Source organism: Congzhengia sp., from assembly GCF_037235575.1.
In the GTDB taxonomy this organism is placed as follows: domain Bacteria; phylum Bacillota; class Clostridia; order UBA1381; family UBA9506; genus Congzhengia; species Congzhengia minquanensis.
Genome location: NZ_JAXUNN010000039.1, coordinates 1 through 115343 on the forward strand (window position 1 = coordinate 1; position 115343 = coordinate 115343).

98 protein-coding genes, 1 pseudogene and 1 riboswitch are annotated in these 115343 nt (G+C 47.4%); of the genes and pseudogenes, 47 read left to right on the forward strand and 52 right to left on the reverse strand.

Annotated features, from left to right (window positions below; translation table 11 throughout):
* On the reverse strand, positions 1-588 hold a 588-nt coding region (locus WIG73_RS09565; RefSeq protein WP_337400324.1), incomplete at its 3' end, for a J domain-containing protein.
* Positions 572-1426 carry a DUF5685 family protein gene (locus WIG73_RS09570; RefSeq protein ID WP_337400325.1) on the reverse strand — a complete coding sequence of 285 codons (855 nt, stop codon included), beginning with the start codon at positions 1424-1426 and terminating at the stop codon, positions 572-574. The genes WIG73_RS09570 and WIG73_RS09565, both read right to left, overlap by 17 nt.
* A 406-nt stretch (positions 1427-1832) precedes the next feature.
* On the opposite strand from WIG73_RS09570, the gene tpiA reads away from it, so the two are divergent.
* The 7 genes from tpiA (at position 1833) to carB (ending at position 11796) form a co-directional block, all read left to right on the forward strand.
* The gene (gene tpiA, locus WIG73_RS09575; RefSeq protein ID WP_337400326.1) at positions 1833-3755 is read left to right on the forward strand and encodes a triose-phosphate isomerase; all 1923 of its coding nucleotides are present in this window, start codon (positions 1833-1835) and stop codon (positions 3753-3755) included.
* Positions 3756-3815: 60 nt separating this feature from the next.
* Complete coding sequence (gene gpmI / locus WIG73_RS09580) at positions 3816-5345, forward strand: 2,3-bisphosphoglycerate-independent phosphoglycerate mutase (RefSeq protein ID WP_337400328.1); 1530 nt, start codon at positions 3816-3818, stop codon at positions 5343-5345.
* Between the two features lie 88 nt (positions 5346-5433).
* On the forward strand, positions 5434-6744 hold the full coding sequence (gene eno, locus WIG73_RS09585) for a phosphopyruvate hydratase (RefSeq protein WP_337400329.1): 1311 nt from the start codon (positions 5434-5436) through the stop codon (positions 6742-6744).
* Positions 6745-6853: 109 nt separating this feature from the next.
* Positions 6854-7069, forward strand: coding sequence for a hypothetical protein (locus WIG73_RS09590; protein ID WP_249310961.1), 216 nt, complete (start codon positions 6854-6856; stop codon positions 7067-7069).
* Between the two features lie 96 nt (positions 7070-7165).
* Positions 7166-7333: a DUF1540 domain-containing protein gene (locus WIG73_RS09595; protein ID WP_177680407.1), complete on the forward strand. Its 168-nt coding sequence runs from the start codon at positions 7166-7168 to the stop codon at positions 7331-7333.
* Between the two features lie 184 nt (positions 7334-7517).
* Positions 7518-8615: a glutamine-hydrolyzing carbamoyl-phosphate synthase small subunit gene (gene carA, locus WIG73_RS09600; protein ID WP_249310960.1), complete on the forward strand. Its 1098-nt coding sequence runs from the start codon at positions 7518-7520 to the stop codon at positions 8613-8615.
* The gene (gene carB / locus WIG73_RS09605; protein ID WP_337400330.1) at positions 8608-11796 is read left to right on the forward strand and encodes a carbamoyl-phosphate synthase large subunit; all 3189 of its coding nucleotides are present in this window, start codon (positions 8608-8610) and stop codon (positions 11794-11796) included. The genes carA and carB overlap by 8 nt, the downstream gene beginning before the upstream one ends.
* Positions 11797-11849: 53 nt before the next feature.
* Here the strand turns inward: carB and thiC are convergent, their stop codons facing one another.
* The 5 genes from thiC to thiM are packed head-to-tail and all read right to left on the reverse strand — an operon-like array spanning position 11850 to position 16087.
* A complete protein-coding gene (gene thiC / locus WIG73_RS09610; protein ID WP_337400332.1) occupies positions 11850-13163 on the reverse strand; it encodes a phosphomethylpyrimidine synthase ThiC in 1314 nt (437 codons plus the stop codon).
* Positions 13164-13187: 24 nt separating this feature from the next.
* Positions 13188-13979, reverse strand: coding sequence for a bifunctional hydroxymethylpyrimidine kinase/phosphomethylpyrimidine kinase (gene thiD / locus WIG73_RS09615; protein ID WP_337400333.1), 792 nt, complete (start codon positions 13977-13979; stop codon positions 13188-13190).
* Positions 13976-14641: an HAD family phosphatase gene (locus tag WIG73_RS09620; RefSeq protein ID WP_337400334.1), complete on the reverse strand. Its 666-nt coding sequence runs from the start codon at positions 14639-14641 to the stop codon at positions 13976-13978. The genes thiD and WIG73_RS09620 overlap by 4 nt, the downstream gene beginning before the upstream one ends.
* Complete coding sequence (gene thiE / locus WIG73_RS09625; protein WP_337400335.1) at positions 14638-15279, reverse strand: thiamine phosphate synthase; 642 nt, start codon at positions 15277-15279, stop codon at positions 14638-14640. The genes WIG73_RS09620 and thiE overlap by 4 nt, the downstream gene beginning before the upstream one ends.
* Positions 15266-16087, reverse strand: coding sequence for a hydroxyethylthiazole kinase (gene thiM / locus WIG73_RS09630; RefSeq protein ID WP_337400336.1), 822 nt, complete (start codon positions 16085-16087; stop codon positions 15266-15268). The genes thiE and thiM overlap by 14 nt, the downstream gene beginning before the upstream one ends.
* A 60-nt stretch (positions 16088-16147) precedes the next feature.
* A riboswitch (TPP riboswitch) is annotated at positions 16148-16256 on the reverse strand.
* Between the two features lie 408 nt (positions 16257-16664).
* Here thiM and WIG73_RS09635 point away from each other — a divergent pair.
* From WIG73_RS09635 to WIG73_RS09655, 5 genes are read left to right on the forward strand one after another with little or no spacing between them, the layout of a single operon-like run.
* Complete coding sequence (locus WIG73_RS09635; RefSeq protein WP_337400337.1) at positions 16665-20366, forward strand: right-handed parallel beta-helix repeat-containing protein; 3702 nt, start codon at positions 16665-16667, stop codon at positions 20364-20366.
* 16 nt (positions 20367-20382) lie between these two features.
* A complete protein-coding gene (locus tag WIG73_RS09640; protein WP_337400338.1) occupies positions 20383-23148 on the forward strand; it encodes a discoidin domain-containing protein in 2766 nt (921 codons plus the stop codon).
* Positions 23148-23825 carry a hypothetical protein gene (locus WIG73_RS09645; protein ID WP_177680178.1) on the forward strand — a complete coding sequence of 226 codons (678 nt, stop codon included), beginning with the start codon at positions 23148-23150 and terminating at the stop codon, positions 23823-23825. Before WIG73_RS09640 ends, WIG73_RS09645 begins: the two co-directional genes overlap by 1 nt.
* A 30-nt stretch (positions 23826-23855) precedes the next feature.
* Complete coding sequence (locus tag WIG73_RS09650) at positions 23856-25652, forward strand: S-layer homology domain-containing protein (protein WP_337400339.1); 1797 nt, start codon at positions 23856-23858, stop codon at positions 25650-25652.
* A 27-nt stretch (positions 25653-25679) separates the two neighbouring features.
* Complete coding sequence (locus WIG73_RS09655; RefSeq protein WP_337400340.1) at positions 25680-28880, forward strand: discoidin domain-containing protein; 3201 nt, start codon at positions 25680-25682, stop codon at positions 28878-28880.
* Between the two features lie 73 nt (positions 28881-28953).
* Here WIG73_RS09655 and WIG73_RS09660 read toward each other — a convergent pair whose 3' ends face one another.
* Positions 28954-29859 (reverse strand): DUF4367 domain-containing protein, encoded by a 906-nt coding sequence (locus tag WIG73_RS09660; RefSeq protein ID WP_337400341.1) that lies wholly within the window; start codon positions 29857-29859, stop codon positions 28954-28956.
* Entirely contained in the window at positions 29837-30388 is a 552-nt protein-coding gene (locus WIG73_RS09665; RefSeq protein WP_337400342.1) for a sigma-70 family RNA polymerase sigma factor, read from the reverse strand. Before WIG73_RS09665 ends, WIG73_RS09660 begins: the two co-directional genes overlap by 23 nt.
* A gap of 213 nt (positions 30389-30601) precedes the next feature.
* Between WIG73_RS09665 and WIG73_RS09670 the strand changes: the two genes are divergently transcribed.
* The 3 genes from WIG73_RS09670 (at position 30602) to WIG73_RS09680 (ending at position 33376) form a co-directional block, all read left to right on the forward strand.
* Positions 30602-31354: a GNAT family N-acetyltransferase gene (locus WIG73_RS09670; protein WP_337400343.1), complete on the forward strand. Its 753-nt coding sequence runs from the start codon at positions 30602-30604 to the stop codon at positions 31352-31354.
* Positions 31355-31425: 71 nt separating this feature from the next.
* Positions 31426-32352 carry a sensor domain-containing diguanylate cyclase gene (locus WIG73_RS09675; protein ID WP_337400344.1) on the forward strand — a complete coding sequence of 309 codons (927 nt, stop codon included), beginning with the start codon at positions 31426-31428 and terminating at the stop codon, positions 32350-32352.
* Between the two features lie 166 nt (positions 32353-32518).
* Positions 32519-33376, forward strand: a complete 858-nt coding sequence (locus WIG73_RS09680; protein WP_337400345.1) for a hypothetical protein — start codon at positions 32519-32521, stop codon at positions 33374-33376.
* Positions 33377-33439: 63 nt separating this feature from the next.
* Here the strand turns inward: WIG73_RS09680 and WIG73_RS09685 are convergent, their stop codons facing one another.
* A complete protein-coding gene (locus WIG73_RS09685) occupies positions 33440-34192 on the reverse strand; it encodes a sugar phosphate isomerase/epimerase family protein (RefSeq protein WP_337400346.1) in 753 nt (250 codons plus the stop codon).
* Between the two features lie 21 nt (positions 34193-34213).
* A complete protein-coding gene (locus tag WIG73_RS09690; protein ID WP_337400347.1) occupies positions 34214-35212 on the reverse strand; it encodes a Gfo/Idh/MocA family oxidoreductase in 999 nt (332 codons plus the stop codon).
* A 120-nt stretch (positions 35213-35332) separates the two neighbouring features.
* On the opposite strand from WIG73_RS09690, the gene WIG73_RS09695 reads away from it, so the two are divergent.
* Positions 35333-36106 (forward strand): AraC family transcriptional regulator, encoded by a 774-nt coding sequence (locus tag WIG73_RS09695; protein WP_337400349.1) that lies wholly within the window; start codon positions 35333-35335, stop codon positions 36104-36106.
* A 118-nt stretch (positions 36107-36224) separates the two neighbouring features.
* Entirely contained in the window at positions 36225-37169 is a 945-nt protein-coding gene (locus tag WIG73_RS09700; protein ID WP_337400350.1) for a calcium/sodium antiporter, read from the forward strand.
* Positions 37170-37229: 60 nt separating this feature from the next.
* Here the strand turns inward: WIG73_RS09700 and WIG73_RS09705 are convergent, their stop codons facing one another.
* Positions 37230-38243, reverse strand: coding sequence for an alpha/beta hydrolase (locus tag WIG73_RS09705; protein ID WP_337400351.1), 1014 nt, complete (start codon positions 38241-38243; stop codon positions 37230-37232).
* A 357-nt stretch (positions 38244-38600) separates the two neighbouring features.
* On the opposite strand from WIG73_RS09705, the gene WIG73_RS09710 reads away from it, so the two are divergent.
* The 5 genes from WIG73_RS09710 to WIG73_RS09730 are packed head-to-tail and all read left to right on the forward strand — an operon-like array spanning position 38601 to position 42529.
* Positions 38601-39536, forward strand: a complete 936-nt coding sequence (locus WIG73_RS09710) for an ABC transporter substrate-binding protein (RefSeq protein WP_337400353.1) — start codon at positions 38601-38603, stop codon at positions 39534-39536.
* The gene (locus WIG73_RS09715; RefSeq protein WP_337400354.1) at positions 39533-40558 is read left to right on the forward strand and encodes an iron ABC transporter permease; all 1026 of its coding nucleotides are present in this window, start codon (positions 39533-39535) and stop codon (positions 40556-40558) included. The genes WIG73_RS09710 and WIG73_RS09715 overlap by 4 nt, the downstream gene beginning before the upstream one ends.
* A gap of 2 nt (positions 40559-40560) precedes the next feature.
* Complete coding sequence (locus tag WIG73_RS09720; protein ID WP_337400355.1) at positions 40561-41316, forward strand: ABC transporter ATP-binding protein; 756 nt, start codon at positions 40561-40563, stop codon at positions 41314-41316.
* A 5-nt stretch (positions 41317-41321) separates the two neighbouring features.
* Positions 41322-41840: an ATP--cob(I)alamin adenosyltransferase gene (locus WIG73_RS09725; protein WP_249310937.1), complete on the forward strand. Its 519-nt coding sequence runs from the start codon at positions 41322-41324 to the stop codon at positions 41838-41840.
* 20 nt (positions 41841-41860) lie between these two features.
* A complete protein-coding gene (locus WIG73_RS09730; protein WP_249310936.1) occupies positions 41861-42529 on the forward strand; it encodes a diphthine--ammonia ligase in 669 nt (222 codons plus the stop codon).
* Positions 42530-42653: 124 nt separating this feature from the next.
* Here the strand turns inward: WIG73_RS09730 and guaA (WIG73_RS09735) are convergent, their stop codons facing one another.
* From guaA (WIG73_RS09735) to WIG73_RS09750, 4 genes are all read right to left on the reverse strand, one after another.
* The gene (gene guaA / locus WIG73_RS09735; protein WP_337400356.1) at positions 42654-43961 is read right to left on the reverse strand and encodes a glutamine-hydrolyzing GMP synthase; all 1308 of its coding nucleotides are present in this window, start codon (positions 43959-43961) and stop codon (positions 42654-42656) included.
* Between the two features lie 97 nt (positions 43962-44058).
* Positions 44059-44952 (reverse strand): metallophosphoesterase, encoded by an 894-nt coding sequence (locus tag WIG73_RS09740; RefSeq protein ID WP_177679431.1) that lies wholly within the window; start codon positions 44950-44952, stop codon positions 44059-44061.
* A 3-nt stretch (positions 44953-44955) separates the two neighbouring features.
* The gene (locus tag WIG73_RS09745; protein WP_337400358.1) at positions 44956-46140 is read right to left on the reverse strand and encodes a DUF4474 domain-containing protein; all 1185 of its coding nucleotides are present in this window, start codon (positions 46138-46140) and stop codon (positions 44956-44958) included.
* Between the two features lie 113 nt (positions 46141-46253).
* Positions 46254-46607, reverse strand: a complete 354-nt coding sequence (locus tag WIG73_RS09750) for a hypothetical protein (RefSeq protein WP_337400360.1) — start codon at positions 46605-46607, stop codon at positions 46254-46256.
* Between the two features lie 170 nt (positions 46608-46777).
* Here WIG73_RS09750 and WIG73_RS09755 point away from each other — a divergent pair, with 170 nt between their 5' ends.
* The gene (locus WIG73_RS09755; RefSeq protein ID WP_337400361.1) at positions 46778-49372 is read left to right on the forward strand and encodes a copper amine oxidase N-terminal domain-containing protein; all 2595 of its coding nucleotides are present in this window, start codon (positions 46778-46780) and stop codon (positions 49370-49372) included.
* 35 nt (positions 49373-49407) lie between these two features.
* Here the strand turns inward: WIG73_RS09755 and WIG73_RS09760 are convergent, their stop codons facing one another.
* The 4 genes from WIG73_RS09760 to guaA (WIG73_RS09775) all read right to left on the reverse strand — a co-directional run bounded on the left by WIG73_RS09760 (position 49408) and on the right by guaA (WIG73_RS09775) (position 53400).
* Positions 49408-50598 (reverse strand): coenzyme F420-0:L-glutamate ligase, encoded by a 1191-nt coding sequence (locus tag WIG73_RS09760; RefSeq protein ID WP_337400362.1) that lies wholly within the window; start codon positions 50596-50598, stop codon positions 49408-49410.
* A gap of 170 nt (positions 50599-50768) precedes the next feature.
* A complete protein-coding gene (locus WIG73_RS09765) occupies positions 50769-51095 on the reverse strand; it encodes an AzlD domain-containing protein (protein WP_177679421.1) in 327 nt (108 codons plus the stop codon).
* On the reverse strand, positions 51095-51811 hold the full coding sequence (gene azlC, locus WIG73_RS09770; protein WP_337400363.1) for an azaleucine resistance protein AzlC: 717 nt from the start codon (positions 51809-51811) through the stop codon (positions 51095-51097). Before azlC ends, WIG73_RS09765 begins: the two co-directional genes overlap by 1 nt.
* A gap of 56 nt (positions 51812-51867) precedes the next feature.
* Complete coding sequence (gene guaA / locus WIG73_RS09775; protein WP_337400364.1) at positions 51868-53400, reverse strand: glutamine-hydrolyzing GMP synthase; 1533 nt, start codon at positions 53398-53400, stop codon at positions 51868-51870.
* 164 nt (positions 53401-53564) lie between these two features.
* Here guaA (WIG73_RS09775) and WIG73_RS09780 point away from each other — a divergent pair, with 164 nt between their 5' ends.
* The 8 genes and pseudogenes from WIG73_RS09780 (at position 53565) to fba (ending at position 60279) form a co-directional block, all read left to right on the forward strand.
* Entirely contained in the window at positions 53565-53822 is a 258-nt protein-coding gene (locus WIG73_RS09780; protein ID WP_337400365.1) for an HPr family phosphocarrier protein, read from the forward strand.
* A gap of 20 nt (positions 53823-53842) precedes the next feature.
* Complete coding sequence (locus WIG73_RS09785) at positions 53843-54325, forward strand: PTS glucose transporter subunit IIA (protein WP_249310926.1); 483 nt, start codon at positions 53843-53845, stop codon at positions 54323-54325.
* 13 nt (positions 54326-54338) lie between these two features.
* Complete coding sequence (locus WIG73_RS09790; protein ID WP_337400366.1) at positions 54339-55970, forward strand: PTS transporter subunit EIIC; 1632 nt, start codon at positions 54339-54341, stop codon at positions 55968-55970.
* 98 nt (positions 55971-56068) lie between these two features.
* A pseudogene (locus WIG73_RS09795) lies at positions 56069-57328 on the forward strand (alpha-L-fucosidase); the annotation flags it as partial.
* Positions 57329-57347: 19 nt separating this feature from the next.
* On the forward strand, positions 57348-58142 hold the full coding sequence (locus tag WIG73_RS09800) for a sugar phosphate isomerase/epimerase family protein (RefSeq protein ID WP_337400368.1): 795 nt from the start codon (positions 57348-57350) through the stop codon (positions 58140-58142).
* A gap of 15 nt (positions 58143-58157) precedes the next feature.
* Positions 58158-58589, forward strand: coding sequence for a DUF1893 domain-containing protein (locus WIG73_RS09805; RefSeq protein WP_337400369.1), 432 nt, complete (start codon positions 58158-58160; stop codon positions 58587-58589).
* Positions 58586-59323, forward strand: a complete 738-nt coding sequence (locus WIG73_RS09810) for an alpha/beta hydrolase-fold protein (protein ID WP_337400370.1) — start codon at positions 58586-58588, stop codon at positions 59321-59323. The genes WIG73_RS09805 and WIG73_RS09810 overlap by 4 nt, the downstream gene beginning before the upstream one ends.
* A 92-nt stretch (positions 59324-59415) precedes the next feature.
* A complete protein-coding gene (fba, locus tag WIG73_RS09815; protein ID WP_249310920.1) occupies positions 59416-60279 on the forward strand; it encodes a class II fructose-1,6-bisphosphate aldolase in 864 nt (287 codons plus the stop codon).
* Between the two features lie 41 nt (positions 60280-60320).
* On the opposite strand, the gene WIG73_RS09820 is transcribed toward fba, so the two are convergent.
* Both WIG73_RS09820 and WIG73_RS09825 read right to left on the reverse strand, forming a co-directional pair.
* Positions 60321-61103 carry a type I 3-dehydroquinate dehydratase gene (locus WIG73_RS09820; protein WP_337400371.1) on the reverse strand — a complete coding sequence of 261 codons (783 nt, stop codon included), beginning with the start codon at positions 61101-61103 and terminating at the stop codon, positions 60321-60323.
* Positions 61104-61108: 5 nt separating this feature from the next.
* Positions 61109-61855, reverse strand: a complete 747-nt coding sequence (locus WIG73_RS09825; protein WP_337400372.1) for an SDR family NAD(P)-dependent oxidoreductase — start codon at positions 61853-61855, stop codon at positions 61109-61111.
* A 100-nt stretch (positions 61856-61955) separates the two neighbouring features.
* On the opposite strand from WIG73_RS09825, the gene WIG73_RS09830 reads away from it, so the two are divergent.
* The 3 genes from WIG73_RS09830 to WIG73_RS09840 all read left to right on the forward strand — a co-directional run bounded on the left by WIG73_RS09830 (position 61956) and on the right by WIG73_RS09840 (position 66453).
* Positions 61956-62762: an AraC family transcriptional regulator gene (locus tag WIG73_RS09830; protein WP_337400373.1), complete on the forward strand. Its 807-nt coding sequence runs from the start codon at positions 61956-61958 to the stop codon at positions 62760-62762.
* An 85-nt stretch (positions 62763-62847) separates the two neighbouring features.
* Positions 62848-64239: an MBOAT family O-acyltransferase gene (locus WIG73_RS09835; protein WP_337400374.1), complete on the forward strand. Its 1392-nt coding sequence runs from the start codon at positions 62848-62850 to the stop codon at positions 64237-64239.
* A gap of 18 nt (positions 64240-64257) precedes the next feature.
* Positions 64258-66453 (forward strand): DHHW family protein, encoded by a 2196-nt coding sequence (locus WIG73_RS09840; protein ID WP_337400375.1) that lies wholly within the window; start codon positions 64258-64260, stop codon positions 66451-66453.
* A gap of 38 nt (positions 66454-66491) precedes the next feature.
* Here the strand turns inward: WIG73_RS09840 and WIG73_RS09845 are convergent, their stop codons facing one another.
* From WIG73_RS09845 to WIG73_RS09855, 3 genes are all read right to left on the reverse strand, one after another.
* Positions 66492-66626, reverse strand: coding sequence for an oxaloacetate decarboxylase (locus tag WIG73_RS09845; RefSeq protein ID WP_249310914.1), 135 nt, complete (start codon positions 66624-66626; stop codon positions 66492-66494).
* A 12-nt stretch (positions 66627-66638) separates the two neighbouring features.
* Positions 66639-67730, reverse strand: a complete 1092-nt coding sequence (locus WIG73_RS09850) for a sodium ion-translocating decarboxylase subunit beta (protein ID WP_249310913.1) — start codon at positions 67728-67730, stop codon at positions 66639-66641.
* Between the two features lie 158 nt (positions 67731-67888).
* Entirely contained in the window at positions 67889-68725 is an 837-nt protein-coding gene (locus WIG73_RS09855; protein ID WP_337400376.1) for an AraC family transcriptional regulator, read from the reverse strand.
* Between the two features lie 155 nt (positions 68726-68880).
* Between WIG73_RS09855 and WIG73_RS09860 the strand changes: the two genes are divergently transcribed.
* The 3 genes from WIG73_RS09860 (at position 68881) to WIG73_RS09870 (ending at position 71643) form a co-directional block, all read left to right on the forward strand.
* Entirely contained in the window at positions 68881-69729 is an 849-nt protein-coding gene (locus tag WIG73_RS09860; RefSeq protein ID WP_337400377.1) for a sugar phosphate isomerase/epimerase family protein, read from the forward strand.
* Positions 69726-70784 (forward strand): Gfo/Idh/MocA family oxidoreductase, encoded by a 1059-nt coding sequence (locus tag WIG73_RS09865; protein ID WP_337400378.1) that lies wholly within the window; start codon positions 69726-69728, stop codon positions 70782-70784. Before WIG73_RS09860 ends, WIG73_RS09865 begins: the two co-directional genes overlap by 4 nt.
* 76 nt (positions 70785-70860) lie before the next feature.
* Positions 70861-71643 (forward strand): amidohydrolase family protein, encoded by a 783-nt coding sequence (locus WIG73_RS09870; protein ID WP_337400379.1) that lies wholly within the window; start codon positions 70861-70863, stop codon positions 71641-71643.
* Positions 71644-71686: 43 nt separating this feature from the next.
* Here WIG73_RS09870 and clpB read toward each other — a convergent pair whose 3' ends face one another.
* Together clpB and WIG73_RS09880 are read right to left on the reverse strand one after the other, a co-directional pair.
* Complete coding sequence (clpB, locus tag WIG73_RS09875) at positions 71687-74296, reverse strand: ATP-dependent chaperone ClpB (RefSeq protein WP_337400380.1); 2610 nt, start codon at positions 74294-74296, stop codon at positions 71687-71689.
* A gap of 30 nt (positions 74297-74326) precedes the next feature.
* Positions 74327-74974 (reverse strand): CopG family transcriptional regulator, encoded by a 648-nt coding sequence (locus WIG73_RS09880; RefSeq protein WP_337400381.1) that lies wholly within the window; start codon positions 74972-74974, stop codon positions 74327-74329.
* A 226-nt stretch (positions 74975-75200) separates the two neighbouring features.
* On the opposite strand from WIG73_RS09880, the gene WIG73_RS09885 reads away from it, so the two are divergent.
* Positions 75201-79022 carry a carbohydrate binding domain-containing protein gene (locus WIG73_RS09885; RefSeq protein WP_337400382.1) on the forward strand — a complete coding sequence of 1274 codons (3822 nt, stop codon included), beginning with the start codon at positions 75201-75203 and terminating at the stop codon, positions 79020-79022.
* A 35-nt stretch (positions 79023-79057) separates the two neighbouring features.
* Here WIG73_RS09885 and WIG73_RS09890 read toward each other — a convergent pair whose 3' ends face one another.
* Positions 79058-79381 (reverse strand): helix-turn-helix domain-containing protein, encoded by a 324-nt coding sequence (locus WIG73_RS09890; RefSeq protein ID WP_177680200.1) that lies wholly within the window; start codon positions 79379-79381, stop codon positions 79058-79060.
* 227 nt (positions 79382-79608) lie between these two features.
* Between WIG73_RS09890 and WIG73_RS09895 the strand changes: the two genes are divergently transcribed.
* Both WIG73_RS09895 and WIG73_RS09900 read left to right on the forward strand, forming a co-directional pair.
* Positions 79609-80931 carry a hypothetical protein gene (locus tag WIG73_RS09895; RefSeq protein WP_337400385.1) on the forward strand — a complete coding sequence of 441 codons (1323 nt, stop codon included), beginning with the start codon at positions 79609-79611 and terminating at the stop codon, positions 80929-80931.
* 42 nt (positions 80932-80973) lie between these two features.
* The gene (locus WIG73_RS09900) at positions 80974-81756 is read left to right on the forward strand and encodes a polysaccharide deacetylase family protein (protein ID WP_337400387.1); all 783 of its coding nucleotides are present in this window, start codon (positions 80974-80976) and stop codon (positions 81754-81756) included.
* 96 nt (positions 81757-81852) lie between these two features.
* Here the strand turns inward: WIG73_RS09900 and WIG73_RS09905 are convergent, their stop codons facing one another.
* The 16 genes from WIG73_RS09905 to WIG73_RS09980 form a co-directional block, all read right to left on the reverse strand.
* Positions 81853-82128 carry an HU family DNA-binding protein gene (locus WIG73_RS09905; RefSeq protein WP_177677378.1) on the reverse strand — a complete coding sequence of 92 codons (276 nt, stop codon included), beginning with the start codon at positions 82126-82128 and terminating at the stop codon, positions 81853-81855.
* A 60-nt stretch (positions 82129-82188) separates the two neighbouring features.
* A complete protein-coding gene (mazG, locus tag WIG73_RS09910) occupies positions 82189-82983 on the reverse strand; it encodes a nucleoside triphosphate pyrophosphohydrolase (RefSeq protein ID WP_337400388.1) in 795 nt (264 codons plus the stop codon).
* A 47-nt stretch (positions 82984-83030) separates the two neighbouring features.
* On the reverse strand, positions 83031-84776 hold the full coding sequence (locus tag WIG73_RS09915) for an oligosaccharide flippase family protein (RefSeq protein WP_337400389.1): 1746 nt from the start codon (positions 84774-84776) through the stop codon (positions 83031-83033).
* 75 nt (positions 84777-84851) lie between these two features.
* Positions 84852-86216 (reverse strand): tRNA uridine-5-carboxymethylaminomethyl(34) synthesis GTPase MnmE, encoded by a 1365-nt coding sequence (mnmE, locus tag WIG73_RS09920; RefSeq protein ID WP_337400390.1) that lies wholly within the window; start codon positions 86214-86216, stop codon positions 84852-84854.
* The gene (locus WIG73_RS09925) at positions 86213-86788 is read right to left on the reverse strand and encodes a hypothetical protein (protein ID WP_337400391.1); all 576 of its coding nucleotides are present in this window, start codon (positions 86786-86788) and stop codon (positions 86213-86215) included. Before WIG73_RS09925 ends, mnmE begins: the two co-directional genes overlap by 4 nt.
* A 114-nt stretch (positions 86789-86902) precedes the next feature.
* Positions 86903-88336, reverse strand: a complete 1434-nt coding sequence (gene gatB, locus WIG73_RS09930) for an Asp-tRNA(Asn)/Glu-tRNA(Gln) amidotransferase subunit GatB (protein ID WP_177680690.1) — start codon at positions 88334-88336, stop codon at positions 86903-86905.
* A gap of 17 nt (positions 88337-88353) precedes the next feature.
* On the reverse strand, positions 88354-89808 hold the full coding sequence (gene gatA, locus WIG73_RS09935) for an Asp-tRNA(Asn)/Glu-tRNA(Gln) amidotransferase subunit GatA (RefSeq protein ID WP_337400392.1): 1455 nt from the start codon (positions 89806-89808) through the stop codon (positions 88354-88356).
* A gap of 16 nt (positions 89809-89824) precedes the next feature.
* Complete coding sequence (gene gatC / locus WIG73_RS09940) at positions 89825-90112, reverse strand: Asp-tRNA(Asn)/Glu-tRNA(Gln) amidotransferase subunit GatC (protein WP_177680685.1); 288 nt, start codon at positions 90110-90112, stop codon at positions 89825-89827.
* A 12-nt stretch (positions 90113-90124) separates the two neighbouring features.
* Positions 90125-91432: a DUF1015 domain-containing protein gene (locus WIG73_RS09945; RefSeq protein ID WP_337400393.1), complete on the reverse strand. Its 1308-nt coding sequence runs from the start codon at positions 91430-91432 to the stop codon at positions 90125-90127.
* 6 nt (positions 91433-91438) lie between these two features.
* Positions 91439-92110 carry an HAD family hydrolase gene (locus WIG73_RS09950; protein WP_337400394.1) on the reverse strand — a complete coding sequence of 224 codons (672 nt, stop codon included), beginning with the start codon at positions 92108-92110 and terminating at the stop codon, positions 91439-91441.
* Complete coding sequence (locus WIG73_RS09955) at positions 92091-92996, reverse strand: hypothetical protein (protein ID WP_337400395.1); 906 nt, start codon at positions 92994-92996, stop codon at positions 92091-92093. The genes WIG73_RS09950 and WIG73_RS09955 overlap by 20 nt, the downstream gene beginning before the upstream one ends.
* A 12-nt stretch (positions 92997-93008) precedes the next feature.
* A complete protein-coding gene (locus WIG73_RS09960) occupies positions 93009-94229 on the reverse strand; it encodes a U32 family peptidase (protein ID WP_337400396.1) in 1221 nt (406 codons plus the stop codon).
* Between the two features lie 6 nt (positions 94230-94235).
* Positions 94236-96107 carry a 1-deoxy-D-xylulose-5-phosphate synthase gene (gene dxs / locus WIG73_RS09965; RefSeq protein WP_337400398.1) on the reverse strand — a complete coding sequence of 624 codons (1872 nt, stop codon included), beginning with the start codon at positions 96105-96107 and terminating at the stop codon, positions 94236-94238.
* Between the two features lie 4 nt (positions 96108-96111).
* A complete protein-coding gene (locus WIG73_RS09970; protein ID WP_337400399.1) occupies positions 96112-96606 on the reverse strand; it encodes a YqeG family HAD IIIA-type phosphatase in 495 nt (164 codons plus the stop codon).
* 111 nt (positions 96607-96717) lie between these two features.
* Positions 96718-97083, reverse strand: coding sequence for a sulfite exporter TauE/SafE family protein (locus tag WIG73_RS09975; RefSeq protein WP_177680702.1), 366 nt, complete (start codon positions 97081-97083; stop codon positions 96718-96720).
* A gap of 3 nt (positions 97084-97086) precedes the next feature.
* Positions 97087-97467 (reverse strand): sulfite exporter TauE/SafE family protein, encoded by a 381-nt coding sequence (locus tag WIG73_RS09980; protein WP_337400400.1) that lies wholly within the window; start codon positions 97465-97467, stop codon positions 97087-97089.
* A gap of 115 nt (positions 97468-97582) precedes the next feature.
* On the opposite strand from WIG73_RS09980, the gene WIG73_RS09985 reads away from it, so the two are divergent.
* The 6 genes from WIG73_RS09985 (at position 97583) to WIG73_RS10010 (ending at position 106139) form a co-directional block, all read left to right on the forward strand.
* Entirely contained in the window at positions 97583-98911 is a 1329-nt protein-coding gene (locus WIG73_RS09985; RefSeq protein WP_337400401.1) for a hypothetical protein, read from the forward strand.
* Positions 98912-98937: 26 nt separating this feature from the next.
* Positions 98938-101769, forward strand: a complete 2832-nt coding sequence (uvrA, locus tag WIG73_RS09990; protein WP_337400402.1) for an excinuclease ABC subunit UvrA — start codon at positions 98938-98940, stop codon at positions 101767-101769.
* A 43-nt stretch (positions 101770-101812) separates the two neighbouring features.
* Positions 101813-102529, forward strand: a complete 717-nt coding sequence (gene ispD, locus WIG73_RS09995) for a 2-C-methyl-D-erythritol 4-phosphate cytidylyltransferase (protein ID WP_337400404.1) — start codon at positions 101813-101815, stop codon at positions 102527-102529.
* 10 nt (positions 102530-102539) lie between these two features.
* Positions 102540-103013, forward strand: coding sequence for a 2-C-methyl-D-erythritol 2,4-cyclodiphosphate synthase (gene ispF, locus WIG73_RS10000; protein WP_337400610.1), 474 nt, complete (start codon positions 102540-102542; stop codon positions 103011-103013).
* A 163-nt stretch (positions 103014-103176) separates the two neighbouring features.
* On the forward strand, positions 103177-104595 hold the full coding sequence (locus WIG73_RS10005; RefSeq protein ID WP_337400406.1) for a hypothetical protein: 1419 nt from the start codon (positions 103177-103179) through the stop codon (positions 104593-104595).
* A 149-nt stretch (positions 104596-104744) separates the two neighbouring features.
* Positions 104745-106139, forward strand: coding sequence for an FAD-dependent oxidoreductase (locus WIG73_RS10010; RefSeq protein ID WP_337400407.1), 1395 nt, complete (start codon positions 104745-104747; stop codon positions 106137-106139).
* A gap of 38 nt (positions 106140-106177) precedes the next feature.
* On the opposite strand, the gene WIG73_RS10015 is transcribed toward WIG73_RS10010, so the two are convergent.
* The 8 genes from WIG73_RS10015 to WIG73_RS10050 all read right to left on the reverse strand — a co-directional run bounded on the left by WIG73_RS10015 (position 106178) and on the right by WIG73_RS10050 (position 113549).
* Entirely contained in the window at positions 106178-107284 is a 1107-nt protein-coding gene (locus WIG73_RS10015; protein WP_337400408.1) for a hypothetical protein, read from the reverse strand.
* 60 nt (positions 107285-107344) lie between these two features.
* Positions 107345-107656, reverse strand: a complete 312-nt coding sequence (locus tag WIG73_RS10020) for a DUF1292 domain-containing protein (RefSeq protein WP_337400410.1) — start codon at positions 107654-107656, stop codon at positions 107345-107347.
* Positions 107657-110299: a valine--tRNA ligase gene (locus WIG73_RS10025; protein ID WP_337400411.1), complete on the reverse strand. Its 2643-nt coding sequence runs from the start codon at positions 110297-110299 to the stop codon at positions 107657-107659.
* Complete coding sequence (locus WIG73_RS10030; protein ID WP_337400412.1) at positions 110292-110495, reverse strand: hypothetical protein; 204 nt, start codon at positions 110493-110495, stop codon at positions 110292-110294. The genes WIG73_RS10025 and WIG73_RS10030 overlap by 8 nt, the downstream gene beginning before the upstream one ends.
* Complete coding sequence (pgsA, locus tag WIG73_RS10035) at positions 110492-111058, reverse strand: CDP-diacylglycerol--glycerol-3-phosphate 3-phosphatidyltransferase (RefSeq protein WP_177680607.1); 567 nt, start codon at positions 111056-111058, stop codon at positions 110492-110494. Before pgsA ends, WIG73_RS10030 begins: the two co-directional genes overlap by 4 nt.
* Positions 111059-111080: 22 nt before the next feature.
* Positions 111081-112277, reverse strand: a complete 1197-nt coding sequence (gene xseA / locus WIG73_RS10040) for an exodeoxyribonuclease VII large subunit (RefSeq protein WP_337400413.1) — start codon at positions 112275-112277, stop codon at positions 111081-111083.
* A 4-nt stretch (positions 112278-112281) separates the two neighbouring features.
* A complete protein-coding gene (gene nusB / locus WIG73_RS10045; RefSeq protein ID WP_177680611.1) occupies positions 112282-112680 on the reverse strand; it encodes a transcription antitermination factor NusB in 399 nt (132 codons plus the stop codon).
* Positions 112681-112829: 149 nt separating this feature from the next.
* Positions 112830-113549, reverse strand: a complete 720-nt coding sequence (locus WIG73_RS10050; RefSeq protein WP_337400414.1) for an SH3 domain-containing C40 family peptidase — start codon at positions 113547-113549, stop codon at positions 112830-112832.
* 247 nt (positions 113550-113796) lie between these two features.
* On the opposite strand from WIG73_RS10050, the gene WIG73_RS10055 reads away from it, so the two are divergent.
* Positions 113797-115284, forward strand: a complete 1488-nt coding sequence (locus WIG73_RS10055) for a rhamnulokinase family protein (protein WP_337400415.1) — start codon at positions 113797-113799, stop codon at positions 115282-115284.
* The last annotated feature ends 59 nt before the right edge of the window (positions 115285-115343 follow it).

Below are 115343 nucleotides of genomic sequence, written 5' to 3' on the forward strand. Positions count from 1 at the left end.
ATCGCCGCCCATACACTCGCAGCAGCAGTCGGCGCAAATAAGATTTCCGCAGCAGTTGCACATGGAAGTGCTGTCGTTGGTCATTCCGCCGCCCACGTTTCTATATTGTTGGCGCTGTGCCTCAATGGAGTTTAATGTTCTGCGGTATTCTGAATTGGAGGGGTCCATGTTTACCGCCTGCCTGAGAAAATTTACACCCTGATCGTGCCAGCCCCGGCGGATATATAAGCTGCCCTTTAAAAAGAACCATTCTGCCGTTCTGTCGGTGGCAGCGTCCAAAATCCGCTCCGCCTCATCTAACGAGTTTAAGTTAATGAGGTTCCGCACCTGGGCAAACGTTCCCGCGCTGCCGCTGCCGTAAGATTGCCCGTAGCCGCCGGAATAGGAGCTTTTGCCGGAAGCGTTGCCGTTGGTGAGCGTTTCATAGGCCTCGTTAATCTCTTTAAATTTTTCCGAAGCCAAATCGGAAAGGGGATTGCCCACATATTTATCAGGATGATATTGTTTTGCCAGTTTCCTGTAAGCCGCTTTAATTTCGTCCTGGGTGGCGTTTTTTGGCACACCCAGCACCTCATATGGATCGTTCATGCTTTTTTTCTCCTTTGTGGTCTAACACGTTATCTAAGACATTTGAAAGACCTAAATATATAATGTTATCTAAAATTGGTTTGTTCACTTTTAAAGTTAGCAGTTCATAGCTGCTGGCAACGTTGCTTAAGGTAAAGGTTAAAGAAGCACGCAGCTCTTCTTTGTCCGGCAGCGCAGGATTTAACAGAAAAACGTTAAAGCTGTGCTTTTTTTTGTCTTTCTCCATGTCTTCATAGGCGTCTAAAATATAAATAAACCGCCCCAGCATATATCCCATGTGACCCAAAATTCGGCGTGTGTTTTGATCTTCAATAAAATCCGGTGTAAACAAAAGCTGCATAAGGGAGGCAAATGCATGGGAAAGCTGGTCGATGGAAGCGCACCTGTCTGCTTCCAAACGGGAGAGCGCAAAAATAAATTCTTCGCTCTTTTTGTAAAGCTCACCATAGCGTTTTAACACACGGCGCTTTGCGCGCCACATGCAGCAATAGGCAAAAAAGGATTTTATGCTGTGTTCGTCGTGCATGTTGTCGCGAAGCTTTAACAACGCCAAAATCACCATAACGCCTGCACTGTAAGACAAGCATTCGTTCGTTTGCGCCACCGCCTTTTTGCGAAAAGGGTTCGCAATGCACCGTTCTGCCCGGCAGAAAAATTCTGCGTTTGCGACGGAAGATAAAATCAGGGCAAGAAAAACAGAATCGTAGTTCAGCCCCATCCGGGATGAAAAGCCATATTCATCCTTTAAGGTTTTGCATAGCCCGCAATAGTATGACCGGAACACATTATATTCTTTCACTTTCAGTTCATCTTTATAAATTTGAACATAACCGAACATTTGTCACCTGTAATTTTTTTCATATATTTTCATATTAAAACACATAATAAATAAGAATTTACGATTAGTATACCATAAGTTTTCCAAAAAATCATCAACAAATTGTTAATTCCGGTGAATTTGCCCATAAAAAAGGGTGGAGCCTGTGATTGCTCACAGGCTCCGGGGGATTATTATGAAAATTAGAGATTTTGCCGAAATTTCTTTCGACAATAAGACTATACCATAGATATATGAACAAATTATGAATGAAACGTAAATATTTTTTAAACATGACGAAATTTGACAATCATTTTACAGGGGTTTGACAAAATTTTGTCTATATGGGACTTGAAATCATGGAAAAATTATACTATAATATATATGGATAGTTATGTTAAGACACAAATTTTTTTAAGAGGTGGAAATGATGAATTTAACAGTAGAAGACATTTGCGTAAAAGGCAAAAAGGTTTTGGTAAGATGCGACTTTAACGTGCCTTTAAACGACAAGCTGGAAATTACAGACGATAACAGGATTGTCGGCGCACTGCCCACAATTCAGTATTTAATCGACAACGGTGCAAAAGTAATTCTTTGCTCCCATATGGGCAAGCCCAAGGGCGAGCCAAAGCCGGAGCTATCGCTGGCTCCCGTTGCAAAAAGCCTGTCTGAAAAGCTGGGCAAAGAGGTGATTTTTGCCGCTGACGACAATGTGGTTGGCGAAAATGCGAAAAAAGCCGTTGCCAACATGAAAGACGGCGACGTTGTGCTTTTGGAAAACACGCGTTACCGTGCGGAAGAAACAAAAAATGTGGATGCGTTTTCGGCCGAGCTTGCTTCCCTTGCCGATGTTTTCGTAAACGACGCATTTGGAACAGCCCATCGTGCGCACTGTTCAAACGTAGGCGTAACAAAATATCTTGACACAGCGGTTGCAGGTTACCTGATTGAAAAAGAAATTAAATTCTTAGGCAACGCGGTGAATTCGCCCGTGCGTCCCTTAGTTGCAATTTTGGGCGGCTCTAAGGTTTCTTCTAAAATTTCTGTCATTGAAAATCTGCTCAAAAAAGTGGATAAATTAATTATCGGCGGCGGAATGGCCTATACGTTCTTTGCGGCGCAGGGAAAAACGATTGGCACCTCTCTTTTAGAGGAAGACTATATTGATTATGCGAAGAAAATGCTGGAGCAGGCCGGCGATAAAATTTTGCTTCCGATTGACACAGTAGTTGCAAAAGAATTTAATAACGACGCAGAATCGAAAGTTGTTGAGGGCAACATTCCCGACGGCTGGATGGGCTTAGACATCGGTCCGAAAACCATTGAACTGTTCTCTAAAGCGTTAGACGGCGCAAAGACCGTTGTATGGAACGGGCCCATGGGCGTGTTTGAAATGCCCAACTTTGCAAAGGGTACAAACGCCATTGCTTTAAAGCTTGCTGAGCTTGATGCTACCACCGTTATCGGCGGCGGCGACAGCGTTGCGGCGGTGAACCAGGCGGGCCTGGGAAGCCGTATGAGCCACATTTCCACCGGCGGCGGCGCATCCCTTGAATTTTTAGAAGGCAAAGCACTTCCGGGAATTGTCAGCCTTACCATGAAGAAAAAGGTGATTGCCGGCAACTGGAAAATGAACAAAACCCCCTCTGAGGCTGCTGCTTTAATCAAAGAGCTTGCACCGAAGGTTGCAGACGCAAAAGACACCGTAATTGTTTGCCCCACGGCTGTTTGCCTTGCGGCAGCTGTAGAAGCGGCAAAGGGAACCAACATTAAAGTTGGCGCGCAGAACGTTTATTTTGAAGACAGCGGTGCATACACCGGCGAAATTTCCGCCGACATGCTGCTGGATTTGGGTATTGAATATGTAATAATCGGCCACAGCGAGCGCAGACAATATTTTGCTGAAACCGACGAAACAGTAAACAAAAAGGTTTTAAAAGCGTTCGAAAAAGGTTTAACGCCGATTGTTTGCGTGGGCGAGAGCTTAGAACAGAGAGAATATGGCATTACCAACGATTTGGTTCGCTTGCAGACAAAAATTGCGCTTAGCGGTTTAACTGAAGAACAGGTTGCAAAGACCATTATTGCATACGAACCCATTTGGGCCATTGGAACAGGCAAAACCGCAACCACCGAACAGGCGGAGGAGGTTTGCAAGGCAATCCGCGAATGTGTGGCAGAGGTTTACGGCAACAAAGCTGCAAGAAAAATCACCATTCAATATGGCGGCAGCGTAAATGCCGGCAATGCGGCGGAGTTGTTTTCTGAAAACGATATCGACGGCGGTTTGGTTGGCGGCGCGTCTTTAAAAGCGCCGGACTTTGCAACAATCGTAAACTGGAAATAAAAAATGGCAAAGAGGCTGCTTTTTGCAGCCTCTTTCATAAAGGAACAGGATGGTAGATTCATGAAAAAACCTTTGTTATTATGTATTATGGACGGCTTTGGCATAAACCCTGCGGATAAGGGCAATGCCATTAAAATGGCAAAAACACCAAACCTGGACAAATTGTTTTTAAACTATCCCCACACGCAGCTTTCAGCCAGCGGAATGGCGGTGGGCCTTCCCGACGGGCAGATGGGAAACTCTGAGGTGGGACACACCAACATCGGCGCAGGGCGTATTGTTTATCAGGAACTGACACGTATTACAAAATCCATTCAGGACGGCGACTTTTTTGAAAACGAAGCTCTTGTTGGTGCGGTGGAACATGCGAAGAAAAACGGCACTGCACTGCATATTATGGGCCTGGTATCCAACGGCGGTGTGCACAGTCACAACTCCCACATTTATGCCGTTGCCGAGCTTGCAAAACGTAAGGGCCTGGAAAAGGTGTTCGTTCACTGCTTTTTAGACGGGCGCGATGTGCCCCCTTCCTCCGGCAAAGAGTTCGTGGAGCAGATGGCGGAAGAGCTTAAAAAAATTGGTGTGGGCAAAATTGCCACAGTAATGGGCCGCTACTACGCCATGGACAGGGACAACCGCTGGGACAGGGTGGAAAAAGCATACCGCGCAATGGTAGCAGGCGAAGGCAACACAGATATTTGCCCCGTGTCCGCCGTAGAAAAATCCTATGCGGCTGATGTAACTGACGAGTTTGTAATCCCCACAGTTATTACGGAAAACGGAGCACCGGTTGCTACCGTTTCAGAGGGCGACAGCGTGATTTTTGCAAACTTCCGTCCCGACCGGGCACGCCAAATTACCCGTGCCTTTGTTGACCCTGATTTTAATGGCTTTGAACGCAAATTTTTTCCGCTGTATTTTGTGTGCATGACGCAGTATGACAAGACAATGCCCAACGTGGAGGTTGCGTTTAAGCCCCAGGTTTTAACCAACACCCTGGGCGAATATTTGAGTAAGCATGGTTTAAAACAGCTGAGAATTGCCGAAACGGAAAAATATGCCCATGTGACATTTTTCTTTAACGGCGGCGTAGAAAAGGTGTCGGAAGGGGAAGATCGGGCGCTGATTAATTCACCCAAAGTTGCAACCTACGACCTACAGCCGGAAATGAGCGCGCCGGAGGTGACCGACACGCTGATGAAAAAACTTGACAGCGGCGATTTAGACGTTGTGATTTTAAACTATGCAAACTGCGACATGGTGGGCCACACAGGCGTGATTGAAAGCGCTGTAAAAGCGGTTGAAACCGTTGACGCCTGCGTAGGAAAGGTGACAGACAAAATTCTTTCTATGGGCGGCGCAATGCTGGTGACTGCTGACCACGGCAATGCAGACCAGATGATTGACCCTGAAACCGGCGGCGCGTTTACGGCACACACCACGTTCCCGGTTCCGTTTATTGTTATCGGCTGCGGAGACGTGAAACTCCGCTCCGGCGGCGTGCTGGCAGACATTGCCCCGACGATGCTGGATATTTTAGATCTCGACAAGCCCCAGGAGATGACAGGAACAAGCATTATAGAAAAATAATCTTTCGATTAATAATTTTTGCCTTTCATGCACATTCTATAATATAGAGTGTGCATTTTCTTTTTGCACAAAAAAATGGAGGCCGAATATGAAAGATTATATTGAAATTACAGATGTGTATGCAAGAGAGATTTTAGATTCCAGAGGCAATCCCACGGTGGAGGCGTGCGTCTGCACGGAAGACGGCGTGTGCGCCCGGGCGTCTGTGCCTTCCGGCGCGTCTACCGGTGCGTTTGAGGCAGTGGAGCTGCGGGACCAAGACGAGTCGCGCTACAAAGGGCTGGGTGTGAAAAACGCCGTTTCCAACGTAAATAACGAAATTGCCGATGAAATTATTGGTTTAAATGTGTTAGACCAGCGGGATATTGACCGAAAAATGATAAAATTAGATGGCACGGACAACAAGTCGCGCTTAGGCGCCAACGCTATTTTAGGCGTGTCGTTGGCGGCAGCAAAGGCAGCAACGGCATCGTTGGGCACCAGCCTTTATAACTATATAGGCGGTGCTAACGCCCATGTTTTGCCGGTGCCCATGATGAATATTTTAAACGGCGGCAAGCACGCCGACAACAGCGTGAATCTGCAGGAATTTATGATTATGCCCACAGGTGCATGCTGCTTTTCGGAGGCACTTCGCATGTGCGCCGAGGTGTTTCACAGCTTAAAGGGCGTGCTGAAATCGAAAAACTATTCCACAGCGGTGGGCGACGAGGGCGGCTTTGCACCAAACTTAAAAAATGATGAGGACGCGCTGGCGCTGATTTGCGAGGCAATTGAAAAGGCAAACTTTGTTCCCGGAGACGACTTTCAAATTGCAATGGACGCGGCGGCCACCGAACTGTTTGAAGAAGCAAAAAAACAAGGGCGCGACGGCTATTATTTCTGGAAAACCGACATGTTTAAAACACGGGAAGAAATGATAAAATACTGGGAAAAGCTTGCTTCCGACTATCCGATTATCTCTTTAGAAGACGGCTTATCCGAGGAGGACTGGGACGGCTGGCGGGATTTAACACAAGCGTTGGGAAATAAAATTCAGCTCGTGGGCGACGACCTGTTTGTAACCAACACTCAGCGGCTGGAGCGGGGAATAAAGAATGGCGTGGGCAACTCCATTTTAATTAAAGTGAATCAAATCGGTACCTTAACCGAAACGTTAGACGCCATTGAAATGGCAAACCGTGCTGGTTACACAGCTGTGACATCTCACAGGAGCGGTGAAACAGAAGACACCACCATTGCAGACATTGCCGTTGCCACAAATTCAGGTCAGATTAAAACCGGCGCGCCGTCACGCACAGACAGAGTCTGCAAATATAACCGTTTGCTGCGCATTGAAGAGGAACTGAGCGGCAGTGCTTGTTTCCTTGGAAAACGTGCATTTTTCAACTTGATGTAATCAAAATGTAATATAATTGACACATTGCGTAATATATGTGTTACAAAGTGTGACTTTTTGTTGACTTTGTCCCGGTAGTGTGATAAACTAATATCCGGGGTGAGAAATTATGAATTTATGTGTTAGTGGTGAAAATGAATTTGACATTTATTACGTATTAAAAATTTTAACCGGCTGCGAGGAGAAATATTTCTTTTCGCCCAGGCTGTTTGTTCATGACATTGGTCTTGCAAAAAAGTTTAATACACTCAGAAGCGTACGTCGGAGTGTAAAGCTTTGCGGGATTGACCAATATCAGGTTGAAAAATTTAAACGTGCAAATTAACAAAATTATACTGTTTAAAACGCTTATATTCTGCACACACTATTTTTAAGGACACAAACGTTTTTGTGTGCTTTAAAAATAGGAGGTTGTTTGAATATGAGTTGTAAAGCAAATTCATCCATTAAATGTACCGTATCACAGTGCGAATACCACTGTGACGACCAAAACTACTGTACGCTTGACAGCATACAGGTAGGAACGCATGAAAGCAATCCGACCATGTGCGAGTGCACGGATTGTGAATCGTTCACAAAAAAACGCTAAATAAAAATTAGCGAAAATGCGCAGACAGAGGGTTTTTAACCCTCTGTCTGTTTTTTTGCCAAAACCAATTTTCTTTGTTGACTTTTATTTTCTGCGGTGATATAATTTAAATAATAAGTTTAAATAGGGTAACTATGAAATCCGCTGAAATAAGCAGAAATTTATGAGGAAAAAGGAGCGGCATATGGAAAAAAATTTCGACAGAAAAATTGTCTTTGAAGACGGCAAGGAATACTATGGATATGGCTTTGGCGCGAACTGCGACAGGGTGTGCGAAATTGTGTTCAACACCTCAATGGTGGGGTATCAGGAGATTATTTCCGACCCATCTTATACCTATCAGCTGGTGGTAATGACCTATCCTTTAATCGGGAACTATGGCATTGCAGACGAAGATTTTGAAACGAAGGTGCCCACCATCGGCGGCTTGGTGGTGCGGGACTATAACGACATGCCCAGCAATTTCCGCTACACAAAAACGTTGTCTGAAATTTTGGAGGAAAACGGAATTCCGGGAATTTACGGCGTGGACACCAGAATGATTACGCGTTCAATTCGCGACTTTGGCAGCAGAAAGGCGTTTATTACCGACGCTTCCACCGCCAAGGAGGACGCTTTGAAAATTTTATCGAGCGTTGACATCCCGAAGGACGCAGTGGCAAAAGTGAGCTGCAAAAAGCGGTGGTATTCCAGAACGTCCAACCACAAATATAACGTGGTGGCAATTGACTGTGGAATTAAATTAAACATTATCCGCAGCTTAAACAGCTGCGGGTGCAACGTAACCGTTGTGCCGTATAACACCACGGCGGACGAAATTGATTTTATGAAGCCAGACGGTGTGTTTTTGTCAAACGGGCCTGGCGACCCTGAAAATGTGCTGCCCGTCATTGAAACGGTGAAAAAGCTTAGAGGGAAATATCCCATATTCGGCATTTGCTTAGGACATCAGATAATCAGCCTTGCCTACGGAGCCCAAACTTATAAGCTTAAGTTTGGGCACCGGGGCGGAAACCATCCGGTGAAAAATTTGAAAAACGGCAAAATTGAAATTACCAGCCAAAACCACAGTTATGCCGTGGATTTAACCTCGCTGGAACAGACGCCTCTCACTCCAACCCACATCAATCTGTTAGACCAGACGGTGGAAGGCTTAGAATGTGAAAAGGACAGGCTGTTTTCTGTGCAGTATCACCCGGAAAGCGCCCCCGGCCCCCAGGACAGCACCTATCTGTTCGGCCGGTTTATCGACTTAATGAAGGAGGCGAACGGCAATGCCTAAAAGAAGTGATATTAAAAAGGTTTTGGTTATTGGCTCCGGCCCAATTGTAATCGGCCAGGCCGCAGAGTTCGACTATGCGGGCACCCAGGCGTGCCTTGCCTTAAAAGAAGAGGGATACGAGGTGGTTTTGGCAAACTCAAACCCCGCAACCATTATGACCGATACCTCCATTGCGGATAAGGTATATATGGAGCCGTTAAACCTTGAATATATGGCAAAAATCCTGCGTTATGAGCGGCCAGACGCAATCGTTCCGGGAATTGGCGGACAAACGGGTCTTAATATTGCCATGCAGCTTGCAAAAAAAGGCGTTTTGGCCGAGTGCCAGGTGGAGCTTTTGGGAACGTCCAGCGAAAGTATTGAGCGGGCGGAGGACAGAGAACTGTTCAAAGAGCTGTGCGAAGAATTGGGCGAGCCGGTGCTGCCGTCAGTGATTACCCACACTATTGACGAGGCAAAATCGGCGGCGGAAGAAATTGGATATCCGGTAGTGCTTCGTCCTGCGTTTACGCTGGGCGGCACAGGCGGCGGCTTTGCCGACGATGAGGAAGAACTTTGCGAAATTATGAAAAACGCCTTAAAGCTTTCCCCTGTGGGACAGGTCTTGGTAGAGAAAAGCATTAAGGGCTATAAGGAAATTGAATATGAGGTAATGCGCGACAAAAACGACACCGCCATTACTATTTGTAACATGGAAAATTTAGACCCTGTGGGCATACATACGGGGGATTCAATTGTAGTCGCCCCCAGCCAGACGCTGACGAACAAGGAATATCACATGCTCCGCGACAGTGCGCTGAAAATTATTCGGGCATTAAAAGTAGAGGGCGGCTGTAACGTGCAGTTTGCGTTAGACCCCCAGTCGTTTCAATATTATGTAATTGAGGTAAATCCCAGGGTGTCAAGGTCATCGGCTTTGGCATCGAAAGCCAGCGGTTACCCAATCGCAAGGGTTTCAGCTAAAATTGCCGTGGGCATGACCTTAGACGAAATTATGATTGCGAATACCCCCGCGTCGTTTGAGCCCACGCTGGATTACGTGGTAACCAAAATGCCCCGGTTCCCCTTTGACAAGTTTACCCAGGCGTCGAATAAGCTTTCTACCCAAATGAAAGCCACAGGCGAGGTTATGGCCATAGGCCGGACAATGGAGGAAAGTCTGCTGAAAGCAACCAGGTCTTTGGAAATCGGCGTGTGCCACATTTACATGTCAAAATTTGACAAAAGCAAAATGTCGGTAGACGATTTGATGAAATATATTGAAGAGGGCACGGACGACCGGATTTATGCCATTGCCCAGCTCATGTATTTGGGCGTGGACCACTCAAGAATTTGCAACGTGACGCAGATTGACATGTTTTTCTTAGATAAAATCAAAAACATTGTGGATTTTGAAAAGGTACTGGAACAGCCCGAAAGCGTTGGAAACATCGACCTGCTGTACAAGGCAAAGAAAATGGGATTCTGCGACAAATATATCGCCCATCTCTGGCAGATGACAGAAGACGATGTGTATGAAATGCGAAAAAAACACAACATGTTTCCGGTGTATAAAATGATTGACACCTGCGCCAGCGAGTTTGACAGCTATATTCCATATTTTTACTCCACCTATGAGGAGGAGAACGAGTCAATCGTGTCAGACAAACCGAAAATTATTGTTTTAGGCTCCGGTCCTATCCGAATCGGGCAGGGGGTTGAGTTCGACTATTCCACGGTGCATGCGGTGAAAACCATTAAGGAAAGCGGAATAGAGTCTATCATCATCAATAATAATCCAGAAACCGTTTCCACAGACTACACCACCTCCGATAAGCTGTATTTCGAACCGCTTACCGTTGAGGACGTTATGAATATTATTGAACTGGAAAAACCCATGGGCGTTATCGCATCGCTGGGTGGGCAGACGGCTATTAACCTTGCCGAGCCTTTAAAGAAACGGGGCGTTAAGCTCATTGGAACAGACTGTGACGCAATTGAGCGGGCCGAAAACAGGGACTCTTTTGAAAAAATTATGGAGGAACTGGAAATTCCCCAGCCAAACGGAAAAGCCGTGACCAAAATGGAGGACGGAATTCGTGCGGCAGAGGAGATTGGATATCCTGTATTGGTGCGGCCCAGCTATGTTTTGGGCGGCAGGGCAATGGAGATTGTGGCGGACGAAGAAGGTTTGCGCCACTACCTGAAAACCGCCGTTGAAATTGATGAGGACAAGCCAGTGCTGGTGGATAAATACATCATCGGAAAAGAAGTTGAGGTAGATGCGGTTTGCGACGGGACAGACGTGTTCGTTCCGGGTATTATGGAGCACGTGGAGCGCACGGGAATCCACTCCGGCGACTCAATTTCCGTTTACCCTACATTCAGCATTTCAAAAGAAGTGAAAAACGTTATCTTGGATTACACAAAACGTTTGGGGCTGGGCATCGGCATCATCGGGCTTTACAACATTCAGTTCATTGTGGACAAGGAAGATAACGTTTATGTAATAGAGGTTAACCCCCGTTCCTCAAGAACGGTGCCGTTTTTGTCGAAATCCACAGGCTATCAGCTTGCAGACATTGCCACGCTGGTTATTTTGGGAAAATCTTTAAAGGAACAGGGCTTTACCTCCATTTACCCCGAAGAGAAAAAGTGGTGGTATGTAAAAGCGCCGGCGTTTTCGTTCTCGAAAATCCGCGGGCTTGACGCATATCTTTCACCAGAAATGAAATCCACCGGCGAGGCCATTGGTTACGACAAATCCTTAACCCGTGCGCTGTATAAGGCCTTACAGGCTTCTGACATGCACGTGGTGAACTATGGTACGGTTTTTGTTACCATCGCCGACAAGGATAAGAACGAAGCGCTTCCGCTCATCAAGCGGTTTTACAATTTGGGCTTTAACATCGAAGCAACACATGGCACTGCGAAGTTCTTAAAAGAAAACGGCATCAGAACCAGAGAACGCACCAGCGGCGAAGGGGACGACGGCATTTTCGACTCTATGCGCAAAGGCTATGTAACCTATGTAATCAACACCAAAGACATTAACGCAAAAACTCACGAAACCGACGGCTATCAGCTCAGGCGCTGTGCGGTGGAAAACAACATTACCATGTTCACTGCCTTAGACACCGTCCGCGTATTTTTAGACGTTTTAGAAGAAGTAACCATTACCATTTCAACAATCGACAATTAACGTTTGAAACAAAAGCCCCGTGCTATTTTGCACGGGGCTTTGTTGTTCATTTTTTATTTTTCCGAGCAAAACTCTACTTTTTTTCCTTCTAAAATCATGTTGGTGGTGCGCACGGCGCACATTTTGCCGCACATGGAGCAGGTGTGACGGTCGGCCGGAGGCGTGCTTTCAAAATATTCCCTGGCTTTTTCACCGTCAATGGCAAGGTCAAACATCTTGTCCCAGTCCACTTCATGCCGGGCCTTTGCCATTTCGTTGTCCAAATCCCTGGCATGGGGGATTTTTTTTGCAATGTCCGCTGCATGGGCCGCAATTTTGCTTGCAATAATGCCCTCTTTCACGTCTGCCAAATCCGGCAGGCGCAGGTGCTCCGCTGGGGTGACATAACAAAGAAAATCTGCGCCGCTGGCCGCCGCAATCGCGCCGCCAATGGCCGAGGTAATGTGGTCGTAGCCCGGGGCAATGTCGGTTACCAGCGGGCCTAACACATAAAACGGCGCGCCGTGGCAAAGCCGCTTTTGCAGCTTCATATTGGCGGCAATTTCATCCATTGCCATGTGTCCGGGCCCTTCCACCATCACCTGCACGTCCTTGTCCCAGGCACGTTTGGTTAAGTTTCCAAGCTCAATCAGTTCTGCAATCTGTCCCGCATCGGTGGCGTCGTCAATGCAGCCGGGGCGCAGCGCGTCCCCTAAGCTGACAGTTACGTCAAACTCACGCAAAATTTCCAGCACCTCGTCGTAATATTCAAAAAACGGATTTTCGTTGCCCGTCATTTCCATCCAGGCAAACAACAGAGAGCCGCCCCGGGAAACAATGTTCATTTTCCGTCCCTCACGGCGAAATGCTTCCACGCACCGACGGTTTATTCCGGCGTGAATGGTCATAAAATCCACGCCTTCTTCCGCATGGGCACGTACGACCCTTAAAAAATCCTTTGCGGTAATTTCCAGCAAATCTTTTTCCAAATACCCAATGGCGTCATACATGGGCACCGTGCCAATCATGGCCGGGCACGTTTTAATCAGCGCCCGGCGAAAGGTGTTGGTCTTGCCGTAGTTGCTTAAATCCATAATGGCCTCGGCGCCGAATTTCACTGCCATGTTTACCTTTTGCATTTCCACATCATAGTTTTTGCAGTCCCCGGAAATTCCCAGGTTTACGTTAATTTTGGTCTTCAGGCCAGAGCCGATACCCTCTGCCGAAAGGGACGTGTGGTTCACGTTGGCCGGAATGGCAACCTGCCCCTTTGCCACAAGCTCCAAAAGCTTTTCCGGTTCCATGCATTCCTTTTCTGCAACCGTTTTCATTTCCGGCGTGATAATTCCGCGCTTTGCGGCTTCCATTTGTGTTTTATATTCGCGCATTCTAATGAAACCTCTCTTTCCAAATTAAAAGTTACCCTCAATGGCAAAAGCATGGTTTAAAGGACCGGAACCAATCCCCAAATCCAGATTCGCTTCCAGCGCGCCGGTGATATAGCGTTTCGCCTTTTTTACCGAAGTGTTTAAATCAAACCCCTTTGCTAAATTCGAGCAGATGGCGCTGGACAGCGTGCAGCCCGTTCCGTGTGTATTTTTGGTTTCAATCCGATCTGCATGAAACCACGTTGGCCCGCTTTGTTGATACAGCAGGTCGTCTGCGTCGCTCCCGCTGTGTCCGCCTTTTAAAAGCACCGCGCAGCCATAGGCACCCAAAATGACCTGTGCCGCTTGCTCCATGTCGATTTTTGACCGGATTTTTAAACCGCTCAAAATCTCTGCTTCAAACAGGTTAGGCGTCACAACGGTGCAGTTTGGCAGCAACCGTTCTTTTAACGCGGCCACGGCGCTTTCGCTGGAAAGGCTTGCGCCGCTTGTTGCAACCATCACCGGGTCTAAAACAATGTTTTTTGCACCGTATTCTGATAGCTTTTCCGCAATGGTTTCAATCAGTTCTTTGTTTGAAACCATTCCAATTTTCACCGCGTCGGGTGGAATATCGGTAAAGACACAGTCAAGCTGGTCTGCCAAAAACGCGGGCGGAACCTCAAAAATGCCTTTCACACCTGTGGTGTTTTGGGCAGTTAAGGCCGTAACGGCGCTCATGGCATAAACGCCGTGGGCCGTCATGGTTTTTATGTCCGCCTGAATTCCTGCGCCGCCGGAGGAGTCGCTTCCGGCAATGGTCAATGCTGTTTTCATAATTCGCTTTCCCCCTCAAATCTGCTGACCAAAACGCCTTCATACGAAGGCAGATATATGTCGCAGACAGACTGAATTTCTTCCTGGTCGGAAATGCTTGACGGGTCAAACACACCGCAAATCCGAAAACCTGCCGCTTTCGCTGTTTTCATGGCATAAAGCCCGTCTTCAAACACCCAGGTGGAGGATATATCTGTTCCCATATGCGTCTGGGCGGCATAGAAGATGTCCGGCCGGTCTTTTCCCGCGCCAATCTCGGTGCTGGTAAAAACACGGCGGAACAGCCTGTCAATCCCAAGCCGGTAAAATGCCGCTTCAATCATGCCGCGCTGGCTCAGGCTTGCCGCTGTAATTGGAATACCCCGAGCGTGTAAGCTTAATAAAAGCGAATAAACGCCTGCTTTCATCGGCACCTTGTTTTCATAAAATTTTTGAATCATGCCGTTAATTTCAGTTATAATTTCTTCAGGGGAGCGGGGCAGAGCATATTTTTGTTTTAAGTAATCCGCGGCCTCCGGCATGGTCATAGTAAACATAACCCGGTTTAAATTGGGTTCTGCCTCAATTCCCTTTTGCTGCAAATAGATGCGTCCAATGTTGTCCCACATGGGCATGGAGTCTAAAATGGTGCCGTCTACATCAAAGATTGCGCCTTCAATCATTGCTCCGTCATCCTTTCCGTTAAAGTACGAAGCTGTTTTGTTGCGGCAGTGATATCCTGCTGCGCAAAAATCGCACTGATAACTGCAATGCCGCAAATGCCGCTACCATTGAGCTTTGCCACGTTTTGCGGCCCAATTCCGCCAATGGCGATAACGGGAATGTTTACTGCCGCGCAAATGGCCTTTAGCGTATCTATGCCAACATCTTCCGCATCGTCCTTCGAGCCGGTGGGAAACACTGCGCCCACACCCAAATAGTCCGCTCCGCGAGCCTGGGCCAAAAGCGCCTGTTCCACGGTCTGGGCCGACACACCAACAATTTTGCCGCTGCCCAAAAATTCCCGGACAGAGCCCGTTTCCATGTCACTTTGTCCCACATGCACGCCGTCAGCGTCAATTTCCTTTGCCAACGCCACGTTGTCGTTAATTACAAAAGGTACGCTAAATTTTTTGCACAGTGCTTTTACCTCCAGCGCCTCGGCTAAAAATGCGTCGTGATCTAAGTGTTTTTCCCGAAGCTGAACAAAAGTTGCGCCGCCTTTTAAGGCCATTTCAACCTGCTTTGCCAGCGTATCTGTTCCCAGCCAGCTTCTGTCCGTCACGGCGTAGAGCAGCAGGCTTTTTTTATCGAATTTCATAGTTTGCTCCTTTGTTCAGTTCCTCACCTGTCATGTTATAAATTGCGTCGATAATTCTGTTTCTGTAGGTGGAGTTTCCATCGGCCTTTTCCATGTTGGCAAATCCGATTTCTCCGGCAAGCCCCATGGTGCAGACAGCGGCAGCTGCGGCCTCTAACGGGTTCTCAGGATTCGCGACCAAAAACGCGGCGAGCATGCCGGAAAGCTGACAGCCCGTACCTGTAATTTTGCTCATTTCAGGCCTGCCGTTTTTTATTATATAGCAGGTTTTAGCGTCTGCTACCAAATCAGTGGCGCCGGTTACGGCAATAATCGTGTTTCGTTCCTTTGCCAGCTGTTTCACAAATGCAACTGCGCTGTCTAAGTTGTTATCGTCAACTGCGTCGGCGCTGTCAGCGTCCACACCTTTTGTGCTTCCGCTTCCTGCGGAAAGGGTTTTAATTTCTGAAATGTTGCCCCGAATTGCGTCGAACTTTATTGTATCCGCCAAATCCAGAGCGGTTTTTGTGCGAAGGGCAGATGCGCCTGCGCCAACCGGGTCTAACACAACCTTGTGTCCCAGCTCGTTGGCCTTTTTACCCGCCGCAAACATGGCGGCAATGGTGTTTTTATTCAGCGTTCCAATGTTAATGTTCAGGCCGCCGCAAATCGACGTGATGTCGGACACGTCGTCAATTTCGTCCGACATAATTGGGCTGCCCCCACAGGCCAGCAAAACGTTTGCTACGTCGTTAACGGTGACATAGTTTGTAATGTTGTGCACCAAAGGCACAGTTTTTCGTACATTTTCAAGACAGTTTCCCAGCATAATGTAAAATCTCCTTTGTTAAAAAAATAAAAAAGCGTATATACCAACAAAGTATATACGCTTAAAAAAACCATATATCCCTACGTTGGCATTATCCAAATCAGGTTGTGGGTCAAAGCAACACAGCTTACTCTCAGCCCGCTTTGCGCGAGCCCCCCATTTTTTATTCTTTTCGACTTTCAGTATAGCACAGTGCGGCTTGAAAATCAATCCTTAAAACGGGGATTTTTAATTGGTTTTTCTGACAAAATATGTGAAATTGTGCCAAAATTGGCAGAATGAAAGAAACCTTAACTCTTTTGGTGAATTTTTATGATATTATTGTATTTCAAACATGCACTTTTGTATTATCTGTAGAAAAACGTATTGAAAATAGCAAATAAATATGGTATAGTAATAAACAATATTGGGCAAAGGAGTACTCCTTTGTTTGCATGTATACATGCAAACAACTTCTGCTTTGCTGACATAGAAAATTATAAGGAGGAAAAGAAGAGAGAAAAGCATCGCATTTTACGGCAGAAACAAAAAATATAAAAGAATTTTATCATCGTACAGAAGGAAAGAGAGGAAAAAAATGCGGAGATTGTGGATAAGTTTCTTATCATGCTTTATCATTGCCGCTGTGCTGCCCGTATTAGCTTTTGGGGAAAATACGGAATCTTCGGCATGGAAAGAATTTTATGTTTCGGCAGGTGCGCCTGCCGGCGGAAACGGAACGAAGAGCTCTCCCTTTGCAACGGTGGAACAGGCGCGCGACGCAGTGCGCGCCGTATCAGACGGAATGCAGGGAGATATTATCGTAAACATTGGCCCGGGAAATTATTATCTGGAAAATACCATCGATTTTACATCTGTAGATTCCGGTAAAAACGGATACCGGGTAATTTACCGCGGCGAGGGGCAGCCTGTGCTGTCCGGCGGCAGAACGATTTCAGGCTTCTCGCCGGTGCCTGGGTCTGCAAACCTTTGGCAGGCAAAAGCGGAAGGCTTTGAGCGAATCCGTGAACTTTATGTAGGCGGCAGAAAGGCCGACATTGCAAGCAGCGAGCACGACATGGTCGGAACTAACATCTATCAGGCTCCTGGTTCTCGCTATTCAAGTGATGGGTTCTATGTCTCTAAAAAGGATCTGGGCATTTATGAGAATGCCGAAGACATAGAAATGAAATGGGCCCAAGGCTGGGTTACCGCGATTTGCCATGTAGATTCTATTTTGCAGGATCCGGCAAAGGCAGACCAGGTTATTGTAAAAATGCAGCAGAGCTGGTGGGACATTCAAACGGTGACCGGCGGAATGTATGGTTTAGGGGCAAAATTTAACCGGCCGTTTGTCGTTCAGAACGCCATGGAGCTTTTGGACAGGCCCGGCGAATTTTATTATAACCGTAAAACACAAATGCTTTATTATATGCCCCGTGAGGGAGAAAATATGGCGCAGGCCCAGGTCATTGCGCCGAAGCTGGAGAAGCTTGTGCGTGTCACAGGCGACACAAATGGAGATAAGGCGAAAAATATCAGTTTTGAGGGCATTAAATTTGCGCACACCACCTGGCACTATCCAGGCGAGGCGGGCATTCTGCTTTACCAGCAGCAAAAATTAAACCAGTATACAGACTTTTTCGATTATATTCCCGGTGCAATTGAGGTGAACCGCGGCGATGGAATAGCTTTTGAAGATAACACTTTCTTTGGGTTTGCCTCTTCTGGATTAGTGTTGGAAAATGCGGTAGAAAACACCGTTGTGAACGGAAACGCATTTTCAGATATCGGAAACGCGGGTATCGTTTCAGGACGGGCCTACCACGGTGGAAACGACGGAATTGTAAACAGCAGCAAAAACACTCGACCGTCTGAAACGGCACAGTGGAATTTAATTAACGGGTCGGAGCGGCTTACCGCATCGTATTACGGCCCGGATCAAGACCACACGCTGTCTGCAGTATTGGGTAGTCAGTTCTGGGTCGATTCGGAAAAATATCCATACGGCGTCACTTGGTCGGGAGACCCCGACGCTCCGGCTCGGGGAGAAAGAACCTGGCTTCGCTATGATTTTGACAAACCTTATTCCATTGACAAAATCGTGCTTGCCTTTGATCCGGCGGCAGTGAGCAAGCCTCAAAGAAGCGGATTTGAAATCTTGCTATCCAACGACAGAACCTTTGCCGACTATGAAACTATTGCGGTGCAAACGTCGCCGGCAGATCATGTTGCGGCTTACCCCGTTAACACAAAAGAGAAATACCGCTACATGATGATTCGTACCACTGATGCCACAAGCTTTGCGCTTTCAGGCGCCTGGGCGTTTACGCCGGACGTAAAGCTGGAAGCAGTGGCGCAGATTAATAAAAACAACACGGTTTCAAATAACTATTTGACCAGGGTGGACGACACGATTTACGGCGGCGGCGGAATCAGCGGTAATTATAATGAAGCTTTAAGCATTCTGCACAACGAAATTTATGAAGTGCCATATTCCGGAATTGCCAGCGGCTGGGGTTGGAACATGACAAACAGGGGAACGAAAAACAACAATATTTCCCATAACCTAATTGTGGACGCCTGCCAGTATTTAAGCGATGGCGGCGGAATTTATACCCTTTCCGACCAAAACGGTTCGAAAGTGACCAATAACTATGTGAAAAATCTTTTTACCGGAAACGCTTCATTCTATCCTGACGAAGGTTCTTCCAATTCAACCTGGGATAACAACGTGCAGGAGGACGCTTTTTTAAACTGGCACGTCTGGACGGACACCATTCAGAACAACACAATGAGCAACACCTATGGCACCCATGACGCTGTGCGTTACCGCGGCGTGAACAACCAGTTCGACCCGGTGAAGGTCTTCCTTCCGGGACAGCCCGGGGAAGAGGCGTATACGGTAATTCAAAACGCCGGTCTTGAACCTGGTTATGAAAAGCTGCGTGAACGGGTTCCTACGGGCAAGCTGCGTCTTCCGGACGAGCGGTCGCGGTATCTTGATATCCTTGAGGGCGGTTTGATTGACACCAACATTCTGTCGCTGAACAAAGTAGCGGAAAATGTGCTGAATAACGGTTCTTTCGGCAATTTGCCGGGACAGTATCCAATAAAATTCCGCTATCAGCTGCAAACCGCCTATGAAAATATGAATTCTGCGGGAATGGCAGATAAACTTGAACGTATGATTGAACTGCGCAATGTAATAAACGACACAAGCAGCGCTTTTTATCGGATGGACTTAAAAGACATGCTGGCGTTTTGTCAATCGGCGCTTGAAAATGCAAAGGTTTCGGTAGATGGGGAGGACCTCTCCGACGCAGTATGCATTAAAATTTTAAACGGCGCGGTAACAGGCCGTGTGCTTGATACCTATCCGGCGCAAAGTGTGCAGGAGTTCGCCACGGAATTTAAGGCAATGAAACAAGAGGCGGAAACCGCGAAAACCGATGCAGAACAGCTTCGGTTAGTAATTCGCTTAGAAGAGGCTTACAGCAAGTTTGCAAACGCGAAATACGACGCGGATATCGCCTATGTTCATGCGGCGGCAGCCACGCGGACAGAGATTGACCGCGATAGCCACACTGCAACGCTGTACGTTCCGTTCGGAACAGATTTGTCGTCGGTTAAACTGGAGGTAACGCCTTCAGGCAGCGCCATTATTGCAGCGCAAACTGACAAAGCAGATCTTACAAAGGACTTTAAGCTTCCGGTTTATTGCAAAGAAGCACAGCGCTATGAATTTTGGACGGTCCGCGCAGTTGAAGGTGACCCGGAGCAGGCTGACGGCTGGGCAACCTTTTCGGCACAGGAGAACTGCGTAACGGCAATGCCCAGCGGCGGAACACTGCTGACTGCAGGAAAAGTACCTTATATGAACAAACTTGCGGCACAAGACGGCGAAACGCTTCAAATAAAGTTCCGGCCCATAACGTCTAACGATGTGAACAGTTTTTCTGTTTTGTTTGGTGCGAACCGTTCAGACGTTAAAACTAACTGTATGAATTTAGGTGACAGCCGCCTGCAAATTGATATTTCCGGCAATGCAGGAACGCTTTATGAAGTGATATCCGGTGTGAAAACAAAGCTGACTGCAGTGGCATTCCCGGTAAAATATAACGCAGAGAACACGCTGGAACTAAAACTTTCAAGACAAGACGGCAGAACACAGGCAGTTGTAACATTAAACGGCGCAGTTGTGGCGAATACATTTACAAATCTGAATTATGCCGGTGGATATGCAGGCTTTGACAATTCCGATTTCGGAATTGAAATAGTGAATTTCAAAAAATATTAAGGAGGGACTTTATTTCATGAAAAAGTTTTTCAGTTTATTTTTAACTTTTGCGATGATGCTATCAATGAGTATTCTCGCTGTCGCAGAAGAGCCGGTCAATGTGGCGCTGGGCAAGAATATTACACCAGACGGAGAATATACAAATGCCGGTGCATATAACAACATGACAGATGGCGATGTTAATACCATGGGTGCCCTTATCGGCGGCGACCCGGCTGTAGAGTTTAGCCTGACAATGGATTTAGAGAAGGTTTACAGCATCAGCCGCATTGAGCTGGTTGCGCGTGCAGGAGATTCTGCGGCTTATGACTTAGACGCAGTAACCGTTTCCGGTGTGACAGAAGCTGGTGCATTAGAAGAAATCTGTACAACGCCTCCCCGCTGGGAAAACAAGATCACCGGCGGCCAGGTATGGGGCTATGATTTGCCTCAGACAAAAAATTACCGTTATTTAAAACTCAGCGGCGCATCAATTGCTGCTTTTGCCTGCGCAGAATGGCGCGCTTTCGGAACAGAAGCGTCAACCGAGCCGCCTGTGACGGAAGCAACAAACGTTGCACAGGGTAAGCAGCTCACCCCGGATGCGGACTATACCTTGATTGACAGCCTGGATAAGTTAATAGACGGCGACATCAGCACACGCGGTGGTATCAAGCAAACGCCGGGCGTTGATTATGAATACGGTATGACCATAGACTTGGAAAAAACTTACAGCATTTCGCGCGTTGAACTGGTATGTCATGAATGGGGTACTAACTGGAATATGTATGCCATCACCGTTTCTGGTGTGACAGAATCCGGCGACGTTGAAGAAATTTGCATCTCGCCGGCACACTGGACCGGGGAAATTACCGCCGGTACCGTGTGGGGATTTGATTTGCCTGCAGCGAAAAATTACCGCAAATTGAGACTCAGCGGTGTGTGCTTAGGTGCCGTTTCAGATCTTTTCTTTGCAGAGTTCCGGGCATTTGGAACAGAACCGTCTACCGAACCGCCTGTAACGGAAGTAACAAATGTTTCACAGGGCAAAGTTGCAACTGTTGCTGGAGAATATCAGAATCACGGCTGTACAATCGACAGAATGACAGACGGCGATACAAATACCTTTGCTGCAATTGCAAGCCTTACTGCCGATCCCTTTGAATTTAATGCTGTGCTGGATTTAGAAAAATTGTACAGTGTCAGCAAAATTGAAGTGACGGCACGCGCCGCAGCTTCTGGATTTGCCGCAAGCGACCTTTCAAATATGGCAATTTCCGGCGGAAAAACGTTAGACAGCATGGAACCTATCTGCAACACGCCGGGTTCATGGGAAGTAAATGCAATGAAAGCCGGTGAAACCTGGACATTTGAATTGCCGAAAGAAAAGAATTACCAGTTTATTTCCATCAGTGGAAGTGTTGATGATGTATATATGTTTGCCTGCGCGGAATTCAGCGTGTTTGGAAAAGAGCCGTCAACAGAACCTCCCATTGAGGAAGATAGCAATGTTGCGCTGAACAAAGATATGAGTTGGGAAGGCGATTTAGACTTTTTAAGTAACTTAGAAGCATTCGGCCCGGCAAAACTGGTAGACGGCGATAACACAACCTTTACTGCATTTGCCGGCAAGGCAGGCGGCACGCCTTTTGAACTGCGAGTTGATCTTGGCGATTATTATGATATCAGCAAAATTGAGCTCGAAGCCCGCTCGAATATGGATTCCGGTTGGGAGGTAGGCAGCGTTACCATTTCCGGCAGTACAACAGAAAAACCTGCTGCACAGATGACTGCTTTAGCTGCAACACCTTCTGGTTATCCGCCCGAAACAGCGTTAAAACCGGGTGAAATTTATACCCATACACTTACAAAGTCCCAGCGTTTCCGTTATATTACGCTTTCTGGTACAACGCCGGATGGATTTATGTTTGCCTGCGCAGAACTGCGTGTATTCGGTAAAAAGGCAAATGTTCCCGAGGTAACAGATGTTAATATAGCTGTTGGAAAACCGGTTACATACACTGACGGCTTGAAATTTTTTAACGAAGAAAATGGCGGCGGTTACGGATATGCCAATTTAAACGATGGAAACGATGCAACAGCAGCTATGGCACTTGCGCCTGCAAGTGAAACATATTTCTATAAAATTGATTTGTTGAATTTCTATGACATCTGCGCATTGGAAATGCCCTCACGTACAAAAGACCAAGGCTGGCAGGCTTATGACCTGGGAAATATTACTGTTTTGGGCAGCGTTGCTAACCTGCCGGTAGATCAGATGGAAACCATTGCTTCCACGCCTTCAGCAAGGGACGAAAATGGCGTGCCGGAAGGTACAACCTGGAGATATGATCTTCCTACAGCAAAAAAATATCGCTATATTGCCCTTAAAATTACTGCTCCGGTGGACTTTCCGAGCTTTATTAAAGAACTGCGTGTGTTTTCAAAAGCAGAAACCGATTTTGGCCAGTGGAACATTACGGAAAAAGAAAGCGGCACTACGGCGGAAACAATTGAAGCAGGAAAAACCTATTCCGCTTCAATTTCTATCACAAACTATGCACGACTGGAAACCTCTGACTTTGTGATGATTCTAGCCGGTTATGACGCAGACGGATTTATGACAGCGGTTCGCTGTGCTAAAACGCCTGTTCCGGACGTGGGAACCTCAGGACCGCTGAGCGCAGAAATAACGCTGCCCACAGGCACGGTTCGCTTCAGCGCGGTGCTGGTGGATGGTTTCAATAACGCAATGATGGTTGTAGACTCCAAAGACTTATTTGCAGCAGAGGGGGCAGAATAATGAAAATAAAACGGTGTGCGTTAATTTTCCTATTTGCTTTTACGTTACTCTTCTCAGGGGTTTCTGCAGTGCATGCCGAGGCTCCGGCGTTTAACCTGACCTATGACAAAACATCCGACTCCTTTTTCGTAAGGGGAGAGGCAGAAGCGGGTTCACGCGTTCTGCTTTTGGTGTATTCGCCAATGTATGAAGGCGCTTTTATTGAAGATTTATATTACATGGATGCAAAAAATGATGTAAACGGCGCATATGAATTCTGTGTAAAAATGAAAGACGAGTGTCCGCTGGGAACCTACACTTTCCGTGTCAGCGTGAACGGCGTAGAAGTCGGCTCCGCAGAAGATGAATATGTCTGGCCGAATAACAGCGACAGCAACATCCGCCGGTTTCTGTTTGACCAGAAAATGACCCCGGGCGGTTCTATCAGCGCAGTGGCTGTTTTAAAAGGCAACATGGAGAAAGAGCCGGTTATCCTCATTGCACTTTATGAAGATAACATGCTGAAAGAAGTGAAAACAGGAAGCGTAGTGCGCTCTGAAAATGGTGAAACAGAACTGCGCGCAACACTTTCTAATCTGCCGGAGTCAGTTTCTGGCTGTACGGTGAAAGCATTTTTACTCAAGGATTTAGGAAGCATAGAACCCATGATACGCGGCCTTTGCACCAAAGGCAACTAATTGGAACAGCTTCCGGATGGAGGACAAATTATGAGACTAAGGAGCTTGATTGCGGTTTTGCTTACCGCGGCATTGATGGGGTTTGTGTGTCCCGCATTTGCGGAAAATGAAACAGACCTTGCGTCTGCGCTTACATTTCATTCGCAGGACGGAGCAATTACCATCAGCGGCACAGCGGGAACCGGCCAGGCAGTTGTTCCGGGAAGCCGGATACAGCTGTTAGTAGTCAACCCGGAATTTGATATTACAAAAAATCTTACAGAAACGGAAATGGAACAGGCTATTCGGTTTGCAGACAGCCGTGTTGGACTTGTGAATGACTTAAACAAACCTGCTCCCTTTTCCTTCACGTTTCGCATCACAGACCAAATGCCGTTTGGTGTTTATCAGATTATTATAACGGTCACGGCCCCCGGCGGCACTGTATCAAAGGCGGAATTCAGCTATAAAAATACCGACCCGGACATTATTCGTCAGTGTACGGAAGCGTTTCGCACAGTCAGCCAGGAACAGTTTGCGGCGGTTCTTCGCAAATACAGCGAAGAAACAGATACGCTGAACCTTTCGTCAGTTCCGGAAATTTCAGGAAAGGAAGACAGCTTCGGCGCAGCTTTTGTTCTGGCGCGCAGTGCAGGCGAAGCAGGGCTTTTAGACAAAGCTCCGCAGCAAATTGCCACGCTTGACGATGTTTATGCCTGCCTGAAAGCCGCAGTTGTGTTTGACGCGGCAGCGAAAAAAGACAAAAAAGCGCTGATATCTACAATTGACAAATACGGCATGCTAATGCCTGCCATTTTCGGAGAAATGACCAATGCGGACAAAGCGGCCGAAGTTATCGGCAAACTTACCTTGCCGGCTGATAGTGCGGAGAAGTTCTGTACCCAGCTGCAAAAGGGCATTTATCTTTCTGTGATTTGGAACGGTACATATGCTGATGTGAGCAATATGCTTTCGCGCCATGCCGATGTGCTGGGTGTGGACACAGAGGCAATTCGAAAGCTTAACGTGACGTTTGATGAGATTGCGCCCTATGTGGACACAAAAAGCATTGACAATTATTTAGACGGCATGGGCGACTATATTCTTTCAATCGCAGAGGAGATTGCGAAGAATAAGGGCAATTCTGATGATAATTCAGGCGGTAGTTCGGGCGGAAGCTCCGGCGGTGGTGGTTCCGGCGGCGGCTCTGGAAACAAAAACGGCGGAACGTATAACCGTCCGATAACAGATAATTCTAAAGACCCTGTTGAGCCGGATACACCCCCAGTAGATAACCGGCCGGAGTTTGGCGATCTTGACAGCGTGCCATGGGCGCAGGAGGCAATTTATGACCTTGCAGAGCAGGGGATTGTCGCTGGCGTGGACAGTAAAAGCTTTGAACCAAACAGGCAGATAACCCGGGAAGAATTTGTAAAGCTGATTACCTGCGCATTTAAACTTCCGGCAGGCACAGCCGACATGGCGTTTTCAGACTGCGCCCCGTCGGATTGGTTCTATCCGTATGTTGCTGCCGCATTTTCCAGTGGACTGATCAATGGTATCAGCGACGCGGAATTCGGTACAGGCAGAAATATTACCCGCCAGGATATGGTGGTAATTTGTCTGAAACTGTTGGAAATGAATGAAAAATTGCCTACGGTAACTGAAGAACTGCAGTTTGCAGACAGCGAGGCTGTCAGCGAATATGCATTAGCAGCCGTGCAGTCGCTCAGCATGATTGGCATAGTCGGTGGCTACGATGACGGAAGGTTCGGTCCGCAGGACGGTACCACAAGAGCACAGGCGGCGGTTGTTTTATCGCGGCTTATGAATTATATCGAACAATAGCGGCGAAAAGGAGGATACAATAAAACCATGAAAAGAATAATGACAATCCTGCTCTGTGCGCTGCTTTGCGTTCCAATGATGGGCACTTTGGAAGTCAGTGCCGCAGTGAATGTGGCGGCTGGAAAAACCGCTATGGCCAGTTCTTATTTCGGTGAGAATTATGTGCCGGAAATGGCAACGGACGGCGATTTAAACACAGCTTGGTCAATGGGCAGTGAAATTTTAACGGGGAAAAGGGGCGGCTATGAATATATCGGCGTTGACCTCGGCGCCCCTTATTATATCAGTGAAATCCGCGCTTATTCCCGTCAGGACTTTGACCAGCCGGCAGACCGTCAGGGCTGGCTGATTCAGGTTTCCAACGACCCGAAATTCGAAACCACGGTCGATGTTGGAAGAAGGTTGGAAGCCGGGGAGTTTAAGAGCCATACTGCAGTGAAAGTTGAGCTTGCGGACGCATATCGGTATGTTCGTGTTGTAAGCCCCAGTTATTTTGTTGTGGCAGAAATTGAAGTGTTCGGCGAAATGGCGGAAGCGGGCGGTCTGCGGAACTTTACTGATATAGACGACCCCGCCGACGTTGGGCCGGTTCAGCTTTTGCAGTATTTAGGCATTATGCAGGGCGTTTCGAACACAAAGTTTGCGCCTTATAATCTTTTGACAAGGTCAGAGGCCACAAAAATTGCAGTTGGAATTGCGGGAATTGACAACGCTGCAGAAACAGACGAAATATTTGCAGACGTCCCGCGGGAACACTGGGCAAATCCCTGGATTACGGCTGGCGTTCGCACCGGACAGGTCAGCCGCGACGCTCTGTTTCGGCCCGACGATTATGTAACAACCACAGAGTTTTTAAAGCTTCTGCTTTCAGCCATGGGCTACACTCCGCGGTATGTGGCGAAGGGCGGCTATCCAGCGGGAACCATTTCTGTATCTGATGAGTTAAAGCTACTTCGGGGCACCGGGGCAGAGTATGGCGAGCCACTGAATCGAATCAGCGCCGCTTACGTAATATACAATGGTTTAAAATCGGAAGTTTTGTCAATGGACACGCTTTATCCCGATGGCGCTGTGAAATATGAAAAGGATGAAACACTGATGGAGGCGCGTTACCGCTGTACATTGGAAAGCGGGCTCGTAACAGCAAACTGTGTCACGACTCTGACCGCACCAACTAAAATGAGTGACGGATGTGTGCAGATTGATTATAAAAAGTATGTTGACGCAACTGATTCGGTGCAGCATTATTTAGGACAGCGGATTTATTATTTGACTGAGATTGATGATAAAGATACGATTCAATTGTTCTGGGCGGATACGCAGAAAAACATGATAACCACCGTTCGCACAGGAAGCATGGAGAAACTGTTGGATGGAAGCTTATCCTATTGGAAAGACGGATACCGGGAAAACATAAAATGGAAAACCGGCGTTAGTGTTTTATTAAATGGCGTGGCGTTTCCAGGTTGGAAATTGGATGATTTAAAACCTGAAAACGGTTATTTAGAATTTATAGACAACAACGGCGATCTTATTGCGGATGTGGTTAAAATCTTTCGTCCGGAGGTCATTGTTTTGGATACAGCCTCTAACGAAGATGGTTATGTAAGTTTAAACGGTATGAATGGTGTACGCATTAAAGCGGAAACACCGGATTATTTTGTTGTGAAAAATCAGGGACGAAACAGCGATATTTCCGCAATGTCCCAATATGATGCGGTTTATGCATACCAGTCTGAAGATAAGCGAAGCCTCATTGTTGATTTTGCATCAAACCAAATTACCGGTGTGGCTGAGGAACTGTCGGATGAAAGCATAAAGATTGATGGAACAGTTCGCGGCGTATCGCAGTATTTTAGAACACATCGCGGCGAAATGGAGGGTCTTTTAACAGGTGATGAAAGAACTTTTGTGTTCGACGTGTACGACGATTTGCTTTGGGTGCGCAATGCCGATTTTGAAAATCAGAAAGAAACGCTAGGTTTAATTGTGGGATTTTCAGAGCAGGGTATGGATGAACTTGATGTTCGTATTTTTGACCAATATGGAAAATTTGTGGTTTTCCCGGTTGCACAAAAGCTTAAGGTTGATGGAACGCAATTAAAAAGACAGAACTTTCGAGACAGCGTGGAGAAGGAAAACTATCTGAATCTGTTTGTGCGCTATCGCACCAATGCAGAGGGTGAAATCAACTTCCTAGACACAGAGCGTTATTATCCTGAGTTAGAGCCAGATTCACGTATGGTGAAATCGGACGTTGAAGTTCTGCCGTCTCACGAATATATTATGGGCGTCAACGGCATTTATGACCGAAACATGATGAAGCTGCCTGTTATGAGCAATACACTGGCATTTGAAATTCCAACGACGGACAGTTATGTGAATGCAGAGGCAGATTTTGAAATGTATTTCCGAGCAGGAACCATTTCCCAAATTTTTCCCAATCAAAATCCCATTGAGGGCAAATCGGCATATTATGGGCAGGACGAATTTGGTTTCCCGGCGTTTGTTGTGCTTTATACCGAGCATCAAACAATTATGGGTGGATCGCTCACTTCCATTAATAACGATAATGCTCCCGGCATTGTGGTGGATAAGGCGGTGTCTTGTGTAGATGAAGACGGCTCCACGGCATTAAAACTATATGGTTACGATATTTCAACCGGTAAGGCTGCAGAGCAGATTATTCCGTCCACCATTGAGAACATGTATGACTCTTTTCTGATTCAGCAAGAGCATCCGGAATGGCTCAGTGACAGATGGATGCTGAAACCTTCAGCGTTCGGAGAGGGAATTGAAAATTATATCCGTCCGGTTAACGCAATTGGACATGGTGATATTGTTCGTTACCAGTCCAGCGGAGAAAAAGTTGTTGCCTTGGAACGGGTATTCGATTTTCAGGACGAGCCGATCGAATCGTATTCTTCGGCAGACGGCAGCTTCTATAATGCGGGAACGAACCCCAACTGGCCGTTTACTGCGTTTAAGCTGCTATACGGGAATATGACGTCAATCAGCGAGAATAAGCTGAGCATGAACACTTCCAGCGGTAACAGTGAAACGTTTGTGTTCGATGAAATCCCCACGCTGTTATACGTTACCAGAGATAAAATTATCAAAAAACCGATTGCTTCACTTCATTCTCTACTGGAAGAAGATACGAGGGTAATGCTGTATACGCAGAGGTCGCAGCACCTTGCGGTAGTCGTTTATGATTATGCAGATTAGAATGTCGGGACAATTCTTTTCAAAATAAAAAATACCGGTGAGCGCAAACGCTCTCACCGGTATTTTTGTAGTTTTATTTTATGGAGTCAGCTACTTTATAAACATCTGCGGTGGATATCGTGTTACGTCCCATTACGCTTACGGCAATGCCGTCGGTTTCCCAGTCCAGCGTTTTGCCTTCCATTAGCACGGCTTTACTGCCGTTCACTGTGGTTTCAATTAAGGTACCGTCGGTTGATGTTTCAAACGTCGTCTCGTCGTTTATGGCACGCTCATGAATCGCAAAATAGTTTCCGGTTTCTTTGTTCCTGTAATATAGGAACAGGTAGTCTCCGTCGGCCGTTGCACCGAAGAATTCAAAGTTTTCCGGCACATAGTCGGGTAGTTTTGCGGTAAAGTTTAACGAATCGTTTATTTTATCCAATTCATAAACAACATTTTCTCCCGCTTCCTCTGCTTCTTTTAAAACATCTTTGTCAGAGGCCTTAACTTGAACCTTCACCTTTGCACCGTTCATGGTCAGAGTGTCAATTCCCAAAGTTTCTGTAATGTAGCGGGGAACGTCTAAAATTTCATTTCCTTCCGCGTCAAAAAGTGTGTCGCCGCTCCGGTATTCCGTTGCGGGGTTTCCGTCTTTATCGTAGAATTTGCCCTTCACCTCGTCGGGCAGCGTCATTTTCATGTTAGAGTCGTCTGTTTTTACAAACAGGTTGTGCCCAGTGGAAACGCTGGAAATAATATTGCCGAAAAAGTCTTTTGCAATTGCGGTTTGACTGAAAACGACAACCAAAGCAACACAGGCCGCCAGCGCAGAAACCTTTCCTACTGAGAATTTTTTATGCGGTTTATTTATGTTTTTCATTTTATTACGCTCCGTTTCTGATAAATTCATGATTTCATAGTCTGAGAAATCCATTTTCACATCGTTTAAAAAATCAAAATCATTTCTTATTTCTTTATTTTGATGGGTTGCTTTCAAAATAATCACTCCTTCGAAGGTTTTGTTTCAGTTTTTTTCGTCCCCTGGACAGACGGTTATAAAAATAGCCGGAACTTTTATGAAAATCTTTTGCAATTGTTTCGACCTTTTCTCCTAAGATATAGTGCCGGTAAAACAACTCCCGGTCGCCGGGAGAAAGGCCGGACAGCAGGCTGTCGATTTCGTTTTGCATGGTTTGTTCAAACGTGTTTTTGGTATCGGGAATGGTTTCATCTAAAGCTTCTAACCGCAGCTCCTTATAATATTTGCGTTTGTAATCTATGCATTTATACTTGCTGATTGCACCAATCCAGTTTTTTAAGGAGTTCTTATTTGCATCATAGCGGTCAATGTTTTGCCAGATGGAAAGCAGAATGTCGTTTCTGCACTCCTCCTGATAAACTTCAAAAACAGATAAATGAAATTTAACGATTGACCAAATCAGCCCGCCGTATGCATCAACCAAAAGTTCAAACGCCTTTTGATCCTTTTTTATTATCCCGGCAACAATTTTGTCGTCCTGGTTCACGAAAACTACACCCTCATTCTGTGTGAAATAGAAGCGCTTCTGTTATCTAATTCGTTGGAAAAACAAAAAACCTATCACATGATTCTCTAATTCTTTATTCGGCTCTATGGAGGTAAAACCCTTTGGAAAGTATTGACACAGTATTGAAAAAAGCAGAAGGGTTGTGATATAATATAATTCCATAGAAAATGAAAAAAGGGAACGAGGGTGCGAATGAACACTGAATTTGTAAATATTACGGCAGAAAATCTGTTCAATGAACATTTGTGTTGCATAATTCGCAGCAGAAAGCCCCATAAGGGAATTGACGCAAAGCGGCAGTGGCTCTCTGAACGGCTTCAGGAAGGCCATGTTTTCAGAAAGTTAAACGATAAGGCTGCGGTGTTTATTGAATATGCGCCTCTCGAAACTGCCTGGGTTCCCATAGTTGGCGAAAACTTTTATTATATTTATTGTTTATGGGTCAATGGTGCAAACAACAAAGGAAAAGGATATGGGAAAGCGCTAATGGAATATTGTTTGGCGGATGCAAAGGAAAAAGGAAAATCCGGCATATGTATGCTGGGAGCGAAGAAGCAAAAGTCGTGGCTTTCGAACCAGTCGTTTGCGAAAAAGTTTGGATTTTCAGTTGTTGACACGACCGAAAACGGATATGACTTGCTTGCGCTTTCTTTCGACGGAACAACACCAAAATTTGCACAAAATGTGAAAACCCAGAAAATTGACTGCGAAGAGCTGACTATATATTATGACATGCAATGCCCTTATATCTGGCAGCGCATTGAAATGGTAAAACAGCTTTGCGGAGAGAAAAACGTTCCTGTTTCGTTTTTTCCCGTGGATACGCTGAAAAAGGCCAAAGAACTTCCTTGCGTTTTTAATAACTGGGCCGTGTTTTACAAGGGAGTTTTTGAAACGGTAAATTTGCTGGACGCCGCCAGTTTCGAAAGAATTCTTAAAAAATAAAATTTAATTTTTATATGATTAACATTATTGTTTAAAGCATATATTAAAAAGCATTTGGAAAGGAGGCCGGCATGGAACGTAGTTTTAATACCTCTATGGAGCTGCAAAAATATAAGGAACGGTTTTCCGCCGTTTTGCAGGCTGCAAAAATTTGTGTTTATGAAGTAGATATTAAAAATCAACTATATACGTTCTTTGAGAACGCGGAAGTGATTTTTCACAAATCAGGCAAAACTATTTTAGAGGAAGTTTGGAAGTTTTCCAAGCTTCCGTCGGAAGAATATCAGAAGCAGGTTATGGCATATTTTGCGCATCCGGACGATGTGGCAATTATTAACGAGGCGTTTCAAAATATATTTGAAGGGAAACCATTTTCCTATCAGGCCCGGATGAAGGCGGGAGATACGGAATTTGTGTGGTGCAAAATTGACGTAACGCCAATTGTAGAAAACGGGGAAACTGTTTATATGGTGGGCGTTATCACCGACATTAATGCAATGAAACTGCAAATGGACGGATACCGCGCAATGGCAAAATTAGACCCGCTGACCGGCCTTTTTAACAAAACAGCAACAGAATGTAAAATTGCCCGAAAACTCGCAGAAAACAACAATGAAACCCACGCTTTGGTTTTAATTGACATAGACAGCTTTAAAGCAGTGAACGATACATATGGCCACTCGAAGGGGGACGAAGTGCTCAAAGAATTCTCGGACGAATTAAAGCGTAAGGTTAGAAAAACAGACATTTTAGGCAGATGGGGCGGCGATGAGTTTGTCCTGCTTCTCTGCAATATAGGAAATGCAGACAACCTGCATGCAAAGCTTAAGGAAATGCTGGCGGAGATGAATTTAAACTTTGGCATTACCCAAAGTATTGGAGCCGCCATTTATCCGGGCCATGCCCAAAGTTTTAAGGAGCTGTTTATAAAAGCCGATACCTCCCTCTACAAGGCAAAGAATCAGAAAAATACATATTGTGTTTATCAGGAACTTTAACAAGAAGCCCGAAAATCAGTTGATTTTCGGGCTTCTTGTTAAAATATCAAACTTTTTGTTGACAAATATTTTAGAAGATAGTATAATTGAATTGTATAGTAAATAAACATTGAAGTGGCCGGTAAATACGTAACAAATAAGCTTTCAGAATAGGGGGAAGAGAAAGATGAAGATTAATGCTCAAACTATTGTCTGGTTTGATAAGCCAGTAAAAGAACAAAAATTAACTGCTACACTTGGCAGCAATAAGAAGCTTTTGTTAAATGATGCGTTACAAAGCAAACTTCCCGAGAATATTCAATTTGGATTTGACATGAGTTCAAGGACGCTTCTAATTGTAGAAACTCAAGATTCTAAATTTAAAAAGCGTAAAATGAATACTGTTTTTGGATTAGCTCCGGCAATTGCAGATTTAGGAATGAAATTACCTGTTAGTTTTGATTTTACATATGATAAGCAAAACAATTGGTGGGTTGGTCAAATTATTCTTCGTAAGAAAAATTCAGAATATGACACGGAACAGATATTGGCTTTATACAAGCCATTGGCGGATAAAATATTTAAAAAGATGGCAAAAACGACTCCGCCCGAGGACAGACGGCAAAATATTGGTCTTGCATTTTGTGAGGCGGCCAAACAATACACTCCTGACCGCGGGAATTTTGAAGAATATCTTACCAAGCACACAGAATATCTTGTTAAAATGGCAAATCATGCTCATGTTAAGTATGTGCAAATGGAATCAAAATCTATTGATGCAGCGTTTCATAATGATAAATCGCAAAATTTTAATTTATACAGCGTAATAAAATACAATGATTTGAATTATGTTAAAATTGAAAATAAAATGTTAGATGAGCAGTTTGAAAGACAACTTACAAAAAGTGAACTTTCAGTTTATAAAATGTTACTGAATGAATATACGATAGAAGAAATTTCTGAAAATCTTAATATTTTACCCGAAAAAATTGAATCTTTAGCAAAGTCGGTTGGCATAAAAAGAAAAAAATTTTACTTAAGTTAATTTCACCATGCAGTTTAATATACAAAGGACGCCGCTGATAGCGGCGCCCTTTGTGTATGTTCATTATTTTAAATAAATCCGCTTAAATTCATTTAAGCTTTCCTCAGCGGGAAGCAGCGGCTGATATTCTAAGCCGCAGCAGCCTTTATAGCCCGCTTCGTCCACGGCACGGAAAATCACGTTATAGTCGCTTTCGCCATACTGCAGTTCATGGCGTCCCGGGTGGCCGGCACTGTGCAGATGGGCAATGCAGTCTAAATTATTTGTAATGTTGGGAATGATGTTGCCTTCCATCACCTGCTGGTGGTAAATGTCATACACCACTTTTACCAAGGGGTGGTCTGCCTCGCGGACAATTTCGAACCCTTCCGCCGCAGACCACAGGTAATAACCGGGGTGGTTCACCAAAGTGTTCAGCGGCTCAATCATAATGGTTACGCCGTAGCGTTCTAAAATCGGTTTTGCCTCTTTTAAGGCGGCAACAATGTTTTCGTGCTGTTTCTCCCTGGGAGCGCCGGTGTCCTGGCCCACCTGGGTGATAAGGTGCTTGGCTCCCGCCTGGTTCGCAGCCTTGCAGCTTTCCTCAAGCCCTAAAAGCCACTGTTTGCGGAACTGTTCGTCTGTCATGCGGAATTCTGTGGTGCACATACTGATAAGCTCTACGCCAGCGTCTTCACATGCGTTTTTTACAGCGTCTAAGTCCAACGACTTCCAGTCATAGGTTTCTATGGCATCGAATCCCAAGGATTTTACCTTATAAATAGCGTCTACAAAATCCTGTTTGAAAAAACAGGGGATTGGGATACAAATTCTCATGTTTGCACGTCCTTTCTCAATTTAAAAGTAAATTACTTCGCCTGTTTCCATAGATTTATTTGCCGCAAAAGCAAGCTTAAGCGATTTCAGCGCATCGCCGTAAGGAGAGCGGATCAACGAACGGTCGCCGGTTAACACGGCCTGCACAAAGGCCTGGTCTAACGCAAAGGTCTGATCCATGCTGCGCTTAATGTCCCTTGTTTCCGTCTGGGTGGTAATAATTAAGTTATTTCTGAGCCGATAGTCTAAAATCATGTCATCTAAGGTGATTACATAACCGCAGTTGGGGCGCACGGTTTTGGAGTAGCATCCGCTTACCAACGCTGCAGTAACGTTGTTTTTAAACCTAATAACCGCGGTGGAGTGGTCGTCAGTGTCATATTCCGGGCTGGCGTCTACTCCGGGGACAACCATCCCTCTAGAGCAGGTCGCATAAACCGACAACGGCTCTCCGTAAAGATAGCGCAGGCCGTCTAACAAATGAATGTTTTGCTCAACCAGCTGCCCGCCGCAGGTGGATTTTTTCTGCCACCACCAAACGCCGGGAATCCCGCCAACCCATGCGCCGTAAACAAGACCGCCCTGTTTGTGCTTGGGAAGCTCAGCCTTAATGATGTCGATTAAGTCTAAATATCGGTCCTGAAATCCTACCGAGGTAATAAGACCCTTTTCCTCCGATTTTTTCAAAACCGTGTCTGCCAGCTCTAGGTCCATGGTCATGGGTTTTTCTATGAAAAAATGCAGGCCCATGTCAATGGCCCGGGTTTCTGTGTCGGTGTGGGCGGTTGGTTCAATAAAAATCATTACCGCATCTAAGGTGTCGCGGCTTTCGTTGTTGTATAAATCCGTGTGGTCGTGATAGATTTTTTTTGCCCCGGTATTTTTTCCGGCGGCAATTCTGCGTTCTTCAATGGGATCTGCTACTGCAACAATTTCGGCATTATCCAATTGCAGCAAACCGTTTAAATGGGCATTGAATCTTCCGCCACAGCCGATAATGCCCAGTCTTAACTTTTTCATGGTGAAACCTCCGTTTTATTAAAAATATATTTACATTGCTTTGCCTTTCTGCTATAATGATATTGCAAAAATAGCAGAAAGTCAATGATAATATATTGATAAACTATAAGGATATTGCATATGTTTGTTGAAATTCAAAGAAACCTGAAAAAACCGTATCCCATTATATTAACCGCTGCAGGCAGCACCGAAACGCAATCGGCAATCAGCCGCCCCAACGGGTTTGAATTCCACCACATTTTGTGGGTGACGCAGGGGGAGGGTCTGTTTCATTTTGCCGGAGAGCCGCGCCATATCGGCGCAGGCTACGGCGTGTTTATGAATAAGGACTGCCCCCATGCATACACAAAGAGCGGGGAAACGTTTGCCACCTCCTGGGTGACATTTCAGGGCGCGGAAGATTTGCTGACGTTTTACCGCATGAACCGCTTTAAAGTGTTTAAACTGCCGGCGTTTTGGAAAGAGTCCTGCGCCCAACTTTCTAACCTGTGCGAAAAGGGAAGCACGGTTGCTGCCCGATCGGCGGCCTGCTACAGCTGGTTGATTGAACTTTTGGAAACCTTAGAGGCAAGCGATGTTTCCGTCTTCTCCCGGGTGCGCTTATATTTGGAAAACAACTTCGACAAGCCGCTGACCTTAGATGAAATTGCCGAAGTCTCCGGCATGGACAAATTTGCTTTGTGCCGCTATTATGCAAAGGAACGGGGCATGAGCGTGATGAGCCATTTAAAGCAAATCCGTGTGACGAAGGCAAAGCAGTTTTTAAAGTTCACCGTGTGCTCCGTTGCGGAAATCGGCGAGATGTGCGGCTTTGAAAGTCCTAGCTATTTTGGAAAAATTTTTAAAGAGGAAACACACATGACGCCCCGGGAATATCGGAACAGCACCTCGTAACTACGATTGCATGAATAATTGCACAGGCGTCCTCATAGATTGAAATTGGAGAAGCCTTACAAGCTGTTTGGCTGCCCTGAATATGCCGAGGTTTGTGGCAACAAAACAGGAGGACGCTTTGAACATTTTTATTGACATTTTACTATTTTCAATCGGGCTTATTTTGATTATAAAAGGGGGAGACATGTTTGTGGACTCCGCCGTCTGGATTGCCGAAAAATCGGGCATTCCAAAAGTGATTATCGGTGCAACGCTGGTGAGCTTTGCAACCACGCTGCCGGAAATTACGGTATCGGTTTTGGCCACGCTTTCGGGCAGCAACGAAATTGCAGTGGGAAATTCTGTTGGCTCGGTTAACGCGAACATAGGACTGGTGCTCAGTGTGTGTGCCATTTTCTGCCCGTTTGTGATAAAGCGGCGCACATTTTTCCCCTCGGGCTTTTTAATGCTTTTAGCCATCGGCACAATTTATGTGTTCAGTATAAGCGGCCGGCTTTTGCCTCTTGGTTCGGTAATTTTGGTGCTTATTTTCGTTTCTTTCATGCTGGTAAATGTAAATCAGGCAAAGCAGGCCCCCCAGCAGGAAAACGGGGAGGTCAGCGGAAGCATTGGCGGCCATTTAATTTGTTTTATCATAGGCGTTGCAGCCATAGTTATCGGCGCGCGGCTGCTAGTAGACCGGGGCCAAAGCCTGGCACTGTGTTTCGGTGTTCCGGAGTCTATTATCGGCGTTACGCTGGTTGCAATTGGAACATCTTTACCGGAGCTGGTGACCTCCATTACCGCGGCAGTGAAAAAACAGGGCGCTCTGTCGGTGGGCAATATTTTAGGAGCAAACATAATCGACACCACGCTGATTATTCCGCTTTGCAGCTTCATTTCCGGCGGCACACTAACATTAGCGCCGCAAACGCTTTTGGTGGATATGCCTGCGAGCATTGTGTTGGGCGCCGCCTGTGTTTTGCCCACGCTCTTTTCCCGCAGGCTCATGCGCGGGCAAGGTTTTTTCATGGTTGCGCTATACATTGCATATATGTTTTTCATGCTCCGGTTTTCGCTTTAAAAAGAATGTGCCCGGCGATAGCAAAAAACACCTTTGCTATGTGCCGGGCATTGTTTTGTGTTACAGCAGTTTATAGCTGCAGGGTTTGTCATCATCAGGTTTTTCACAGCGCTTTTCAAACCGGGCATTTTTGCGGTTAATCCATTGGGTAGAAACGTCCATTGCGGCGCGGCATGCCTTCGTTTGGTCTAAGGCGTTGAGCATGACAAAATCGTGAATTATGGCCTGAAAGCGGATTTGCGTTACCTCCACGCCTGCCTCCCGCAAGCACACGGCATATTGCTCGCCCTCGTCCCTCAGCACGTCTGCCTGCCCGTTTAAAATCATGGCTGGCGGCAGACCGCAAAGCTGTTCTTTCGTGGCCCGAAGAGGAGAAGCGGTGATTTCGTTTCTGTCCTTCTGCGACGTGGTATATTGATCCCAAAACCACATCATGCCTGCACGGTAGAGATAGTAGCCAACAGCAAACTCCCGGTAAGATGGGGTGTTGAAATAGGCGTTGGCAACGGGGTAGTAGAGCAGCTGCTTGTCGATGCTTGGGCCGCCGCGAAATTTTGCCAAAAGGGTCATCACGGTGGCCATGTTTCCGCCAACACTGTCGCCGACAACAGTTAAGGTTTCTGCGTTAAACTGCCACCCATGCTTTTGTTTTAATCTGTCAATTTGGCACAGCACCGCGTAGCATTGTTCAATGGCTGTGGGATATTTTGCTTCCGGCGCGCGGGAATATTCGGGAAATAAAACCACCGAATTTGTTCGCGCGGCAAGTTCGCGCACGAGTTTTTCGTGGGTGTGGAAGCTGCCGAACACCCAGCCCGCGCCGTGAATGTAAAAAATAACGTTTGGCGTTTTTACCTCCGGTTTCGGCGCCACATGGTAAAGACGAATCGTTCCCCATTTGCCGGTGTCTGCCAAACAGCTTGTAATTTCGGCAGGATACATACACACCGGTGTATCCTGGGCTTTTTCCAGTACCTCGCGCCCTTCTTTGGGCGGAAGCTGAAAAATTAACGGCGGGTTCGCGTTTTCAATGCACACCGCCTCAGCTTCTTTTTCTAACGATATTCTATTCATGTTGAACCTCCTTTTTAACCTGAAAACCTCTCCTTTCATTCTATGTGTGAAAGAACAAATAAGTGCGCGAACCAAAAGGTTTCGAATTAATACTTGAAAATTCAATGGATATGTTATATACTTACTAATAAATATACTCCAAAATCGAATACGCTTCATACTTACGGGCGGACTGAGACACTAAACGCTCCTGCCGCCGTTGGTCGCTGCAGGAAAACTGTGTATGAAAGGGTGTTCTTTTTTTGTGGACTGCTGATGGTTCAATGTGTCACGGAGGCTGATAACTTTTTGCCGATGTGTTCTTGTCTTGCTTGATCAGCAGCTGCCCTTTGGGGAGAATTTATGGAGGAATGTAACATGAAAAAAATCATCTCTCTGCTGCTTGCGCTGACTTTAGCTTTCGCTGTGAGCGCCTGCGGCCCCAAAGCCAGAAACACCGAGGCAAAACAATCTGACGCGGGCTTTTTTGAAATGGCGGATCTCAGCGGTTCCGTCATTCGCGTTCCGAAGCAGATTAACTCTATCGTTGTGCTGGCTCCCGCGATTGCTGAAATGGTTGTGGGGCTAGACTGCGGCGGCAAGGTCATTGGCTATGACACCCAAAGCAGCGGGCTGGAGGGCCTGCCCGAGGGCAAACCAACCTTCGACCTGATGAGCCCCGACATGGAGATGCTAATGGGGATGAAGCCTGATGTACTTTTCGTGTCCAATATGACCTATTATGACCAGGAAGATCCTTTCCGCATGCTGATTGATCAGGGCGTTTGCGTGGTAAGCATGCCCTCCGCAGATACGATAGACGGCATTAAGCGTGATTTGACGTTCGTGGCAACTGTTCTGGGCATGGAAGAAAAAGGCGAGGAATTGGCGAACGACTTACAAAAAGGGCTGGACAATATTACCCAGACTATCGGTACCGTCTCGGAGAAAAAGCGTGTGTACTTTGAGCTTTCCGCCGCACCGGATCTGTATAGCTTCGGCAGTGGTGTGTTCCTGAACGAGATGCTGGAATTAATCGGCGCTGAGAATATTTTAGCGAACCAGACAGGCTGGCTAAAGGTAGATGTGGAAACCGTTGTTGCCGCGAACCCCGACGTCATCTTAACCAATGTGAACTATATTGCGGATCCGGTAGGCGAGATTTTGAGCCGCGGGGGCTGGGATACCGTTTCTGCTGTCCGTAATCGGCAAGTTTATTATATCGACAACATGGCCTCCTCTTTGGCAAACCAGAATGTAATTATCGCGCTGGAGCAGATGGCGAAAGCCGTATATCCGGAGTGTTTCCAATGAAACGAACTTCTGTAAAAATGATTTTGCTGGTCTGCGCCGCCATAATCTCGGTAATTTTTGGGGTGGGAGTTGGCAGCGTTTATATCTCGCCGGGCGACATTTTTGCAATATTGGCAAATCATTTGTTCGGAGTGCCTCTGCCGGAAACAGTATCCGCAGTTCATTCCTCCATGGTAATGAATTTAAGGCTGCCGCGGGTTCTTTTAGCTTTCTGCACAGGGGGTGCATTGGCTGTCAGCGGAACCGTTATGCAGTCGGTGCTGAAAAATCCTTTAGCGTCCTCTTACGGCCTGGGCGTTTCTGCCGGTGCAGGGTTGGGCGCCTCTTTGGTGATGGTGGCTGGTTTGTCCAGCGGCATATTGGGCGCGTTTTTACTGCCTGCTGTCAGCCTGTCATTCGGCGTAGCAACCGTGTTTATCGTTATTGGAATTTCCTCCCGCATTGACCGGGGCTTGTCCAATGTCACCATTATTCTGATGGGCATGATTGCGTCACTGTTTTTTACTGCAATTATGGACATGCTTGCGACAAGCTCACCAGAAAACGCCCAACGAATTAACCTCTGGACATTGGGCAGCTTCTCCATGCGGGGCTGGGTTGGCGTGCGTGTGCTTTTCCCTGTTACAGTCCTGAGCTTGCTGGTGTTTTTACGCTACTCCACGGAAATGGACATTATGACGTTTGGCGAGGAGCAGGCGCAGGCGTTGGGAGTTGACGTCAGAAAAAGTAAGCGGTTTTTAACTGCTTTGGTGGCGGTGCTGACCGGTACGGCGGTGGCTTTCGTAGGGATCATTGGCTTTGTGGATTTGATTGCTCCGCATGTTGTACGGCGTTTTTTCGGTTCCTCTCACCGTAAGGTGCTGCCAGCCGCCGCCTTATTCGGCGGTACATTTCTGGTTTTGTGCGACCTGGCAGCCCGCACCCTTATCCCGCCGCGGGAAATTCCCATCGGCTCCATCACGGCTCTGTTGGGGGCGCCGTTCTTTGTTTATATCTTTTTTTCCGGACGAAAGGGGCGATAGGTTTGTTACAGACAGAACATCTCAGCTGCGGATATGGCGGCGGGCACGTCGTTAAAAATATTTCATTCCGTGTGGAGGAGGGAAGCCGGCTCTGCATAATCGGCCCCAACGGCTGCGGAAAAACAACGCTTTTGCGTGCGCTAGCAGGACTTTTGCCTGCTGAGGGTCTCATTCGCATCTGCGGTGAATCCCTGAACAAAATGAGCCGCCGGAAGCTTGCCTGCCAGGTGGCGCTAATGAGCCAGTTAACTTCTGTCAGTTTTTCTTACTCCGTATATGAAACGGTGCTGATGGGGCGTTATGCACACCAAAAGTCTGGCCTGCTCGCTTCGCAGAGTGAAGAAGACCGGCGAATTGTTCGGGAGAGCATGGAGCGCACGGGCATTTTAGCTTTGAAAGACCGGCCGGTTACGGAGCTTTCCGGCGGCCAGCTTCAACGGGTATTTTTGGCCCGAACGTTTGCCCAGGAGCCCAAAATTATTCTTTTGGACGAGCCTACCAATCATCTTGACCTGAAATATCAGGTGGAGCTGGTAGAGAATTTAAAGGAGTGGACGAAACAGGGCGGCCGATGTGCCGTGGGGGTGTTCCACGACATTAATCTTGCCCTGTCCTTTGCAGATACCGTACTTCTAATGGACCATGGAGCTGCTTACGCCTATGAGCGTGCAGAGCAGTTCGACTTATCCCTGGTCAGCGAAATTTACCGTATGGACGTGCGAAACTACATGCAAAATACATTAAAAAAATGGGAGTAATTCACATGGAACTATACAGAAGCCCCTATGAGGCATATCCCTTTTTATGTGACGACAGCGATGACCTGCGCTGTGATTTTGAACTTTTAACCGATTATATGGCCAGCAGTGCAGGCCTTTTGCGTACAATGGTGAAAGATGACGTTCTGCGGGAGGAACTGCTGTGGATTTGCGAACTGATTTACCATATTAACCCCACACTCCGCACATGTCTGACCGTAAAACCGGAGGAAATTCAGCGTCTGCAAAACGCGGCTGCGCGGCTGAAGGACGAATGTGGAAAACGCTGCCGTCTGTTTGTGCTGACGCAGGGGTGCCAGGCAGCCTGCACTGCCCATGTTCTGCGGGTTCAGGGCAAGTCTTTAGTACGGCTGCTGTATCGGCATTGCCAGCAGGGGCATGAGGTGCCGCCTGCACTTTTCGATATAGCAAACCTGCTGTCGGGCTACTTCTTTTATCTGGCACTGAAGCTAAACGAGCAGGAGGGCGTGGAAGAAGTTCCTTATGTCAGCCGTAACTACTGATGCAAATGAGGAAGATGAATATGAGAGATTGGAATGAAGTGCGCTTTGTTGCCTCTTACAGCGGCGGAAAAGACAGCGTTTTAGCCATTCACCGGGCTATCTGTCAAGGCATGGTGCTGCAGGCTTTGATTATCACATACAACACAGATTTGGAACGCTCCTGGTTTCACGGCGTTCCGCCAGAAATCCTTGCGGAAGTAGAACAATCAGTTGGAGTACCCGTTCAGTTGATCCGCACTGCCGGTGCAGACTATAACGCAAATTTCGAGCGCGCTTTGCTGGAGCAGAAAAAGCTGGGCGCTCAGGCCTGCGTTTTTGGCGATATTGACATTGAGGGCCACCTTCAGTGGGGTATTGAGCGGTGCAACGCCGCAGGTGTGGAAGCCTGTTTCCCGCTGTGGAAAGAGAACCGGGAAAGCCTGGTGCGGGAGTGTATTTCCTGTGGCTTTGTTCCCTATATCACGGTTGTGGATACCAAACGTCTCAGCGCAGACTTCCTGGGGCACCCCATTACTCCCCAGGTTATGGAAAGAATTAAAGATGCTGGCGCTGATGTCTGTGGTGAGAACGGCGAGTATCATACCTTTGTGACGGACGGGCCAATTTTTGCCCAGCCGCTGCCCATCGAATTTTCTGCCCCGCAACAACATGGCGGCTATGCAGTGCAGCCTATGCACTTACGGAAATGACCGGTTACAAATTGCACAGCGCCTGCGGCGGATAAAAATGTGCAGACAGCATAGACCACCGCAGAAGACAAGAACCCCGGAAGGCCCTATAATAACGGGCTTTCCGGGGTTCTTATTTATTTCGTCATTCCCACTCAATAGTGCCGGTAGGCTTTGGCGTTAAGTCGTAGCAAACGCGGTTCACACCTGCCACTTCGTTGATGATACGCTCCGTGATTTTATGCAGCACAGGCCAGGGGATTTCTTCAATGGTGGCGGTCATGGCGTCGACCGTGTTCACCGCCCGAAGAATCACAGGGTATTCAAAGGTGCGTGCATTGTCGCGCACGCCTACCGACTGAAAGTCGGGCACCACAGTGAAATATTGCCAAACACACTTGTCGAGTCCTTCGTTGTGAAACTCTTCCCGCAAAATGGCATCGGAGTCGCGCACGGCCTCCAAACGCTCACGGGTGATGGCGCCTAAACAGCGCACGCCTAAGCCCGGCCCCGGGAACGGCTGACGGTAAACCATGCTTTCCGGCAGGCCGAGAGCCAGCCCGCAGGCGCGAACCTCATCTTTAAACAGCTGTTTCAACGGTTCAATGAGCGCAAACTGCATGTCCTCCGGCAGGCCGCCAACGTTGTGATGGGATTTCACGGTTTTTGCCGTTTTTGTTCCACTTTCCACAATGTCGGGATAAATGGTTCCCTGGGCGAGATAATCAATTCCATCCAATTTTCCCGCTTCTTCTTCAAATACACGAATAAATTCGCCGCCAATAATTTTTCGTTTTTCTTCCGGGTCTGAAACACCTTTCAGCTTGTCCAAAAACCGATCGCTGGCATCAACATAAATTAAGTTGGCGTTCAGCTGGTTTTGAAACACCTCAACAACGCTTTCCGATTCTCCCTTGCGCATCAGTCCGTGGTTCACGTGAACACAAACCAGGTTTTTGCCGATTGCGCGAATAAGCAGTGCCGCAACCACCGAGGAGTCCACGCCGCCGGACAAGGCCAAAAGCACCTTTTTATCGCCCACCTGCTGTTTTACAAGCTCAATCTGGTCGGCAATAAAGTTTTCCATGTTCCAGTTGGGCTGGGCATGGCAAACATCAAACACAAAGGGTTTTAATGCTTCTTTCAGCGCGCTTTCCTTGTGGGGCCATACAACCGCATCGCTGTCGTCGGGGTCGTATGGGTGGCTCACTGCCAAAACGGGAATTCCTGTGTGATAAAGTTCCGGGTCCACATCAATTTCTTTACCGTCAATCACGTTGTTCTTTCCACCGTTTAAAATAACGCCTTTTACATTTGGCAGCCGCTTTAGCTCTTCCGGCGTAATGTCGTGGGGATAAATCTCGCTGTAAACGCCCAAAGCGCGGATTGCACGGGCCAGCACCGTGTTTTCCGTGCTGCCTAAGTCTAGAATTACAATCATGTCCTGCTGCATAAAAATCCCTTCTTTCCTTTATTTGTTCTTATTATACCATGAAATTCCTCCGATTACAACAAAAAAACACACAATCAGATTGTGTGTTTTTTGTTTTTTACTTATAAAATGCGGCTATGTCACAGGGGCCTTCTAAAATGTGGCGCTCCACATACATGCTGCGGTCTTTTTTGATTCCAACCGCCCATTTAATTAAGGTAATTTGGTTGTTTTCAATTTCAATGCCGGTAATACACCGGGGGTGGACGCAGCTGCCGTCGTTAAAATACAGCCCTTCGCCGGGAGAGGGGTAGACGGGCCTGTGGGTGTGCCCGGCAATTACCATCTGCTGCTTATTTTCGGCATAGGCCGCCAGGTCCTTTTCAATTTTTTCTTTGTTGGAATGAGACATGCCGGCGCCGGTGGGCTGCTGAAACCCTACCATTTCCAAGGGCTTCCACACATAGCGCACCAAAAACCGCGCCAGGGGCCAGGCAGTGTCGTTTAAAAAGCTTCCCTGGTGGCCGTGCACCAGCAAAATGTTTTTGTTAATGTCGGTATTTTTCAGCACCAGTCCCTCGTGCACCTGAATGCCTGGGAACAGAGGGAGAACACAGGTATCCTTTTCGCAGAAATAGTGGCTGTAATAGCGGCTGGTGGTGAGCTTGCGCCGTTTTACAACATCATGGTTGCCATAAAGCATATAAAACCTATGGGATTTATAAAACTGGGACATCATCCAATAGGCGTCGCTGTGCGCTTCAATAATCGGCTTGATTTTCCTGTTTTCCCAAAGCTCATCGCCGTCTCCCAGCTCAATATAGGTGAAGCCGTTATCATAATAATATTCTAACGCACCGAAAAACAAAAGCTGGTTAGGCAAAAAGTTGTCGCCGTTGTTGCCCTGGCCCCTGTGACAGTCGCTCATAATGATGATTTTGGATTGTGCGTTAAAGGGAATGCTGTCTGCCGTGGACAGAATTCGGTTTAACTTTTTGTCAACCGCGGGCATAGCCTACACCTCGTTGTTGTGGCCGCTGTTTTCGTGCGCACTGGGCGCCTTCTGCCGGCTGTTAATTCTTCTCAGCGTTTCCGCGTCTGCCGGTTGGGACTCCGTGCAGGTCTCTGTCGGGGGACAGGGCGGTTTCGGCGGAGGGCAGGGGGGCTTTGGCGGACACGGACAGCACGGACGGCATTGCGGAGGGCAGGGCGGGCACGGGTGCGGACAAGGTGGACAGGGAGGCTTTGGCGGTTCGGGTGGTTTTGGCGGGCGGTGCCCGTGAATGATTTTGATGATCCATTCAAACGCCGAGAAAAATCCCTTTGCATACAGCGAGTGCATCATAATTTCGTAAAGCTCCGGTGCAAATGCCTTTAAATATTCCAGCTTATCCAACGTGTCGGTATATCGCGACGTTACGGTGTTATAAAGCTTGCAGTTGTTTTTGTTCACGCCCTGAACAACGTCTTCCTGAATTCCCTCCTGGGTCACAGGCTGCGGGGAATGGGGCTTGTCAAAATAAATTGTAACCGTTTTAAAATGAATGGAAAACTCCTGGGGGCGGTAGCCAGTCCGCATTAAGCCGTTGACAAACGCCCAGCACATTGCACGGTTGGGAAACTTAATTTTGGCCTCCATGGTTAAGGTATTTGTTTCTGAAAATTCGCCCAGCTTAAATGCGGTGAGCCACCAGTGCAGGCCTTTTCTTTTTAGCAGCACTTTTCCGTTTTTTCGCAGGACAAAGGAAAGATCCATTTGCTCTGCGTCGCTAATGGGTTCATAAAACGTTCCGGTAAATTTTTCGGAGTGTATGTCTTCGCGCATGGTGTTATAAATTCCAATTTCTGCACCTGTGGTAATACCATACTGGCCTTTCCACAGCTCAATTAACCAGCGCTTTCCGCCGTAGGAAAAGGTGATGGGCTCGCAGTCCATTATCATGTTGAAAAACGGCGAACCTTCATCATAAAGCCTGCAATATCCGACCTCCCGCTGCCAGCAGTTTTTCAGAGAATAAAAATAGTCTTCTTTCATGTTATAGGCAAAACCGGCAGGTTCTAAATCGTCATTTAGTTCTTTTAGCTGCTTTGCTTTATCAGCCGTTGGCCGAAAGGCAATGATTCTAACGAGCCAAATCAGCACTAAAATAACCACTACAGCGGCAACCGCTGAAATGGCAATGATAATCGGCAGTGGCATAAAAACTCTCCTTTCTGCCGTCTGAAGTTCAGACGGAGCAAAAGTGATATTGGGCCGCATAACAATACCCCTGAAATCATAGTTTTCAGGGGTATTGCGTGGAACAAAAAACGCTATTCGGTTTCTTCTTCCTCTGCTGTCACAGCGTCTTCACAACCACATCCGCAATTTCCTTCCGCAGCACCCGTTGTGCCGCCGCACTCTACATGGGTTTCACCCATTAAGACGCTGGCGCCGAATACCATGGGGATTTCAATTCTCATAGTCTGGGAAATGGTAAAGTCGCAGCAACCGTTAATTTCGCCTGCCGGAGCGGTTCCCACACTGATTTCGGGTGCTCCGCAGCACTGAATGGAAATGGTGCCAGGATTTGCAAAGGGAACAATTGACACGGGCACGCCTACAGTTGTGTAATGTGTGCTAACCGTTGGACAAGTTCTGATTTCTAATGACTGCATTTCGGTCATAAATATCACTCCTAAAATTTTAGTTACACTATATTGTTATGCCGAATCCCGCCGGAGTGTGCTTATATTTTAGGCGAATTTTGTCGTGACAGAAACGTAATACGGCAGACATGAAACTGTAATAGCAATGTGATATAATGAAACAAAAACAGCATAAAGGAGGATGGAAAATGAGAAAGAAACTGTTTGACGCAGCCATGGCGGTGCTGATGCTTTTTGCGCTGTGCGTGCCCGGCGGATTTGCGGCGAATGCCAAGGCAATCCCCATCCGGTTTCATAAGGCCGGCGGGGGACAGTTTATCTACTGTAACAATCCTGAAGCGGTTACGAAAACAGAGCTTTCCAGCACGGATAACCCCAGTCCAACGTATCTGATGAAGAATGAGGATTTGGGTCCGGACAACTATTCCGTCTTTTTCTGCTTTTATAACTTTGCGGGTTTCGACATTGAGCCTGATGTGGAATTTACGTCGGAAAACGGCGCGGTGATCAAAATTAATTCCATTGGTTACTACACCCCTCAGGGCGTAGAGTTTTGGGACTGTTTGGGCGCATGGCCCGACTATTTGGGCGTAAACATTCGCTCCCTTGCCGGAAACGAACAGCACGTGGCCTTTGCGGGAGCGAAAAATGTGCCGGCAGAGTTTTCATTATACAGCGGGGAAAACGACTGGGCCAGCCGGTATCTTTACAACTATGAAGCTTTAAAGCCCGAGGCGACCTTTAACATGCTCATTGACTTCACAATTGTATCCGGCAGAGCGGATGTGAATTTTGCGGCGCTGAAGCACACAAAAACTCTGGGCGACCGCAGCAGCCACGATCCAAACGCCGCGCCGGGGAAATATGTGCGCGACAACACGGTGAAGGGCATTGACAAAGAAACGCTGCCAATTGTGGAGACTGACATTCAGATAAGCATTGACAAAGACACGCCGAACGGTGAACCTGTGCCGGCAGAGGTTTTTAACCAATACCATCCCGAGGGCAACGTGACGCCATTTTGGACGACCAACATCAATCCCAGCCGGGATGAATATATGGTGAGCAAAAACACCGCCGCGGGTTCGGACATGCTTTCGCTGACCTATGAAGACGACAGCAAGCTTGCCTACTACGGCAGAAGCGTGCCGCAATCCCAGCGGGACAACGTTTGGCAAATGGATCTTTACCACTTTGATACGGCGGGCTACGACCCGTCGCTCCCCTGGACGGCTGACGAGCATGTGCCCAATGCGTTTACCTCGGAAACGCTGGATAAAAACAATCCGCCCAATCCAAACTTTCAGTTTAACCTGGGCAATTTCGGCGTGACCAACCGCTACCGCCTTGCCATTGAAAACCGGGACAGCATTCCCCGCACGTTGAATTACTATATTAAAAGCTCCTGCACCAGCAACATTGTAATCGCGCGGGACAAAGACGGAACCATGTTAAACCCCTTTACCTTAGAACCGGAAAATCCCTTTGCCATCAGCAAGGAAATTACGTGGGGAGAACAGACAGATGCCTGCATGTTCAGTGCAGAAGTTGGGCCGGGGGAAACGAAGGAATATGTTTTAGACGTAATTTTGCCTACAAATAACTTTGGCGGACAGGCAAACTCAATCCGAATTGACACGGTAAAGCATTTACAGCCCAGGGAATATTCCCCCTTTCCATCCTACATGCAGACACAAACGAACAAGGACGTGTTTTTCACCGGCGCGGAAACGATGAAGTGGGAAAACGGTGCGCTTTTACGCTTCGATGAAGATGCAGCCGTATGGAACGAAGTAATTTTACCCGAAACAACCCGGACGCTGTTTGAAGCGGAAAGCAATCATATCAGTCTTGTGAAAACAGGCGCTGGCTATGCCGCCAGATTTTGCGGATGGGACGATTTTGGAAATTCTATTATGAATAAAAATCGGAAAAATACGGTTTATTTTTTAGACGGTTCCATGAACGTAACGGGACAAAAAACGTTTCCGGACTATATTTTCGGATTTTTAAGCGACGGAAAAACGCTTTATGTGCAATCAGACAAGGCGTACCGCACAGATAACCTTGAAACGTTTGAACCGGTGGAGGAAACTCCTGTTTGGAATGGAAAATATTTATTGGTTAAAAAGGGCAGTACGTTTTATGAGCGCAAGGAGGAAAAAGACATTCCAATTGTGTTCGAAGGGGAAACGCCAAAAGAAATTTTCAGCACAGACGGCGTGTTCTACTATAAAAAGTCCTGGCAGACATCCCTTACCGATAAGAACACGGAAAACATTTTGTCTGTGTCCCCAGACGGGGTAAACTGGACGGATATTGCTCTGCCAAGCAATTTTTTAGAACTTTTAAAGGTAAGCAGAGTGGGGGACAGGCTTTTTGTCAGCACAAAATTTGAGCAGTTTTCCTTTGATGTACCCACCCAGGCGGGGCTGGTACGCGTTCAGTTAAACGGCGAGCTTCTGTCGTTTCTCACGCAATCGAAAATTTCACAAGACCGCACCATGGTGCCAATTCGTCTGTTTTTTGAAAAGCTTGGAGCAAGTGTTGGCTGGAACGGGGCCACAGGTACCGTGTCAGCAGAGAAGGGCGGCCGCAGCATTGAATTAAACATTGGAAGCAAAACCGCCTTTGCAGACGGTGTGGCAGTGGAGATGGACGTGGCGCCCTATATTGAAAACGACAAAACAATGGTTCCCATGCGGTTCATCTCCGAACAGCTTGGCTGCACGGTGGACTGGGACGAAAACACAAAAACAGCCGCGGTTGACGCAATATTTTAAAAAGAGCGCCTGCTTTTTAAGCAGACGCTCATATTTTAGTTTGTGTAGTTATCGAAATATCCCTGAACCAAAACCACCGGAGTCCCCTTGTCGCCGGAGCCGCTGGTTAAATCGCACAAAGAGCCAATCAAGTCGGTAAGCTGTCTGGGTGTTGTGCCCTGTGAGGCCATGCTGCCCACCAGGTTTGCATCTTTTTCCTGAATGCTTTTAGAAATTGCCGCTTTTAACTCGTCGCCGCTTAAATCTTTAAACTCGTTGTCCGCCAAATATTTTAATTTCAGCTCATTGGGCGTGCCAATTAACCCGTCGGTAAATGCCGGGGAAACGCAAGGGTCTGCCAGTTCCCAGATGTGCCCCTGGGGGTCTTTAAACGCGCCGTCGCCATACACCATTACCTCAACGTGAACGCCTGCGGCCTCACAAATCAACCGTTGCGTTTCCAACACAAAGTCCCTGCAGTCGTTGGGGAACAGTTTAATGGTGTCCTCTGTGGATTTGTTCGAGCCAAGCAGGCCAAACCGTTCGTTAAAGCCGCTGCCGTCTACCGAAGCGTTTAAAATATCGTCTAAGCCGCAAACCGTTTTCGCACCGCTTTTCAGCAAAATCCGTTTTGTGCGTTGTCTTGAATGAATGTCGCAGGCAAGAACACAATCGGCGTAGTCTAAAATGGCCTGAGGCTGATTTGCAAAAATAATTTCGCACTCCGCGCCGGCTTGCCGAATAATCCGGCCGTAATAGTCTACATAGTCCACACCGGTGAACTCGTGCTTGTTGTCGCCAAACAGCCTGCGGTAGTCTGCAAGGCTTAAAACATCGCTGTAAGGGTTTACGCCCGCTTCGTCTATTTTGTCAAGGGAAATTAAGCGGTTGCCTACCTCGTCGCTGGGGTAGCTGAGCTGAAGCACAATTTTTTTTGCGCCCATTGCAATTCCCCGCAAGCAAATGGCAAACCGGTTTCTTGAAAGAATGGGGAAAATAACACCAATGGTACCGCCGCCAAGCTTTGTTTTAACGTCCTTTGCAATGGCGTTTACCGTTGCATAATTTCCCTGGCTTCTTGCCACAATAGACTCTGTAACGCCGATTACATCTTTTTCACGAAGGGAAAACCCTTCGCTTTTAGAAGCTTCTAAAACACTGTCGCAGACGATTTGTGCAAGATTGTCCCCCTGGCGGATGATGGGGCACCGAATGCCTCTTGAAACTGTTCCTGTTTTTCTCTCCATATCTTTTTCAACCCTTCCGTTTTTTATTGCGTAAAATCAAACCAAAAAATATTATACCAGAAATTGGCCGCGATTTCAAGAAAAAAGAAACTGCACAGCAAAAAAACGGCACAGATCCGATCTTTAAAAAAGCTTTTCATGCTGGATAGACCGTTTTCATAGGTACCTTTTTAAAACACAAACTGAACAAGCAGCATATAGCAAAGGGTGCCCGCTGCAATGGACAAGAGCATTTGCCGTTTCCATAAATGGACAAAAACGGTTGTCAAAATGGCAATCAACTCCGGCAGGGCATGGCTGGCAGTAAAAATGGAAACATCTTTTAAGCAATAGACGACCAGCAGGCCAAACACCGCGCCGGGCAGCACCTTTCCCAAATATATAATGTACTTTGGCGTTTCCTTTCCGGCTGGAAAAAGGAGAAATGGCAAAAAACGAGTGGCTACGGTGGCCAGCACCACCATAGAGATGGTAATTATTTGCTGCTCAAGCGTCATTAAATGCTACCCCCTTCCAGCGGCTGCCGGATAACCGTCAGCACAGCCAAAATGGCAAGCAGAGAAACAACCATAAAATTATTACTTCCAAAAATAATCAGGCACAACAGGGAAATCCCAAGTCCCAGCAAAGATGCGGTGTGGTTTTTTTCTTTTGCCCATTGTTCTAAAAAAATCACCACGAACATAGCGGTCATCACAAATTCCAACCCCTCGGTATTAAATCGGAGAAAAGAGCCAAAAATACCGCCCAAGGTGGCCCCTGCAAACCAATAGAAATGGTTTAAAAGCGTTACAAAAAACATGAACCAGCCGCGGTCAATGCCGGCTGGAATGTTTGCAGTGTAATTGATGGAAAAGCTTTCGTCGCACATGCCGAAAATTAGATACGGCTTTTTCCAACCCGTTCCCTTAAACTTGTCCAGCATGGAAATGCCGTAAAACAGGTGCCGGGCATTAATTAAAAACGTCACGAAAAAAGCCTGCATGGGGTTAAACGTGCCCATGAGCATATTTACGGCCACAAACTCAACGGAGCCTGCAAAAATAATCAGACTCATCACCATAGGATATGCAAAATGAAAGCCTGACACATTCATATAAATGCCATAGGTCATTCCCAAAAACAGAAACCCCGCCAAAATTGGTAGGGTGTGGGGAAAAGCGGCCCGGAACGCATTGCGGGCCGCTTTTATTTTCAATTTTGTTCTGTTCATATTCGTTTGAATTTTTACCTCGTTTCAATGGATATTATACGTTTGGGTTTAATCATCTATTCCCACTCAATCGTTGCCGGGGGTTTGCTGGTAATGTCGTAAACAATGCGGTTAATGCTTTTTACTTCATTTATAATCCTACTGGAAACCTTTTCTAAAACATCATAAGGAATTCTTGCCCAGTCAGCTGTCATAAAGTCTTGGGTGGTTACGCCGCGGAGAGCTAGGGTGTAGTCATACGTTCTGCCGTCGCCCATAACGCCCACGCTGCGCATGTTGGTGAGCACGGCAAAATATTGGTGAATATCCCGGTCTAAGCCAGCTTTTGCGATTTCTTCGCGGAAAATTAAGTCAGCATCCTGTAAAATGGATACCTTTTCTTTCGTAATATCGCCGATAATGCGCACTGCAAGGCCCGGCCCCGGGAAAGGCTGACGCCACACAAGATGATCGGGTATGCCAAGTTCTAAGCCTAGCTTTCGCACCTCGTCTTTAAACAGGCTTCTTAAGGGTTCAATAATTTCTTTAAAATCCACCACGTCAGGCAGTGCACCAACGTTGTGGTGGCTTTTAATCACCGCCGCGTCGCCTGCACCGCTTTCCACCACGTCGGGGTAGATGGTGCCCTGAACCAAAAAGTCCACAGAACCGATTTTTTTAGCCTCATCTTCAAATACACGAATGAATTCCTCTCCGATAATTTTTCTCTTCATTTCCGGCTCTGTAACGCCGGCAAGCTTATTCAAAAATCTGTCCTGGGCGTTCACGCGAATTAAATTAATGTCATACTGGCGGCGGAAAATTTCTTCCACCTCGTCGCCTTCGTTTTTGCGTAGCAGGCCGTGGTCGACAAAAATGCAGGTAAGCTGTTTGCCTACCGCCTTGTGAATTAAAACTGCGGCAACAGAGGAGTCCACGCCGCCGGACAGGGCGCACAGCACTTTTTTACTGCCGATTTTTTCTCTTAAGGAGGCAATTGCCTCTTTTGCGTAGCCCGACATAGTCCAGTCGCCTGACAGATGGCAAACCTCCATTAAAAAGTTTTTGAACATTTTTGTGCCCCGAGGAGTGTGCAGCACTTCAGGATGGAACTGAACGCCGTAGAGCTTTCTATCCCGGTTTTCCATTGCCGCGACAGGGCAGCCGTTGGTTTTTGCACAGACCGAAAAGCCTTCAGGAATTTTTTCGATATAGTCCGTATGGCTCATCCAGCATAAGGTGTTTTTCTCGATGCCAGTAAAGAGGGGGCTGTTTAAAAGTGTTAAATCTGTTTTGCCATATTCCCGCGTTTCCGCGTGGGAAACCGTCCCGCCCAAAAGATGCGCCATGAGCTGGCAGCCGTAGCAAATACCCAGAACCGGAACGCCTAAGGAAAACAGCTCCTTTGAATAGGTGGGGGATGTTTCGTCGTAAACGCTGTTGGGCCCGCCTGTTAAAATAATGCCCTTCGGTTTTTTTGCGGCAAGCTCGCTGAGATTTGTTTTATACGGCAAAATTTCACAGTAAACGCCGCATTCCCTCACCCGGCGGGCGATAAGCTGGTTATACTGTCCTCCGAAGTCTAATACGATTACCAATTCATGTTCCAATGAAAAAACCTCCGATAAAATGGGATTTAAAAATTTTTTTACAAAAAAATTATACTACATTTTGCAAACACCGTCAAGAAAAAGTGCGGACAAGCCGTATAAAAGAAAAACGGGGCGTACATAATATTTACAAGAATACCATTTTAAAAGGAAGAAACAAAATTATGACGCAGTTTTCCTATACCATTCAAGACGAAACGGGAATTCATGCCCGGCCTGCCGGGGCGCTGGTAAAGCTGGCGCGGAAGATGCCCTGCGCGGTTGTGATGAAAAAAGACGGCAAAACCGCCGACTTAAAAAAAATATTCACGCTGATGGCGCTTGCCGTTAAGTGCGGCGACACGGTTACGGTTGAGGTATCCGGCGAGGGCGAGAAAGCCGCGGCGGATAAACTGTCTGCTTATTTTCGTGAAAACCTTTAATAAAAACAGGAGGAAAAACAATGTTTGGCGCTTTAAAAAAGAATAAAGAAATTCCGGTTTATGCCCCGATGAACGGCGTGGCTACGGCACTGTCCGACGTGCCTGACGAGGCGTTTGCCGAAAAAATGCTGGGCGACGGCGCGGCTGTTTTGCCTGACGGCGGCGAGGTATTAAGCCCTGTTGACGGGGTGGTGGCAGACGTAACTGACACAAAGCACGCTTTTTGCATTACAACCGACGATGGCACAGACCTATTGCTGCACATTGGCGTGAACACAGTGAATTTAAAGGGCGAGGGTTTTTCTGTTTTTGTGTCTGACGGCGACCATGTAAAGGCCGGGGACAAAATTGCCCAGGTGGACTTAGAGCTGTTAAAGAAACACGGCCTTCCCCTTGAAACGCCGGTGCTGCTGACAGAACCGGAAAAGACGGAAGTTGTGAAAACCAATTCAGGAACCATGCACGCGGGAAAAGATGTGCTGTTTACCTATAAGAAAATATAAGGAGAGATTTATTATGAGCAAATCTGGTAACGGGGGCGCTTTCGGCGTATTGCAGAGAGTCGGGCGCTCATTCATGTTCCCAATTGCGCTTCTGCCTGTGGCGGGACTGTTATTGGGCATTGGTTCGTCGTTTTCCAACCCAACGACGATTGAGCTTTACAATTTAGGATGGCTTTTGGGCGAGGGAACGGTTTTAAACATCATTCTCTCCATTATGGCGGCAACGGGTAATGTTATCTTTGGCAACCTGCCGCTGATTTTTGCCATGGGCGTAGCCTTAGGAATGGCAAAGCAGGAAAAGGAAATTGCAACCCTTTCTGCAGCAGTGGCGTTTTTGGTTATGCACATGACCATTGCCACGCTGTTAACCCTAACCGGACGGATTGATACGCTTCAGGAGGGCGCGACGGGCAGCGTTTTGGGGCTTGAGTCTTTAGAAATGGGCGTGTTCGGCGGTATTATTGTTGGTTTGGGCGTAGCCTGGCTGCACAACAGGTTTTATAAAATTGAGCTGCCAAACGCCATTTCGTTTTTTGGAGGTACAAGGTTTATCCCCATTATTTCCACCATTGTTTACATTTTAGTCGGCGTGGTAATGTTCTTCCTCTGGCCGGTCATCCAGAAATGGATTTACGCACTAGGAGACTTGGTAACAAAAAGCGGATATGCCGGAACGTGGATTTACGGTATCATTGAGCGTGCCTTAATTCCGTTCGGCCTGCATCACGTGTTCTATCTGCCGTTCTGGCAGACGGGACTCGGCGGCACCATGATGATTGACGGGGCGAACATTGCCGGTGCGCAGAACATCTTTTTTGCGCAGCTTGCGTCGCCCAACACCACGCGGTTCAGCGTGGACGCCTGCCGGTTTATGACCGGTAAGTTCCCATTTATGATGTTCGGTCTTCCCGGCGCCGCGCTGGCAATGTACCAGTGCGCACGGAAAGACAAACGGAAAGCGGCGGGCGGCCTTTTGTTCGGCGCGGCGCTGACCTCGTTTTTGACAGGTATTACCGAACCGCTTGAGTTCACATTTCTGTTTGTAGCGCCGCTGCTGTATGTGGTGCACTGTATTTTGGCCGGGCTTTCGTTCATGCTGATGCATGTGTTTAACGTGGCGGTGGGCATGACCTTCTCCGGCGGATTTATCGACCTTTTGCTGTTTGGTATTCTGCCCGGCAACGCGAAAACCAACTGGATTTATATTGTGATTGTGGGGATTGTGTATTTCATTATCTACTACTTCCTGTTTGGATTCATGATTCGCAAGTTTAATTACAAAACGCCGGGCCGCGAGGAGCTTGACGAGGAAACCAAGCTCTATACCAGAAAAGATTATAACGCCAAAAAGGAAAAGGGAGGCAAAGCGGAGGAGAAAGAAGAGAAAAGCGTTCGCGCAGCAAATATTTTAGAGGGTCTGGGCGGCAAGAACAACCTTTCAGACATTGACTGCTGCGCCACCAGGCTGAGAATTACGGTGAAAGAGCCAGACAAGGTAAATGACGCTGCGCTGCGCGCCACAGGCGCCTCGGGCATTATTAAAAAGGGCAACGGAATTCAGGTAATTTACGGCCCCAGGGTCACGGTTATAAAAAGTGAATTAGAAGACTATTTAGGCCACATCGAAGAAGTGGATGAAGAATAAAAGAGCGATATGCGCGGGCGAAAAAGCCCGCGCTTTTTTTATTGAAAAAAAGGAACGGTTGTGATATACTTGTTTCGTAAAAAACAGAAAGGAAGTGCGCCATGCTGTTTCAAGACGAGCGGTTCGGCCTTTTTGTCCACTGGGGAATTTATTCTGTGGGCGGCTGGCACGAGCAGGAGCAGTGGAGAAGGGGAATTTCAAAGCAGGAGTATATAAAATATAAAGACCAATTTAACCCCGAGGGCTATAGCCCCGACCGGTGGCTGTCTTTGGCAAAGGAGGCGGGGATGCAGTATGTTGTGTTCACTGCAAAGCACCACGACGGGTTTTGTATGTGGGACACAAAATTTTCGGATTATAACGTAATGCATACCCCCTATGGGAAAGATATCTTAGCCGAGGTAGCAAAAAGCTGTAAAAAATATGGGTTAAAACTTGGAATTTATTATTCCGTGCCCGACTGGAACTGCCCATATTCGGTCAACTACGGCGGCGACCACCAGCTGGCAGAGCCGAATGCGGGTGACACGCCGGACGAGGAAGCCTATAAAGATTACATAAAAGACCAGATGACGGAGCTGTTAGGCGGCAGATACGGGGAGATTTCCGCACTGTTTTGGGACATTCCGCCGGTTCATCAAGACGAGTCGGTGAACGAGTATGTAAGAAAGCTTATGCCCGGCATTTTGATTAACGACCGTGGGTATTCAGCCGGGGACTACAGCACGCCGGAGCGGGAAGTGCCGAAGAACAAATCCTTTTCAGGGCTTACCGAGGCCTGCCAGTCCGTAGGCAGGGAGAGCTGGGGCTTTCGCAGAAATGAGGACTATTTGTCCCACCTGTTTTTAGAAAGCGCCATTGACGCGGTAATGTGCAAAGGGGGAAACTATTTGTTAAACGTTGGCCCCGATGCACGGGGTTATTTGCCAAAACAAACGGAAGAAACCCTCAAACAGGTGGGAAGCTGGTTTCACCGTGTTTCGGAAAGCTATTTCGGAGCGAAGCTGGTTGACGTTGGGATTAACCAGGCGATTAACGATGTTACAGTGACGAAAAAAGATAACTTTTTGTATATTCATCTGCCTGCGCCGGCCGAGTCGGATGGGCTTGCGCTAAAGCCCATCAGCGTTCTTCCCAAAAGTGCGGTGGTGCTGAACAATGGGCAGGAATTAAACTGTGAGCTTGCCTACATGCCCTTTTATTTTTTTGCCGGCGGAGCAGAGGCGGAATATCTTCATGTAATGGAAATTCCGGTGAACAAGCTGGCAGGAGAAGTGATTGTACTCAGGTTAGAGTTTGAGAATTTGGACGAAATGCTGGGGAAACTTGAACAAACGGACACAAATATTATTTTATAATGCAGAAAGGGGTTAAGACATGAAACAATATGCAATCGGCATGTCCACCTGCGGAGAATTGATTTGCCCGGAGGACTTTTTAAAATACGCCAAAGCAGGCGTTTGCAAAATGGAACTGTCGTTTCCCTGCAATGCGTATAGCGGCATTGACTGGGCGGCCTTAAAACGCGGGGCAGACAGCACGGGGGTCGAACTGTTTTCCGTTCATCTGCCGTTTTCTATGGAATCAAATCCTGCCCAGTTAGACGAATCAGTGCGGCAGGCGGCAGTGAAAAATTTTAAAAATGTTATGGCAAAATCGTCTGTTACGGGGGCGGGTGTTTATGTAATTCACGCAAGCTCCGAGCCAATTTTAGATGCGGACAGGCCTGCTGCCATGAAAAACGCTAAAAAGAGCCTGGCGGAGCTGGCAGGCTTTGCCCAGCAAATGGGGGTGCGTATTGCGGTGGAAGATTTGCCCAGAACCTGTTTGGGAAAAAACTCGGACGAAATTTTTGAGCTGATTTCCGCCCACGAGAATTTATATGTGTGCTTCGACACCAACCATTTGCTTGGGGAGGATATTTCGGCGTTTATCGAGCGCGTTGGCGGAAAAATCATTACAACTCATGTTTCCGACTATGATTTTATCGACGAGCGGCATTGGCTTCCGGGGCGGGGCAGCATCAACTGGCCGGAATTGATGGACGCATTGGACAACGCGGGCTACAACGGTCCGCTGATGTATGAGCTGAAAATGGGCAGGCTCACTCCTGAGGATTTTGTGCAGAACGCACAGGAGCTGATGGAGCGCAGACCGCTGACAAAACGATAATAGCGGGAGGATAAAATGGAATTTCATGTGAAACAATTACTGCAGCAGGGAGGGTATTCCTGTGTGATTTTGTCGGAAGACGGAACGGTGTTTCAAAGCAAAAAAAGCGGGATTGCACCCCTGATGGATTTTATCATAAAAAGCCAAGACAAGGCCCGGGAGGCAGCGGACAAGGTTGTGGGCAAATCTGCGGCGCTGCTGTTTTTAAAGATGGGCGCCAGGCGCGTTTACGGCCAGGTGATGAGCGAGCACGCAAAAAAGGTGTTCGACGCACACGGCGTAAACTACTCCTACGGCCAACTGGTGCCCTACATTGTAAACCGGCGGGGCGACGGCATGTGCCCCATGGAGGAAACCGTGCTTGAAACAGACGACGCGGAAACCGCCTATTGCCTGCTTTGCGAAAAGCTGAAAGAAATGAGAAATAAGGAGGGAACTCAGGCATGAAACAAAGTGAATGGAACGGATTTAAACGATTCGACTTTGACTTTGAGGGCAGAGAAACAACTGTTGTTTTTGCAGAAGAGGAAAACAGAACGGACAAATGGCTGTTAAAAGCCGAATATTTCGACGCGTTTCCCGAAACGGAACTTGCGCTCATGCGTCAGGGCTACAATTTGGTATATTTAAAAAATACCACACGGTGGGGGCACAGTGACGACTATGAAAAAAAGTTTGCGCTATCAAAATTTTTAACACGCGAGTTTGGTTTTTGCGCTTCCTGTGCAGCGGTGGGCATGAGCTGCGGCGGGCTGCATTCGGTATATCTTGCTGCCGCACACCCCGAAATGGTTTCGGTGATGTATTTAGACGCGCCAGTGATGAATTTGCTCAGTTGCCCGGCCTATATGGGGCTGTCGCCGTCGTCAAAGGAGGCGGGTGAGAGCTTTTGGAACGAATTTTACGCGGCAAAAGGCATTTCCCGCTCGGAGCTGATTTGCCGCCGGGACCACCCAATCGACATGGCCCACATTTTGCTTCAGCATAAAATCCCGATTATTTTGGTTTCAGGTGACAGCGACAAAACTGTGCCATACTGCGAAAACGGCGCGCTTTTAGAAAAATATTATAAAGAAAACGGCGGGGAAATTGAAGTTTACATGAAAAAGGGAGGCGACCACCATCCCCACGGTCTGCCGGACATTTCGACGGTTGTGGATTTTATCCGTCGACACTATTGATTGTGTTTTTCTTGACAAATTCTATTAAAATATGTATAATATTCCATAGAATAGAAATCATAAAATTATGATGTGCAATAGGAGGAAACAAAATGTTAGTTAGCGCAAAGGAAATGCTTTTAAAGGCAAAAAAAGAAAAATATGCAGTGGGCCAGTTTAACATTAATAATTTAGAGTGGACGAAGGCAGTTTTATTAACGGCGCAGGAATGTAATTCGCCGGTTATCTTAGGCGTGTCGGAAGGCGCGGGAAAATATATGTGCGGCTACAAAACCGTTGTAGGAATGGTAAAGGGCATGATTGAAGAACTGGGGATTACCGTTCCCGTTGCGCTCCATTTAGACCATGGAAGCTTTGAGCACGCATTAAAGGTCATTGAAGCGGGCTTTTCGTCTGTTATGTTCGACGGTTCCCACTATTCCATTGAAGAAAACATTGAAAAGACCAAAGAGGTCATCCGCCTGGCGCACGAAAAAGGTCTTTCTGTGGAAGCTGAGGTTGGCTCCATCGGCGGCGAGGAAGACGGCGTTGTCGGCGGCGGCGAGGTTGCAGACGTTGCCGAGTGCAAAATGATTGCCGATTTGGGCGTTGATATGCTGGCTGCCGGCATTGGCAACATCCACGGGAAATATCCTGAAAACTGGACGGGACTCCGGTTCGACGTGCTGGAAAAAATCAGCGAGGAAACTTCTCCCATGCCGTTAGTTCTGCACGGCGGCACAGGTATTCCGGCGGACATGATTCAAAAAGCAATTTCGCTGGGAGTTTCTAAAATCAACGTGAACACAGAATGTCAGTTAAGCTTTGCAGAAGCCACCAGAAAATATGTGGAAGCCGGCAAGGATTTAGAGGGCAAGGGATTTGACCCAAGAAAGCTGTTGGCCCCCGGAACAGAAGCAATTAAAGCCACAGTGAAAGAAAAAATGGAACTGTTCGGCTCTGTAAACAAGGCATAATTAAAAAACTATAAGCGGCGCTTTTTTAGCGCCGCTTATTTTTATGTCATTTTACGGTATGGCTTCCAGTCAAAATTATCCACAACCGCTTTCACGCTTTTTAAAACAGGCTGTTCTTTGGTGGAAAGCCCGTCGTGGGCCTGCACGCATAAATACATCACACAGCCCAGCATAGGGCCAATCATGCGGTGCATTTTGCAGAATCTTCCGCCAGACAGAAATAAAAACGGAATGCCTAATTCTTTTTTTAAAGCGGCGGTAGCGACCAAATTTTCCAGCATTTCTTCTTCTGTATTGGACGCTGTTACAATTTTTGAAATATCCGCACCGCGCCTTTCGTGTTCTTTTGCGATTTCAAGCACCTGTTCTGCTTTTCGGAATTCAAGCACATGGGAAGACATTAACACCTCGCCTTGCCTTTGATGAATGGCGTCAATCAGTTTTTTCTGCTTTTCAATTGCGCTTTTATTTTTTGTAAGCTCAAAAGGCGCGGGGTCATAAAAATCGCCCATCACGTCTACCAGCGACGCGCCGGCGTCGAGTGCTGTTATAAGCTCTGCTGCCCGTGCATCATCCGTTACGTTTTTGCTGTGGCTGTGGCGGTAGTTGGTGATGTAAACCGGTTTGTCCTCCATATAGGAAAACACGGTTTGATAGGTTTCAGCGTTTCGAAACTCCGGCTTTAGCTTTTCAATTTGAAAACCAAAAGCGTCGGCCCCGTCAAACACGGCGTTTCGAATTTGCGCAATGGCGCATTCCGGCGTTTCTACTTGAAGCATGCAGGTCAGCAGAGGTCTGCTATGGCCTAAAAATGATGGTTTCATGTTTTTTATCTCCTTTCCATGGCATATCTTCCGCCGTCAATAAAATGATTTGTGCCTGTTATGAACGCCGCCTTGTCGGAGGCAAGGTATAAAATAAAGTCTACCACCTCCTGGGGCTGCGCCGCCCGGCCCTGAAGTGTTTTCATAGATGCCATGCCCGGGCGGGTGAGCACCGGGCCGGGAGACACGCAAACAACCCGCACATTATATTGCGCTCCATACCGTGCCAGCGACTTTGTAAGCCCGTTCATCACGCCGCTTTTGGCGGTGGAATAGGCCACGTTGGCCGAGCATCCCTCCTCTCCCGTGATGGAGCCAATGTTTATGATAACACCCTGCTTTTGCTTTGCCATTTGTTTCATTGCAGCGTGGTCAAAATAGAATTGGCCTTTTAAATTCACGTCGATGCCCCAGTCATAAACAGAAATGGGCATATCTTTAAACTCCTCGTGGTGGTTTAACACCCTTGTTTCCGCGCCGCCGGCGCAGTTGATTAAAATGTCGACAGCGCCAAAGACGCTCACCGCGGTTTCACAGGCGGCCGTTACCTGCGCGTAGTCCCGCACATCGCACACGGCAAATGCCGCCTTGCCGCCGAAAGCCGTAATTTCAGCGGTTTTTTCTTTCAGCGCCTGCTCGTTTATGTCTGCCAACACCACGTTAGCCCCTTGGCGGGCAAAGCACTGTCCGCACAGCAGACCCATGCCGGAAGCACCGCCGGAAATCAGCACAGTCTTGTTTTGAAATTGCATGTTACACGCCTCCTTTTTCTTCATTATATGAAATTGACAAACAGAAAAAAAGATAGTATAATATCAGAAAACAACATAATTCTACTGAGGAGGGCTATTTATGGATATGCACAATATTCCCGTTCCCCTTTATTTTAAAGCGGAGAAATACCACCGCCAAAGCAAACTGGAAATTGACGATTTTTCAAAGCTTCCGCGGCCGTTTTACACCATTTGCCGTATTCATGACGGAACGCTTTTTATGGACGGAAAAACCGGAACGCTGAGGCTGAAGAGCGGAGACATGTTTCTCCTGCCAATGGGAGAAACCTATGTGGCCCAGTGGCGCGGCAACCCAGGCGCGGTGTTTTCCAGCATCCATTTTACTTTTGCGCCTCAAAATGACCCGCTCAGGTTTCGTACCTATCCGCTGCAGCAGATTGAATGTGTGGACACGGGTAAGGAAAATATTGAAGACCTTTTCAGCGGGATTATTCAACACTGCGCAAAAAATGGGTTTGAAGTTTTTGACGCGGTTGCGAAGTTTTACGCCCTGTGCCACGCTGTGTTTACCGCTGCAGATTTTGAAATGGCGCGCCCCATTGACGAATCCGTAAGAGCGGCGGTAACCTATATTGAGCAAAATTTTAACCGCCCCATTACCGTGGGCATGCTGGCAAAACTCTGTAACTTCAGCGAATCCCGGTTTTATTATCTGTTTAAACATAATATGGGAATGCCTCCTATGGAATATAAAAATAAAATTGCGGTGCGCCGTTCCATGCAGTATCTTATTGAAAATCCTGCGGTCACCATTGAGGAGGTCAGCGCCAAGTGCGGCTTTTGCAACTCCTCCTATTTTAGAAAGGTGTTTTTTCATGTCACAGGCACAACGCCGTCTGCCTGCCGGCGTTTAAGTTGGGATTAAGCACATTTTCTTGCCGAAAAAGGTTGTACTTTATCAGATTATATGGTAAAATATATAGGACAAAAATTTTTGTTTGAGGTTACATATGGTATTTTCCAGTATTTTCTTTATATTTTATTTTCTGCCTGCCATTTTGGCGGTATATTTTTTGGCGCCCAAACGTCACAGAAATCTTGTGCTGTTTTTGGGCAGCCTGATTTTTTATGCCTGGGGCGAGCCGGTGTATGTGGCGCTCATGCTGTTTTCCACCGCGTTTAATTATTTTGCAGGCAGAAAAATAGGACGAACGGAACAGCAGGCACAAAAAAAGCGGGTGTTAACCATTTCTGTTGTGGTGAACCTGGCAATTTTGGTGTTTTTTAAATATACCAACTTCTTTTTGGGACTTATAAATGCCGCGCTGCCCTGGGATATTCCCTACCTAAATCTTGCACTTCCCATTGGGATTTCGTTCTACACGTTCCAAACCATGTCATATGTAATCGACGTGTACCGCGGCAAGGTTGCGGCGCAGAAGAATTTTATCAATTTCGGCACCTATGTTACCCTGTTTCCCCAGCTCATTGCCGGGCCGATTGTGCGCTACAGCACAATTGAAAAGCAGCTCACCAGCAGGCGCGAAACCATAGAAGGGTTTTCGTCGGGACTTATGTGCTTTGCCGCGGGGCTTGCCAAAAAGGTGCTGATTGCCAACAACATTGGTCTTTTGTGGGACTCTGTTCATGCAACGGCATTGCCTGAGCTTTCGGCGCTTTCGGCGTGGCTGGGCATCATCGCCTTTGCGTTTCAGATCTATTTTGACTTTTCCGGTTATTCCGACATGGCAATTGGTTTAGGCCGCATGTTCGGGTTTGAGTTTGAGCAGAATTTTAACTATCCCTACATTTCAAAATCTATTACAGATTTCTGGCGCAGATGGCACATCTCCTTAAGCACGTGGTTTAAAGAATATGTCTATATTCCGCTGGGCGGAAACCGGGCAGGCAGAGGCCGTGCGCACTTAAACATTTTAATTGTTTGGGTGTTAACAGGCTTCTGGCACGGTGCAAGCTTTAATTTTTTGGCATGGGGGCTTTATTACGCCCTTTTATTAATGCTGGAGAAGGATGTTTTGGCAAAACTGCTGAACAAGCTCCCTAAGGTGGTGGGAACGGTTTACACACTCTTTTTCGTGCTCATTGGCTGGGTGCTGTTTGCGTCTGACAGCTTAACGGAAAGCATTGGATATTTAAAGGTGATGTTCGGCTTTTCCGGCGCAGGCGCGGTTTCGCCAATGTTCTTTTACGACGTTTTGTCCAACATGGTGCTGCTAGTAATCGCCGCGGCAGCGTCGTTGCCGTTTGGGGCAAAAATTGGCAGGCGCTTTGTTCAAAAAAGCCCGGCAGCCGCCGTAATTCCCGTTGCTGTTGCGCTGATTTTGTGTACGGCTTACTTGGTGGACGCAGGCTATAACCCGTTTTTATATTTCAGATTTTAAAGCAGGGGAGGGAGAAATTTGAATAAGCATGAACGAAGAAACGCCTGCAGGCGGTTTAACAGTATTTTTGTGTTCAGTTTTTTAGTGCTGGTGCTGTTTAACATTCTCCAGCCCAAAGAGGAATATTCCCAGCTGGAAAACCGTTATTTGCAAAAATTTCCGGAATTAAGCGCAAACAGCGTTTTAAGCGGACAATATATGAAAGACATGGAAGCTTATGTAAGCGACCATTTTGCCTTTCGCAATTTTTTTGTTGTGTTTAAGTCGAAAATGGAATATCTTATGGGAAAAAAAGAGAACAACGGCGTTTATGTATGTAAAAACGGCTATCTGATGGAAAAACCCAAAACGTTGAACGACGGGCTGATTGAACAAAACATCAGTGCGGTGAAAACCCTTTATAACACAGACCGGTATAATGTAACAGTTTCGGTGGTACCCCCGGCCTATGAAATTTTAAAAGACGATCTGCCTAAAAACGTTTACCGCGACACCATTTTAAAGCTGAACGCAAAACTAAACGACGCATTTGCAGGCACGGGTATTGTTTATGCCGACCCCACGGAGCTGTTAAGAAAGCATAAGGATGACTATTTATACTACCGTACAGACCACCATTTAACCTCCAACGGTTCCTATGTGGTGTATCATAATTTGGCTAAGACGCTGGGATTCATACCGCTGAGCGGCGACGATTTTAAAATTTCAGACGTGTCAAGAGAGTTTCTGGGCACAACCTATTCAAAATCCTTAAAAAAGACTACGCCGGACGTTATTTGTGACTACCGTCCCTTGGAAACGCCGCGGTTTAAGGTGAAGTTCCCCTATGAGGGCACAGAGGCGGACTCTATGTATTTTCCTGCCCATCTGAAAGAAAAGGACAAATACTCCTATTTTTTGGACGGAAACCACGCCTTAACCGTAATTGAAAGTCCCAACAAAAACGGGAAAAACCTGGTGGTGCTGAAAGATTCTTATGCCCACAGCATCGTTCCGTTTTTAGCAAACCATTTTGAAACAATTCACATGATTGACCTTCGCTATTATAACGATGATATTATTAAATACATGGGCGATAACGACGTGAAAGACGTTTTGTTTTTATATAGTGCGTCTTCTTTCATGTCGGACGAAACCATTCAGAAAACGGCGGCCTATGCGGAAAATTCCGCTTATTTAAACCAGGGCGTTGGTATGGTGTTCCGCACGAAGCCGGTTGGTGACGGATATTTTAAAAACACCGCATTTATCGGCGATTCGTTGACCGACGGGTTGAAAGATTATGCCAATCTGCCTGACGCGGAGTTTCTCTGCGGCACGTCTATGACCATTGACGCTTTAAACACCCGACAGGCACCCGGCGGCGGCACCATAATGGACCGGATTCAGCAGGGCGGATTCGAAAAGGTTTATATTATGCTGGGCGCAAATGAATATGTGGTGGAATCTAACAAGGAAAAGTTTATTAAAAAGTATGGCGCGCTGATTGATACGGTGAAAACGCATAACCCTGGCGCGATTGTTTATATTCAGTCCATTCTGCCCGTATCTGAGCAGGAGCAGGAGAGCGGTTATTTAAAAAACGACGAAATTAAACGGTATAATCAGGCGCTGCTTGCGCTGGCAGAGGAAAAAGAGGTTTATTACATTGATGTAACCCGGGCGGTTACCGACGATAAGGGGAACTTAATTTCCGGCAGCAACACCGATGGGACGCACTTAAACAAAGAATATTATTTAAAATGGCTGGACTATTTAAAAACCCACACGGTGGGAGCTTCGGCAGAAGACGGAGCAGGCGGTGAAAGCGAAGAAGAATTGAAAACCGACATAGATATTAAAGGCCTTGCTCAAATGGTTTTGCAGAACGTGGCGTTTCACGACTCGTTGGGAGAAATCAGCAGGCGCGTGCTGTATGCATCATACGGGCTGGATGAATCTATGCTGGCAAACGCCGCAGGCTACCGCGGAGGCGGAGCCACGGCAGAGGAAATCGCCGTTTTTGAGGTGAAAGATGAAGGCGACGGGTCAAAAGTAAAGCAAAAGGCAAAAGACTACATTGAGAGCAGGAAAAACAGCTTTCAGAATTATATTCCGAAGGAAATGCCAAAGCTGAACCGCCCCTTTATTTATGCAAACGATAAGCTGGTTGTTGTGTGCATAGCAGATGACTATGGAAAACTGGAAAGCAAAATAAAAGCGTTTATAAAGTAAAGAAACCCCGCGTTATTTTACGCGGGGCTTCTTTTTATTCAGTCTTTATTTTTAGATGTTTTGTTTAAAATAATTGTAACCAGCATGATGACGCCGATAACGATTAAAATGCTCAGCATGCCAATTCCCATATATTTTAAGTTAGCTATAAATTCAAAAGGGCGAAATGTCATAATTTTTGCCTCCTAACGCAAGAAAAAGTTTAAAATCAATCCGCCGGCGATGACCGAAGCAATCTGCCCGGAAACGTTTACACCGATGGAGTGCATTAAAAGAAAGTTCTGCGGGTCTTCCTTTAAGCCCATTTTATGAACCACACGGCCGGACATGGGGAAAGCCGAAATTCCCGCCGCGCCAATCATGGGATTGATTTTTTTCTTTAAAAACAGGTTTAAAAACTTTGCAAACAAAACGCCGCCGGCTGTGTCAAAAATAAACGCCACAAGGCCTAATCCTAAAATCATCAGCGTATCTACCGCCAAAAAATCGGCCGCCTGCATTTTAAATGCAATGGTAATTCCTAAGAAAATAGTAATTAAGTTTGCCAAAACTTTTTGCGCCGTTTCGGAAAGGGAGTTTAACACGCCGCATTCGCGGATTAAGTTGCCAAACATTAAAAATCCTACTAAAGCAACTGATTCCGGCGCAACCAGTCCCGCAATGACGGTTATGATAATTGGGAACAGAATTTTTGTGCGTTTGGAAACCGATTTTTGTTCATAGGGCATACGGATTAAACGCTCTTTTTTAGTGGTGAGAGCACGGATAACCGGGGGCTGGATAATGGGCACCAAGGCCATGTAAGAATATGCCGCCACCATAATGGCGCCTAAGTATTTTGAGTGCAGCGCATTGGCAACCACAATGGACGTGGGGCCGTCTGCCGCGCCGATAATTGCAATGGATGCCGCGTCGTTAATGTCAAAAAACATGGACGCCAAACATAGAGTGAAGAAAATTCCAAACTGTGCCGCCGCACCGAAAATCATCAGCTTAGGATTGGAAAGAAGCGGGCCGAAATCGATCATTGCACCAATGCCAATAAACAGTATCAGCGGAAACAGCTCGTTTGAAATACCGGCCTCAAACAAAGTTTTTACCGTTTCCACAGCGCCGGAATTCGGCAGGTTTACCAAAATCGCGCCAAAGCCGATGGGCAAAAGCAATGTGGGCTCCATGTCTTTTTTTATGGCAAGGTAAATCAGAACACCGCCGATAACCCACATTACCGCTTGCTGCCAGGTTAACTGCAGCAAGTTTGAATAAAGTATTTCCATTGAATAAAACCTCCGTTAAAAATTAAAAAACATTCTCATTATTTTATGATGAAGCAAAATAATGATTGCGTTTGCGGTGCGCGCAGCGCAACGACTACATTTATTATACCATGCGCCCAAATTGGTGTCAATTGGAAAATGTCATGTTTTGCGCGATCTTAACGGCGGAACGCCTTTGGAGGTATGCCAAACTGCTTGGTGAAAACCCGTGTGAAATACATCTGGTCCGAAAAGCCTACACTTAGCGCAATTTCTTTTACGGTTAAATCGGTCTGCTTTAACAGCACGCAGGCGTTCCGAAGGCGCAGGGCTGTAATGTAGTAGGTTGGAGTCATGCCGGTTTTTTGTTTAAACAACACTCGGAAATGGCCGCAGCTTATGTGCTCCAGGTTTGCCAGGTCTTTGACAGAAATGGGTTTTGCGTAGTGCTCGTCAATATACCGAAGGGAAGCACTCAGTGTAACTCCGTCCCTGTTTTCCTCTAACAGGGAAGCTGCCGCCCGGCCAAACAGGGTGCACACATCAACAAGCTTTGAAACAATAGAGGTGTGAAACAGAAAGTCCCGCTCCATAAATTCTGCAAATAACTGCTGAAAGGCACTTAAAATTCGCTCGTCTACCGAAACGTTTATAGGCCTGTTTAAGGGCAGGCGTGCGTTTTTCAAAAGCGCTTCCGCTTTTGTCCCGGTAAAGTGCAGCCAAAAATAGTCCACATGGGTGCCGGGCTTGTTTTTATACATGCAGGGCGTTTTCGGCGGAAAAATCATGAGCTGGCCGCTTTTGAAAGCACAGTTTCTGCCGCCGAACGCAACGCTAAGCTCCCCGCGGCACAGATACATTAAATAAAAATCTTCCCGGCCCTTTTCATGGCCGCCGGAAAAATCGACCTCAAAGGAGCAAACCCCGGCGCAGTTCACATACAGCGGCCTGTCGGTCAGACAGCGGTTGCCGTTCTCAATGTCGATGTCGTCGGTGTAATAGGCTTTGTTGTCCATAAAACTTACCTCGTTAAAATCGTTGTTTTGTCCATAAGTGTGTTTGCTGTGTGCATAGAAAAAAATAAAGTTTGGTGCTATATTATTAGTGTAAGGGAACGGAAGAAAAAAATCAAGTAAAAATGAAATATTTGTTGTGTGCAAGGAGGAGAAATATGAAAAAATCTATGAATGCATGGTCGGCAGCCGCCGACGAAAGCTTTGAAGAAATGTTTTCCCACCTTTCTGCCTGCGGTTTTGCAGCGGTGGAACTGAATGTGGACGAACCGGGCCATTCGGCCCACTCATTAACCATGGAAACAAGCGAGGCAGAGCTTTTTAAAATCCGCGAAACCGCCGCGCAGTTTGGTTTAAAAATTGCCAGCGTTTCCACCTCGCTTTACAATGGCACATTGGGAGCAAAAGACGCAGCAGAGCGGGAAAAGGGCAAAAATATTTTAAGAAAACAGATGATTTGTGCAGACGCGCTGGGAACTGATAGTGTGCTGTGCGTTCCCGGGTTGGATGTTTCCGGAGGTGCGTCTTTAAAGGAGGCGTTTGAGGCTTCTTATCTGGCCCTCTCGGAAATGAAGCAGGAAATTGAGGATAGCCAAATTTATGTATGTTTAGAAAACGTGTGGAACGGGTTTTTCACCTCGCCGAACGACATGGCGGCCTTTATCGACCGGCTGAATTCCCCCTATATGAAAGCCTATTATGATGTGGGCAACACCGTTGCGTTTTCTGACACGGTTTCGTGGATTCATATTTTGGGAAAAAGGATTCAGAGAATTCACGTAAAGGGATTTAAACGGAACGGCGGCCTGAACAGCGGCGGCGATTTTGTGGATTTGCTTTCCGGCGACATCAACTGGCCGGCTGTGACGGAGGCGCTTTCCGCTGTTGGGTATGACGGATATTTGACGGCAGAGGTATCTCCCACAAGGGAATACAGCGAAATGCTGACGTTTTATAAAGAGGTGTCTGCTCAGGAGGACGCCATTTTGAAAGGAGCTTTGTTATGATGAAAGTAGCAATGATTGGCTGTGGCGGTATTGGAGAATATCATTTATCACATTTAACCACTTTTGGCGACATCGCACAGTTAGCGGGCTTTTGTGATTTAATATTGGAAAGGGCGGAAAAGTTTGCGCAAGAAACCGGCAGGGGCGCAACGGCTTATACAGATTTTCGCGTTATGCTTACGGAAGTAAAACCAGACGCGGTGTTTGTGTGCGTGCCGCCCTATTGTCACGGCGAAATTGAAGAAGAACTCATCAATCGAAACATCGACTTTTTTGTGGAAAAGCCCCTGACGTTAGACATGGAGCTTGCAAAATCCATTGAAAAGCGGGTGGCAGAAAAAGGGCTTGTTACAGCGGTGGGCTTTCAGTGTCGGTATGACATGCTTGCAGAGCATATTAAGGAGTTTGTAAGGCAAAACCCCATCCCCTTTGTGGACTGCACGCGGTTTGGTTCCATTCCCGAGGTGTTTTGGTGGAAGGATAAAAAGCTTTCCGGCGGACAGTTGGTGGAGCAGACCATTCACCAGCTGGACTATATCCGGTATGTGCTGGGAGAGCCGGAAACAGTGTTCTCCATGGCGGCGAGAGGCTTTGTGGAGGCAGCGGACTATGACACCGACGACTTGAGTGCAACAGTGGTACGGTTTGAAAATGGGGCGCTGGCCACCATTGGAACGGGGTGCTATGCAGAAAGCGGCGATGCGTTCGACTCGAAAACCGTTTTCAGCGCCAAAGATAAACGTGGTGAAATGAAGCTGTTAGACACCTTTGAAATATTTGGCGGGCAACAGCAGGAAGAAAACGAAATTGGAAATCTGGTGGTGAAGGGGGACGGGGGACTATCCAGCGTGTCGAAAAACGGCTTGGTTTATCAAAACGAGGGCGACCCGGGCTTTTTGTGCGACAGAACCTTTTTAGAGGCTGTGCTGTCCCGCGATCTAAGCAAAATCCGCTCCACCTACAGCGACGCTTTAAAAACGCTGGCCTTTGGTTTGGCCTGCAACAAATCTATGGAAACGGGACTTCCTGTGCATGTGCAGGATTTGTTAAAATAGTTTCCGGCAAAGTTTGCCTTGACCGATAACCTTCGTTGTGCTAAAATGGTGAAAACAGGGAAGGGAAGTTGATTATATGAGCAATGTAAACATCATAGCAAACCACGCCCATGTGTTTCCGAAAAGTTTCCGGGAGGATGGGACGGTTGACAGTTTAAAAGCGTTGATGGACGAATGCGGCATTTTAAAGGCCGTGGCCTTTGCGCCTTTTTCGGACATGGTGGAAAACCCCAACCGCTGGCTTGCTGCGGAGTTAAACGGCGAAGACCGCCTTTTGGGATTTGGGACAGTGGATTTTTCGAAGGAAAACATAAAAGACCAGGTAAACGAGATTTTTGCACTGGGGTTTCGCGGCATAAAGCTGCACCCTGCCTATCAAAAATTCAGTCTGGTGAGTGAAAAGGCCTTTGAGGTTTACGGGCAGGCAGAAAAACTGGGGCTCCTGCTATCGTTCCACACAGGCATTCACTGGCACAGAATTCAGGATTATAACGTAATTCTGCATGATGAAATTGCCTATCATTTTAAAAACTTAAAGTTTACCATGGAGCACGTGGGTGGTTATGCCTATTTTGACCAGGCGGTGGGGGTTTTGTGCAATAACCCAAAAACCACCTTTGCAGGTCTGACCAGCGTGTTCGACTGGGAAATGAACAAATTTTGGTATTTAAACGAAAACAGACTGAAAGATTTAATTCACTTAATTGGCGCGGAGCGCTGCATATTTGGCTTAGATTTTCCCTATAACGATGCAGAAAAAACAAAACACGGCATTGCCGTTTTAAATGGCCTTGGGCTGACGGACGAACAAAAGCAAATGATTTTTGGCGGCACGCTGACGCATCTGTTGGGCATTTAAAAAGAAGCACCCCGAAAGAAAGCCCTTCGGGGTGTTTTTATGGTTATTGTTCAGTTCGGATGGTGAGCTTTTCACCGTCGTAGTCTACAACCATTTTGGTGTCGGGCAGCAAATCCTGTGCGATAATGGTTTTTGCAATGAGCGTTTCCACCTTGCTTTGCAAAAAGCGGCGGAGGGGTCTTGCTCCGTAAACCGGGTCGTAGCCTGCGTTAATGACATAGTCCTTCGCACGGTCGGTTAAAACTACGTCTAATTGCTTGTCGCGGAGGCGGGCACGTAAGCTTTCTATCATCAAATCTACAATTTTTTTGATTTGGTCTTTTAGAAGCGGCTTGTAGAACACAATTTCGTCCAAACGGTTTAAAAATTCGGGACGGAAATTTTGCTTTAACAAATTTTCTACCTCGTCAATTGCTGTTTGTGTGATATTGCCGTTTGTGTCAATGCCCTCAAGCAGATAGGACGAGCCTAAGTTGGAGGTCATGATAATAATGGTGTTTTTAAAGTCCACCGTACGGCCCTGAGAGTCGGTAATGCGCCCGTCGTCTAACACCTGTAGCAGAATGTTGAATACGTCGGGGTGTGCCTTTTCAATCTCGTCAAACAGAACAACCGAGTAAGACTTTCTGCGCACGGCCTCGGTGAGCTGACCGCCCTCCTCATAGCCCACATATCCCGGAGGTGCGCCAATTAATCTGGACACAGAGTATTTTTCCATATATTCGCTCATGTCAATGCGAACGATGTTGTTCTCGTCATCAAACAACGCTTCAGCCAACGCTTTGGCAAGCTCGGTTTTACCCACGCCGGTGGGCCCCAAAAACAGGAATGAGCCAATGGGGCGGTTGGGGTTTTGAATTCCGGCACGTGAGCGGAGAATTGCGTCTGAAACCTTGTCCACTGCATCGTCTTGGCCGATAACCCGTTTGTGCAGAATTTCCGGCAGGCGCAGAAGCTTCTCGCGCTCACCCTCCATCAGACGGGAAACGGGAATTCCCGTCCAGCGGCCAACAATTTTTGCAATTTCTTCGTCGGTTACCCGGTCGCGGAGCAGGCTGGACGAATTACTTTGGGTCTGTTCTGCTAACTCTTCCTGTTTTTCCAGTTCTTTTTGCAGCTCGGGCAGCTTCCCATATTTTAATTCCGCCGCGCGGTTTAAATCGTAACTGCGTTCCGCCTGCTCAATTTCGCCATTTAATTTTTCAATTTCTTCCCGCAAACCTTGCACCTTGTTAATTGCCACCTTTTCGTTTTCCCATTTGGCTTTCATTTCCTTAAAGCTTTCCCGCAGCTTGGAAAGGTGCTCCGAAAGCTCAGAAAGCCGTTCTTTCGACAGGTTGTCGCTTTCTTTTTTTAAGGCGGCCTCTTCTATTTCTAACTGCATAATCCGTCTTGAAATTTCGTCCAGCTCTGCAGGCATAGAGTCCATTTCTGTGCGCACCATGGCGCAGGCCTCGTCGATTAAGTCAATGGCCTTGTCTGGCAGGAACCGATCGGAAATGTATCGGTTTGAAAGCACCGCGGCGGAAATCAGCGCGCCGTCCTGAATTTTCACGCCGTGGAAAACCTCATACCGCTCTTTTAAGCCACGAAGAATGGAAATAGTGTCCTCCACGGTAGGTTCTGCCACTAAAACAGGCTGAAACCGGCGCTCTAAGGCAGCATCTTTTTCAATATATTGGCGATATTCATTTAAAGTGGTTGCGCCAATACAATGCAGTTCACCCCTTGCCAGCATGGGCTTTAAAAGGTTTCCGGCATCCATTGCGCCGTCTGTTTTGCCTGCACCCACGATGGTGTGAAGCTCATCAATGAAGAGAATAATTTTCCCTTCGCTCTTTCGAATTTCCTCCAAAACCGCTTTTAAACGTTCTTCAAATTCGCCGCGGAATTTTGCGCCGGCAACCAGCGCGCCCATGTCAAGGGAGAAAATCTGCCGGTCTTTTAAGTTGTCCGGCACGTCGCCGGCAACAATTCTGCGGGCAAGCCCCTCGGCAATGGCAGTTTTACCCACGCCGGGCTCGCCGATTAAAACCGGGTTATTTTTCGTTTTACGGGACAAAATGCGGATGGTGTTGCGGATTTCGTTGTCCCGGCCGATTACGGGGTCTAACTTGTTGTTTCTTGCAAGCTCCACCAAATCCTGGCCGTATTTTTTCAAAACGTCGTAGGTGGCCTCCGGCGCGTCGGAGGTCACGCGGGTGTTGCCCCGCACTGTGGCCAAAACCTTCATAAATTCTGACGATTTAATTTGAAAGCGTTTTAAAATCTCTTTTACCGCCGGGTTTGGGCTGTCTAAGATGGACAGCATAATGTGCTCAACCGAAACATAGTCGTCGTTCATATGGTCCGCCTTTTTCTCGGCGTTTACCAAAACCTTGTCCACGTCTTGAGACACATACACCGAGCCCGACTCCCTGCCGCTGCCGGAAACCTTGGGCAAACGCTCAATGGCGGTTAAACTGTTTTGGCGGACGGCTCCGTCATCAATGTTCATCTTTTTTAAAAGCTGTGAAATCAGGCCGTCGGCGTCTTCCATTAAGGCGTAAAACAGGTGCTCCTCCTCAATTTGCGCATTGGAATATTCAATCACCTTATTCTGCGCATTTTGGATTGCCTCCAGCGATTTTTGTGTTAATTTTTGTGCATTCATAGGTCAAATCCCCTTTCTTTTCTCAATTCATTAAATTCGTAATTTGGTTTGTTTTAAATAGGTTCGATAAACTGCGGCTGCGGCGTCTACGGCCTCCTCTGCGTTGGGCAAGCAGCCGAAATATGCGTTTAAAGCTGTGTCGAACATCGTGATAAAGTCTTTAATTGCTTTGCCCGTTTCCCCAGCGGAATATTCCAACCCCTCCGGCACGGCCAAAAGTCGGGAAAACCTGCCCGGCTCTGTTTTATAGTTTACGCCTTCTGGTGCAAAAGATTTCTCAAGCTGGCAAAAAACGTAAAAAAATCCGTCCAGCGCGTCGGTAAAGCTTTCACTCTGGGTGCGGAAGCTGACTTTTAGCACGCCGATTGCGTGCCTGGTTTTGTGGGTTAGCTCCACAGAATAGCGCACAGTGGGGTTATATTTATAAGAAAGAGAGCTTAACAGGGACATCATTGCGTCCGATGGTTTTTGCTTCATTCTGAAATTATCCTGCAGGGCAATTTGCTCCAAACTTTCAAATATATCGCGGATACGCATTTCCGGTGTGGTACAGGAGAGATGCGCGGCCAAAACTTCGTTTATCAGCGCACTGCGGCTTAAGCCGCGCTTTGCGGCCGCTTTGTCTGCCGCGGTTACCACGTCGTCGCTTAAAACCAGACTATATACGCTTTTTTTCATCAATGGCACCGCCTTTCTTTTGGTTAATTTTATTATACGGCATAGTTCATAATATGTCAAGCGGATTATATAATATTAATAACGAGTTTACAATTTATTCTAAAATGAAAACGTGCAAGATTTATCATAAAATGGACTGGAACACAGCAAGATATGTGTTGCACGGGCTGTCCTTAAAATGGTATAATGACATTATAAAATATGTATTCAGAAGGGAGACGTATAAATGAAAAAAATTGTTTGGTGTTTGATTTTGGCATTGATTTTGCCGCTTTTTCCGGTAATACCTGCTTTGGGCAAGGATGCGGCAACGGACAGCGCAATGTTCGTTTTAGAAGACTATGAAAACGGTACGCTGGGGGAAACGGCAAAGGTGGTAGGAGCAACCACCAAGCCAGAGGTAACGGCAAGCGACACGGCAGGAAATTCAAAAGGTGCCATGCATGTGAAAACCAGCTCGGATTTTGGCTCGGTGAGCTATGACTTCGGTTCTAAAAAGGACTATACATACGACATTTCCGTGTGGATTAAAGTAGCGGAAACCCCTTTAAAGGACGAGGTGCACTTTATTATTTATAACCTGTCGAAAGCGGACGGAAAAACGTCTTTGTACCGCGACATAGCTGTAAAAAACGCGGGCCTTCAAAAAGACAAGTGGGTGAAGGTGTCGGCAGTTTTTGAATGTGACGGTATGGGCAGAAAGGTTGGCGGCGGGGACTTTGAAACCATTCCCATCGGCTCGACAGAAATTCGCATCGGTTCAGGCAGACCGAGTGAGACAATGGCCTCCGGCGTGATTGAATATGTCATGGACGATTTTGTGATTATGCCGCGGGAAAAATATGTTCCCCAAGAAGGCGAGCTCATCACAAACGGCAGTTTTGAGGACGAGGATTTTTTAAACGGCTGGAGTTTTGGCAATTCGGCTGAAGTTACAAAAATAACTCCTGGGGCAAACGGCACCGGTTCGGCGGTGAATATTCGCGTCAAGTCAAACTGGGGAACCATTACGCAGCCGGAGGTGGATATTCGCTTTGGAAGAAGCTATTCTGTGTCTTTCTGGGCCAAGGCTACCAGTTCCGAGGCGGTTGGACAAAAGATGCAGTTTATTTTAGACCGGTCGAAGCGGAAGACGGATCAGAACGTTCCGAATTATGAGTATATCACGGACCCCAATAATCTCTATCTCTCCGAGGAGTGGCAGCGTTATGAAATGACGTATAGCAACAGTTTAATGACGGAAGACAGCGTAAAACCGAATTTCTATTTCAGAGCGGGAGACGGCCAGCAGCAGGTTTCCTATGCGGTGGACGAGCTGACGGTTACGGAACTGGGCCAGAGTGACATTTTAAACAGTGTGAGCTATCTTTCCGGCGTAATTGAAACGCGAAGCGTGAGCGGATATGCCTCGGTCAGCGGCGGGCTGGTGAGCCACAGCGTTTATCGGGTGATTGTTCCTTTTGAGGGAGACTATGCAATTGTGAAAAGCGGTAAAGAGCCAACCAGCCAATTTCACAGTCTGCTGGGTCCAAAGGTGAACTTAAATTCGCTTAAACTTGTGGTGCAGGCCACAGACGATTATGGAAACGTAGGGAAGCCTGTGACAACGGACATCCACATTACAAAACCTGTTTCTTCTGATTATGCAAAAAAGGCTGTTGCGGAGTTTCGTGAAAACATTTGGAATGAAGACATAAAACAGCTGACAGGAACGGTTTCTTACTTAACAGACAACCCGGAGGAAGGCACGCTCCTTGCGGTGGCGGCGGTTTATGGGAAAAACGGACAGCTTTTAGAAACAACCCAGAAACTATGCACAATAAATGAAGCCGGCGAAACTTCCGCCGAGCTGGCCGTGAACGCAGACGGCGAAGCAAAAAGCGCGAAACTGTTTTTGTGGGGCGAGACGTCTTTAAGCCCGCTAAAAGCGGAGGACAAAATAGAAAAAACAGAGGGCGGAACTTATATTTATGTAGATCCGGTGAACGGAAAATCGTCTAATTCCGGCTCGCTTGAAGCGCCTTTGGCCACGCTGTCCCAGGCAAAAAATAAAGTTCGGAATTTGATTAAGACTGCACAAACAGACGTTTATGTAGTTTTTTATCCCGGTGAATATAAAATTTCTAGCACACTGCAATTTGGGGAGCGGGACTACAGCGAATCCGTAAACTTAGTTTATACCTCCCTTTATAAAACCGACCGCGCGCAGTTCACAGGCGGAACCGACGTAACAGGATTTCAGCTGTATGACGAGAACAAAGGGATTTACCGGGCAAAGGTGCCGGTGGGAACCATGTCGCGCCAGCTGTTTGTAAATGGTGTGCGGGCCGTTAAAGCCAGAAATGAAGGCCCCTTGCAAAACGCTCAGAACGTGAAGGCAGAAGACGGAACAACGCCGCTGGGAATTAAAACCTCAGACGTTTCTTTAAAAGATTTCCGCCGCATTGACGATATTGAACTGGTGTTTTATGAAAAGTGGACCAACCCCAGGTGCCAGGTGTCGGAAATTCAGGACAACGGCGACGGAACCATCACCTTAGTTATGGACGCAGTTGGCTGGAAAGCCATGAGCAACAAGGGCGGCACCAGCGTAACCGTGCCGCAATATATTGAAAACGCTTTAGAGCTTTTAGACGAAGAGGGCGAGTGGTATTTGGATTCTGTTGATGGGTATGTTTATTACAAGCCCCGCTTCTTTGAAAATTTAGACACGGCCCGGGTAATTTTGCCTACAACAGAAAAGCTGGTTGCCATTGAGGGAAAATCGGTTTCAGAACCTATTAAAAACATTTCCTTTGACAACATTGAATTTGCCTATTCCACCTGGAATCGGCCCAGCACGGAAAACGGACATTCCGACGCGCAGAACAACCATATCCGCCAGAACGGAGATCGGCTTGTGGACGGGGCCGTTGAGGTGAAAAACGCTCATAACGTTAATTTTACAAACTGCGACTTTAACCGTCTGGGTACGACGGCGCTGAGGCTGACAGACGCGATCCAGGGCTGTAACATCGTGGGAAACGAGTTTTATGAGCTTTCAGCCGGGGCGGTAAATCTTGGAGATCCCCAGAATAAATCGGACAACAGCCAGGTGGTAAATCCCACCGATTCGGAGTATTTTATCACGGATAACGCCATAGAGAACAACTATATTCATAAAATCGGGGTGGACTTTATGTCCGCCGCAGCCATTTCGGCTGGCTTTCCGAAGAACACCACCATTGCCAACAACGAGCTTTATGGCATGCCCTACAGCGGTATGCATATCGGATATGGCTGGGCGTCGTTAGAGGAAAGCGGCGCCGGAACGGTGAACTTAAAAATTGTGAACAACTATATTCATGATGTGATGAACGACAGAATTTTTGACGGCGGCGCTATTTATACGCTGGGGATGACCGGCGGAACCTGGGAAAACCCCAACATTATCAGCGAAAACTATATTTACGATGTAGGAAACCAGTATGGCGCGCTTTACACAGACGAAGGCTCGGCTTTCTGGTCGCTGACAAAAAATGTGATTGACCTTTCACCGAATCCGGTTTGGCGAGGCAGCGGAAGCACTGTGTTAGAACCAAGATGGCTGCATGTGCACACATCCTCCATTCACGACAACACATATTCCCAAAACTACGCTACCACCACCAACGACTTAATGAGGGGAACAAACTGCGTTTACGAGCCGGCAATTTTAATCTCTGAGGGACACCTGCCGGAGGAAGCGTTAGATATCATTAACCGGTCGGGCATTACGGCCGGCTATCGGCAAAATTTTAAATATGGCCTGCAGAGGGTCGAAAACGTTGAAAGTTTAACGCTTACAACCGGTGAAAGCGTTTTAAACAATCCTGTGTGCTTCACTGTAAAAAATGCGTTTTACACCGTAAACGGACTGGAAATGTATGCAAGAAGCAGCAACGAACAGGTTGCGACGGTGGAGAACAACGTGATAACTGCCCGGGCGCCGGGAACAGCAGAAATCACCTATTACTTTATTGAACAGGGCATTTTAAAAACCACTGCAACAACCGTAACGGTAAAATAGCAACAAAAAAAAGGGAACAGCTTTTGCTGTTCCCTTTACTTTTTTTTTCCATCTATAATACGATATTTAAATCCGAGATAGTTCACATAGTCATAGAGATAAGGCATGGCCTCTTTCGGAAGCTGGGAAATGGCCAGCATCAGACGGTCGTTTTGCGCTTCGGACTGCTGGGCGCCAAGCAGAAAATCAGTGCTTACCTCCAAAACCGACGCAATTTTTACCAAAGTGTCGTAATTTGGCTCCCGGGATGTGTTTTCATAATTCCGGTAGGTCGAAGCGGCAACGCCAATTTTTTTGGCTAATTCAATTTGTGACAACCCGGAGGTTTCCCGCAAAAAGCGAAGACGTTCACTAAACATATTGTTTCTCCCAAGATAGAATAATCCCACTTCATTATAGCATAACAAATTTTTGATAACATTATTATGAAACAAAATGAATTTAAATATAAAAAAATAACACAAAATGTGTTGACAATGGAATTTTTGTATGCTATAATCTGAATAAGGTTTTTGATGAACGGAAATAAAATACACAGTCCGTTTAGAAGAAAAAATCATTTAAATTCATTATGGGAGGAATTCATATGCAATTCAAAAAGAGAAGAATTGCCGTTTTTCTTGCCGCGGCAATGGCTTTCGGTTCGGTTTCTGCTTCTGCAGAGTGGTACTTTGCAGGATATGACACAAGAGACCTGAACAACATTGGTAAAATTTACAACGAAAAGGTAAACGGCTATTTCACGTCAAAGTCGAAAATTGATCCCGTTTCACCGGAAAGTGTGGAGTGGCGGTTTGAAGGGTATGAGTATAACTATCCTCATGCCGGCTACGACAGGCTCTATTTGGAAGGTACATATCAGAAAATTACCCGTTATAATAATCAGTTTCCCCAGTGGGAAACCCGGTTTAAGGACTACATGTGGGAAGTTTGTGTCGATCCGGCAACAGGCGGCCATAGAATTTATCAGCGCCAGCAGACAAACATTCCCGGCAAAGGCTGGTCGTGGGATTTTGGCGAAAATGAAAGTGTAGAAGCAGTGCTGCTTTCGCCTACCAACCGCAATGCTCAGGTTTCCTACTCCTTTCAGGCGTTTGGCGTTGCTAATTTCGATTTAAACGGAAGGTTTGTTTCGCCTGAGGTAGCAGCCATGTATGAAACTTTTGGCGTAAATAACAAAATTTTTGACTATGACTATAACACCCGGGAAATCACCGAAGGAACGTTTTTCCACAACGCCAATTTGAGCGCTATTGACGTCAATGGTCAGTATGTTGTGTCTGATGAGGAAATTGCATCGCAGGTGGGGGCCATTCAGTCGAAATTTGTTACGGGTCCGTCATTCCACAACGACAATCCCACAAAGGATGTTGCCGCGCTGTATCTTGCAAACAGCGATAAAGGCTGGAATTGGGACTGGGATGTTGTTCGGTATGGCGGCGCGAAAGTTGCATGGACGCCGCTGTCCTATGAGATGGAGGAGCCCTACAGGCAATATCAGTATCTGGTTGTGAACGGCCTGGTTTTAGACGGCAGAAACGATACGCCCAGAGTCTATCGTTACACCAATGGCAAGGCTACGCCCAATGTGGAGTGGAGATATGTGAATTGGATGGATTTAGGAACAGATCTTGCAAACTATCCCATGGCGAGCAATCCTTTTAACATCATTGAGTGGAAATATATTGACGGAAAGCCGGCATATAACGCCGACGGCTCGCCTGTTTTAAGAATTCCCACCGGTGAATATGCCAATTCTTACATCAAGGTTACCGACACCGCAATTGAGCTGTGGAGAAGAACAGGCCGCGGCCCGGATGAGTTTATTTATTCCATCAGCCGCGTGAACCATTCGCTGGGTGATTTTGACGCATTTGTGCCCGGTGCGGTTTACACATTTACGGAATAACAGAATTCTGACCTGTTGAATTGCTGTGAAGGAGGAAAAGCATTGAGAAAGCTTGCAGCATTTCTGGTTGCGGCGTTCCTGCTGTTTTCCGCAGCGCCGGTCAGCGCTGCTGTGCGGGCTGTGTCAAATGCTCCGCAGCCTGCTGGGAAAAGCAGTGTAACGGTTCTGATGTATCACAAAATTTCAGACGACCCGGCTGATGCAAACAATGCATTTTGCATCTCTTCAAAAACATTTGAGGAGGATATCCGATTTTTAAAGGAAAACGGCTATACGTTTTGTTTTGCCTCTGAAGTTGACGATGTTTTAAGCGGTAAGAGGCCTCGGGGGAACTATGTTGCCGTGACTTTTGACGACGGATATGAAAGCGATTTTTATTTTGCTAAGCCTGTTCTGGAACGGTATGGCGCCAAAGCTACGTTTTTTGTAATTGGTTCAAAAATCGGTATGGAGGACCACATCGCCAAAGAACACCTGTCTGCGCTTTCAAGATTAGATGTGGTGGAAATCGGCAGCCATTCTTATGGCTTACACAACATGCCTGTTGCCGAACTCAAGCAGAGTTTTGACAGTAAGAATCCTAAGCCGATAGCAGATGACTTTTTAAAGAGCGCAAATATTCTCGAAAAAATAATAGGAAAAAAGGTGGCTGTGCTGTCCTATCCGAATGGGATTTACAACACAGATACAGACCGCGCCTTAAGAAACGCCGGCTTTACCGCAACTTTCACCAGCGATGAAAAACGGCCTGTTTACCCGGGAGTACCTCACGGCAGAATAAACCGCTGGAAGGGCGCTGCGCTGAAAAATCTTCTGGCAAAGTAGAAACCAAACCGACCCCCCTCCGCATTGCGGAAGGGGGTCTTATTAAAAACCAAAAGGGAACAGCTTTTGCTGTTCCCTTCTTTTTCGGTTACAATTTTATTTTGCAATTAAGTCTTTTAACGCTTTGCCAGCCTTAAAAGCAGGTACTGTGCAGGCAGCAATTTTAATCTTCTCGCCTGTCTGAGGATTTTTGCCTTCTCTTGCGGCTCTTTCTCTTGTTTCAAAGGTACCAAATCCTACAAGCTGGATTTTGTCACCCTTCTTTAATGCGTCTCCCACAACATCGATAAAAGCGCCGAGCACCTTTTCCGCGTCTTTCTTCGTTACGTCAGCCTTTTCAGCCATAGCCGACACTAATTCTGTCTTGTTCATTTTACTTCCTCCTATTAGTATAATAATCTTAATATAGCCAAACGGCTATAAAATAAACAATTAAATCCGCCCGTCTTTTGCCTGGTTCCACAATTCGTCCATCTCGGCGAGGGTCATGCCGTTTAGATCCCTGCCGGACGTTATAGCGGCGCGCTCCATTTTTTCAAAACGCGCTAAAAATTTATCGGTAGCCTTTTTTAAAGCCTCCTCCGGATTCACCTCTAAAAAACGGCTCACATTCACTGCAGAAAACAAAAGGTCGCCCAGTTCCTCTTCCATATGCTCTGCGTTTTGTTCTGCCGCTGCAGCTTTCAGCTCGTTTACTTCCTCTGTGAGCTTGCAAAATGCTCCGGTGAAATCATCCCAGTCGAACCCCACCTGGGCAGCTTTTTTCTGCACCTTTTGGGCGCGCATTAAAGCAGGCAGATAGGAACAAACGTCGCGCATCAGCTCTGTCTGGGTCTTTAGGCCCTTTTCCGCTTTTTTATTCTCCTCCCAAAGGTCCAATGCTTCTGTGGTGTTGTTCGTTTTGTCGTTTCCAAAGATGTGTGTGTGACGGGAAATCAACTTTTTGCAAATGTGATTTAAAACATTCTGAATGGAAAAGTTGCCTTCCTCTTCCGCCATTTCAGAATGAAACACGACCTGAAGCAAAACATCGCCCAATTCGTCGGCAAAATTGTCCGGTTGTTTTTCGTCCAATGCCTCCATTGCTTCGCATGCTTCTTCCAAGAGGCAATATTTAATGGACTGGTGGGTTTGCTCCTTGTCCCAAGGGCAACCGTTCTCACCTCGTAGTACTTTCATTATATCAATTAAATCCTCAAAAGTATAGTCCTTTTTTGTAAAATTCATTGTTTTTTCCTCAATTTCTGCACTTTTTTCGTTAGCATATGTGAAATTTACGATAAAATCTTATGTTTTTGCAAAAATATTGCAATTTTTTTGCCCTTTGGAAGCATTTCAATGTCTTCTTTTTGAACAGCCCGGAGCAAAAGAATGGCCGCGCCATAGGCAATTACACCGATAAAGATGGAGATTCCCAGTGCAATGATGGTTTTAAACCGAACGCTGGAGAGCACAGGGGTAACAGGCGCGTTTTGCGGCACGAACTGAACGGACAAATCAATTAAGGGGCAGCCTAAAAGTCCCGCCGCCACGTTAAACGACAAATATACAATCAGCCCCATAATCAAGGCCGATATGAAAGGCTTGATAATAAAATCCCGCACATTGAAATTTGGCTTTATAATTTTTTTGATGGACATAAGATTCAGACCTGCAATTAAGAGGTAACAGCAAAAGGTGCTGACCGGAGCGCCGCCAATGTTTAAGGCAGGCACGGCAATTAAAACATAGTTTGAAACCACCTTGAACAGTCCGCCGATGAGCATGTTGCGCACGGGAATAAACACGTGGCCCGCCGCCTGCAAAATGGCGGTGGAAACAGAAACGGTGCAAACAAACACAATTGCCAGGGAAAGGAGCGTCAGCGTGTCCTGTGCCCGGGCATTATTATAAAGACAAATTAAAATCGGCGTGGATAAAACAGCCAGGCCAATGGCGCAGGGCAGGGAGAAAATCGTCGTAATCCGAATGGAGGACTCGGTGAGTAACCTAGCCTGAGATTTGTTGCTGATTGCCAACGCCGCAGAAATGGCAGGCACAATGCTCATGGAGATGGACGTGACAATGGAGGGCGGCAGGTTAAACAAAGACATGGCATAGCCCGAATAGGAGCCATACATCACATCCGCTGCCTCGTGAGAGATGTTGGCCCCCACCATGGCGTCTTGCGGGTTAACACCGAAAAACTCCGTCAGTGTGCGGAACAAATCCGGCGTAACAGAAATTGCCTGAAGCCGGTTTCCTATCATAAACGTGTCGATAACGTTGGTTAACGACATCACCGCCGCGCCAATGGTAATGGGCACGGCAATGGTTAAGAGCTTTACAAAAATTGTGCTGGTGGAGCGAGCCGCAGTTGTGTTGTAAGATGGGGTGCTTCTTTTGTTTTTATAGTAGAAAAACACCAATAACAGCAGGGCAAAAAGGCCGCCCAGGGTTACACCGAACACCGCACCCGCCGCTGCCAGTTCCACAGAAACCGACATTAAAAAGTAAGCGCCTGCAAGGCCGATAACAAGCTTTGCAACCGACTCTAACACCTCGGAATAGGCTGTGGGAATCATGTTGGAATGGCCCTGAAAATAGCCCCGGAAAGCTGACAGCATAGAGATAAACAAAATTGCGGGAGAAATGGCCACAATGCTAAGATAAGAGCCGGGTGAGTTAAACGCTCCTTCGGCAAAGGGGCGCGCACCGAAAAACAGCACGCAGGTACCTGCCGCACCGATGATGGTGAGCAAAATTACCGCGGCTCTGAGAATTTTTTTCGACTCGCCGTAGTTTTTTTTGGCCAGGCTTTCCGACACCATTTTGGAAACGGCCACAGGCAGACCAGCTGTCGCCATAACGAACATGGCGGCATAGAGATTATAGGCCCGGGTGAAAAAGGCCATTCCCGTCTCGTGCAAAATGTTGGCTAAAGGTATTTTAAAGCATGCGCCGATTATTTTTACAACCAAATGGGCAACAACCAAAACCGCCGCGCCCTCCATAAACGATTGTTTCTTAATTTCCTTCAAGTTCTGTCATCCTTTCAAGGGGAAGATATGATAGCATGTCACTATTTAATTTATTGCTGTCTGGACTATAATATACTATTTTCCCAGACAAAACCGGGCAAATATTTTGTCCACCACTTCTTCCGATACGGTTTTACCCGTAATTTCGCCCAAATGCGCCGCACAGTCGGTAATGTCGATGGACACCAAGTCGTAAGGCACCTGGGCATTTAAAGCCGCCGCAGCACGCGAAACAGCCGCTAAAGCGTTATATGCCGCCTCTTTGTGCCTGAGGTTAGTTAAAACAGCGCGGTTTTCAGCGGACAACACGCCCAGCTGAAACTTTTCTTCAATTTTATTGGTCAGTGCGGTTAACCCTTCGCCTGTTTTGGCGGAGATTGCCACCGTGTCTGCACCGTCAAACACGCCGCCGGTTTTTATGCAGTTTAAATCGCATTTATTCAGCAGCACAATTACGTTTTTATCCCGAATTGTTTCAAAAATGTCTAAGTCTTCCTGGGTGATATCTTGCGACCCGTCAACCACGAACAGAACAAGGCCGGCCTTTTCAATATATTCTTTCGATTTGTCAATTCCCAGGCTTTCAATTCTGTCTTCCGTCTGTCGGATCCCCGCTGTGTCGAACACGTTTAACACAATTCCGTTCAGTGTGACGCGCTCTTCAATCACGTCCCGGGTGGTGCCGGCAATGTCCGTCACAATGGCGCGGGACTCCCTTGCGAGCAAATTTAAAACGGAGGATTTCCCTACGTTGGGCTTTCCACATATTACAGTGTCAATCCCGTCGCGGATTAGTCTGCCCCGGTTCGCGGTTGCAAGAAGGGAATTTAGCCCATCCTGCACCTTCGTAAGGTCTTTCAGCAGACTGCCCGGTTCATATTCGTCCACGTCCTCCTCCGGATAGTCTAAATTGGCGTTGATTTTTGCCAAAACCTCTAACACCACGTCCCGAATTTGGTTAATTTCATCTGACAGTGCACCGCCCAGCTGGTTTGCTGCGGCGGACAGGGCAAGGGAGGAGGGCGAATGAATCACGTCAATCACAGCTTCGGCCTGGGAAAGGTCTAAACGGCCGTTTAAAAAAGCACGTTTGGTGAATTCGCCCGGGGCGGCCAAAGCAGCGCCATTTTTTAAAACGCAGGCAAGCACAGCCTCGGTTACCACCAATCCGCCGTGGCAGTTAATTTCCACCGTGTCTTCCCGGGTAAAGGTATTGGGGGCAAGCATAACGGAAATTAACACTTCGTCTACCACATGATTGCCGTCGTAAATAAACCCGTAGTGAATGGTGTGAGAGGCGGCTTCCTTTAGCGGTTTACCGTTTTTTGCGCGAAAAACTCTGTCGGCCACAACTACGCTGTCCGGCCCGCTGATGCGGATGATGGAAATGCCTCCGGTGCCGTGAGGCGTTGCAATGGCCGCAATGGTTTCGTTTGTCATATCCGAATTGCCCCCTTTGGTTCAAATTTTAAATAGTCGTCTAAAATGTCGGATAGGCCCTCTAAAAACGCACGCACCTCAGAAAATTTAAGGAGCAGGCGGAACACTGACTCAGTTTTTCGTTGAAAGCTGGGGTTTAAAAAGGGATAGGCCTCTTTTTCTGTCAGCGGGCAAAGGGAATAGGCCCTGGGATCTATGATAATTCTCAGTCCCGCGTTCTCACGGAAATAGGGAATGAGGGGGAAAATCCGGCAGGACAGCGGGCGTGCACTCCGCCGGCACAGTCCGCTGCATAACAGCAAATCTGCACGCCTTCCGCCATAAACAAACTCCGACGGCACAACTTGAAAGCCGGGACGGTTTAAAAACAGCGGTTTTTCGCCGGGAAACAAATACATGCCGGTTTCCTTGGAGGAGTCGCACAAACTATCGGCATTGTTAAATCCGCCGTCGCTGTTGCCACTGTCACCGCCGCAGCAGGCCTTGCCGCAGAGCGCGCCGCAGTCGGCCAAAAGGGGCGTTGTGTCTCCAAAATATGTATAAATGCTTTGGTAAAGTGTGCTTGCCTGCATAAATTTCTCCTCAGTTAAAAATTTATCCGCTTCCGGGCAGAAAACGATGCCCGGAAACGGAAATAATTTGTGTTATTTTGCCTGCTCCGCGCAGGGCGGAGCAGTGCCGATTGCCTACGCGTTGTCCAGAGCTTCTTTTAACAGCTTATTGATAATCTGCGGATTTGCCTTCCCGCGGGACATTTTCATGGTCTGACCCACTAAAAAGCCCATTGCCTTGTCTTTTCCGGCCTTATAGTCTGCTACCGACTGTGGATTGTTCTTCAAAACCTCGTCAATCATCTCTTTAATGGCCCCTTCGTCTGAAACCTGAACCAGCCCCAGCTTTTCGACAATTTTTTCCGGGTCTTCCGGGTTTTCAAACATGGCGGAGAGTACTTTTTTCGCCGCGCTGGTGCTGATGGTGCCTTTTTCAATCAGCGCAATCATTTGTGCCAGCTGACCGGCGGAAAAAGGAATGTCTGCCGGCTCTAATTCTTTGTCGTTCAAAATTTTAGAAATGTCGCCCATAAGCCAGTTTGAGGCAATTTTCGGCGTGGCGCCTGCGGCTACGCATGCGTCAAAATAATCTGCCAGGGTTTTGGACGACGTGATGATAAACGCGTCGTATTCCGGCAGACCGTGCTCGGCAATGTAGCGCGCTTTGCGCTGTTCGGGCAGCTCGGGAATTGTTTTTCTGATTTCTTCAATCCATTCGTCCGACACCACAATGGGCACCAAATCCGGCTCGGGGAAGTAGCGGTAGTCCTGGGCGTCCTCTTTCGAGCGCATTACAGTGCTCACACCGTGAATGTCGTCCCACCGCCTGGTTTCCTGGTCAACGGTGCCGCCTTCATCTAACACCTTTGCCTGGCGCTTTTCTTCATATTGCATGGCGCGGTAGGCCGCGCTGAACGAGTTTACGTTTTTCATTTCGCAGCGGGTACCAAACTCTTTCTGGCCCACGGGGCGGATAGATACGTTCACGTCGCACCGCAAAGATCCCTCCTGCATTTTACAGTCGGACACCTCGGTATATTCCAAAATGGATTTTAATGTTTCTAAAAATACACGGGCTTCTTCCGGGGAGCGCATGTCCGGTTCCGACACAATTTCAATCAGCGGCACGCCGCAGCGGTTATAGTCCGCCATAGAGGTGTTTCCATAATCGTCGTGCACCAGTTTGCCCGCGTCCTCCTCAATGTGAATTCTGGTAATGCCAATGCGCTTTGTTTCGCCTTCTACATTAATGTCAATATATCCATGCTGGCAAAGCGGCAGGTCGAACTGGGAAATCTGGTAAGCTTTTGGCAGGTCGGGATAAAAATAGTTTTTTCTGTCCTGTTTTCCAAATTTGGTGATTTCACAGTTCATAGCCAGCCCTGCTTTAATGGCATAGTCCACCACCCGCTTGTTTAAAACGGGCAGGGTGCCGGGCATGCCGGAACAAACGGGGCACACACGGGTGTTTGGCTCGCCGCCGAATGCGTTTTCGCAGGAACAGAATATTTTGGTGTTGGTTGCCAGCTCTGCGTGTATTTCAAGTCCGATAACGGTTTCGTATTTCATGTTGTGTTAGCCCCCTTTTATAAATTCGGTCTGATTTTGGTGATGGTTTTTTCCAAAGCATATGCGGCGTTTAAAATAGTTGCCTCGCCAAAGGGCCTGCCGATAATCTGCAAACCGATGGGAAGACCGTTTTTGTCATATCCGCAGGGAATCACAATGGCCGGCAGCCCGCCGATGTTCACCGAAACCGTGCAGATGTCTGCCAAATACATTTGGAGCGGGTCGGTGGTTTTTTCACCGATACCAAAAGCAGTGGTGGGTGAGGTGGGTGTAACCAAAACGTCATATTTTTCAAAGGCTTTGTTAAAATCGTTCATAATCATGGTGCGCACCTGCTGGGCCTTTTTGTAATATGCGTCGTAATAGCCGGAGGACAGGGCATAGGTTCCAATCATAATGCGGCGCTTTACCTCACGGCCGAAGCCTTCGCTTCTGGACTGGCAGTACATATCCACCAAATCGTCAAATTGCTCTGCACGATAGCCATATTTCACGCCGTCGAACCGGGCCAGGTTTGAGCTTGCCTCGGCGGAGGAAATCATGTAATAGGTAGGCAGGGCATATTTGTTTAAGGGCAGGTTCATGTTTTCGCTTTCTGCGCCTAAGGACTTCATATTGTCAATTGCAGCGTAAATGGCGGAAGAAACCTCCCCGTCAATGCCACCGCCGATATATTCTTCGGGAATGCCGATTTTTAATCCCTTAATGTCGCCGGTTAAGGCGTTTTCATAGCAGGGATGTGCGACGTTTACCGAGGTGGAGTCTTTTTCGTCATGACCGGCAATTACGTCTAAAACCATTGCGGCGTCGCGAACGTCTTTTGCCAGCGGCCCAATCTGGTCAAGAGACGAGGCAAAGGCAATCAGGCCATACCGCGAAACGCTGCCATAGGTGGGCTTTAAGCCAACGCAGCCGCAGAAAGCCGCCGGCTGGCGTATGGAGCCGCCGGTGTCGGAGCCTAAGGAAAAGGGCGCTTCGTCTGCTGCAACGCTTGCCGCGCTGCCGCCGGAGGAGCCGCCGGGTACCTTGGTTAAGTCGTAGGGGTTTTTCGTTTTTTTAAAGTAAGAGTTTTCTGTGGAAGACCCCATTGCAAACTCGTCCATGTTCACCTTGCCTAGGGTAACGGTGCCGGCAGCGTTAAGCTTTTCCACCACCGTGGCGTTATAGGGGGGCTTGAAGTTATACAGCATTTTCGAGGCACATGTAGTGAGCACATCCCTGGTGCACATATTGTCTTTAATGGCGCAGGGCACGCCGGCAAGCGGGCCGACCTCTTCGCCCGCAGCTAATTTTTTGTCTATTTCGGCCGCGCGCTCCATTGCAGACTCGCTGCAAACCGTGATATAGCTTTCCACCTTTTCTTCCACGCTGTCAATCCGCTCCAAAACGGATTTTGTGGCTTCGGCGCTTGTAATTTCTTTGTTTTTTATCATGTCACGAAGTTCGTGAGCGGTTTTTTTATAAAGCTCCATTTTCAGTCAATCCTTTCTATTCAACGACTTTGGGTACGATAAAGCCTTCTTCATCGAAGTCCGGCGCATTTTTCAAAATTTCCCGCCTGTCAAACGAAGGTTTCACCTCGTCCGGCCGGAACGCGTTTTGCATGGGAATGGCGTGGGCCGTGGGAACAATGCCCTCGGTATCCAACTCGCCCAGTTTGTCTGCAAAGTCGATAATTCCCGCCATGTCGGCTTCTAACTTCTGTGCGTCTTCGTCTGAAAACTTAAGCCTTGCCAAAGACGCTACATGGAGCACTTCTTCTTTTGTGATTTTCATAAAATGACCTCCTCAAAATTTATTGATAACCAAACCGGTAATTAACTTTGGATAAAAATATGTTGATTTCTGGGGCATTTTTTCATTTAACAGCGACACGTCTTTTATTTGCCGCACCTTGGTTGCGTTTAATAAAAACGAACACTGTGCCTTGCCCTGTTTCACCGCGTCGATTGCCTCGCCGGCAAATTTTGTATAAATCAAATTTTTCTGGTTTGCCATGTTTTCAGTGTCTATACCGAAAATTTTGTCTAAAATCAGCGTGTGCAAAACGCTTACGTCCAGACCTCGGTAAGCATCGGAACGGTTGGGCAGCGCTTCTTTCATGGCGCTTTGGCTGGAAAGTGTTACCAGATAAAAATAGTCTTTTCCGGTGTAAAACGCAAAGGCTGTGCCGTTCTGGCACCTTGAAAGAGCCGCTTCTGCTTCCACTGCTGCGTCTTTCGCAGTTCGTTTTTCAACGGAAAAGTTTTCGCTTAAGGCTGTCAGCGTTTTTTCTTCATCGAACCCGTCTAAATTCTGCAAAATGCGGTGGGTGGGCAGCACAACCAGCCCTGGGTCGTCCATTTCAACGGCAAAGGCCAAAATGAAGTTACCGCCATGGAGTGCGTCAAAGCCCGGTGTCTCCTGTTTTAATTTTTCGCGGAAGTTTAAGGCCGTTTCATATCTGTGGTGGCCGTCTGCAATGAACAACTGTTTGTCGGCAAACGCACATTCAATTTGGGAAAGCAAATCTTTGTCTTTTATTACCCACAGGTTGTGGGTAATTCCGTCGGGAGTTTGAAAAGACTCTTCCGGCGCGTTTTTAGAAGCGTCTGAAATAATTTGGTTCACTGTCTTCTTTTCGTCCATATAAAGGAAGTAAATCGGGCTGAAATTTGCGTGGGTTGCGTCCATTAACTGAAACCGGTCGGCCTTGGCTTTTGACAACGTTTCTTCGTGGGGCAGAACAATTTTTTCAGAAAACGGCACCAGCTCCACTGCCGAGATAAGCCCTTTTAAGGATTTTACACTGCCGTCAGGAAGGGTGAAAACCTCCTCATACAGATAGTAGGCCGGCACATCTTCAAATTTTAAAATGCCCTCCGTCATCCAGTCGTTTAAATAGTCCCTGGCGCGGGTATAGCGGTTATTTGTGTCCGTGTCGGTGTCATAGGTTTTGCCCAGCTCCAAATGAATGATGCTGTTTTTGTGCTTTTTGCAATACATCTCCTGTTCTAAAGGGGAAATAATGTCATAGGGCGGCGTGGTAACGCCGGAAAGCGGGCCTGTGCGTTTTGTGTCATACCGAAGGCCCCGGAAAGGTTTTACGTTTGCCATGTTGTTTTAACTCCTGTCTTTTAAATAGTCAATAATATCCAATGGCGTGTGCGCCACAAAATCTGGTTCTTTTTCTATTAGCATTTCTTCGCTCTGATAGCCCCAGGCCGCCGCCAGCGAAACCATGCCGGCGTTCTTACCGGTCATTACGTCGTAAATAGAGTCGCCGATGAAAAGCACCTCGGAAGGAGCTGCTCCGCAGCTTTCTGCAATAGCCAGCGCCGCGTCAGGCGCGGGCTTTTTAGGAACGCCCGGCCGCTCGCCGAAAACGTTTTGAAAGCCATATTCTTTAAAAAAGTGGTGGGTCATAGTTTTTGCGAAACTGTCCACCTTGTTGGATAGCACGTTTAAGGCAATGTTTTGCTCCCTCATAAAATTTAATAGGGGCAGAATTCCATCAAACGGAGCGGTGTGGGCGGTGCAGTTTTTGTCATACCGTGCGCCCATCTGCGCAACAAACTCATTTAAAAACTCAGGCGTGTTTTTTTCGGCAGGGATACATTTTTCCGCATATGCCCGCACGCCGTTTCCCACCGCGCTTTTATGGAACGGCAGGGGAAAGGTGGGAAAGCCGTAGCTTGCCAGCGTTTCATTCATGGAGACTGAAAGGTCGCCGATGGAGTCTAACAGCGTGCCGTCCAAATCAAAAATGGCGGCTTTAAAAATCGTTTTCATCATAATTGTCCTCCACATAATCGTCAAAATCGTCGTCTTCCAAATGTTCTTCATCGGTGAAAATGCGGTCGTCATCTTTTTTCGGCGTCACCAGCCGTACGATATATTTGTCCAAAACGTGCCAAATATAATAGTTTGCAGTGAACGCGGTAAAGCCCGTTAAGAAAAATGCCATGAGAATAAACCAGATTTCCGGCAGCATCCACACAAAAAAGGAGAGATAAAACAGCCCGGCGTTTATGGCAAACAGCAAAACAAAAATAATAAAGTTCTGCGGAAGCTTTAGCACAGCAAACGTCCACGCATTTTTTAAAACCGTTCTATATTTCATTTTAAACGTAACTAAAATGGGATATACGTAAAAGCTCATAATGATGAGCAAAATGGAAACCACGGCAAACACAGTGTATAAAACGCCTAAGGGCAGGCCGCTGGAAATGAAAAAGCCGTTGTAAAAGACAAGGGCCTGCAGCAGCAGATACATTACAAGGTAAGATAAGACGCTGGTTAAAAGCCCAAACTTCCAGTTTTTCTTAGCGTGTTCAAAAAAGTCGGACACGATAAAGGTGTGCTCCTGCTTTGCGTAGTTTCGAATCACATAAGTGAACCCGGCGGTAAACGGGCCGGTGAGCATAAGGGGCAAAAAGGGCACAATGGGAACGATAAACGATTTGCCGCGTAAAAACGCCGTCACTATGGTTACCAAATTGTCGCCGCCAAAGTAAGAGGAGAACAAATAAATAGATGCGCCGAAAAACAAAAGGTTTGAAAGCGCAAACCAAAACGATACGCCGCAGATGTGCCAAAAGTGCCTGCCTACAATATCAAAATAGTTTCTTTGTGCGGCATCTTCCTTTGAAACGCCGCGTCTGTTTTCAGTTCCGAACATTGGTTTCCTCCGTCAGTTTTTCTTTCGCAGCATGGAATATTCGGGCAAATCTCTGCCCAAATCCAAAATAAATTCCTGCATGGGGTGAGGAACGCTGCTAATTTCGTTACCCTCTGTATCTGTCATGTTTGTAATTTGAAACGCAAAGGGCGCGGTGTTTGGCGCCATAACCTCCACCTCGTCGCCGAGGGACAGCTTGTTTTTCTGCACAAACAGTGTTTTGCCGTTACCCGCAGCGCCTTTTGCAACGGCCGCCACATCGTAGTTTCTGATGTATCCGCCGTTTTCATACTCCTGGCCGTTTTCTTTCGGGTTTCCCAGCCAAAAGCCCGTGGTGTAGCCACGGTTGCTGACTTTATAAAGCTCGTTTTTCCACTCCGGGTTAAACCGGTAGCCCTCAGGATTTTCCAAATATGCGTCAATGGCCCGGCGGTAAGCCCCCACAACGGTTGCCACGTAATATTCCGTTTTAACACGGCCTTCAATTTTAAAGCTGGTCACGCCGGAATTTATCAGCTCTGGAATGTGTTCAATCATGCACATGTCTTTCGAGTTAAAAATAAACGTGCCCCGCTGGTTTTCAAACACGGGAAAGTGCTCGCCCGGCCGCTTTTCTTCTTCCAGCGTATAGTTCCATCGGCAGGGGTGAGCGCAGTCGCCTGCGTTCGATTCACGCCCCGTCATGTAGGAGCTTAATAAACATCTGCCGGAGTAAGAGATGCACATTGCACCGTGAACAAAGGCTTCCAGCTCAAGGTCTGGGTCTGTTTTTTTACGGATGGTTTTCACGTCTTCGAGCGTTAGCTCTCTTGCTAAAACCACGCGCTGTGCGCCCAGCCTGTGCCAAAAGTTCACAGTTTCATAATTTACGTTGTTTGCCTGGGTGCTGATATGAATTGGAATATGGGGCGCAAACTCCTTTGCCAAGTGAAATGCGCCGGGGTCTGAGAGAATCAGCCCGTCGGGGCATAGGCGGTTTGCGTCTTTTAAAAATGCAATAAAATCCTCTATATCATCATTATGTAAAATGACGTTTGCCGTTAAATAAAATTTTTTGCCCTGACTGTGAGTAAATTCAATGCCCCGGGCCAAATCCTCGTAGGAAAAGTTTTTCGCCCGCACCCGCAGAGAAAACGCGTCTCCGCCGGCGTAAACCGCGTCTGCGCCATAAGCCAGCGCCACCTTTAGCCGTTCTAAATTGCCCGCAGGGGCAAGCAGTTCTATCTTGTTCATTTAAGCTTACCTTTCAACGCTAAGTTTTTCTAAAATTTCCTCTGCAATGGAGCGTTCATCCATGCGGCAAAGCTTTTTCAGCTCCTTGGGACTGCCGTGAGGCACCACAGGTGCATAGCCCTTTACCAGACACTTGCAAGCAACTTCGCGCTTTGCCAATGCCGCAGCGACAGACTCGCCAAAACCGCCTTTTACCACCCCGTCTTCCAGCGTTACCACAAGCTTATGTTTTTTCGCCATGTGGGTTACAAACTCGGTGTTTAACGGGAATAGAGTGCGCAAATTCACCAGGGTGGGGTTCAGCCCGTGCTCCTTTAACAGTGCACAGACTTTCTCGCCAATGGTGAGCATAAGCCCGGCGCAGAAAAGGCAAACGTCCTTTCCCTGCCGCACGGTGTGGGGAATTCCCAAAACAAAGGGGGAAACGTCAGTTTTCGTTTCCGGCTGGAGGTATCCTCTGGGATAGCGGATCGCAATGGGACCTTGGTGTGCGCCGCTTGCCGCAAAACGCATCATCTGCTCCAGTTCAGCAAAGCTTGCCGGGGCCAACACCGTCATGTTGGGCATGGCGGACATATATGCAATGTCAAACAAGCCGTGGTGGGTTTCGCCGTCTTCGCCGACAATGCCCGCCCGGTCAATGCAGAAGGTAACGTTTAAGTTTTGCAGGCACACGTCATGCAAAATCTGGTCATAGGCGCGCTGAAGAAAGGATGAATAAATCACCACAAAGGGTTTTAAGCCGCTGATGGCAAGGCCCGCCGCAAAGGTCACCGCGTGCTGTTCGGCAATAGCTACGTCGAAAAATTTGCGCGAAAACCGCTCTGCAAACTCGTCTGTTCCTGTTCCGGCAGACATGGCCGCCGTAACAACACAAATGTTATTGTCGCGTTCAGCCAAAGCGCACAGGGTGTTTCCCGCAATCCGCGAATAGGTGGTGTGGCGTTTGCCGGAACTGATTCCCACAGACGCTTCAAAGGTGCTCACGCCGTGGTAAACCGCCGGGTGCTTTTCGGCAAATTTATATCCCTTGCCCTTTTTCGTAATCACATGCAAAAGCACCGGGCCGCGCACAAGCTTTGCGCGGTTTAAAATCAGGGTGAGCATCTCCACGTCGTGGCCGTCCACCGGGCCGAAATAGGTAAAGCCCATATCGTCAAACACGGTGTTGCCCACTAAAATATGTTTTACTAAATCCTTAAACTTTTTTAAAAACAGCGCAATTTTGTCCCCCCAGGAAAAGCGGGAAAGCCCCCGCTCAATGCGGGATTTAAATGTAAAATATGCGGGAACAGAGCGCAGCTTTGTCAAATGCTTGGTAAACCCGCCGACGCTCTTGGAAATGGACATGTTATTGTCGTTTAACACTACAATAAAATTCTTTTTCAAGTTTCCGGCGTCGCACAGGGCCTCGGTGGCCATGCCGCCGGAAAGTGCGCCGTCGCCGATAACGGCTACGGTGTGAGCGTCGCTGCCTTTTAAAATGTTGGCCTTGGCAATGCCTAACGCCGCAGAGATTGACGTGCTTGAATGGCCGGTGTTAAAACAGTCGAACTCGCTTTCACAGGTTTTAGGAAAGCCAGCCAAACCTCCATACTTTCGCAGGGTAGAGAACTTGTCCCGTCTGCCGGTTAAAAGCTTATACACATAGCTCTGGTGGCCAACATCCCACACAATTTTGTCCTCCGGCAGGTCAAACGCGCGCAGAAGCGCAATAGTCAGCTCCACCACCCCCAGGTTCGAGGCTAAGTGCCCCCCGGTTTTGGAAACGGAGTCGATTAAAAACGCGCGGATTTCTTCTGCCAGCACGTGGGTTTCTTCTATATTCAGTTTCTTTACATCTTCCGGACAGGAGATCCTGTCTAATAAATGAAACATTCCATCACTCTTTTAGTAATTTTGCTTTCACAAACCGCTCTAAGGCGCGTTTTATATAAAACAAAGGGGTTTCAAAGGCCTCAATTGGCTCAACCAAAATGGTGAAGAGCCCCATTCGGTTAGCGCCCCAGGTGTCGGTAAAGATTTGGTCGCCCACAAATGCGGTGTTTTCCTGCCGGCAGCCCAATGTGTTCAGCGCTTTGCGGTAGCTTTTTTTCAGCGGTTTGCCTGCGTCTGCCACAAAGGGAATTTCAAAACCGGCAAGATAAGCTTCCACCCTGCGCCGCTTTCCGTTGGATATGACGCACACCAAAAAGCCGTCTGCCTTCAGTTCTTCCAAAAAGCTGAGCGCCCGTGCTGAGGGCGTTTTGGTTTCATGACTGTCCAGTGTGTTGTCAAGGTCTAAAATGACGGCGGAAATGCCGTTTTCTTTTAATTTATTTAAGTCAATTGCCGAAATGTCGTGAACAAACAAATCGGGCACAAGGTTATGAAACAATGAAGTCACCTCAATCAACATGTATCGTATGAAACGATATAACTATTATATCATACCACATTTTCAAAGGTGCGTAAATAGAAAAAAGGAGATTTTTTTGAAAAATCTCCTTTATGCCTTCTTATTTTTTTGAAACCCTTTAAAAATTTCGTAGGCGCCCATGAAAAACAAAAAGATGCCGAACAGCCGCCTGAGCAGGCCGGAGTTTAAACGCAGCGCCACAAACGAACCTAAGCCTGCTCCCGCAATGCCAAACAAAATAATGGGAATCGCAATTTTCAGCTCTAAGGCGTTATTTTTTTTGTGAACAAACAGCGCCACCACAGCAGTGGGAATAAAATAGAGCAAATTCACGCCCTGGGCAATGTGCTGGTTTGCGCCGACAAACATGGTCAGGGCGGGAATTAAAATCGTTCCGCCGCCGATGCCCATGCCGCTGATGATTCCCGACAAAAAGCCGGATATAATTGCAACAATCAATTAAAAAAACACCATCCTCACGGCGGCCGCAATCATAAACAGGCCGAAAATTTTGTGAATTGCGCCAAAGGTAAGCTTAGAAAGCAGCTTTGCTCCCACAAAACCGCCCACCACGCCGCCGATGGATACTTTAAGAGCAAGCCAGTAATCCAAAGACTTTGAGAACCCGTAGAACACAAGGCTCACTGCGGTGAAGCCGGATATGATTAAAATGGCCGTGGCGTGGCTTTTTTTCGGATCCAGCTTTAAAAACTTTTCTAAAAACGGCACGATAATCGTTCCGCCGCCGCTTCCGAACAGACCGTTGAAAAATCCCGCGGTGAGACCGCCCGCCGCGCAGGTGAACAGCTTCTTCGCCGTCATTTTATGTTCGTGTTCCATGCAATCAACCCCCAATAAGGATATTTTAACCGCAGTTTCAAAATTTACACATTGATTTTTTTTGCCTGTTGGTGTATAGTTATAGATGTATGGAAACTTGGAAACGGAGGATGCAATGGAACCAATTGAAATGAGAAGCAATTTTGAAAAGCCGCCTATTCGCCGCAATAAAAACAAACGTCTAAAACGTGTTTTTTTAACATGTTTATATGCGGTGATTTCCGTCATTGTGCTGGCGGGGGCGTATCTTTCCTATAAATATTTTTTCCCGTCGGACAAGCAGCTGTTTGTGCTTGCCCATTACAACACCTATCAAGACGGGGCAAAAGCAGAATCAAACACAAGGTTTGCAAAACAGACTGACGCCTCGCTGACCGTGGGCGACGGTGTTATGGATCCGCAAATGGCAAAAGCGGTGAACGGCCTAACCGTCCGCACAGAAACGGTGCAGTTTTCAGAAAACCAGAGCCGGCTTAATTTTGCATTAAAATTTATGGGCGGCGATTTGATCACGGCCACAAGCGTGACAGACGGCGGCATTACCGTATTTTCCTCTCCCCAAATGGCAGACGCGGCCTATTCGGGCGGCAGCACGGGTGAGATATTGAGTGTGCTTTTAGGCGCCCAGGGCGTAAACCCGGACAGGGGGATTTTAGACGGCGTAGACCGGGAAGGCTTTTTTAAATATTTGAAAAAATATGGAATAAGGCTTTATAACGATGTGCCGGACGCGGTGTTTTCTTCTGTTAAAATAAACGGCACCACAACGGTGCAGCTTTCGGCAAAGGCGGTGCGGCTCTTTTCCGGTATTGTGGGCCAGCTTCGGGCAGACAGTGAACTAAAGTCGTTTTTATATGCCCAGCGGGAGCAGATTGCAAGAAACATAAATGGAATGTATGAACCTTCGGCCCTTTTGGTTTCCAGCGTTACTCAAAAGGAGTTTGAACAGGAGTATTTAGAAACGCTGGACTCATTTTTGGCGGATATGGCCCAGTCCGATGCAGAGGTGGAGCTCACCGCTGTCATAAACAAGCACCGCAGGGTAGAGCGGGAAACGCTGAAAATTGCCGGGAGCGGCACGCCCGTGGCGGAGGTTGAGGCGTCAGGCGGCAAAACTGTTCGCGCCACAGCTTATAAAACGGACGGAAGCGAGCTGCTTCACTTTGAAAGGGAACAGAACACCGCCGGCACTGTGACAGATGCAGTGACTGCAATATCGCTGGACCTGGCAAAACCGGGTGATGCGCTAAAACTGGTGAACGTTACGGTAAACACGTCAACCGACACAGCGGTTAAAGATGCGGACATAAGCCCTCCGGAGCAGTTTTACGACCTTTCTGCACTGGACGGGGAGGAAAAACAGAAGCTTGCAGAAAGTGTGAATCAGCGGCTAACTGGCGTGTTTACGCGGGCCGCGCTGGGATTTTTCATGTTTAGAAGATAAGGGGACAGGAATTTATGCAGGACAAAATGATTTATATAAAAGGTGCTAAGGAGCACAATTTAAAGAATGTGGATTTAAAAATTCCCAGGGACAAGTTTGTGGTGTTTACGGGGATTTCCGGCTCGGGAAAGTCTTCTTTGGCTTTTGACACGCTGTATGCCGAGGGGCAGAGACGGTATGTGGAGTCTCTTTCGTCTTACGCGCGTCAATTTTTAGGGCAGATGGAAAAGCCCGAGGTGGAATATATTGAGGGGCTGTCGCCGGCCATCAGCATAGACCAGAAGACCACGGCAAAAAATCCTCGCTCAACGGTAGGGACCGTTACGGAAATTTACGACTATCTAAGACTGTTATACGCCAGGGTGGGCATTCCGCACTGCCCAAAGTGCGGGAAAGAGATTAAAAAGCAAACCATTGACCAGATTGTAGACCGCATTATGGAATTGCCGGAAAAAACAAAGTTTCAGATTTTGGCGCCGGTAATCCGCGGCAAAAAGGGCGAGCACGCAAAGCTGTTTGAAGACGCTAAGAAAAACGGATTTGTCCGGGTGCGGATCGATGGGCTGGTGTATGACGTTGCAGAAGAAATTAAGCTGGAAAAGAACAAAAAGCATACCATTGAAATTGTGATTGACCGGCTGGTTATGAAAGAGGGCATAGAGCAAAGACTGACAGATTCCATTGAAACCGCGTCAGGACTGGCATCCGGCACGGTGATTGTGGACGTTATCGGCGGCAGCGAAATGACATTTTCGCAAAATTACGCCTGCGACGACTGCGGTATCAGCATGGAGGAGCTTTCACCCCGAATGTTTTCGTTTAACAACCCATTGGGAGCCTGCCCCTGCTGCTCAGGCATCGGCAGCATGATGAAGGTTTCGCCGGAACTGATTTTAGACCCCGAGCGCACGTTAAACGAGGGCGGGATTATGGCCTCTGGCTGGGGCTCAGCCGACAGCGAGGACAGCATGGCCCACATGTATTACGAGGCGCTGGGGAAAAAATATGGCTTTGATTTCGATACAAAAATAAAGGATTTGAGCAAAGAGGCGGTAAACGCTATTCTTTACGGCACAAAGGGCGAACGGCTGGAACTGTTTTTAAAACGCTCCTACGGCACGTCTCACTATTTCGCGGCCTTTGAGGGTATTATTAATAACTTAGAACGCCGCTACCGCGAAACCAACAGCGATTTTATGAAGATGGAAATTGAGAAGATGATGCGCTTTAAGCTGTGCCCGGAGTGCGGCGGAAAAAGACTCAGGCCGGATGTTTTGGCGGTTACCGTGGGCGGGAAAAACATTGACGAGGTGACCCGCCTGCCTGTGGACAAGGCAAGGGATTTTTTTGCGGCGTTAACCCTGTCTGAGCGGGACATGAAAATTGCGGAGCGCGTGTTAAAAGAGATTAACGAGCGCATCAGCTTCCTTTGCGATGTGGGGCTGGAGTATTTAACTCTGTCCCGGTCGTCGGGTACGCTGTCCGGCGGCGAAGCGCAGCGAATTCGTTTGGCAACACAAATCGGTTCAGGGCTGATGGGTGTTCTGTATATCTTAGATGAGCCCTCAATCGGCCTGCACCAGCGGGATAACAATAAGCTGCTGGCAACGTTACGTCGGCTGACAGATTTGGGCAACACGCTGATTGTGGTGGAGCACGACGAAGACACCATGCTGGAGGCGGACTATATCGTAGACGTTGGCCCCGGCGCAGGCGTGCACGGCGGCCGCATTGTGGCCCAGGGCACGGCGGAGGAGATTATGGCCTGCGAAAACTCCTTAACAGGGCAGTATTTAAGCGGCAGAAAGCAAATTCCTGTGCCTGAAATGCGCAGGAAAGGAAACGGGAACGTGCTGAAGTTTTTAGGCTGCGCTGAAAACAATTTAAAAGATGTCGACGTTTCCATTCCATTGGGAACGTTCACCGCTGTTACCGGTGTGTCCGGTTCAGGGAAATCGTCTTTGGTGAACGAAATTATTAACAAATATCTTTCAAAAGAGTTAAACCGCGCCCACAGCCTGCCGGGCAAGTTTAAAAAGGCGGAGGGCGTGGAGAATTTGGATAAAATTATTGACATTGACCAGTCGCCCATCGGCAGAACGCCCCGGTCAAATCCCGCCACCTATACCGGCGTGTTCGGTGATATCCGCGAACTGTTTGCCGCAACAAATGAGGCAAAAATGCGGGGCTATAAATCCGGCAGGTTCAGCTTTAACGTAAAGGGCGGGCGGTGCGAGGCCTGCTCCGGCGACGGAATTATTAAAATTGAAATGCACTTTCTTCCTGACGTGTTTGTGCCCTGTGAGGTGTGTAAAGGTAAACGCTATAACAGGGAAACACTGGAAGTGAAATATAAAGGCAAAAACATTTACGAGGTTTTGGATATGACGGTGGAGGAGGGGTTAGAGTTCTTTTCCAGTATCCCCAAAATCCAACGCAAGCTGCAAACTCTTTACGACGTGGGGCTTTCTTATGTGAAACTGGGACAGCCCTCCACACAGCTTTCCGGCGGCGAGGCACAGCGTGTGAAGCTGGCCACGGAGCTTTCCAAGCGGGGAACAGGCAAAACCCTTTACATCTTAGACGAGCCTACTACCGGCCTCCACACGGCGGACGTGCACCAGCTTTTGGAGGTTTTAGACAGGCTGGTGGAAAATGGAAACACCGTTTTGGTAATTGAGCATAACTTAGACGTGATTAAAACGGCGGACTATATCATGGACTTGGGCCCAGAGGGCGGGGACAAGGGCGGCGCCATTGTTGCCACCGGAACGCCGGAGGAAATTATGAAATGTAAAAATTCTTATACGGGTCAGTTCTTAAAGCTTCATATTGATAAGAACAGGCGAATAAACTAAAGAGAAGCGGCATGTCCGTATGCGAATACTTGGAGGGCCTGTTATGAAAAAGAAAAAACAAAAACGGGATTATTTTGTCAGCTGCATTGTGGCGGCAGCAGGGGAAAGCCGCCGCATGGGAGAAAACGTGAACAAGCTGTTTTTAGAAATCGGCGGCGCTCCCGTTATTGCCCATACTCTGCTGGCGTTGCAGAACAGCGGGTTTATTGACGAAATTATTGTTGCGGCAAAAGAGGAGGACATGTTAGACATCTCGGACATTGCCGCAGACTTTGAAATTGACAAGCTGAGAGCCATTGTGAAAGGCGGCGAGGTGCGGGCAGAGTCTGTTAAGGCGGCGATTGCGGAACTTTCGGAGGACTGCGACCTGATTGCCGTACACGACGGCGCAAGGCCATTGGTTGATGAAGAAACCATTGCCGAGGCCGTGTCAGCCGGTTTTGCCTTTGGCGCGGCGGCGTGCGGCGTGCGGCCAAAGGCCACCATAAAACGTGAGGATGAAAATGGTTTTATTGCGGAAACGGTGGATAGGAGCGAGCTGTTTGAAATTCAAACGCCCCAAGTGTTTTCCAAAGCGCTGTTTTTAAACGCCTATGACGCAGAGGAGGACGCACTGCGGGCTGTGACGGACGACTGCGCGCTGGTTGAAAAGCTGGGTACAAAGATAAAAATTACCCCGGGATCTTATCGCAATATTAAAATTACCACGGTGGAAGATATTGCGGTGGCCGAGGGACTGTTAAGCAGCGAGGAGTGGTAACGGCATGGATATGCGGATTGGGCACGGGTTTGACGTGCATTGTTTGACAGAAAACAGAAAATTGATTTTATGCGGCGTGGAAATTCCGTTTGAACAGGGGCTTTTGGGCCACTCCGACGCGGATGTGGCGGCTCACGCTGTGACAGACGCGCTGCTGGGTGCGGCGGCTTTAGGCGACATTGGGCGCCACTTTCCCGACACGGACGATGCATATTTTGGTGCGGACAGTATGCAGCTTTTGCAATGCGCCGCAAAGCTGGTTTGGGAAAAGGGGTATGCTGTTTCCAATATAGACGTAACAATTATTGCCCAGAGGCCGAAGCTTGCGGCGTTTATTCCCAAAATGGCGGAAAATCTTGCGGCGGTTTTAGAACTTTCTGTTGATCGTGTGAACGTAAAAGCCACCACCACGGAAAAGCTGGGCTTTACCGGCCGTGGGGAGGGCATTGCGGCTGAGGCAGTTTGTCTGCTTGTGTGTAATTAGCTTATACTTAATCTAATTTTTAAGTTCTGAATAAACTATTTTTAGCAATATTATCTTGATTTTGTGCAATATTGTTCATTTACTTTGTTACATTATTATAATAAAATAAAAGAAAGCTATGGGGATAGTTTTTAAAAAATTAGAAAAAGGAGAGAAGAGGCTTATGAAAAAATTATTTGCAGTGTTTTTTTCACTTTCTCTGCTAATAGGTGTAATGACGCCGCCGGGTGTTTCAGCAGAGGGAGAAGCAGATCCGGCCGGCACGCTATTTTTTGAATTTGAAGATTTGGCAGAGGCGGCAGGAGCCGGGAACATTCAAACGGAAGCAAACCATAGAGACGCGCTGTCTGTGGAAAACGCCAGCGGGAAGGCATATTGGGCAACAATTGACACAACGACAGACCCAAGCGCTGCGTTAACTGTGAACGTAACAGCAGAACAGGCAGGCTATTATAAGTGTCAGTATGCCGTTATGAAGCGCACAGACAAAACAAATTTGAGCAATATTACGCTGACAGTAAACGATGTGCTTGTTGGAGATAACGACACATTCTGCAAGCCTTTGGAAGACCTTAGCGCATATGTTGACGCCACCGATGACGAGGGAACCCCAATTTTGAATGAAGACGGTACGCCAAAGCAAAAGTGTGTTTATCCCTGGGAGTATGCACGAATGTGGCTGTTTGAGGGTAAGACCTCTTGCTATTTAAACGAGGGTGAGAATACCTTACAGGTGGATGTATCTTATCTGGAAAATGCATTGTTTGGAAAGTGGAAATTTTTTGCCGACTACATAAAATTTGTTCCGGATAACGGAACGGATATCATACCTGAAGAAACGCTGATAGAGGCCGAAGACATGGCCGCAGAAAAAATTGTAGAAGTTGCTGGCGCAAGCGGCGGCAAATGGATTGGCACATCGAACGTAAAAGTGACAGGCGAGGAGGGAACACCACTGTTGCCGATTCAGGCGCGGGTAAACTTTACGGAGAGTCGGTATTACGACTTTTCTTATGTGGCGACCCATTGGCAGAACTCAGTGAGCGAGGTTTCCTTGTATCTCGGAGAGAATAAAATTAGCAGTAATAAAGACGACTCAGATTTAGGAACAAATGTTCAGGATAGATTTACAAGCGCCTCTGATGATGACCCTGCCGGCTGGACAGCAAAGTGGAATCCCATGTACGAATATACAAAAAAAGTTTGGGTCGACGCGGGGACCTATCTGCTGGAATTTCGGGTTTCGACCTGTGAGAGTGAGGAATATGCAGAAAATGTCAAATATTTTATAGATTACATTGACATTAAACCCTCGCCGGATTCTATGACGAAGGATGCGGAAAACAACTACACGGCAGAAGTCTGCTTTGCATCACCGGTGTCTGGCACTGCTGTTATGGCGGCCTACAACGAAAATAAGCTGGTGGAAATGACAGTTGTTGAGATTTCTGCTGAAACGCAGTTTATGCAATTAAGTCTCAAAACAGATCAAACGGTTACGAAGGTGAAGGTTTTTGTTTGGGACGGATTTACAAATTTCGCTCCGAAAATTGAATGCAAGGAGTTTGCGCTTTCCAACTAATTTTTTAATACAGAATATAAAAGAAACAGGCCGCAAATCGCGGCCTGTTTCTTTTATATAGCAACTACAGCAAAAAAATAGGCAACATGAGCATATAAATTCCAAATTTGTTGTGGTAAAGTAAAGAAAAACAAAAAGGGTGTTTGTTTATGAAAAAGGTTTATACCCAGACAAAAGAGATTGAGATTTGCGGAAACTACGACGTAATTGTAGTTGGCGGAGGTGCGGCAGGGTGTGCGGCGGCGTTGACCGCCGGCCGGCTGGGGGCTGAGGTTTTGCTTTGCGAACGGTATGGCTTTTTGGGCGGCGCAACCGCTGCCCAGGGCGTGGGTCACATTTTGTCTACCAATGGTGTAGATTTTATGGGCGTGTGGCATGATTTTATCCGCGAGGTAAACCGTTTGGGCGGCCTATCGAACCGCGACTTGACGACTAAAGGCGAGGACAACCGCATTCGCAGCGGCGTGGATATTGAATTGGTAAAGTTTGCGTGGGACAATTTGCTCTCAAAAGCACAGGTGAGCATGTTGCACCATGTGTGGGCCAGCGGCGTGATGAAAGAGGAGAATAAAATTACCGGCGTGATTTTGGAAACCGTGTCGGGCACTATGGCGGTGCAGGGGAAAATGGTGATTGACGCAACGGGGGACGGAGCGGTTTGTGCGTTTGCAGGCGCGCCCTTTTCACAAGGGGATGGGGAACACCCCTATAACCAGGCGCTGACCAAAGTTTTCCGCATGGGGAATGTGGACAGAAGTGTTGTCCACACCAAAGAGGAAATCCAAAAGCTGGTGGAGGAAGCGGCTTCAGATGAGATGGCGAAAAGATATGAAAGCGAAGTTGTGAAAAACGGCAGGGCGGCCAGCTACACCGCCAGCAGAACCGTACCGAACTCCATTCCCAAATACCGTACGGAGATGCACGGCTTTGCAAGCCGTGTGCTGCACATTAACCCTGTGGATCCCTGGGATTTAACAAAGGCGGAGCGGGAAGGAAGAAAGCAGGCCTATGAATGCGCCGATTTTGCAAAGCGTTATATCAGCGGGTTTGAAAACGCCTATCTGCTGGATACCAACATTCACATCGGCATCCGTGACTCACGCAGAATTCAGGGTATTGAAACAGTTTTGGCAGAGGATGCGCTAATGTTAAATAAGCGCAAAGACTCCATCGCCAAAAGCTCTTGGGTGATTGATATTTGGCCCGGCGACCACTATGCCCGTCCCGCCGTGCAGGACAGCGCACAGCGCATGGAAAAGGTTTTATCCGGGGACTATTTTGATATTCCCTACGGCGCCATTGTGGTAAAAGGCACACAAAACCTGTTTGTGGCGGGACGGTGTATTTCTGCGGAACGGGAGGCGCAGGCGTCGCTTCGGATTCAGCAGACCTGCCAGGCCACAGGCGAGGCAGCGGGTTTTGCCGCGGTGTTCTGTCTAAAGCACGGTATTTCGCCGGACAAGGCGGACGGGGCAACGGTGGCAAAAGAACTTGCTCAGCACAGAAGTTTTATAAAACCGGTAATGGAGGAGCTGTTAAAATAAATAAAAAAACGGGAGCGGTTCCGCTCCTGTTTTTTATCTTATTTTATTTTTTCTTTACACAGTTCCAAAAGCCGCTTTGCGTCCTCCTCCGACTCTACCGCACAGCAGAAGCTGATGCCCGTGCGGTACCGTGAAAAGTCCATAGCATCAAACTCATTACGGGTGAGAATATAGTGCACAATGGGCAGCTTAGCTGCTGTCACCTTGTCAAACAGAAAATCCAGATATTCCTGCCCGAATATCAGGTTCTCCATATAGCCGAAGTTCAGCCCCTTTAGATTTCCGTTTTCTGCCATATCAAAAATCCAGTGGTCGGCACGCCCGCAAAAATGCATGGAAGCGCCGCCCAAAGCGTCGATAATTTTTTTGTCATACTGCTGTGCAAACTCTTGGTACATTGCGCAGGAAAGGTTTACCGCCGAATCGTTCCGGATGACCGTGTTTCCGGGATAGAGCATATCCCAGTGGTAGCAGCTGCCCTCCTGGTCGTTAGAAAGGTAGGGATATATGCGCTGGAACAGGCGGATATACGTTTCCGTGACCACAGATAAAAGCGCGTGGATAAGTTCAGGTTCGTCATATAGATCGGGGTAAATGTCAGACCCATAGATGAGATGTGCGGTATCGAAAGGCCCCTGAAGATCGGGGTGATACAGTTTCAGTATTTTGCGGCAGGCAGGATAGTCTTTCAGCACTTCGTTGTAAAATGCATAAGTCTGGACAAGGCGCGCGCCAAAGCCGCTGTCTAAGTCCGGAACACCGCGGTCGACCACGCGCTTTATCTCCTCTTTTGAAAGGGGCGTAACCCAGGGCATATTTCCATTTACAATCGAGCTTTTCGCGCCAAACAGAGAGGCAAGGGTTCCAACACCGTAGTTGGCCCGAATGGTGGGAATCGCATCGTCCTTTAGTTTCACGCGGGGAATACAGGCAATCAGCTCGTTATACATCATTTTAGCCATGTCCTCGTGGGTTTCCTCCATAGCATAGGGAGGAAACGTGCGGTCGGGAAGATGGACGCACATACAAATCCTGTCAACAGGCAAAAAGGAATTTACCCGTTTTTGCAGGACAATGGTATTTTCAACATGGCGAACATCGGCATGTTCCTCAATGTAGGTTAATATTTTCTTTAATGCCTCCATTTTTACAGCTTCTCCTTTCATAAAATATTACGGCGCAGACAAAACGTCTGCGCCGCAGAATTAAGGTTCAAATTCGTATTCGTCGCCCATACGGTTTTTAAACTCGTCAAAGGCCATGTCAAGCTCTGCCTCGTCCTCAATGGGCAGCAGGGTTTCAGAGCCATCCTCGTCAATTTTCAAGGTATAAATGAGCACCTCGTCGCAGTCTTCATCGCCCTCGTCTGCCGGGAGAAGCACCACGTAGGTTTCGCCGTTATAGTCGAAAGAGTCCAGATGCAGGAACGCATGTTCCTCGCCGTCATCGTTTATTAGCCTCACAATGCCTTCTTCTTCCTCTGGTGCGGCGTTTTGCATGTTTTTTTCATCAGCCATTTAGTTTGCCTCCTTTTGAAAAGCGGACAGGCTTTCTTCCACCTTTTGCAGCATTTCGCGGTATTTTTCGCCCTTCGCTTTTTCTTCTTCTACCACGCGAGCCGGGGCTTTGTCCACAAATCCTTTATTGGAAAGCTTGCCCTCCACGCGCTTTATTTCGCCTAATAAATGTTTCTTTTCTTCTTCTAACCGTTTTAATTCCTTTTCAAAATCCACCAGTTCGCCTAAGGGAATGTAAATCTGCGCGCCGTCTACAATAACCGCCACTGTGTTTTCTCCAACGGTAGATTTGTCCTTCAGTACCGTAACGTCGGAAGCGCTAGCTAGCTTTTGAAAGAACACAGCGCCGTTTTGGAACAGCTCTGTGTGGTCTGTCACAATGAACATGGCGGCTTTTTTTGATGGTGGAATGTTCATTTCAGCCCGCTTATTCCGCACAGCTTTCAGTGCGCCTTTCATCATTTCCATCTGCGCAGCTTCGGCAGGAAAGCTTAAAGCATCGTCTGCTGTAGGCCAGTTTGCAATGACAATACTTTCCCCCTCGTGGGGCAGGCTAAGCCAAATTTCCTCGGTGATGAATGGCATGAACGGGTGGAGCAGCTTCAGCGTATTGGAAAGCACGTAGGAAAGCACCTGCTGGGCGGTTTTGTTGGTGGGGTTCTCCGTGTCGTAAAGCCGGGGTTTCACCAGCTCAATATACCAGTCGCAGAATTCGTCCCAAATAAAGTCGTAAAGCTTTGCCACAGCAACGCCCAGTTCAAATTTATCTAAATTTTCCGTCACTTCGGAAACTAAGCGGTTTAATTTATCTAAAATCCATTTGTCCTCTAAAGCCAGTTCAGAGGCCGCAGGAACGCACAGCTCGTCGATGGTTAAATTCATCTGAACAAACCGCGAAGCGTTCCAAATTTTGTTTGCAAAGTTCCTGCTGGCGGTTACACGCTCAGTGGAAAATCGCATGTCGTTTCCGGGAGAGTTTCCTGTAGCAAGAGTAAAGCGCAGTGCGTCTGCGCCGAACTCGTCAATCACCTCTAAGGGGTCAACGCCGTTTCCTAAGGATTTGCTCATCTTTCTGCCCTGAGCGTCCCTCACCAGGCCGTGAATAAACACGTACTTAAACGGTACCTCACCGGTATGTTCAATTCCCGAAAACATCATTCGCATTACCCAGAAGGGGATAATGTCATATCCGGTTACGAGAACGCTGGTGGGATAGAAATAGGATAAATCCTCTGTTTTATCCGGCCAGCCAAGGGTTGAAAACGGCCACAGCGCAGAAGAAAACCATGTGTCAAGTGTATCGGGATCCTGCCGCATGGGCTTGCCGCATTTCGAGCAAACAGCGCCGTCTTCCTTTGTTACAACCATTTCACCGCAGTCGTCGCAATAGAAGGCCGGAATTCTGTGCCCCCACCACAACTGACGGGAGATACACCAGTCGCGGATGTTTTCAAGCCAGTGAAAATATACTTTTTCAAAGTGTTCCGGTACAAATTCTGTGTCTTTCTTTTTCACAGCGTCAATTGCAGGCTGAGCAAGAGAATTCATTTTAACAAACCACTGTTTCGATATAATCGGCTCAACGGTTGTTCCGCAGCGGTAGCATTGACCAACGTTGTGAGAATGGTCTTCCACCTTAACCAAAAGGCCCATTTCGTCTAAGTCTTTTATCATCTGCTTACGGCACTCATAACGGTCCATGCCTTCATATTTTCCGGCATAGTGATTCATTGTGGCGTCGTCGTTCAAAACCTTAATTTGTGCAAGATCATGACGCAAGCCAACCTCAAAGTCGTTGGGGTCGTGGGCTGGTGTAATTTTAACACAGCCTGTTCCAAACTCTTTGTCCACATACGCATCTGCAATTACAGGAATTTCCCGATCGGTAAGGGGAAGCAGCAAGGTTTTTCCGATAATGTCCTTATAGCGTTCATCTTCAGGATTTACCGCAACCGCAGTATCGCCGAACAGCGTTTCGGGACGTGTTGTAGCAATGACAACAAATTCATCGCTCCCTTTTACCGGATATTTAATGTGCCAAAAATGGCCGGCCTGTTCTGCGTGTTCAACCTCTGCATCTGAAAGCGCAGTAATGCATCTGGGACACCAGTTTATAATTCTTGAGCCCTGATAGATAAGCCCTTTTTTATAGAGATTCACAAAAACCTCTTTCACTGCTTTGGAGCAGCCTTCGTCCATGGTAAAGCGTTCCCTTGTCCAGTCGCAGGAGCTGCCCAGCTTTTTCAGCTGATTAATAATCCTGTCCCCATAGTGCTTTTTCCACTCCCACACCTTTTCCACAAACTTTTCGCGGCCCAGGTCGTAGCGGGTTTTACCCTCTTCCTTGCGCAGCACTTCCTCCACCTTAATTTGGGTGGCAATACCGGCGTGGTCAGTTCCGGGAATCCAAAGGGCATTAAAGCCTGCCATGCGCTTGTAGCGGATTAAAATATCCTGCAGCGTTTCGTCTAAGGCATGTCCCATGTGGAGCTGGCCTGTAACGTTTGGGGGCGGAATTACAATGGTGAACGGCTCTTTTGTTTTGTCCGGCGTTGGGGTAAAATAACCCTTTTCCACCCAGGTATTATAAAGCCGTTCCTCCACCTCTTTGGGGTTATATGTTTTGTTAATTTCGTTAGACACCAAATTTTCCTCCTAACCAGAATATCATAATGCAGCCAATGATGACCAAAATCAGTCCCACAGATTTTGTGACATAAAGTTTTCCCATCACGGCATCAGGCGAGGCCGCGCCTTTTTTTAAGAACACAGGCACCAAAAAGTTTAAAATCGCGCCCAAGACAATTAAAATCCAGGGAATTATTTTGATAAAATTCATGAATTCAGCCCTCCGTCTTGTTTTTTTCCAATATAGTTTTTAAATTGCTTTTGTTTGATAAAGTACAAATATAAATAGGATACGATTGCAGCGGCGTTGGTGACGACCACAACGCCCAGCATCACATTTTTCAGCGTCACATTAGTCACAGAGAAAATGAGTAAAATTACCATGGCGCAGAACATGGCCACGGTGTTCAGCTTTCCGAATACGTTAGATTTTACAAAGGTTTTCTTTGCAAAAAGGAACGCGCCGCCCACAATCATTAACAGTTCTTTTGACGCAAGCACCAGCACAAACCACAAGGGTACCATCTTCGCGCACAACATTGTCACCACCACGGCAATCTGCATCAGCTTGTCTGCCAGCGGGTCTAAGAGCTGTCCGATCTTTGTGGTCATGTTATATTTTCTCGCAATGTAGCCGTCTAATACGTCAGTTGCGCTGGCCAGAATAAAAATTGCCGCCGCCGCTGTTTTTTGTTCTCCCTCAATCAGAAAGACCAAAATAAACACCGGAACCATGACAAGCCTTAAAATGGACAGCATGTTGGGAATATTCAACCGGGTACCTCCTTAAAAATGGTTATAAAAATTTACAGTCTGCCGCGCCGTCTGACAGGCGCAACACAAATTCCTGCTCTTTTTTTACATCGCTCACACTGGAAATCAGCGTCCCGTCCTTTGTGCTGGCAATGGAATAGCCTCGGGCAAGGGTTTTTAAGGGGCTGAGCGCGTCGAGCTTTGCCGCGGCCCGCGAAAGCACCGTCCGCTTTTTTTCAAGCAACGAACGTGCAGCCTTTTCCGCATTTTTCATCAAAGCGTCCACATACTGCCGCTCATCTGCCAGCCGGCCGGAAAAACGCTGAAACCCATAAGCGCCGGTTAGGTTAGCAAGGGTTTTCTTTTTATGTTCAATACAGTATATTAATGCTGATTTTAATCTGCCCCTCTGGTTTTGAAAGTAGCCGCTAAGCTCTGCAGCCGACGGGCACACCAGCTCCGCCGCCGCAGAGGGCGTAGGGGCTCTGAGATCCGCCACAAAATCGGCAATGGTGAAATCGGTTTCGTGCCCCACGGCGGAAACCACCGGAATATGGGACGCAAAAATCGCCCGGGCCACAATTTCCTCGTTAAAGGCCCACAAATCTTCAATGGAACCGCCGCCGCGGCCCACAATCATCACATCGCAGAGTTCATGCTCGTTCAATAAACGGATGGCGTTTGCAATTTCCGGCGCGGCAGACACACCCTGCACCGAAACCGGTGCCAAAAACACCTCAGCCATTGGGAACCTGCGTCCGGTTATGTTAATAATATCCCGCACGGCGGCGCCTGTTTTAGCCGTTACTACACCAATCCGCTGGGGAAAGGGGGGCAGGGGCTTTTTAAATTTTTCGTCAAACAGGCCCTCTGCGTCAAGCTGCGCTTTGAGCTTTTCATACGCCGCATAGAGGCTGCCTACACCGTCGGGTACAATGTCCTCCGCGTAAATCTGATATACCCCGTCTCGCTCGTAAACCGAAATCCTGCCGCGGACGGTTACCTTCATTCCGTTGTCCGGCCGGAAAGTAAGCCGCTGCACGCAGGAGCGGAACATCACCAGCTTGATTAACGAACCTTCGTCCTTTAAGCTGGCGTAGATGTGCCCGGAGGAGTGGAGCTTAAAGTTCGACAGCTCGCCCTTCACACAAATGTCCCCTAAGTAACTGTTCGCGTCTAACACCCGTTTTATGTAGTTGTTGAGCTGGGACACGCTGACGGTTAAAATTTCTCGTTCCATAGGTCTATTTCCCTTTAAACACAGAGGCCAAAATACCATTTACAAACTTGCCGTTTTTCTCGTCGTTATAGGTTTTGGCAAGCTCCACCGCCTCGTTTATGGAAATGCTGTCGGCAATGTCATCCATGTAGAGCATTTCCGCCACGGCCACCCTCAGAACGGCCAGCGTTACCTTAGGGAGTCGGGAAATGCGCCAGCCTTTTGTGTTTTGCTCAATGGTTTCGTCAATATGTGCAATGTTTTCCACTGCAGAGCGTAGTAGGGTTTCCACATAATTTTTCTGATTTCCCAGCGACAGCTCATTTTCCACAAAGTAGGAAAGCATGGTTTGGGCGTCGTTTTTCTGAACCTCATATTCAAACATCAGCTTAAAGCAATGTTCACGTGCTTCTTTTCTTGTCATGCCGCTCTCCTTACGTTAAAAAATAGATATATTTATATTAACTTTACCATTATATACTATTTTACAGCAAAAAGAAAGGGTTTTTTAAAAAAAGTTGGCAAAAATAAAATCCGCACGGAAAACTCCATGCGGATGTCAAATCAAATTTATCAGTTTACAATTCTTCTTGCGGCATAGTAACAGTCGTTATAATAACCGTTTACAATGCTGGCATATTTAATCACATCGCCGGTCTGGGGGGAATGAATCATCATGCCGTCGCCCACGTAAATGCCAACGTGGTGAATTCTTGCTGCGCCCTGTTTTTTAAACAGAAGCAAATCGCCGGGCTGAAGCTCGCTTTTGCTTACCGGAACGCCGTTGTTGATCTGGTCGGCGGAAACGCGGTTTAAGGTATATCCAAGCTGTTTAAAAACGTATGAAGTAAAACCGGAGCAGTCGAACCCAGCCGGGGTGGAGCCGCCATAAACATAGGGGAGCCCTAAAAACTGTTCTGCGATTTGAACAACGCGCTGACCCGCCGAAACGCTGCCGGAGGTGCCGCCGTAGGTGACCGGGGCCACGCTTCTGACCTGTGCAGGTGCCGTTGTGGTGATATAGTCTGCCGAGATATATGCATATCCGCAAGCCGCGAGGGGAGTTGAAATTTTATACCAGTTTCCCTCCTGGCCGATTAACTGTACGGCATCGCCGGTGTTAATCTGGCCGTAGGTACCGTAAATGGTGTCCGGGCCGGAGCGGATGTTTAAGCTGTCACCGGTGGAATATCCCGTGCAGGGGAATTCAACCGCAAAAGTCGTGATTGTGGCGGTAATGGCTAATGCCGCAGTAATCGCCGCAATGCGCGCAATTTTTTTCAATGGGTTCATATGTAAGTTCCTCCATGATTATCTTTTGTATTCAGAAGTAAAAGTTGTTACATATTTGTTACAAAAACTATTATACACAACTTGCACCAGTTTGTCAACTGATTTTTAAAACTTTTTTAATAATTTTGTAGCAATTTGCGTTATTTTTCACAAAAGACTTGAAAGAACTGGGGAAATATGCTATAATTTTAGCACATAAAAAGAACTATGTAAAGAAATTTTAAAACGAAATAAAGGAGAGAATATCATGGCAGAATTAACAAAGGTTCTGGCGTTTGACTTTGGCGCATCAAGCGGCAGGGCAATGCTGTTTACATTTGACGGGGAAAAGCTTTCCATTGAAGAGATGCACCGGTTTTCCAACGACCCGGTAATGGCAGGCAACAGTTTTCACTGGGACGTGTTGCGGCTGTTTTTTGAAATTAAGCAGGGCATTAACAAAACGGTGCTGGCGGGGCACAAGGACATTAAAGCTATCGGAATTGACACCTGGGGCGTGGATTTTGGCCTGTTCGACAAAAACGGCAAGCTTTTAGGAAACCCCTATCACTACCGCGATACCCGCACCAGCGGCATGATTGATTTGGCAGACCAGATGATGGGCAAAAAATATATTTTTGACAAAACCGGAATTCAGTTTAATTTCTTTAATACGCTGTTTCAGTTTATGGCAATGAAAAAAGAGAACGACCCGGTGTTAGGCATTGCGGACAAAATGCTGTTTATGCCCGACATTTTTAACTATCTGTTAACCGGCGTAATGAAAAACGAATATTCCATTGCCTCCACCTCCCAGCTCTTAAACGTGAAGACAAAGGACTGGGACAAAGAACTGATGGAAAAAGCGGGTATTCCTACCGACATTTTCGGCGAAATTGTAATGCCCGGAACGGTAATCGGCGAATTGTCCGATGATATCTGTGAAGAATTGGGCTGTCCGAAAATTCCGGTCGTTGCCGTTGGCTCGCACGACACGGCCTCGGCGGTTGCCAGCGTTCCGGTGACAGAAGATTATAAATACGCCTACATCAGCACCGGCACCTGGGCGCTGATGGGCTCTGAATTAGACAGTCCCAATGTAACGGACACCACCTTTCAATATGATTTCACCAACGAAGGCGGCGTATGTGGGAAAATCCGCTTCTTAAAAAATATTATGGGTCTGTGGATTATTCAGGAGAGCAAACGCCAGTGGGCCAGGGAAGGCAAAAACTTTACTTTCGACGATTTGGAGCAGGCGGCGTGGAGCGCAGAGCCGTTTCAAAGCTTTATCGACCCCGACTGTGAGGATTTTGCGGCCCCCGGCAACATGCCCAGGCGAATCCGCGAGTTCTGTAAACGCACCGGCCAGCATGTGCCGGAGGGCGAGGGTGAAATTATCCGCTGCGTGGCCCAGAGCCTGGCGTTTAAGTTCCGCATGGTGGCAGACGCCATTGAAGACATTACCAAAGAGCCGCTATCTGCCGTACACATGGTGGGCGGCGGCATTAAAGACACCATGGTGTGCAGATTTACGGCCAGCGCAACGGGCAAAACCGTTTTGGCCGGCCCGGTGGAAGCCACCAGCACGGGCAACGCGGTTGTTCAGCTTATGGCGCTGGGCAAAATCGGTAGCTTAACCGAGGGGCGGCAAATTGTGAAAAATTCGTTCCCTGTTAAGACCTATGAGCCTGAGGATGCTGAAAACTGGAACAAGGCATATGAAGCGTATAAAAAAATTGTAACCTTAAAATAGGCGCTGATAAGCCCCGGATTTTTTTCCGGGGTTTTTTATTTTTTTTCATGGAAAGTATA

What these genes read in the sequence shown, in the direction of transcription:
- WIG73_RS09570 (WP_337400325.1), bottom strand. Translation starts at nt 1,426, where the DNA reads ATGTTCGGTTATGTTCAAATTTATAAAGATGAACTGAAAGTGAAAGAA.
- tpiA (WP_337400326.1), top strand. Translation starts at nt 1,833, where the DNA reads ATGATGAATTTAACAGTAGAAGACATTTGCGTAAAAGGCAAAAAGGTT.
- gpmI (WP_337400328.1), top strand. Translation starts at nt 3,816, where the DNA reads ATGAAAAAACCTTTGTTATTATGTATTATGGACGGCTTTGGCATAAAC.
- eno (WP_337400329.1), top strand. Translation starts at nt 5,434, where the DNA reads ATGAAAGATTATATTGAAATTACAGATGTGTATGCAAGAGAGATTTTA.
- WIG73_RS09590 (WP_249310961.1), top strand. Translation starts at nt 6,854, where the DNA reads ATGAATTTATGTGTTAGTGGTGAAAATGAATTTGACATTTATTACGTA.
- WIG73_RS09595 (WP_177680407.1), top strand. Translation starts at nt 7,166, where the DNA reads ATGAGTTGTAAAGCAAATTCATCCATTAAATGTACCGTATCACAGTGC.
- carA (WP_249310960.1), top strand. Translation starts at nt 7,518, where the DNA reads ATGGAAAAAAATTTCGACAGAAAAATTGTCTTTGAAGACGGCAAGGAA.
- carB (WP_337400330.1), top strand. Translation starts at nt 8,608, where the DNA reads ATGCCTAAAAGAAGTGATATTAAAAAGGTTTTGGTTATTGGCTCCGGC.
- thiC (WP_337400332.1), bottom strand. Translation starts at nt 13,163, where the DNA reads ATGCGCGAATATAAAACACAAATGGAAGCCGCAAAGCGCGGAATTATC.
- thiD (WP_337400333.1), bottom strand. Translation starts at nt 13,979, where the DNA reads ATGAAAACAGCATTGACCATTGCCGGAAGCGACTCCTCCGGCGGCGCA.
- WIG73_RS09620 (WP_337400334.1), bottom strand. Translation starts at nt 14,641, where the DNA reads ATGATTGAAGGCGCAATCTTTGATGTAGACGGCACCATTTTAGACTCC.
- thiE (WP_337400335.1), bottom strand. Translation starts at nt 15,279, where the DNA reads ATGAAATTCGATAAAAAAAGCCTGCTGCTCTACGCCGTGACGGACAGA.
- thiM (WP_337400336.1), bottom strand. Translation starts at nt 16,087, where the DNA reads ATGCTGGGAAACTGTCTTGAAAATGTACGAAAAACTGTGCCTTTGGTG.
- WIG73_RS09635 (WP_337400337.1), top strand. Translation starts at nt 16,665, where the DNA reads ATGCGGAGATTGTGGATAAGTTTCTTATCATGCTTTATCATTGCCGCT.
- WIG73_RS09640 (WP_337400338.1), top strand. Translation starts at nt 20,383, where the DNA reads ATGAAAAAGTTTTTCAGTTTATTTTTAACTTTTGCGATGATGCTATCA.
- WIG73_RS09645 (WP_177680178.1), top strand. Translation starts at nt 23,148, where the DNA reads ATGAAAATAAAACGGTGTGCGTTAATTTTCCTATTTGCTTTTACGTTA.
- WIG73_RS09650 (WP_337400339.1), top strand. Translation starts at nt 23,856, where the DNA reads ATGAGACTAAGGAGCTTGATTGCGGTTTTGCTTACCGCGGCATTGATG.
- WIG73_RS09655 (WP_337400340.1), top strand. Translation starts at nt 25,680, where the DNA reads ATGAAAAGAATAATGACAATCCTGCTCTGTGCGCTGCTTTGCGTTCCA.
- WIG73_RS09670 (WP_337400343.1), top strand. Translation starts at nt 30,602, where the DNA reads ATGAACACTGAATTTGTAAATATTACGGCAGAAAATCTGTTCAATGAA.
- WIG73_RS09675 (WP_337400344.1), top strand. Translation starts at nt 31,426, where the DNA reads ATGGAACGTAGTTTTAATACCTCTATGGAGCTGCAAAAATATAAGGAA.
- WIG73_RS09680 (WP_337400345.1), top strand. Translation starts at nt 32,519, where the DNA reads ATGAAGATTAATGCTCAAACTATTGTCTGGTTTGATAAGCCAGTAAAA.
- WIG73_RS09685 (WP_337400346.1), bottom strand. Translation starts at nt 34,192, where the DNA reads ATGAGAATTTGTATCCCAATCCCCTGTTTTTTCAAACAGGATTTTGTA.
- WIG73_RS09690 (WP_337400347.1), bottom strand. Translation starts at nt 35,212, where the DNA reads ATGAAAAAGTTAAGACTGGGCATTATCGGCTGTGGCGGAAGATTCAAT.
- WIG73_RS09695 (WP_337400349.1), top strand. Translation starts at nt 35,333, where the DNA reads ATGTTTGTTGAAATTCAAAGAAACCTGAAAAAACCGTATCCCATTATA.
- WIG73_RS09705 (WP_337400351.1), bottom strand. Translation starts at nt 38,243, where the DNA reads ATGAATAGAATATCGTTAGAAAAAGAAGCTGAGGCGGTGTGCATTGAA.
- WIG73_RS09710 (WP_337400353.1), top strand. Translation starts at nt 38,601, where the DNA reads ATGAAAAAAATCATCTCTCTGCTGCTTGCGCTGACTTTAGCTTTCGCT.
- WIG73_RS09715 (WP_337400354.1), top strand. Translation starts at nt 39,533, where the DNA reads ATGAAACGAACTTCTGTAAAAATGATTTTGCTGGTCTGCGCCGCCATA.
- WIG73_RS09725 (WP_249310937.1), top strand. Translation starts at nt 41,322, where the DNA reads ATGGAACTATACAGAAGCCCCTATGAGGCATATCCCTTTTTATGTGAC.
- WIG73_RS09730 (WP_249310936.1), top strand. Translation starts at nt 41,861, where the DNA reads ATGAGAGATTGGAATGAAGTGCGCTTTGTTGCCTCTTACAGCGGCGGA.
- guaA (WP_337400356.1), bottom strand. Translation starts at nt 43,961, where the DNA reads ATGCAGCAGGACATGATTGTAATTCTAGACTTAGGCAGCACGGAAAAC.
- WIG73_RS09740 (WP_177679431.1), bottom strand. Translation starts at nt 44,952, where the DNA reads ATGCCCGCGGTTGACAAAAAGTTAAACCGAATTCTGTCCACGGCAGAC.
- WIG73_RS09745 (WP_337400358.1), bottom strand. Translation starts at nt 46,140, where the DNA reads ATGCCACTGCCGATTATCATTGCCATTTCAGCGGTTGCCGCTGTAGTG.
- WIG73_RS09750 (WP_337400360.1), bottom strand. Translation starts at nt 46,607, where the DNA reads ATGACCGAAATGCAGTCATTAGAAATCAGAACTTGTCCAACGGTTAGC.
- WIG73_RS09755 (WP_337400361.1), top strand. Translation starts at nt 46,778, where the DNA reads ATGAGAAAGAAACTGTTTGACGCAGCCATGGCGGTGCTGATGCTTTTT.
- WIG73_RS09760 (WP_337400362.1), bottom strand. Translation starts at nt 50,598, where the DNA reads ATGGAGAGAAAAACAGGAACAGTTTCAAGAGGCATTCGGTGCCCCATC.
- WIG73_RS09765 (WP_177679421.1), bottom strand. Translation starts at nt 51,095, where the DNA reads ATGACGCTTGAGCAGCAAATAATTACCATCTCTATGGTGGTGCTGGCC.
- azlC (WP_337400363.1), bottom strand. Translation starts at nt 51,811, where the DNA reads ATGAACAGAACAAAATTGAAAATAAAAGCGGCCCGCAATGCGTTCCGG.
- WIG73_RS09780 (WP_337400365.1), top strand. Translation starts at nt 53,565, where the DNA reads ATGACGCAGTTTTCCTATACCATTCAAGACGAAACGGGAATTCATGCC.
- WIG73_RS09785 (WP_249310926.1), top strand. Translation starts at nt 53,843, where the DNA reads ATGTTTGGCGCTTTAAAAAAGAATAAAGAAATTCCGGTTTATGCCCCG.
- WIG73_RS09790 (WP_337400366.1), top strand. Translation starts at nt 54,339, where the DNA reads ATGAGCAAATCTGGTAACGGGGGCGCTTTCGGCGTATTGCAGAGAGTC.
- WIG73_RS09800 (WP_337400368.1), top strand. Translation starts at nt 57,348, where the DNA reads ATGAAACAATATGCAATCGGCATGTCCACCTGCGGAGAATTGATTTGC.
- WIG73_RS09805 (WP_337400369.1), top strand. Translation starts at nt 58,158, where the DNA reads ATGGAATTTCATGTGAAACAATTACTGCAGCAGGGAGGGTATTCCTGT.
- WIG73_RS09810 (WP_337400370.1), top strand. Translation starts at nt 58,586, where the DNA reads ATGAAACAAAGTGAATGGAACGGATTTAAACGATTCGACTTTGACTTT.
- fba (WP_249310920.1), top strand. Translation starts at nt 59,416, where the DNA reads ATGTTAGTTAGCGCAAAGGAAATGCTTTTAAAGGCAAAAAAAGAAAAA.
- WIG73_RS09820 (WP_337400371.1), bottom strand. Translation starts at nt 61,103, where the DNA reads ATGAAACCATCATTTTTAGGCCATAGCAGACCTCTGCTGACCTGCATG.
- WIG73_RS09825 (WP_337400372.1), bottom strand. Translation starts at nt 61,855, where the DNA reads ATGCAATTTCAAAACAAGACTGTGCTGATTTCCGGCGGTGCTTCCGGC.
- WIG73_RS09830 (WP_337400373.1), top strand. Translation starts at nt 61,956, where the DNA reads ATGGATATGCACAATATTCCCGTTCCCCTTTATTTTAAAGCGGAGAAA.
- WIG73_RS09835 (WP_337400374.1), top strand. Translation starts at nt 62,848, where the DNA reads ATGGTATTTTCCAGTATTTTCTTTATATTTTATTTTCTGCCTGCCATT.
- WIG73_RS09845 (WP_249310914.1), bottom strand. Translation starts at nt 66,626, where the DNA reads ATGACATTTCGCCCTTTTGAATTTATAGCTAACTTAAAATATATGGGA.
- WIG73_RS09850 (WP_249310913.1), bottom strand. Translation starts at nt 67,730, where the DNA reads ATGGAAATACTTTATTCAAACTTGCTGCAGTTAACCTGGCAGCAAGCG.
- WIG73_RS09855 (WP_337400376.1), bottom strand. Translation starts at nt 68,725, where the DNA reads ATGGACAACAAAGCCTATTACACCGACGACATCGACATTGAGAACGGC.
- WIG73_RS09860 (WP_337400377.1), top strand. Translation starts at nt 68,881, where the DNA reads ATGAAAAAATCTATGAATGCATGGTCGGCAGCCGCCGACGAAAGCTTT.
- WIG73_RS09865 (WP_337400378.1), top strand. Translation starts at nt 69,726, where the DNA reads ATGATGAAAGTAGCAATGATTGGCTGTGGCGGTATTGGAGAATATCAT.
- WIG73_RS09870 (WP_337400379.1), top strand. Translation starts at nt 70,861, where the DNA reads ATGAGCAATGTAAACATCATAGCAAACCACGCCCATGTGTTTCCGAAA.
- clpB (WP_337400380.1), bottom strand. Translation starts at nt 74,296, where the DNA reads ATGAATGCACAAAAATTAACACAAAAATCGCTGGAGGCAATCCAAAAT.
- WIG73_RS09880 (WP_337400381.1), bottom strand. Translation starts at nt 74,974, where the DNA reads ATGAAAAAAAGCGTATATAGTCTGGTTTTAAGCGACGACGTGGTAACC.
- WIG73_RS09885 (WP_337400382.1), top strand. Translation starts at nt 75,201, where the DNA reads ATGAAAAAAATTGTTTGGTGTTTGATTTTGGCATTGATTTTGCCGCTT.
- WIG73_RS09890 (WP_177680200.1), bottom strand. Translation starts at nt 79,381, where the DNA reads ATGTTTAGTGAACGTCTTCGCTTTTTGCGGGAAACCTCCGGGTTGTCA.
- WIG73_RS09895 (WP_337400385.1), top strand. Translation starts at nt 79,609, where the DNA reads ATGCAATTCAAAAAGAGAAGAATTGCCGTTTTTCTTGCCGCGGCAATG.
- WIG73_RS09905 (WP_177677378.1), bottom strand. Translation starts at nt 82,128, where the DNA reads ATGAACAAGACAGAATTAGTGTCGGCTATGGCTGAAAAGGCTGACGTA.
- mazG (WP_337400388.1), bottom strand. Translation starts at nt 82,983, where the DNA reads ATGAATTTTACAAAAAAGGACTATACTTTTGAGGATTTAATTGATATA.
- mnmE (WP_337400390.1), bottom strand. Translation starts at nt 86,216, where the DNA reads ATGACAAACGAAACCATTGCGGCCATTGCAACGCCTCACGGCACCGGA.
- WIG73_RS09925 (WP_337400391.1), bottom strand. Translation starts at nt 86,788, where the DNA reads ATGCAGGCAAGCACACTTTACCAAAGCATTTATACATATTTTGGAGAC.
- gatB (WP_177680690.1), bottom strand. Translation starts at nt 88,336, where the DNA reads ATGAAATACGAAACCGTTATCGGACTTGAAATACACGCAGAGCTGGCA.
- gatA (WP_337400392.1), bottom strand. Translation starts at nt 89,808, where the DNA reads ATGGAGCTTTATAAAAAAACCGCTCACGAACTTCGTGACATGATAAAA.
- gatC (WP_177680685.1), bottom strand. Translation starts at nt 90,112, where the DNA reads ATGAAAATCACAAAAGAAGAAGTGCTCCATGTAGCGTCTTTGGCAAGG.
- WIG73_RS09945 (WP_337400393.1), bottom strand. Translation starts at nt 91,432, where the DNA reads ATGGCAAACGTAAAACCTTTCCGGGGCCTTCGGTATGACACAAAACGC.
- WIG73_RS09950 (WP_337400394.1), bottom strand. Translation starts at nt 92,110, where the DNA reads ATGATGAAAACGATTTTTAAAGCCGCCATTTTTGATTTGGACGGCACG.
- WIG73_RS09955 (WP_337400395.1), bottom strand. Translation starts at nt 92,996, where the DNA reads ATGTTCGGAACTGAAAACAGACGCGGCGTTTCAAAGGAAGATGCCGCA.
- WIG73_RS09960 (WP_337400396.1), bottom strand. Translation starts at nt 94,229, where the DNA reads ATGAACAAGATAGAACTGCTTGCCCCTGCGGGCAATTTAGAACGGCTA.
- dxs (WP_337400398.1), bottom strand. Translation starts at nt 96,107, where the DNA reads ATGTTTCATTTATTAGACAGGATCTCCTGTCCGGAAGATGTAAAGAAA.
- WIG73_RS09980 (WP_337400400.1), bottom strand. Translation starts at nt 97,467, where the DNA reads ATGGAACACGAACATAAAATGACGGCGAAGAAGCTGTTCACCTGCGCG.
- WIG73_RS09985 (WP_337400401.1), top strand. Translation starts at nt 97,583, where the DNA reads ATGGAACCAATTGAAATGAGAAGCAATTTTGAAAAGCCGCCTATTCGC.
- uvrA (WP_337400402.1), top strand. Translation starts at nt 98,938, where the DNA reads ATGATTTATATAAAAGGTGCTAAGGAGCACAATTTAAAGAATGTGGAT.
- ispD (WP_337400404.1), top strand. Translation starts at nt 101,813, where the DNA reads ATGAAAAAGAAAAAACAAAAACGGGATTATTTTGTCAGCTGCATTGTG.
- ispF (WP_337400610.1), top strand. Translation starts at nt 102,540, where the DNA reads ATGCGGATTGGGCACGGGTTTGACGTGCATTGTTTGACAGAAAACAGA.
- WIG73_RS10005 (WP_337400406.1), top strand. Translation starts at nt 103,177, where the DNA reads ATGAAAAAATTATTTGCAGTGTTTTTTTCACTTTCTCTGCTAATAGGT.
- WIG73_RS10010 (WP_337400407.1), top strand. Translation starts at nt 104,745, where the DNA reads ATGAAAAAGGTTTATACCCAGACAAAAGAGATTGAGATTTGCGGAAAC.
- WIG73_RS10015 (WP_337400408.1), bottom strand. Translation starts at nt 107,284, where the DNA reads ATGGAGGCATTAAAGAAAATATTAACCTACATTGAGGAACATGCCGAT.
- WIG73_RS10020 (WP_337400410.1), bottom strand. Translation starts at nt 107,656, where the DNA reads ATGGCTGATGAAAAAAACATGCAAAACGCCGCACCAGAGGAAGAAGAA.
- WIG73_RS10030 (WP_337400412.1), bottom strand. Translation starts at nt 110,495, where the DNA reads ATGAATTTTATCAAAATAATTCCCTGGATTTTAATTGTCTTGGGCGCG.
- xseA (WP_337400413.1), bottom strand. Translation starts at nt 112,277, where the DNA reads ATGGAACGAGAAATTTTAACCGTCAGCGTGTCCCAGCTCAACAACTAC.
- nusB (WP_177680611.1), bottom strand. Translation starts at nt 112,680, where the DNA reads ATGACAAGAAAAGAAGCACGTGAACATTGCTTTAAGCTGATGTTTGAA.
- WIG73_RS10050 (WP_337400414.1), bottom strand. Translation starts at nt 113,549, where the DNA reads ATGAACCCATTGAAAAAAATTGCGCGCATTGCGGCGATTACTGCGGCA.
- WIG73_RS10055 (WP_337400415.1), top strand. Translation starts at nt 113,797, where the DNA reads ATGGCAGAATTAACAAAGGTTCTGGCGTTTGACTTTGGCGCATCAAGC.